The sequence below is a fragment of the Microbacterium sp. NPDC007973 genome, assembly GCF_042958465.1.
In the GTDB taxonomy this organism is placed as follows: Bacteria; Actinomycetota; Actinomycetes; order Actinomycetales; family Microbacteriaceae; genus Microbacterium; species Microbacterium galbum.
The window spans coordinates 622,065-737,407 of sequence record NZ_JBIBJJ010000003.1; the positions used below are offsets into that span (position 1 = coordinate 622,065).

The 115,343-nt window shown below is 70.9% G+C and carries 96 protein-coding genes, 1 tRNA gene and 1 riboswitch (2 of these 98 cut by a window edge); of the genes, 43 read left to right on the plus strand and 54 right to left on the minus strand.

The genetic code is table 11. The features are described 5' to 3' along the window. On the minus strand, positions 1 to 658 hold the 5' portion of the coding sequence (locus ACFZA2_RS11985) for a CDP-glycerol glycerophosphotransferase family protein (RefSeq protein WP_391404888.1). The gene continues 572 nt to the left of window position 1, outside the view; the window shows 658 of its 1,230 coding nt (coding positions 1-658); it begins with the start codon at positions 656 to 658; its stop codon lies beyond the left edge, outside the window. 42 nt (positions 659 to 700) lie between these two features. Between ACFZA2_RS11985 and ACFZA2_RS11990 the strand changes: the two genes are divergently transcribed. Further along, positions 701 to 1,783 carry a glycosyltransferase family 2 protein gene (locus tag ACFZA2_RS11990; RefSeq protein WP_391404891.1) on the plus strand — a complete coding sequence of 361 codons (1,083 nt, stop codon included), beginning with the start codon at positions 701 to 703 and terminating at the stop codon, positions 1,781 to 1,783. A 65-nt stretch (positions 1,784 to 1,848) separates the two neighbouring features. Here ACFZA2_RS11990 and ACFZA2_RS11995 read toward each other — a convergent pair whose 3' ends face one another. Next, positions 1,849 to 2,328: a MarR family winged helix-turn-helix transcriptional regulator gene (locus tag ACFZA2_RS11995; RefSeq protein ID WP_391404894.1), complete on the minus strand. Its 480-nt coding sequence runs from the start codon at positions 2,326 to 2,328 to the stop codon at positions 1,849 to 1,851. A 179-nt stretch (positions 2,329 to 2,507) separates the two neighbouring features. Between ACFZA2_RS11995 and ACFZA2_RS12000 the strand changes: the two genes are divergently transcribed. Together ACFZA2_RS12000 and ACFZA2_RS12005 are read left to right on the plus strand one after the other, a co-directional pair. Continuing rightward, positions 2,508 to 2,669, plus strand: coding sequence for a hypothetical protein (locus tag ACFZA2_RS12000; RefSeq protein ID WP_363579357.1), 162 nt, complete (start codon positions 2,508 to 2,510; stop codon positions 2,667 to 2,669). Positions 2,670 to 2,694: 25 nt separating this feature from the next. Beyond that, on the plus strand, positions 2,695 to 3,036 hold the full coding sequence (locus ACFZA2_RS12005) for a hypothetical protein (protein WP_391404898.1): 342 nt from the start codon (positions 2,695 to 2,697) through the stop codon (positions 3,034 to 3,036). 18 nt (positions 3,037 to 3,054) lie between these two features. On the opposite strand, the gene ACFZA2_RS12010 is transcribed toward ACFZA2_RS12005, so the two are convergent. Genes ACFZA2_RS12010 through ACFZA2_RS12020 form a run of 3 tightly spaced genes read right to left on the minus strand, consistent with a single transcriptional unit; the run spans position 3,055 to position 7,392 of the window. Continuing rightward, entirely contained in the window at positions 3,055 to 4,515 is a 1,461-nt protein-coding gene (locus ACFZA2_RS12010) for a CDP-glycerol glycerophosphotransferase family protein (protein ID WP_391404901.1), read from the minus strand. Next, positions 4,512 to 5,762 (minus strand): CDP-glycerol glycerophosphotransferase family protein, encoded by a 1,251-nt coding sequence (locus ACFZA2_RS12015; protein WP_391404904.1) that lies wholly within the window; start codon positions 5,760 to 5,762, stop codon positions 4,512 to 4,514. Before ACFZA2_RS12015 ends, ACFZA2_RS12010 begins: the two co-directional genes overlap by 4 nt. A 40-nt stretch (positions 5,763 to 5,802) precedes the next feature. Further along, on the minus strand, positions 5,803 to 7,392 hold the full coding sequence (locus ACFZA2_RS12020) for a S1C family serine protease (protein ID WP_391404907.1): 1,590 nt from the start codon (positions 7,390 to 7,392) through the stop codon (positions 5,803 to 5,805). A 200-nt stretch (positions 7,393 to 7,592) separates the two neighbouring features. Between ACFZA2_RS12020 and ACFZA2_RS12025 the strand changes: the two genes are divergently transcribed. Continuing rightward, positions 7,593 to 8,798, plus strand: a complete 1,206-nt coding sequence (locus tag ACFZA2_RS12025) for an aminotransferase class I/II-fold pyridoxal phosphate-dependent enzyme (RefSeq protein ID WP_391404910.1) — start codon at positions 7,593 to 7,595, stop codon at positions 8,796 to 8,798. A 6-nt stretch (positions 8,799 to 8,804) separates the two neighbouring features. Here the strand turns inward: ACFZA2_RS12025 and ACFZA2_RS12030 are convergent, their stop codons facing one another. The 3 genes from ACFZA2_RS12030 to ACFZA2_RS12040 all read right to left on the minus strand — a co-directional run bounded on the left by ACFZA2_RS12030 (position 8,805) and on the right by ACFZA2_RS12040 (position 10,632). Next, positions 8,805 to 9,227, minus strand: a complete 423-nt coding sequence (locus ACFZA2_RS12030) for a nuclear transport factor 2 family protein (protein WP_391404913.1) — start codon at positions 9,225 to 9,227, stop codon at positions 8,805 to 8,807. 104 nt (positions 9,228 to 9,331) lie between these two features. Next, positions 9,332 to 10,138, minus strand: a complete 807-nt coding sequence (locus tag ACFZA2_RS12035; protein ID WP_391404916.1) for a carbon-nitrogen hydrolase family protein — start codon at positions 10,136 to 10,138, stop codon at positions 9,332 to 9,334. Continuing rightward, complete coding sequence (locus ACFZA2_RS12040) at positions 10,135 to 10,632, minus strand: DUF6328 family protein (RefSeq protein WP_391404919.1); 498 nt, start codon at positions 10,630 to 10,632, stop codon at positions 10,135 to 10,137. Before ACFZA2_RS12040 ends, ACFZA2_RS12035 begins: the two co-directional genes overlap by 4 nt. Before the next feature lie 83 nt (positions 10,633 to 10,715). On the opposite strand from ACFZA2_RS12040, the gene ACFZA2_RS12045 reads away from it, so the two are divergent. The 5 genes from ACFZA2_RS12045 to ACFZA2_RS12065 all read left to right on the plus strand — a co-directional run bounded on the left by ACFZA2_RS12045 (position 10,716) and on the right by ACFZA2_RS12065 (position 13,531). Continuing rightward, positions 10,716 to 10,789: transfer RNA gene (locus ACFZA2_RS12045), tRNA-Met, on the plus strand. Positions 10,790 to 11,042: 253 nt separating this feature from the next. Further along, on the plus strand, positions 11,043 to 11,405 hold the full coding sequence (locus ACFZA2_RS12050) for a hypothetical protein (protein ID WP_391404922.1): 363 nt from the start codon (positions 11,043 to 11,045) through the stop codon (positions 11,403 to 11,405). Between the two features lie 9 nt (positions 11,406 to 11,414). Further along, positions 11,415 to 11,903 (plus strand): hypothetical protein, encoded by a 489-nt coding sequence (locus ACFZA2_RS12055; protein ID WP_391404925.1) that lies wholly within the window; start codon positions 11,415 to 11,417, stop codon positions 11,901 to 11,903. A gap of 51 nt (positions 11,904 to 11,954) precedes the next feature. Next, positions 11,955 to 12,875 carry an SMP-30/gluconolactonase/LRE family protein gene (locus tag ACFZA2_RS12060; RefSeq protein WP_391404928.1) on the plus strand — a complete coding sequence of 307 codons (921 nt, stop codon included), beginning with the start codon at positions 11,955 to 11,957 and terminating at the stop codon, positions 12,873 to 12,875. Continuing rightward, positions 12,872 to 13,531 (plus strand): formylglycine-generating enzyme family protein, encoded by a 660-nt coding sequence (locus tag ACFZA2_RS12065; RefSeq protein ID WP_391404931.1) that lies wholly within the window; start codon positions 12,872 to 12,874, stop codon positions 13,529 to 13,531. The genes ACFZA2_RS12060 and ACFZA2_RS12065 overlap by 4 nt, the downstream gene beginning before the upstream one ends. A gap of 177 nt (positions 13,532 to 13,708) precedes the next feature. On the opposite strand, the gene ACFZA2_RS12070 is transcribed toward ACFZA2_RS12065, so the two are convergent. Next, entirely contained in the window at positions 13,709 to 14,140 is a 432-nt protein-coding gene (locus ACFZA2_RS12070; protein ID WP_391404934.1) for a MarR family winged helix-turn-helix transcriptional regulator, read from the minus strand. A gap of 111 nt (positions 14,141 to 14,251) precedes the next feature. Here ACFZA2_RS12070 and idi point away from each other — a divergent pair, with 111 nt between their 5' ends. From idi to ACFZA2_RS12105, 7 genes are read left to right on the plus strand one after another with little or no spacing between them, the layout of a single operon-like run. Next, the gene (gene idi, locus ACFZA2_RS12075; protein WP_391404937.1) at positions 14,252 to 14,803 is read left to right on the plus strand and encodes an isopentenyl-diphosphate Delta-isomerase; all 552 of its coding nucleotides are present in this window, start codon (positions 14,252 to 14,254) and stop codon (positions 14,801 to 14,803) included. Next, complete coding sequence (locus tag ACFZA2_RS12080; RefSeq protein ID WP_391404940.1) at positions 14,800 to 15,867, plus strand: polyprenyl synthetase family protein; 1,068 nt, start codon at positions 14,800 to 14,802, stop codon at positions 15,865 to 15,867. The genes idi and ACFZA2_RS12080 overlap by 4 nt, the downstream gene beginning before the upstream one ends. Then, the gene (locus tag ACFZA2_RS12085) at positions 15,864 to 16,733 is read left to right on the plus strand and encodes a phytoene/squalene synthase family protein (protein WP_391404944.1); all 870 of its coding nucleotides are present in this window, start codon (positions 15,864 to 15,866) and stop codon (positions 16,731 to 16,733) included. The genes ACFZA2_RS12080 and ACFZA2_RS12085 overlap by 4 nt, the downstream gene beginning before the upstream one ends. Further along, entirely contained in the window at positions 16,730 to 18,286 is a 1,557-nt protein-coding gene (gene crtI / locus ACFZA2_RS12090) for a phytoene desaturase family protein (protein ID WP_391404947.1), read from the plus strand. The genes ACFZA2_RS12085 and crtI overlap by 4 nt, the downstream gene beginning before the upstream one ends. Before the next feature lies 1 nt (position 18,287). Continuing rightward, positions 18,288 to 18,623 (plus strand): lycopene cyclase domain-containing protein, encoded by a 336-nt coding sequence (locus ACFZA2_RS12095; RefSeq protein ID WP_391404950.1) that lies wholly within the window; start codon positions 18,288 to 18,290, stop codon positions 18,621 to 18,623. Beyond that, the gene (locus tag ACFZA2_RS12100) at positions 18,620 to 18,937 is read left to right on the plus strand and encodes a lycopene cyclase domain-containing protein (protein ID WP_391404953.1); all 318 of its coding nucleotides are present in this window, start codon (positions 18,620 to 18,622) and stop codon (positions 18,935 to 18,937) included. The genes ACFZA2_RS12095 and ACFZA2_RS12100 overlap by 4 nt, the downstream gene beginning before the upstream one ends. Next, positions 18,934 to 19,824, plus strand: coding sequence for a prenyltransferase (locus ACFZA2_RS12105; protein ID WP_391404956.1), 891 nt, complete (start codon positions 18,934 to 18,936; stop codon positions 19,822 to 19,824). The genes ACFZA2_RS12100 and ACFZA2_RS12105 overlap by 4 nt, the downstream gene beginning before the upstream one ends. Before the next feature lie 392 nt (positions 19,825 to 20,216). Here ACFZA2_RS12105 and ACFZA2_RS12110 read toward each other — a convergent pair whose 3' ends face one another. After that, positions 20,217 to 23,168, minus strand: a complete 2,952-nt coding sequence (locus tag ACFZA2_RS12110) for a UPF0182 family protein (protein WP_363579413.1) — start codon at positions 23,166 to 23,168, stop codon at positions 20,217 to 20,219. 43 nt (positions 23,169 to 23,211) lie between these two features. Continuing rightward, positions 23,212 to 24,339, minus strand: coding sequence for a PDZ domain-containing protein (locus ACFZA2_RS12115; RefSeq protein WP_391404960.1), 1,128 nt, complete (start codon positions 24,337 to 24,339; stop codon positions 23,212 to 23,214). A 173-nt stretch (positions 24,340 to 24,512) separates the two neighbouring features. On the opposite strand from ACFZA2_RS12115, the gene ACFZA2_RS12120 reads away from it, so the two are divergent. Then, positions 24,513 to 25,928 (plus strand): zinc-dependent metalloprotease, encoded by a 1,416-nt coding sequence (locus ACFZA2_RS12120; protein ID WP_391405310.1) that lies wholly within the window; start codon positions 24,513 to 24,515, stop codon positions 25,926 to 25,928. A 964-nt stretch (positions 25,929 to 26,892) separates the two neighbouring features. Here ACFZA2_RS12120 and ACFZA2_RS12125 read toward each other — a convergent pair. Together ACFZA2_RS12125 and nudC are read right to left on the minus strand one after the other, a co-directional pair. Beyond that, positions 26,893 to 28,644, minus strand: coding sequence for an ATP-dependent helicase (locus ACFZA2_RS12125; protein ID WP_391404963.1), 1,752 nt, complete (start codon positions 28,642 to 28,644; stop codon positions 26,893 to 26,895). Next, positions 28,641 to 29,564 (minus strand): NAD(+) diphosphatase, encoded by a 924-nt coding sequence (nudC, locus tag ACFZA2_RS12130; RefSeq protein WP_391404966.1) that lies wholly within the window; start codon positions 29,562 to 29,564, stop codon positions 28,641 to 28,643. Before nudC ends, ACFZA2_RS12125 begins: the two co-directional genes overlap by 4 nt. Before the next feature lie 109 nt (positions 29,565 to 29,673). On the opposite strand from nudC, the gene ACFZA2_RS12135 reads away from it, so the two are divergent. Next, the gene (locus ACFZA2_RS12135) at positions 29,674 to 31,128 is read left to right on the plus strand and encodes a phosphotransferase (protein WP_391404969.1); all 1,455 of its coding nucleotides are present in this window, start codon (positions 29,674 to 29,676) and stop codon (positions 31,126 to 31,128) included. Positions 31,129 to 31,359: 231 nt separating this feature from the next. Here ACFZA2_RS12135 and ACFZA2_RS12140 read toward each other — a convergent pair whose 3' ends face one another. Together ACFZA2_RS12140 and ACFZA2_RS12145 are read right to left on the minus strand one after the other, a co-directional pair. Further along, complete coding sequence (locus tag ACFZA2_RS12140; protein ID WP_391404972.1) at positions 31,360 to 34,647, minus strand: UvrD-helicase domain-containing protein; 3,288 nt, start codon at positions 34,645 to 34,647, stop codon at positions 31,360 to 31,362. Next, entirely contained in the window at positions 34,644 to 37,787 is a 3,144-nt protein-coding gene (locus ACFZA2_RS12145) for an ATP-dependent helicase (RefSeq protein ID WP_391405313.1), read from the minus strand. Before ACFZA2_RS12145 ends, ACFZA2_RS12140 begins: the two co-directional genes overlap by 4 nt. 394 nt (positions 37,788 to 38,181) lie before the next feature. Between ACFZA2_RS12145 and ACFZA2_RS12150 the strand changes: the two genes are divergently transcribed. Both ACFZA2_RS12150 and ACFZA2_RS12155 read left to right on the plus strand, forming a co-directional pair. After that, complete coding sequence (locus tag ACFZA2_RS12150; protein ID WP_315995391.1) at positions 38,182 to 38,406, plus strand: DUF3107 domain-containing protein; 225 nt, start codon at positions 38,182 to 38,184, stop codon at positions 38,404 to 38,406. Positions 38,407 to 38,416: 10 nt separating this feature from the next. Then, on the plus strand, positions 38,417 to 38,701 hold the full coding sequence (locus ACFZA2_RS12155; protein ID WP_391404977.1) for a hypothetical protein: 285 nt from the start codon (positions 38,417 to 38,419) through the stop codon (positions 38,699 to 38,701). A gap of 209 nt (positions 38,702 to 38,910) precedes the next feature. Here the strand turns inward: ACFZA2_RS12155 and ACFZA2_RS12160 are convergent, their stop codons facing one another. Next, on the minus strand, positions 38,911 to 39,627 hold the full coding sequence (locus ACFZA2_RS12160) for a ferritin-like fold-containing protein (RefSeq protein ID WP_315995389.1): 717 nt from the start codon (positions 39,625 to 39,627) through the stop codon (positions 38,911 to 38,913). A gap of 149 nt (positions 39,628 to 39,776) precedes the next feature. Here ACFZA2_RS12160 and ACFZA2_RS12165 point away from each other — a divergent pair, with 149 nt between their 5' ends. Continuing rightward, positions 39,777 to 41,231 (plus strand): DEAD/DEAH box helicase, encoded by a 1,455-nt coding sequence (locus ACFZA2_RS12165; RefSeq protein WP_391404980.1) that lies wholly within the window; start codon positions 39,777 to 39,779, stop codon positions 41,229 to 41,231. 74 nt (positions 41,232 to 41,305) lie between these two features. Here the strand turns inward: ACFZA2_RS12165 and ACFZA2_RS12170 are convergent, their stop codons facing one another. Further along, positions 41,306 to 42,166, minus strand: a complete 861-nt coding sequence (locus ACFZA2_RS12170; RefSeq protein ID WP_391404983.1) for a PHP domain-containing protein — start codon at positions 42,164 to 42,166, stop codon at positions 41,306 to 41,308. Positions 42,167 to 42,356: 190 nt separating this feature from the next. On the opposite strand from ACFZA2_RS12170, the gene ACFZA2_RS12175 reads away from it, so the two are divergent. The 3 genes from ACFZA2_RS12175 (at position 42,357) to ACFZA2_RS12185 (ending at position 46,687) form a co-directional block, all read left to right on the plus strand. Then, the gene (locus ACFZA2_RS12175) at positions 42,357 to 43,388 is read left to right on the plus strand and encodes an endonuclease/exonuclease/phosphatase family protein (protein ID WP_363392120.1); all 1,032 of its coding nucleotides are present in this window, start codon (positions 42,357 to 42,359) and stop codon (positions 43,386 to 43,388) included. 75 nt (positions 43,389 to 43,463) lie between these two features. Further along, positions 43,464 to 44,909 carry an aminopeptidase P family protein gene (locus ACFZA2_RS12180; RefSeq protein WP_391404987.1) on the plus strand — a complete coding sequence of 482 codons (1,446 nt, stop codon included), beginning with the start codon at positions 43,464 to 43,466 and terminating at the stop codon, positions 44,907 to 44,909. Further along, complete coding sequence (locus tag ACFZA2_RS12185) at positions 44,906 to 46,687, plus strand: gamma-glutamyltransferase family protein (protein WP_391404990.1); 1,782 nt, start codon at positions 44,906 to 44,908, stop codon at positions 46,685 to 46,687. Before ACFZA2_RS12180 ends, ACFZA2_RS12185 begins: the two co-directional genes overlap by 4 nt. 33 nt (positions 46,688 to 46,720) lie before the next feature. Here the strand turns inward: ACFZA2_RS12185 and ACFZA2_RS12190 are convergent, their stop codons facing one another. Continuing rightward, positions 46,721 to 47,407, minus strand: a complete 687-nt coding sequence (locus ACFZA2_RS12190) for an alpha/beta family hydrolase (protein ID WP_391404993.1) — start codon at positions 47,405 to 47,407, stop codon at positions 46,721 to 46,723. After that, positions 47,404 to 48,207 (minus strand): general stress protein, encoded by an 804-nt coding sequence (locus ACFZA2_RS12195; RefSeq protein ID WP_391404996.1) that lies wholly within the window; start codon positions 48,205 to 48,207, stop codon positions 47,404 to 47,406. The genes ACFZA2_RS12190 and ACFZA2_RS12195 overlap by 4 nt, the downstream gene beginning before the upstream one ends. A gap of 71 nt (positions 48,208 to 48,278) precedes the next feature. Here ACFZA2_RS12195 and ACFZA2_RS12200 point away from each other — a divergent pair, with 71 nt between their 5' ends. Genes ACFZA2_RS12200 through ACFZA2_RS12210 form a run of 3 tightly spaced genes read left to right on the plus strand, consistent with a single transcriptional unit; the run spans position 48,279 to position 51,288 of the window. Continuing rightward, a complete protein-coding gene (locus tag ACFZA2_RS12200) occupies positions 48,279 to 49,598 on the plus strand; it encodes a magnesium transporter MgtE N-terminal domain-containing protein (protein ID WP_315995382.1) in 1,320 nt (439 codons plus the stop codon). Beyond that, complete coding sequence (locus ACFZA2_RS12205; protein ID WP_391405000.1) at positions 49,598 to 50,143, plus strand: DUF1003 domain-containing protein; 546 nt, start codon at positions 49,598 to 49,600, stop codon at positions 50,141 to 50,143. Before ACFZA2_RS12200 ends, ACFZA2_RS12205 begins: the two co-directional genes overlap by 1 nt. Next, positions 50,140 to 51,288, plus strand: a complete 1,149-nt coding sequence (locus tag ACFZA2_RS12210; RefSeq protein WP_391405003.1) for an Mrp/NBP35 family ATP-binding protein — start codon at positions 50,140 to 50,142, stop codon at positions 51,286 to 51,288. Before ACFZA2_RS12205 ends, ACFZA2_RS12210 begins: the two co-directional genes overlap by 4 nt. A 145-nt stretch (positions 51,289 to 51,433) precedes the next feature. On the opposite strand, the gene ACFZA2_RS12215 is transcribed toward ACFZA2_RS12210, so the two are convergent. After that, positions 51,434 to 51,805 carry a Sec-independent protein translocase TatB gene (locus ACFZA2_RS12215; protein WP_315995379.1) on the minus strand — a complete coding sequence of 124 codons (372 nt, stop codon included), beginning with the start codon at positions 51,803 to 51,805 and terminating at the stop codon, positions 51,434 to 51,436. A gap of 72 nt (positions 51,806 to 51,877) precedes the next feature. Between ACFZA2_RS12215 and ACFZA2_RS12220 the strand changes: the two genes are divergently transcribed. Next, a complete protein-coding gene (locus ACFZA2_RS12220) occupies positions 51,878 to 52,516 on the plus strand; it encodes an O-methyltransferase (RefSeq protein WP_391405007.1) in 639 nt (212 codons plus the stop codon). Between the two features lie 155 nt (positions 52,517 to 52,671). Here the strand turns inward: ACFZA2_RS12220 and ACFZA2_RS12225 are convergent, their stop codons facing one another. The 3 genes from ACFZA2_RS12225 to dapE form a co-directional block, all read right to left on the minus strand. Next, positions 52,672 to 52,845: a DUF3117 domain-containing protein gene (locus ACFZA2_RS12225; protein ID WP_076490128.1), complete on the minus strand. Its 174-nt coding sequence runs from the start codon at positions 52,843 to 52,845 to the stop codon at positions 52,672 to 52,674. A gap of 107 nt (positions 52,846 to 52,952) precedes the next feature. Beyond that, positions 52,953 to 54,176: a hypothetical protein gene (locus ACFZA2_RS12230; protein ID WP_391405011.1), complete on the minus strand. Its 1,224-nt coding sequence runs from the start codon at positions 54,174 to 54,176 to the stop codon at positions 52,953 to 52,955. Then, positions 54,173 to 55,249 carry a succinyl-diaminopimelate desuccinylase gene (gene dapE / locus ACFZA2_RS12235; protein WP_391405014.1) on the minus strand — a complete coding sequence of 359 codons (1,077 nt, stop codon included), beginning with the start codon at positions 55,247 to 55,249 and terminating at the stop codon, positions 54,173 to 54,175. The genes ACFZA2_RS12230 and dapE overlap by 4 nt, the downstream gene beginning before the upstream one ends. 43 nt (positions 55,250 to 55,292) lie before the next feature. Here dapE and dapD point away from each other — a divergent pair, with 43 nt between their 5' ends. Beyond that, the gene (gene dapD / locus ACFZA2_RS12240; RefSeq protein ID WP_391405017.1) at positions 55,293 to 56,213 is read left to right on the plus strand and encodes a 2,3,4,5-tetrahydropyridine-2,6-dicarboxylate N-succinyltransferase; all 921 of its coding nucleotides are present in this window, start codon (positions 55,293 to 55,295) and stop codon (positions 56,211 to 56,213) included. Positions 56,214 to 56,359: 146 nt separating this feature from the next. On the opposite strand, the gene ACFZA2_RS12245 is transcribed toward dapD, so the two are convergent. The 4 genes from ACFZA2_RS12245 to ACFZA2_RS12260 all read right to left on the minus strand — a co-directional run bounded on the left by ACFZA2_RS12245 (position 56,360) and on the right by ACFZA2_RS12260 (position 59,855). After that, a complete protein-coding gene (locus tag ACFZA2_RS12245; RefSeq protein ID WP_391405316.1) occupies positions 56,360 to 57,685 on the minus strand; it encodes a citrate synthase in 1,326 nt (441 codons plus the stop codon). A 291-nt stretch (positions 57,686 to 57,976) separates the two neighbouring features. Next, positions 57,977 to 59,080 carry a succinyldiaminopimelate transaminase gene (gene dapC / locus ACFZA2_RS12250; protein WP_391405020.1) on the minus strand — a complete coding sequence of 368 codons (1,104 nt, stop codon included), beginning with the start codon at positions 59,078 to 59,080 and terminating at the stop codon, positions 57,977 to 57,979. A gap of 3 nt (positions 59,081 to 59,083) precedes the next feature. Beyond that, complete coding sequence (fdxA, locus tag ACFZA2_RS12255; protein WP_076676249.1) at positions 59,084 to 59,404, minus strand: ferredoxin; 321 nt, start codon at positions 59,402 to 59,404, stop codon at positions 59,084 to 59,086. A 52-nt stretch (positions 59,405 to 59,456) separates the two neighbouring features. Continuing rightward, a complete protein-coding gene (locus ACFZA2_RS12260; protein ID WP_391405023.1) occupies positions 59,457 to 59,855 on the minus strand; it encodes a histidinol dehydrogenase in 399 nt (132 codons plus the stop codon). A gap of 341 nt (positions 59,856 to 60,196) precedes the next feature. Here ACFZA2_RS12260 and ACFZA2_RS12265 point away from each other — a divergent pair, with 341 nt between their 5' ends. After that, positions 60,197 to 63,160: a hypothetical protein gene (locus ACFZA2_RS12265; RefSeq protein WP_391405026.1), complete on the plus strand. Its 2,964-nt coding sequence runs from the start codon at positions 60,197 to 60,199 to the stop codon at positions 63,158 to 63,160. 321 nt (positions 63,161 to 63,481) lie between these two features. On the opposite strand, the gene ACFZA2_RS12270 is transcribed toward ACFZA2_RS12265, so the two are convergent. Together ACFZA2_RS12270 and ACFZA2_RS12275 are read right to left on the minus strand one after the other, a co-directional pair. Then, positions 63,482 to 63,796 carry an AzlD domain-containing protein gene (locus tag ACFZA2_RS12270; protein ID WP_391405029.1) on the minus strand — a complete coding sequence of 105 codons (315 nt, stop codon included), beginning with the start codon at positions 63,794 to 63,796 and terminating at the stop codon, positions 63,482 to 63,484. Beyond that, entirely contained in the window at positions 63,793 to 64,506 is a 714-nt protein-coding gene (locus ACFZA2_RS12275) for an AzlC family ABC transporter permease (RefSeq protein ID WP_391405032.1), read from the minus strand. The genes ACFZA2_RS12270 and ACFZA2_RS12275 overlap by 4 nt, the downstream gene beginning before the upstream one ends. Positions 64,507 to 64,572: 66 nt before the next feature. On the opposite strand from ACFZA2_RS12275, the gene ACFZA2_RS12280 reads away from it, so the two are divergent. From ACFZA2_RS12280 to ACFZA2_RS12295, 4 genes are all read left to right on the plus strand, one after another. Further along, positions 64,573 to 65,124, plus strand: a complete 552-nt coding sequence (locus ACFZA2_RS12280; RefSeq protein WP_391405035.1) for a helix-turn-helix domain-containing protein — start codon at positions 64,573 to 64,575, stop codon at positions 65,122 to 65,124. A 262-nt stretch (positions 65,125 to 65,386) separates the two neighbouring features. Continuing rightward, positions 65,387 to 68,308, plus strand: coding sequence for an Ig-like domain-containing protein (locus ACFZA2_RS12285; protein WP_391405039.1), 2,922 nt, complete (start codon positions 65,387 to 65,389; stop codon positions 68,306 to 68,308). A gap of 451 nt (positions 68,309 to 68,759) precedes the next feature. Next, the gene (locus ACFZA2_RS12290; protein ID WP_391405042.1) at positions 68,760 to 71,633 is read left to right on the plus strand and encodes an Ig-like domain-containing protein; all 2,874 of its coding nucleotides are present in this window, start codon (positions 68,760 to 68,762) and stop codon (positions 71,631 to 71,633) included. A gap of 129 nt (positions 71,634 to 71,762) precedes the next feature. Beyond that, on the plus strand, positions 71,763 to 72,131 hold the full coding sequence (locus ACFZA2_RS12295; protein WP_391405044.1) for a DUF2200 domain-containing protein: 369 nt from the start codon (positions 71,763 to 71,765) through the stop codon (positions 72,129 to 72,131). A gap of 4 nt (positions 72,132 to 72,135) precedes the next feature. Here ACFZA2_RS12295 and ACFZA2_RS12300 read toward each other — a convergent pair whose 3' ends face one another. Genes ACFZA2_RS12300 through ACFZA2_RS12320 form a run of 5 tightly spaced genes read right to left on the minus strand, consistent with a single transcriptional unit; the run spans position 72,136 to position 78,274 of the window. Further along, a complete protein-coding gene (locus ACFZA2_RS12300) occupies positions 72,136 to 73,335 on the minus strand; it encodes an amidohydrolase family protein (RefSeq protein WP_391405047.1) in 1,200 nt (399 codons plus the stop codon). Positions 73,336 to 73,339: 4 nt separating this feature from the next. Further along, positions 73,340 to 74,614: an ABC transporter permease gene (locus ACFZA2_RS12305; RefSeq protein ID WP_391405050.1), complete on the minus strand. Its 1,275-nt coding sequence runs from the start codon at positions 74,612 to 74,614 to the stop codon at positions 73,340 to 73,342. Next, positions 74,611 to 75,699 carry an ABC transporter permease gene (locus tag ACFZA2_RS12310; RefSeq protein ID WP_391405053.1) on the minus strand — a complete coding sequence of 363 codons (1,089 nt, stop codon included), beginning with the start codon at positions 75,697 to 75,699 and terminating at the stop codon, positions 74,611 to 74,613. Before ACFZA2_RS12310 ends, ACFZA2_RS12305 begins: the two co-directional genes overlap by 4 nt. Beyond that, entirely contained in the window at positions 75,696 to 77,228 is a 1,533-nt protein-coding gene (locus ACFZA2_RS12315; protein WP_391405056.1) for an ABC transporter ATP-binding protein, read from the minus strand. Before ACFZA2_RS12315 ends, ACFZA2_RS12310 begins: the two co-directional genes overlap by 4 nt. Then, the gene (locus ACFZA2_RS12320; protein ID WP_391405059.1) at positions 77,228 to 78,274 is read right to left on the minus strand and encodes a BMP family protein; all 1,047 of its coding nucleotides are present in this window, start codon (positions 78,272 to 78,274) and stop codon (positions 77,228 to 77,230) included. Before ACFZA2_RS12320 ends, ACFZA2_RS12315 begins: the two co-directional genes overlap by 1 nt. Positions 78,275 to 78,455: 181 nt before the next feature. Here ACFZA2_RS12320 and ACFZA2_RS12325 point away from each other — a divergent pair, with 181 nt between their 5' ends. Both ACFZA2_RS12325 and ACFZA2_RS12330 read left to right on the plus strand, forming a co-directional pair. Then, the gene (locus ACFZA2_RS12325; RefSeq protein ID WP_391405062.1) at positions 78,456 to 79,484 is read left to right on the plus strand and encodes a LacI family DNA-binding transcriptional regulator; all 1,029 of its coding nucleotides are present in this window, start codon (positions 78,456 to 78,458) and stop codon (positions 79,482 to 79,484) included. Continuing rightward, positions 79,481 to 80,884: an amidohydrolase gene (locus tag ACFZA2_RS12330; protein ID WP_391405065.1), complete on the plus strand. Its 1,404-nt coding sequence runs from the start codon at positions 79,481 to 79,483 to the stop codon at positions 80,882 to 80,884. The genes ACFZA2_RS12325 and ACFZA2_RS12330 overlap by 4 nt, the downstream gene beginning before the upstream one ends. Before the next feature lie 9 nt (positions 80,885 to 80,893). Here ACFZA2_RS12330 and ACFZA2_RS12335 read toward each other — a convergent pair whose 3' ends face one another. The 11 genes from ACFZA2_RS12335 to ACFZA2_RS12385 all read right to left on the minus strand — a co-directional run bounded on the left by ACFZA2_RS12335 (position 80,894) and on the right by ACFZA2_RS12385 (position 95,579). Further along, positions 80,894 to 81,619 (minus strand): creatininase family protein, encoded by a 726-nt coding sequence (locus ACFZA2_RS12335; protein WP_391405068.1) that lies wholly within the window; start codon positions 81,617 to 81,619, stop codon positions 80,894 to 80,896. Then, entirely contained in the window at positions 81,619 to 83,532 is a 1,914-nt protein-coding gene (typA, locus tag ACFZA2_RS12340; protein ID WP_391405071.1) for a translational GTPase TypA, read from the minus strand. Before typA ends, ACFZA2_RS12335 begins: the two co-directional genes overlap by 1 nt. Before the next feature lie 160 nt (positions 83,533 to 83,692). Then, positions 83,693 to 85,369 carry an ABC transporter family substrate-binding protein gene (locus ACFZA2_RS12345; protein WP_391405073.1) on the minus strand — a complete coding sequence of 559 codons (1,677 nt, stop codon included), beginning with the start codon at positions 85,367 to 85,369 and terminating at the stop codon, positions 83,693 to 83,695. A gap of 4 nt (positions 85,370 to 85,373) precedes the next feature. Beyond that, positions 85,374 to 87,566 carry a dipeptide ABC transporter ATP-binding protein gene (locus ACFZA2_RS12350; RefSeq protein ID WP_391405076.1) on the minus strand — a complete coding sequence of 731 codons (2,193 nt, stop codon included), beginning with the start codon at positions 87,564 to 87,566 and terminating at the stop codon, positions 85,374 to 85,376. Next, positions 87,559 to 88,482, minus strand: coding sequence for an ABC transporter permease (locus tag ACFZA2_RS12355; RefSeq protein ID WP_363392168.1), 924 nt, complete (start codon positions 88,480 to 88,482; stop codon positions 87,559 to 87,561). The genes ACFZA2_RS12350 and ACFZA2_RS12355 overlap by 8 nt, the downstream gene beginning before the upstream one ends. A 1-nt stretch (position 88,483) precedes the next feature. After that, on the minus strand, positions 88,484 to 89,464 hold the full coding sequence (locus ACFZA2_RS12360; protein WP_315995353.1) for an ABC transporter permease: 981 nt from the start codon (positions 89,462 to 89,464) through the stop codon (positions 88,484 to 88,486). A 217-nt stretch (positions 89,465 to 89,681) separates the two neighbouring features. Beyond that, positions 89,682 to 90,272: a hypothetical protein gene (locus ACFZA2_RS12365; RefSeq protein ID WP_391405079.1), complete on the minus strand. Its 591-nt coding sequence runs from the start codon at positions 90,270 to 90,272 to the stop codon at positions 89,682 to 89,684. Beyond that, positions 90,269 to 91,933: an ABC transporter ATP-binding protein gene (locus ACFZA2_RS12370; protein ID WP_315995351.1), complete on the minus strand. Its 1,665-nt coding sequence runs from the start codon at positions 91,931 to 91,933 to the stop codon at positions 90,269 to 90,271. Before ACFZA2_RS12370 ends, ACFZA2_RS12365 begins: the two co-directional genes overlap by 4 nt. After that, the gene (locus ACFZA2_RS12375; protein WP_391405083.1) at positions 91,930 to 92,877 is read right to left on the minus strand and encodes an ABC transporter permease; all 948 of its coding nucleotides are present in this window, start codon (positions 92,875 to 92,877) and stop codon (positions 91,930 to 91,932) included. The genes ACFZA2_RS12370 and ACFZA2_RS12375 overlap by 4 nt, the downstream gene beginning before the upstream one ends. Next, the gene (locus tag ACFZA2_RS12380; protein ID WP_391405086.1) at positions 92,867 to 93,796 is read right to left on the minus strand and encodes an ABC transporter permease; all 930 of its coding nucleotides are present in this window, start codon (positions 93,794 to 93,796) and stop codon (positions 92,867 to 92,869) included. The genes ACFZA2_RS12375 and ACFZA2_RS12380 overlap by 11 nt, the downstream gene beginning before the upstream one ends. Before the next feature lie 163 nt (positions 93,797 to 93,959). Further along, positions 93,960 to 95,579 (minus strand): ABC transporter substrate-binding protein, encoded by a 1,620-nt coding sequence (locus tag ACFZA2_RS12385; RefSeq protein WP_391405089.1) that lies wholly within the window; start codon positions 95,577 to 95,579, stop codon positions 93,960 to 93,962. Positions 95,580 to 95,743: 164 nt separating this feature from the next. Here ACFZA2_RS12385 and ACFZA2_RS12390 point away from each other — a divergent pair, with 164 nt between their 5' ends. Then, positions 95,744 to 96,619, plus strand: coding sequence for a CPBP family intramembrane glutamic endopeptidase (locus tag ACFZA2_RS12390; RefSeq protein WP_391405092.1), 876 nt, complete (start codon positions 95,744 to 95,746; stop codon positions 96,617 to 96,619). Between the two features lie 53 nt (positions 96,620 to 96,672). On the opposite strand, the gene ACFZA2_RS12395 is transcribed toward ACFZA2_RS12390, so the two are convergent. The 8 genes from ACFZA2_RS12395 to ACFZA2_RS12430 all read right to left on the minus strand — a co-directional run bounded on the left by ACFZA2_RS12395 (position 96,673) and on the right by ACFZA2_RS12430 (position 107,291). Beyond that, positions 96,673 to 98,418, minus strand: a complete 1,746-nt coding sequence (locus ACFZA2_RS12395; protein ID WP_391405094.1) for an ABC transporter substrate-binding protein — start codon at positions 98,416 to 98,418, stop codon at positions 96,673 to 96,675. A gap of 171 nt (positions 98,419 to 98,589) precedes the next feature. Further along, on the minus strand, positions 98,590 to 101,469 hold the full coding sequence (gcvP, locus tag ACFZA2_RS12400; RefSeq protein WP_391405096.1) for an aminomethyl-transferring glycine dehydrogenase: 2,880 nt from the start codon (positions 101,467 to 101,469) through the stop codon (positions 98,590 to 98,592). Further along, positions 101,466 to 101,840 carry a glycine cleavage system protein GcvH gene (gcvH, locus tag ACFZA2_RS12405; RefSeq protein WP_391405099.1) on the minus strand — a complete coding sequence of 125 codons (375 nt, stop codon included), beginning with the start codon at positions 101,838 to 101,840 and terminating at the stop codon, positions 101,466 to 101,468. Before gcvH ends, gcvP begins: the two co-directional genes overlap by 4 nt. Beyond that, a complete protein-coding gene (locus ACFZA2_RS12410; RefSeq protein ID WP_391405102.1) occupies positions 101,837 to 103,069 on the minus strand; it encodes an aminomethyltransferase family protein in 1,233 nt (410 codons plus the stop codon). The genes gcvH and ACFZA2_RS12410 overlap by 4 nt, the downstream gene beginning before the upstream one ends. Positions 103,070 to 103,226: 157 nt before the next feature. Next, positions 103,227 to 103,321, minus strand: a riboswitch (glycine riboswitch). Positions 103,322 to 103,381: 60 nt separating this feature from the next. Further along, positions 103,382 to 103,873: a hypothetical protein gene (locus ACFZA2_RS12415; protein WP_391405104.1), complete on the minus strand. Its 492-nt coding sequence runs from the start codon at positions 103,871 to 103,873 to the stop codon at positions 103,382 to 103,384. Beyond that, positions 103,863 to 105,668 carry an alpha/beta hydrolase gene (locus ACFZA2_RS12420; RefSeq protein WP_391405107.1) on the minus strand — a complete coding sequence of 602 codons (1,806 nt, stop codon included), beginning with the start codon at positions 105,666 to 105,668 and terminating at the stop codon, positions 103,863 to 103,865. The genes ACFZA2_RS12415 and ACFZA2_RS12420 overlap by 11 nt, the downstream gene beginning before the upstream one ends. Beyond that, positions 105,665 to 105,961, minus strand: a complete 297-nt coding sequence (locus ACFZA2_RS12425) for a hypothetical protein (RefSeq protein ID WP_391405110.1) — start codon at positions 105,959 to 105,961, stop codon at positions 105,665 to 105,667. The genes ACFZA2_RS12420 and ACFZA2_RS12425 overlap by 4 nt, the downstream gene beginning before the upstream one ends. Before the next feature lie 154 nt (positions 105,962 to 106,115). Beyond that, entirely contained in the window at positions 106,116 to 107,291 is a 1,176-nt protein-coding gene (locus ACFZA2_RS12430; RefSeq protein WP_391405113.1) for a MarP family serine protease, read from the minus strand. A 221-nt stretch (positions 107,292 to 107,512) separates the two neighbouring features. On the opposite strand from ACFZA2_RS12430, the gene ACFZA2_RS12435 reads away from it, so the two are divergent. Genes ACFZA2_RS12435 through ACFZA2_RS12460 form a run of 6 tightly spaced genes read left to right on the plus strand, consistent with a single transcriptional unit; the run spans position 107,513 to position 113,943 of the window. Next, positions 107,513 to 108,238, plus strand: a complete 726-nt coding sequence (locus ACFZA2_RS12435; protein ID WP_391405116.1) for an NUDIX domain-containing protein — start codon at positions 107,513 to 107,515, stop codon at positions 108,236 to 108,238. 12 nt (positions 108,239 to 108,250) lie between these two features. Further along, the gene (gene nadA / locus ACFZA2_RS12440; RefSeq protein ID WP_391405119.1) at positions 108,251 to 109,582 is read left to right on the plus strand and encodes a quinolinate synthase NadA; all 1,332 of its coding nucleotides are present in this window, start codon (positions 108,251 to 108,253) and stop codon (positions 109,580 to 109,582) included. Further along, positions 109,579 to 111,072 (plus strand): L-aspartate oxidase, encoded by a 1,494-nt coding sequence (nadB, locus tag ACFZA2_RS12445; protein WP_391405122.1) that lies wholly within the window; start codon positions 109,579 to 109,581, stop codon positions 111,070 to 111,072. Before nadA ends, nadB begins: the two co-directional genes overlap by 4 nt. Then, a complete protein-coding gene (gene nadC / locus ACFZA2_RS12450) occupies positions 111,066 to 111,923 on the plus strand; it encodes a carboxylating nicotinate-nucleotide diphosphorylase (protein ID WP_391405125.1) in 858 nt (285 codons plus the stop codon). The genes nadB and nadC overlap by 7 nt, the downstream gene beginning before the upstream one ends. Further along, the gene (locus ACFZA2_RS12455) at positions 111,920 to 113,050 is read left to right on the plus strand and encodes a cysteine desulfurase family protein (protein WP_391405127.1); all 1,131 of its coding nucleotides are present in this window, start codon (positions 111,920 to 111,922) and stop codon (positions 113,048 to 113,050) included. The genes nadC and ACFZA2_RS12455 overlap by 4 nt, the downstream gene beginning before the upstream one ends. Further along, entirely contained in the window at positions 113,047 to 113,943 is an 897-nt protein-coding gene (locus ACFZA2_RS12460) for a glycosyltransferase family 2 protein (protein WP_391405129.1), read from the plus strand. Before ACFZA2_RS12455 ends, ACFZA2_RS12460 begins: the two co-directional genes overlap by 4 nt. An 18-nt stretch (positions 113,944 to 113,961) precedes the next feature. Here the strand turns inward: ACFZA2_RS12460 and ACFZA2_RS12465 are convergent, their stop codons facing one another. Beyond that, positions 113,962 to 115,343, minus strand: partial view of an ABC transporter ATP-binding protein gene (locus tag ACFZA2_RS12465; protein ID WP_391405319.1) — the 3' portion only. The gene runs 556 nt beyond the window's last position; 1,382 of the gene's 1,938 nt are visible here — the last part of the coding sequence; its start codon lies off the right edge, out of view; the stop codon is at positions 113,962 to 113,964.

The following is a 115,343-nucleotide window of genomic DNA, read 5'->3' on the forward strand; positions in this document are numbered from 1 at the left end:
GACGGTCGCCCTCCCAGGTGGGCGCGTACAGCACGACCGTGCGGTTGTCGGGCTCGTACGGCAGGTCGCCGGAGTAGTGGTCGGCCTGCGGGCGGCCGATCGAGAACGTGCGGCGGTCGAGGTCGTAGTCCCACAGCACACGCGAGAGGCGGGCGCGAGCCGCGTCTCCCGCGACGAAGGCGTAGTCGTAGGCCTTGTACTGGTTCGTCGACATGTACATCTTGTCGCTCTCACCGTGGTTGATGAAGACGTGCCACCGATGCCCGTACCGGAACATCTGGAAGTTGCGGGTGTTCTGGTTGACGTAGAGCACGACGCGGATGTCCTGCTCCGCGAGCACCTCCTCCACCGCGCCGACGGTGGGGGCGTAGGCGATGGGGAGCGCGTCATCCTTCAGCAGGGCGTCCGCGCCGCGGATCGCTCGGCTGATGACCACGACCGGCCAGGTCTTCGCCAGTTCCCGCAGGGGCGCGTACCACTGGCGCATCTGGTACATGTTCACCGCGCCGTCGGCGAAGTAGACCGCGATCGTGAAGCGCCCGGCGGGCAGCGGACCGCGCGCGTCGAGGGCGCGGCGCAGGTCGCGGCGGGCATTTCGGGTGGCGAGGGCTTTGCGCAGCAGCCCCACGGCCAGCTGGGCGTCGCGGGCGAGAGGCATCGTTCCAGGGTACCGGCCAGGCTCGCATGACAGGATCGACGGATGCCCCTCCCGACCCCCGGCGGAAGAGACGCGCCCGTTCCCCCCGACGATGCCGGCGTGAGCTTCGTCATGCCCGTGCTGAACGAGCAGAGGTATCTGCGCCGGGCCGTGGCATCCACTCTCTCCCAGGACGTCCCGGGACCGGTGGAGCTGGTGCTCGCGCTCGGGCCCTCCACGGACGGCACCGACGCGATCGCGAAGGAGCTGGCGGATGCCGACGAGCGCATCGTCCTCGTCGACAATCCCGCGGCCGACATCCCGGTGGGACTGAACCTCGCCATCCGCACGAGCCGGTACCCGACGATCGTGCGGGTCGATGCGCACTCGGAGTTGTCACCGGGATACACCCGCCGCGCCCTCGACACCCTGCGCCGCGTGCGAGCCGCGAATGTCGGCGGGGTGATGCGCGCCGACGGCCGGTCACCGTTCCAGCGAGCGGTCGCCCGCGCCTACAACTCCCGCGTCGGACTCGGTGGCGGGGCGTACCACAGCGGCGGCGCCGAGGGGTCGGCCGAATCGGCGTACCTCGGGGTCATGCGCCGCAGCGTGCTCGAGGAGGTCGGGCTGTTCGACGAGAGCATCCGGCGCGGGGAGGACTGGGAGCTGAACCTCCGCATCCGTCGCGCGGGCTATCGCGTGTGGTTCGATCCGGCCCTGTCGGTCGTCTACTGGCCGCGTGAGAGCTGGACCCGCCTGGTCCGGCAGTTCCGTGCGACCGGCGCCTGGCGCGGCGAGCTCGTGCGGCGCTACCCGCGGCGCACGCCGCTGCGCTTTTTCGCTCCCCCGGCGCTGCTGGTCGCGACGCTGGTCTCCCTGGTGGCGGGGATCGCCCAGATCGCCCGACGTCGCCCCGGCCGACTCACGGTGCTGCATCTGCCCGTGGCGGCGTACGCGGCGCTCGTCGCCATTGGGGCGCTCGGCCGCGCCGGAGGCCGCGGTTGGCGCGACAAGGCGTGGACAGCAGCCGTGCTCCCGTCGATGCACGTCTCGTGGGGAGCGGGCTTCCTGTGGGCGCTCGTCCGCGGCGCCCACGACACGGTCGACACCTCGCGTCTCGACGGTCGCAACACCCCTCTGCCCTGACGCCCGATCGTCACGGGCCCGCAGACGGGGCCGCCTCGACGGAACGCCCGGCGCCTGAAAGAAAGTCAGGCCGCAGCGGACGCGTCGGCCTCGGCGTCGACGCGCTCCACTTCCTCGGTCGCCGCAGCCGTGGTCTTCGTCAGAAAATCGGCCAGGTCGCGTTCGATCTGCGCGTCGAGACTGCCGATGATGCGTCGGCAGGCGTCGTCGAAGCGCGCGAGCTGCGACCACGGCTCCTTCTCGAGATCGACCGCGAGGTGGATGTGGTTCACGCGACGGTCGCTGTCATCCGCCTCGCGCCGGAGGATGCCCCGCCGCACGAGGCGTTCCACCATCGTGGTGATTCCGGCCGACGTGACGCCGAGGGTGGCGGCGAGTTCCGACGGACGCATCCCCGGGCGAGCCCCGACGATCGCGAGGGCCTTCGCGTCGAGCTCGTTCACGCCGAGTTGCTTGCGGGCCTTGGCGGCCGCCGCCTCGCGCTCGCGGGAGTAGGCGGTGAGCGCCTCCATCAGGGGCGAGGACTCGTCGATTCGCGGTGTCATCGGCTCCCCCTCCTCGACTCGACGCATCCCGTCACTATAGCCAACAGGAGAAGGTTTCTCGAATGACTGTCATCTTTGGTGAATGTTCGTCCACATGATGTTTAACGCGCTTAATTAGATGCTAGGCTACTGATCACCGGGGTTGACCACCCCACCCGCACGAAGAAGGGAACGTACCGATGACCACCACCGCCCTCACCACCGCACCGCTGCGGCACCGTTCCACCTTCGTCCCGAGCCCGAGCGCCGTGTCGACCGCGCGGCTGACGACGATCGTCGTCTGGGCCAGCATCGCGACCTCGGGCCTCAGCGCCGCCGTCGTGCTGTCCCTTTTCCTCTGACGAACCCGCTCCCCGAGAGCACCCCATGGGCACCCTCTTCTACAGCGCCGACACGCAGCCGATCCAGATCGACGACCGCTTGCTGCAGTACCTGCAGGTCGTCCTGACGACCAAGCTTCGTCGCGGCGAATCCTTCACGATCACGTGGACCGACACCGCCGGCGGGCACGCCCGCACGACGTTGTGGATCCAGCCGTCGATCTCGATGCGCTTCCAGTTCGCATCCGCCGCCTCCGCTCCCCTGTCGGGCGGCTACCTCCGACAGCTCGCCGATCAGGCCTCGATGTCGTCGGGACTCCTGCTCAACGCCGAAACCTGGCAGCAGCAGGAGGACGCGCACCGGGTACAGCTGCTCGCGGCCGCCTGACCGCGCGGGCCGCGCACGTCAGCCGCGGTCGACGAATCCCTGATCGAGGATCCGCGCCACGACGCGCTCGGCGGCGCGACCGTCATCGCGCGGCACGAAGAGGGCTCTCCACCGGGCGTACCGCTCGGCGAAGATCGATGGATCCACATCGTTCAACGCCCGCTCCAGGTCGCGCTGCGTGCGCACCACGGGTCCCGGAGCCAGGTCGAGCAGATCGAAGTAGAACCCGCGCATCTCGCCCCGGTAGCGCTCGAGGTCGGGGACGAGGAAATACAGGGGCTTGCCCGTGACGGCGAAATCGAACATCACCGACGAGTAATCCGTGACGAGGGCGTCCGCGGCGGCGAGCAGGCGCGACGTATCGGGGTAGCCGGTGACGTCGATGACCCGGGGACCATCGAGGTCGGCACCCGGCTGCAGCGTGCGCGTGTGCCCGCGCACGAGCACGACGGCGTCGGCCGCCCGCGCGAGAGCGGACGGATCGACGAAGTCGACGATGCGCTCTCGATCGTCGCGCCAGGTCGGGGCGTACAGCAGCACGCGCTCCTCGGGATGGATGCCGAGGCGTCGCCGCGTCTCGCGCCCGTCGTCGCTCTGCAGGGCGTCATCGCGCGGGTATCCCTCGACCCAGACCGGCCGGCCCAGGAACGCGTAGGCCTTGCTCAGCACCCGCGCGGCATACGGGCTCTGTGCCAGCAGGACGTCCCAACGCCGACTCTCCCGCACCACGGCGAGCGCGCGACGCGGATCGAAGCCCGGGCGATGCAGGGCGAGCCGCTTGAGCGGGGTCCCGTGCCACGTCTGCAGCACGCGCTGTCCGCGACGACGCACGAACCGCCGACGGAGCCAGTCGTTCACCACGAGCAGACGCGCGACTCCGCGGGCCCGCCACCAGTCGGGACTGCCCTCGACGACCGCGACCGCCCCGTCGGGGACCTCGACCGACAGATCGACGACGCTCCAGTACCGCGTCACCCCCGGGGCGACGCGCGCGAGCTCACGGTCGATCGCGAGCGGGTTGCACCCGGCGGTGCGGCCGTAGAAGCTCTCGAAGAACACCGCGTTCTCGAGCGGCTCCCGCTGCCCCGTGGCGTAGCGCCGTTCGATCGCGGCGCGCCCCTCCCCCGACCGGTACACCGGGTCGATGGGGGCCGAGATGGTCACCACCCCGGCGTCGAGCGCGGCACGCAGGCCCACGAGGCCGGTCTCGGCGATCGACGACGCCGACGGGTCGGCATCCGTCGCCTCCCCTGGCTCGATGCGCAGACGGTAGCGCCCGGAGGGCAGAGGCAGATCGGCACCGCCCCATCGCGACACGTGCAGCGGGACGACGGCACGCCAGGTGCGTCCGCGGCCGTGCAGGCGGCCGTACGAGCGCGCCCGCGCTCCCTCGAGCACGACGGATGCCGGGCGCGCACCTTCTCCGCTGAGCTCGAGCGCGGGCATCCCGGCGTCGTCGAACAGGCGAGCGTCGGTCATGGGCGGTCGTCCTTCCGAGAGGGGGCGGGGCGCAGCCGTGCGCGGACGGCCCGGTACACGCGCTCGGCGTTGCGGCCGTCGCGATGGGCGTGCACGCGCGCGCTGCGCTCGCGCGAGGCGGCGAGCGCCGCCGTCGGGTCGGCGAGCACGGCGTCGAGCTGCGTGAGGGCCTCACCCCACGAGCGGGCCGGATCCGTTCCGGCCACGTCGGCGTAGCGGCCGTAGAGACCGCGCCGCGCGGTGTACGCCTCGAGGTCGGGGGCGAAGAACACCACCGGCAGCGGGACGAGCGAGGCGTCGAAGGCGAGCGAGGAGTAGTCGGTGAGGAGGGCGTCGAGTCCGGGCAGCAGCGGCGTGACGTCGGCGACGCGGTCGCTGCCGAGGTCGGCGATGCGGTCCGTGTCCCGCGGAGGGCGGTAATCGCCCGCGCCGAGGGGGTGAGAGCGGACCAGGAGCAGAGCGTCGGCGGCATCGAGCGTCGCGCCGATGCGCTCCCACTCCCCCACGTCGGGCACCGCCGGGTCGGGCTCTCCATCGCGCCACGTGGGCGCGTAGAGCACCACGCGGCGCTCGCCCAGCGGCATCCCGAGCAGGTGCGCGAGCCGCTCGCGCGCCACCCGGCGTCGCGACTCGGCATCGCCGGCCGACAGCACGTCGACCCGCGGCTCACCGGTGACCGGCACCCGCTCGTCGATGAGCGAGAAGGCGCTCTCGAGACGCCCGCGCACCAGGTGCGAGGCCGCCGGCAGGAGCGAGATGCGCCGGGTGGCACGCCGGTACAGCGTCCGCAGCACCGGCGAGAGCACCCCGGGAAGCACGGGGCTGCGGGTGGTCTCCGCCGAGTCGAGGCCGATGCGCTTGAGCGGGATCCCGTGCCACAGCTGCACGATCACGGCCCCCGTGGTGGCGTAGCGCTGCACGTCGCCGAAGCCGTGCGTCACGACGATCACGCGGGCCCTCGCGGTGCGCCAGAATCCCGCCGCGCTGTCGCGCCGCACCCACCGGATGCCGAGGCGCTCCGCCTCGCGGGCCTGATCGGCGTCGGCGACGAGCCAGGTCGTCTGCTCCCCGTGGGCGGCGGCGACGGCGTGGAGGGCGAGCGCTCCGTCGGCGACTCCGACCGCGCACCCGAACACCCACTCGCCGCGGGAGCGCGGCACGACGGCGGTGACGAGACGACCGCCGACGTACAGGGGGATGCGGCGGAGTTTCCGGGCGTTCCCCGCACCGAACGAGAAAGACGCCACCCCGCGAGCCTATCGCGGGGTGGCGTCTCGTCTTCCGGGCTCAGCCCTGGGTCATCGTCCCCAGGGTGACCTCGGCGGTCTTCTCCTGACCGTTGCGGAGGTAGGTGACCTCCGCCTTCGCGCCGGACGCGAGAGCGCGCACCTGGGCGGTGAGGTCGATCGAGTTCGTCACGGGGATGCCGTTGAATTTCGTGATGATGTCGCCCTTCGTCAGGCCCGCGGCCTGCGCCGCACCGCCCGAGACGGCCTCGGCCACGTACGCGCCGGTCGTCGTGGCACCCTGGATGCCACTGGCATCCTGCACCGACGCGCCCAGCAGACCGTGGGTCGCGGAGCCGTTGTCGATGATCTCCTCGGAGATGCGCTTGGCGATGTCGGAGGGGATCGAGAAGCCCACGCCGATGTTGCCCGACTGAGTGCCCGACGCCGACGATCCGCCGGCGCTCGCGATGGCGACGTTGATGCCGATCAGCTTGCCCTCGTCGTCGACCAGCGCACCGCCGGAGTTGCCGGGGTTGATGGCCGCGTCGGTCTGGATCACGGCGATCTTGATCGTCGAGGTGGCCGACTGCGACTGCTGCCCCTGGCCGAAGTCGAAGCGGAACGGGCTCTCCTGTCCCGGCTCGCTCTGCTGCGAGTCGGATCCGTCGGAGGGGGCGGCCGACGACGCGACCTGGATCGACCGGTTCAGCGCGCTGACGATGCCGGTGGTCACCGTGTTCGACAGTCCCAGCGGAGCACCGATCGCGGTGGTCGAGTCGCCCACGTTGAGCTTCGAGGAGTCGCCCCACTCGACGGGGGTGAGACCCGAGGCGTCGGTCAGCTTGATGACCGCGAGGTCGTAGGTGGGGTCGGTGCCGACCACGGTGGCCGCGTAGACGCGTCCGTCGGAGGTGGTCACCGAGAGCTTCGCGTCGCCGGTCTGACCGTCGAGCGTGACGACGTGCGTGTTGGTGAGCACGTAGCCGTCGGCGCTCAGGATGACGCCCGAGCCCGTCCCGCCGGCCGAGGTACCGGTCGCGCTGATGGTGACGACGCTCGGCACGACCTTGGAGGCCACGGCGGCGGTGTCGTTGACGTTGTTGGGATCGTTCACCGTGATCGCGGTGGGCCCCGACACGGTGGAGGCGTCGGAGCCGCCCCAGAGGTTGACGCCGGCGTACGCGCCACCCAGCCCCGCACCACCGCCGACGAGGGCGGCGGCGACGAGGAGGGCCGCGATGCGCGGCGCCGAGCTCTTCTTGCGGGGGGCGGCGGGGGCCGGGTCGTGCAGCGTCAGCGTGGGGTGGGCGTCGGTGGCGGCGGGGCCGAAGGCCTGGCCGGTGGGGGCCGTGGCGCCCGAGGGGGCGGAGGCGTATCCGCCGTGCGCGGGCTGCGCTCCCGGGTGGGCGGGGATGCCGGACTGGGCGCTGCCCGCGGCGGGCGGAGGCCACGCGGCCGCAGCGGCGGCGGGCGAGCGCGTCGGCATCGGGGGCACGTCGGCGCGCGGCGCGGCGGCGGCGGGCGCTGCCGGGGTCTGCACGGCGTCGGCGCCGGCGGGGGTGGGGGTGTGGTGCTGCGACGACGTGGGCGCCTCAGCGTTGTGGCTGTTGTCGTTACCCTCGGGACGGTTGTCCGTGGTGTCGCTCATGGGATGCTCCTTCTTCCAGGCGCTTCTACGATGACCGCGGATCCTGTGGGCCACCTATGACGAGCGTGAGTCGCCTCTATGGGTCTCGCAGCAAGCCACCGCGAGAGGTCGGGGGCGCCGAACGCCCCTCTCGAGGTGTAGCACGTCGCCCCGTGACGGCATTCCCGCTTGCGCTGCGCGCCGTGCGGCATCCTGGGAGGATGCAGCACATTCCCGGCGCCTGGCAGCGCACCGCCCGCGGCGCAGGACTCCTCGCCGCCGACGGATCCTCGGTCCCCACGATCTTCGCCGAGATGAGCGCGCTCGCCGCCTCCACCGGAGCCCTCAACCTGGGCCAGGGCTTCCCCGACGAAGACGGCCCCGAGGCCGTGCTCGACGCGGCCCGGAAGGCCATCGCCGACGGAGTGAACCAGTACGCCCCCGGACGCGGCTACCCCGACCTGCTCGCCGCGGTCGCCGAGCATCAGCGGCGTTTCTACGGCATCGAGCTCGACCCCGCCCGCGAGGTCCTCGTGACGGTGGGAGCCACCGAGGCGCTCGCCGCCACACTGCTGGCGCTCGTCGACGGGCCCGACGACGAGGTCGTGGTGTTCGAGCCCTACTACGACTCCTACGCCGCGTGCGTCGCCCTCGCGGGTGCGAAGCTCGTCACGGTGCCCCTGCAGTGGCCCGACTTCCAGCCCGACCTCGCGCAGCTGGCATCCGCGGTCACCGACCGCACGCGCGTGATCCTGGTCAACGATCCGCACAACCCCACCGGCACCGTGTTCACGCGCGAGGTGCTCGACGAGATCGTGCGCCTCGCGCATCGTCACGACGCGATCATCGTCACCGACGAGGTCTACGAGCACCTCGTCTTCGACGGCCCCCACGTGCCCCTCGCGACCCTGCCGGGGGCCGCCGAGCGCACCGTGTCGATCTCGTCGGCGGGCAAGACCTTCTCGCTCACGGGATGGAAGACCGGGTGGGTGACCGGGCCCGCCGACCTGGTGTCGGCGGTGCTGGCGGTCAAGCAGTTCCTCACCTACGTCGGCGGGTCGCCGTTCCAGCCCGCGATCGCGGTGGGTCTGCGCCTGCCCGACGCCTTCTTCGCCTCCGTCGCCTCCGAGATGGCCGCCAAAGCCGCGCTGCTGGGCACCGGCCTGCGCGCGGCGGGGTTCGAGGTGTCCGCCCCGGGCGGCTCCTACTTCACGGTGGTGGATGCCGCCCCGCTCGGCGCCACCGACGCCGACACGTTCTGCCGCGAGCTGCCCGCCCGCGCGGGTGTCGTCGGCATCCCGCTCACGGCCTTCGTCTCGCCCGCGCACCGCGATCGCTACGCCACGCTCGTGCGGTTCGCGGCGTGCAAGCGGGTGGAGGTGCTCGCCGACGCGGCGGAACGACTCGCCGGCATGCGGCGCGACTGACCTCCCTCAGACGCGCGCGATCGGGCGACCCGTCCCCTCCTCCTCGCTCGATGTCGCCCGCAGCAGCGCGATGCGCCCGTCGACGACGTCGTATACGCCGAGGCTCGACGAGTGCACGCGCTCGCCGTCGAAGCCCCGCATCGACCACGCGGTCCTCACGACCAGCGATGCTCCCTCGAGATGACTTCCGGTCGCCTCTACCGAGACCTCGCGCGAGATGATCTCGGCCAACCAGGCACGGATCTCGATGCTCCCCACCGCGAGCGTCCGGCCGCCGCAGGCCCGGCCGTCGGCGTACCGCACCCGGATGATGCGCGCTCCGTCGGCGAATGCCCGAGCGGCGGTCTCGAGGTCGCCGTCCGTGATCGCCGCCAGCAGGCGTCGCACCGGCTCGATCGGGGTCGGAGGGGTGTGCAGGTCTGCGGTCATGTCGGAGAGGGTAGACAGCCGGCGCACACCGCTGCGCCGAGACCGGCGGCCGCACACCGGGTGATCCGTGCGGACCAGGCGTGCCGCAACGGTCGGCCGTACGGTCAGCGCGGCGTGACGCGGAACCGGCGCAGCGCCAGTGCGGGATTCACGCGGCGCACGCGGGCGATGGCATCCGGGTCGATGTGGGCGACCGCGACGTCGGTGGACGTGCCGATCTGCGCCATCGCGACCCCCTGCGGGTCGACGATCATCGAGTGCCCCACGCCCAGCGGCGGAGAGTGGTCGGCCGCGGCGACGAAGAAGGTGTTCTCGATCGCCCGCGCCTGCACGAGGGTGCGCCAGTGATGCTCCTTGAGTGGCCCCCGGACCCACTCGGCGGGGACCAGTGCCACGTCGACCGCGGCATCGGCCAGCGTGCGGGCCACCTCCGGGAAGCGCAGGTCGTAACAGGTCATGAGCCCGAACCGCAGCCCCGCGGTCTCGAACGTCTGGGGCGGCGCGATCTCGCCCGGCTCCACCCAGTCGGACTCCCGTTGCCCGAAGGCGTCGTAGAGGTGCAACTTTCGGTACACCGCCCGGATGCCGTCGCCCGCCACCGCGACGACCGTGTTGCGCACGCGCCGGCCGTCGTCGGCGCGCTCGAGCAGCCCCGCGACCATTACGACGTCGAGCTCGGCGGCGAGCGCGGTGAGGGCCCGAACGAAAGGCCCGTCGAGATCTTCCGCGTTCTCGGCGAGCGACGCGTCGAACGGGTCGACGAAGTAGCTGGAGTATTCGGGGAACACCACCACACGGGCCCCGCGCGCGGCGGCCGTGCGTGTGGCATCCGCGATGTGGGCGAGGTTGGCCTCACGCGACGCCGCGGGCGCGAACTGCGCCACCGCGACGCCGACAGTCTCGTGGCTCATCGTGCGGTTCCCCTCCCCCGGCGTCGGACGGACACCGGCACCACGACCCACAGTACGAGGATCACCAGTCCGAGGACGACCCCGGCCGTCACGGCCGCACTCAGGCTCACGACGACGTCGAAGACGAACACCACCACACCCACCAGCAGAAGGGACACCAGGGCCAGGGCGCCGCGGAGCGCGTTGTGTCCGAACCCCACGAGCGACGGTTTGACCTGCAGATGGAACACCGCCCGGTGCAGGGCGACCGGCGCCAACGCGACCACGGCGCTGAGGGCCGCGAGGCAGATGAGCACGAGGTAGAACGTGCGCTGCGTCGGCGACAGATCGGCGAACGACGACTGGAAGGCGAGCGCCAGGAGGAAGCCGGTCAGGATCTGCGTACCCGTCTGCAGCACGCGCAGCTCCTGCAGGATCTCGCTCCAGTTGCGGTCGGCGCGCTGCGCGGGGCTCTCCGGGCGTCCGTCGGCGAAATCGTCGAAAGTGTTGCTCACCAGCCCATCTTGACGCGACACTCCCGGGAGGTACGTCCGGATTTGCCATGTCGTTCATCTCGGCGTAATGTTTTCTCTTGTGCCGCGGGGTGGAGCAGCTCGGTAGCTCGCTGGGCTCATAACCCAGAGGTCGCAGGTTCAAATCCTGTCCCCGCAACAAGAAGAAGGCCCCGGATCGCGAGATCCGGGGCCTTCTGCCTTTCCCCCGCTGTCGTTTCCCGGGGCACCGAGTGCATCCCCCGATCTCTCGCCGGGCGCCTGGCCGCCTCGACCTCCGCGGAGGTCGGTGTGTTGTGCATCGGATTCACCCGGGGAATACTGGGGGAATTGATTGATTTCGCTCAACGATGTGTGAAGATCCGACAGGTCACCGCGGCTCCCGTCGCGGCCCCCCTCGAAAGAAGGCACTCGTGAGACGTACGTTCACGCGCGGCGTGCTGGCGCTGGCGCTGGCGACCTGCTTCGCGGTGGGCGGCTCGGCCGGCGCCGGAGCCGCCTCGGCATCCGCCGACACGTCCGCGTCCGCCGCGGCAATCGTGACGACGCCGCGATCGACCATCGACGGGTCGGACATCGCGCCCTCGCCGACCGCGCACGCCCTGCGGTCCACGGGTCTCGACGCGTCCACCCTGCTGAGCTTCTGGGTGGGCGGAGGCGCGTTGGCGCTCGCGTCGGCCGCCGTCCTGGTCACCGTCAAGGTCCGGCAGGCGCGCAAGGAGACGGCCGCGGCGAACACGTCAAGCGGGATCGGCGCGCCTCCGCCGCGCGGTTGACTCGCTGTCATGCACACCACCACGACCGCGCCGCTCGACACCGACGGCCGCGACGCCTCTACTCCGCCGTCACTGCCCTTCGTCCACATGTGGACAGATGTCGACGGCCGCAGCCGGCTCGATGAGTCGATGCTCCGCGGCTTCGGGCTGCAGAGCGTGGGCGGCGGCGCCGATCCGCAATGGATGCGGCCGTTCCCCGGCGAGGTGTCCGCCGTGCTCTTCGCGGCGCTGCCGGTGGGATGGGTGGGGCAGTGGCATCCCTCCCCGCATCCGCAGTGGGTGATCCCCCTGCGCGGGCGCTGGTTCCTCGAGACGCAGGACGGCTCGCGCGTCGAGATGGGCCCCGGAGACATCCACTTCGGGCAGGACACCGAGACCGCCGAGATCGACGGGACGACGGGGCATCTCTCCGGCACCGTCGGCGACGAACCGTGCCTGCAGGTGCTGATTCAGTTCGCCGCGTCGCCCGCCGCCCCCACGCCCCACCCCTTCGGCTGAGCCGGCGTCAACCCGCCTGCACGCCACCGGGTCACGGGGTTGACTGAACTCATGCCCCAGATCCCCATCGACGGACGTGTCCTGCAACCGCCGCGCGAGCCTCGCGTCGTCGACGTGGCTCCCCCGCGGGTGTGGGACGACCGCCTCGCCGCCGTGCTGCCGGCATCCTCCCGCCTGCTCTCGCTCTACGACGACGCGACCTGGGCCGAGGGGCCGGTGTGGTGGCCGGCCGAGAACGCGCTCGTCTTCAGCGACGTGATCGGGCGGCGCACGCTCGCTCGGTACGAGGACGGCCGCATCGTCACGGTGCGCGACCGCAGCGACTTCGCCAACGGCAACGCGTTCGATGCGCACGGACGCCTCGTGCAGGCCGAGCACGGCCGCCGCGGGATCAGTCGCACCGACGCCGAGGGCACCCGTCTGCTCGTCGACGCCTACGAGGGAGCTCCCCTGAACTCCCCGAACGACCTGGTCGTGGCCTCGGACGGGGCGATCTGGTTCACCGACCCCACCTACGGCATCTCCGACCCGCGCGAGGGCTACCCCGCCGAGCCCGCTCTCTCGCACCGGAGCGTCTACCGATGGCACGACGAGACGGGCCTCGAGCGCATGATCGACCTCGACGAGCCGAACGGCCTCGCCTTCAGCCGCGACGAGCGCACGCTGTACATCGCCGAGTCCGACGCCACCGCCCTCCCCCGCGTCGTCGCCTGCGCGTGGGACGGGGAGACCCTCGGCCCCCCGCGCACCTTCGCGACGGTGGACGCCGGCATCCCCGACGGACTCGTCGTCGACAGCCGCGACTGGCTCTGGATCTCGAGCGAAGCGGGTGTGGTCATCGTCGACGAGGAGGGTCGGCGGCTCGGGATGATCCCCACGCCCCATGTCGTGAGCAACTGCACCTTCGACGCCGACGAGAAGCGTCTGTTCATCACGGGCGACAGCGACCTGTGGCTCGTGGAGCTGGCGTGACCGACGTCGAGATGGCGCGCATCCCCGCGGGTCGCGTGCTGCGCGGCGATCAGCGGGGCGCGGAGCGGCGCGAGATCGAGGTCGCCTCGTTCGAGATCGGCGTCTACCCCCTGACCGAGGAGCAGCTCGCCGAGCTCCTCGGCATCCCGTCACGGCATCCGCGTCGCCCGGCGACGCACCTCAGCTGGCTGCGGGCCATCCGCCTGTGCAACGCCCTCAGCGAATGGGAGGGGCTCGACCCCCTCTACTCCTTCGACGGCGAGGTGGTGACCGCGGATGCCGACGCCGACGGCTTCCGCCTGCCGACCGAGGACGAGTGGGAGTACGCGTGCCGCGCCGGCTCGACGGGCCGGGCCTACGGCCCCGTGAGGGAGGTCGCGTGGACCGCCGGCGACGGCCTGAGCGGCCCCGTCGACGTCGGAGCCCGGATGCCGAACCTCCACGGTCTGTTCGACACCCTCGGCAACGTGTGGGAGTGGTGCAGCGACCTGTACGACCCCGAAGGGGAGAGCGATGCGCGGGTGTTCCGCGGCGGTGGATGGTCGGACGCCCCCACGCTCGTGCGCGCCTCGGCGCGGCGCGGCGGGCGGCCGCGCGACGCGTTCGACGACGTCGGCGTGCGGGTGGCGCGCGGCCCGCTGCCCTCGCGCAGCTGAGACGCGGGGCACGGACCCTTCGACAGGCACAGGGTCCTCTGGCCCAGGTGCGCGAGACGCGGGGGCCGGACCCTTCGACAGGCTCAGGGCCCTCTGGCGCGGGTGGGTGAGGGCACGGCGGAGGTGGATGAGCCTGTCGAAGCCACCGGGCCCGCGAACGGCGGACAACGCGGCGCGTCAGTCGTCGGTCGAGATCGCCTCGGTCAGCTGGTCCATGAATGACACGACCGTCTCGAGCTGCGCGTCGTCGAACCCCGCCGCCATCTCGCGCATCGCGCCGAGATGGGCTCCGAAGTGCTGGAAGAACTCGCGCCGCGACTTGTCGGTGAGCACCACCACCCGTGCGCGCCCGTCCGAAGGGTGCGGGAGCCGCTCGAGATGCCCCGAGGCCACCAGACGGTCGATGAGTTTCGTCGTCGACGCCGTCGAGATGCGCAGATGGGCCGCGACGTCGTGGGGACTCACCATCTCTCCGCGCGTCTCGCGGATGGTCAGCATGCGCAGCGTCGCCAGGTCGCTGGCGTTCATCGCCATGTCGCCTTTCATCCCGCTGTGCATGCGATCGAGCGCGTCGCTGAGCGTCTGCACCGCGCGGAGGGTCTGGACCACCGCCGGCCTCGTAGCAGAGGTGGAAACGGTCTTGTCCACGGTGGACACCCCCTTTCGCGCTGGGTATAGTCGGGCTCACATCGCTAGCTAAACTAGCAAACGGGAGGCACGATGAGCGAGACCGAATATGTCGTCCTCCTGGACGACTTCGGCAACGAGATCGGCACGGCACCGAAAGCGAGCGTGCACGGCACCGATACGCAACTGCACCTCGCCTTCTCCTGCCATGTCGTGAACAGCCGGGGCGAGGTGCTGGTCACCCGCCGCGCGCTGAACAAGAAGACGTGGCCGGGTGTGTGGACGAACTCGTTCTGCGGCCACCCCGGTCCGGCCGAACCCGTGCTCTCGGCCGTGCATCGGCGTGCGGAATTCGAAGTGGGCCTCACGGTCCGCGACCTCGAGCTCGCCCTCCCCCTCTTCCGGTACCGCGCCGTCGACGCGAGCGGCATCGTCGAGCACGAGATCTGCCCCGTCTACGTCGCCCGCACCGACGACGACCCCCAGCCCAATCCCGACGAGGTCGCCGAGTACCGGTGGGTCGACCCGCTCGACCTCGCGGCATCCCTCGAGGCGACGCCGTGGGCTTTCAGCCCGTGGTTGGTCCTGCAGGCGCAGCAGCTTCACCTGTTCGAGTCTCCACCCGTGGTCCGGCGCGCGTCATGATCGCGCTCGACTCCACCCCCCTCGCCCGGCAGGGAATCGACGCCGCGATCGACGTCGCCCTCGAACGCCTCGATCGGCGGGTGGCTCCGCTCGGCGACGGCGCGCGCGCCCTGGCATCCTCGATCCGTCGTGCGGCCTCCGGGGGGAAGCGCTTCCGCCCACTGCTCGTCGTCGCGGCCTTCGAGACCCTGCACGGTCCCCCGATCGGCCGACCGGCGCTTTACGAGGTCGCCGCAGCCTTCGAGCTGCTGCACACGGCCTTCGTCGTGCACGACGACGTCATCGACCACGACGTCGAGCGCCGCGGCGTGCCCAACATCGGCGGCGAGTTCCGCCGACGCGGGCTCGAGAAGGGCGCGGATGCCGGTGGCGCGGCGCTCCTCGGGGACGCGGCCGCGATCCTCGCCGGAGACCTGCTGCTGCACGAGGCCGGGCGCATGATCGCGGTCGCCGAGATCCCGGCATCCCTCCGCGGAGAGCTGCTCCAGCTCGTCGACGACGCCGTGCTCGTCTCGGCCGCGGGAGAGCTCGCCGACGTCGAGAACGCCGTCTCGCCGGGCGACGTCGATCCCGAGACCGTCCTGCGCACCACGCACGACAAGACGGCCGTGTACTCGTTCTCGGCGCCCCTGCAGGCCGGGGCCGTGATGGCCGGGGCGGAGCGCTCCACCCAGTGGGCGCTCGAGCGCTTCGGCGAGCGGCTCGGACTCGCCTATCAACTGGTCGACGACCTCATCGGCGCCTTCGGCACGGCCGAGGCATCGGGGAAGGACGAGGGCTGCGACCTGCGCGAGGCGAAGAAGACGCACCTCATCACGCTCGCGCGCGAGAGCGCCGATTGGCCCGAGGTCAGCGCGGCGCTCGCGCAGGCGCACACCGGCCCGGTCGCCGTGCGTGCCGCCCAGAGCGCTCTCGCGAAGTCCGGCGCCCGTTCGCGGCTCGAGGTGCTCGTGTGCGAGACGCTGGACGAGGCGGTCGCGATCGTGGAGGCGTCGACGCTGCCGACCGAGTGCCGCCGGATGCTGATCGAGCTGGTCGAGGCCGTGCAGGAGCGCATTCCGTGAGCAACGCCCCCACGGGTCTCGAGTTGTATTCGCAGACGGCCGACGACGTCGCCGCCGCCGTCATCTCGCGCTACTCCACCTCGTTCGGCATCGCCGCGCGGCTGCTCGGCCCCCGCCCGCGACCGCACGTGCGCAACATCTACGCCCTCGTGCGCGTCGCCGACGAGATCGTCGACGGACCCGCGCACGATGCCGGGCTCTCGCCCGACCGCGAGCGCGCGGTCCTCGACGGGCTCGAAGCCGAGGTGGCGGAGGCCATCGCCACCGGCTTCAGCGCCAATCTCGTCGTGCACGCCTTCGCCCGCACGGCCCGCGAGTGCGGGATCGGCGACGACCTCATCGCCCCGTTCTTCGCGTCGATGCGCACCGATCTCGACACCGCCGCCCACGACGACCTCTCGCACGACGCCTACGTCTACGGCTCGGCCGAGGTCGTCGGGCTCATGTGCCTGCAGGTGTTCCTGAACGCCGGGATGTCGGCGCCCGCGCGCCCCGCCGCCGACCTCGTCGACGGAGCCCGGCGACTCGGGGCGGCGTTCCAGGACGTCAACTTCCTCCGCGACCTCGCCGACGACGCCGACCGTCTCGGCCGCGACTACCTCGACGGCGCGGCCGACGACGAGCGCCGGGTCGCCGTGCTCGACCGCATCGACGCCGACCTCGCCGCCGCGGCATCCGTCATCCCGCACCTTCCGCCGGACTGCCGCGCGGCCGTGACCTGTGCGCACGACCTCTTCGCGGAGCTGTCGCGCCGCCTCCGCCTCTCTCCCGCCGGCGCACCCCGCGTCCGCGTCCCCGACGGTGTCAAAGCCACCCTCGCCGCCCGCGCCCTCCTCGGGCGTCCTCCGAAAGGTTCACGCTCATGAGCGCCCAGCGCATCGTCGTCGTCGGTGGGGGCATCGCCGGACTCGGCACCGCAGCCCTCCTGGCCGACCGCGGCCACGACGTCCAGTTGTTCGAGGCGCGCGATGCGCTCGGCGGCCGCGCCGGGTCGTGGGAGAGCGACGGCTTCCGCTTCGACACCGGTCCGAGCTGGTACCTCATGCCCGAGGTGTTCGACCACTTCTTCCGGCTTCTCGGAACGAGCGCCGACGAGCAGCTCGATCTCGTGCGCCTCGACCCCGCCTACCGCGTCTACGGCCCTCCCGGAAAGGGCGAGCCGATCGACATCGTCTCGGGCCGCGAGGCCGTGCGCGCGCTGTTCGAGGAGCACGAGCCCGGCTCGGGCGACAACCTCGAGGCGTACCTCGACTCCGCGAAGGACGCCTACGAGCTGTCGACGTCGAAGTTCCTCTACGACCCGTACTCGTCGACCAAGGGGCTGCGCGACCCGGCGCTCGTGAAGCGGCTGCCCACCCTCATCCCGCTGCTCACCCGCACGTTGTGGAAGCGCATCACCGACTCGTTCACGAACACGCGCCTGCAGCAGATCCTCGCGTACCCCGCGGTGTTCCTCGGCGGATCGCCGTTCGAGGTGCCGAGCCTGTACCACCTGATGAGCCACCTCGACCTGGGCGACGGCGTGCTGTACCCCAAGGGCGGCATGACCGAGATCATCCGGGCGATCGAGAAGCTCGCCCGCGAGCGCGGCGTGCGCATCGAGACATCCTCTCCGGTGGATGCCATCATCACCGAGTCGGGGATCGCTCGCGGCGTGCGCCTGGCCGACGGGCGGGTCATCTCGGCGGATGCCGTGGTCTCGGGTGCCGACCTGCACCACACCGAGAACGACCTCCTCGAGGAGAAGGACCGCCAGTACCCCGAGAAGTGGTGGAAGGACAAGGTGCCCAGCCCCGGCGCGCTCCTGCTGCTGCTCGGGGTGAAGGGCGAGCTGCCGCAGCTCACGCACCACACCCTGCTCTTCACCGACGACTGGCACACGAACTTCGACGCCATCTTCGGCGCGGACAAGAAGATCCCCGACCCGGCGTCGATCTACATCTGCCGGCCCAGTGCATCGGACGACTCGGTGGCACCCGAGGGTCACGAGAACCTGTTCATCCTCGTGCCCGTGCCCGCCGACCCCGTCAGCGGACGCGGCGGCGTCGACCGGGCCGGAGACGAGCGGATCGAGCAGGCCGCCGACCGCGTGATCGCCCAGATCGCCGAGTGGACCGGCGTCCCCGACCTCGCCGAGCGGATCGTGGTGCGCAAGACCATCGCCCCCGAGGACTTCGCGCACGACCTCAAGGCGTGGCACGGCAACTCGCTCGGGCTCGCGCACACGCTGAACCAGAGCGCGATCTTCCGCCCGAAGAACCGCTCGCGAAAGGTCTCGAACCTCTATTACGCGGGGACCTCGGTGCTGCCCGGCATCGGTCTGCCCATGTGCCTGATCTCGGCCGAGCTGGTGGTCAAGCGCATGACGGGCGACAAGACCCCCGGCCCCCTGGCGGAACCCGCGCGCGCGGTGGTCTGAGGTGCCGGGGATCTACCTGGGTGCGATCCTCTTCTCGCTGGTCGGCATGATGCTCATCGACGGGAAGTACTCGCTCGCCCTCCGGGTCGCGCCCGTGCGCACGGTCGTGGCGGTGCTGATCGGGACGGCGTTCTTCCTCGCGTGGGATCTGGTCGGGATCGTCACGGGCGTCTTCGTGAAGGGCGAGAGTCCGCTCTTCGTCGGCGTGATGCTCGCTCCCCACCTGCCCCTGGAGGAGCTGTTCTTCCTCCTCTTCCTCAGCTACCTCACCGTCGTCCTGTTCGCCGTCTTCGAGCGACGCGCGCGGGCGCGAGCCCGCGTGCGGGAGTCGTCGTGACCTACCCGCTCATCGTCGTGCCGTTCGTGGTGCTCACGGCCATCGTGACCGTCTCGACGGTGCGGATGCCGGGATTCCGCCGTCGCATGGCATCCTCCGGGGTCACCGCCCTCGTGCTGGTCGGCCTCACCCTCGTCTTCGACAACCTCATGATCGCCGTCGACCTGTTCTCGTATCCTCAGGAGCACCTGAGCGGGCTGCGGCTCGGCCTCGCGCCGATCGAGGACTTCGCGTACCCCCTGTGCGCGGCGTTCCTGCTCCCGGCGCTGTACACCCTGCTCACGCCCCGCCCTCTGCAGAAGGACTCCGCATGACCACGCCCGCCCTCACCCCCGGTCGCGTGGCGCGCGAGCTCTTCGTGTCGTCGCGGCCGGTCAGCTGGATCAACACGGCCTTCCCCTTCGCCGCCGCCTACCTGCTGACCACGCGGCAGATCGATGCGCCGCTGGTCGTCGGCATCCTGTTCTTCCTCGTGCCGTACAACCTCGCGATGTACGGGGTCAACGACGTGTTCGACTACGAATCCGATCTGCGCAACCCCCGCAAGGGCGGCACGCACGGTGCCGTGCTGGCCAAGCGCATGCACCCCATCACCCTGTGGGCCTCGGCCCTGTCGTGCCTGCCGTTCGTGGTGTACCTCGTGATCATCGGGTCGCCGCTGTCGTGGCTCGTGCTCGCGCTGAGCCTCTTCTTCGTCGTGTTCTACTCGGCGCCCCCGCTGCGGCTCAAGGAGCGCCCGTTCCTGGACTCGATGACCAGCAGCATCCACTTCTTCTCCCCCGCCGTCTACGGGCTCGTGCTCGCCGGTGCGGTCTGGACGTGGCAGCTCGTGTTCGTCTTCATCGCCTTCGCGCTGTGGGGCGTCGCGTCGCACGCCTTCGGCGCGGTGCAGGACGTCGAGGCCGACCGCGCGGCCGACATCTCGTCGATCGCCACCGCCCGCGGAGCCCGCTGGACCGTGCGCTTCGCCCTGACGGCGTACGCGCTGGCGGGGGTGGCGATGCTCTTCACGGCATGGCCGGGGCCGCTGGCCGCCGTCCTGGTCATCCCGTACCTGGTGGTGTGCTGGCCGTACCGGAACGTGACGGATGCCGAGAGCGACCGCGCCACCGCCGGGTGGAACCGCTTCCTGTGGCTCAACCAGATCGCCGGCTTCGGCACGACCATGCTGCTCATCTGGTGGTGGTTCCTGAGCGCCTGAGGCGCTCGTCGGGCGGGGCACCCGGCACCCCGTCGAGTGTCCGGGACACGCCGCTGTCCGCCGGTGGATGCGGCGTGTTTCGGACACTCGCGCTCCCTCCAAGCGCCACACCGACGCGCCTCCCGCGCTGACGAGACGAGGCGCGAGCCGCCCCGCGCCCGCGCGCCGGCGTGCCCTCGCGCCAGAGTGCTGAGGCCGCGGCACCCCCGCGCCCGCGCGGAAACGTCGAGTGTCCAGGACACGCCGCTCGGCGCGCGAGGATGCGGCGTGTCCTGGACACTCGACGGGTTGGGCAGCGCCCGGGAGCGTGTGCGAGCGACCGGAGACACCGGCAACGACAACGCCGGCGCCCCGCGCGAAGCGGGACGCCGGCGTCGTCGTGAGGAGCGAGCTCAGCCCGCGGGCGTGGCCTCGGGGGTCGGCGTCGCGGTGGGCGACAGCGTCGCCGTGCCGCCCTGGCCCTGGCTCTCGAGGTCGAGCAAGCGCTGGACGGCCGCGGTCAGGCGGGCGTCCTGCGTAGCGAACTCGGCGAGGTCACCGCTCGTCAGCGCCGCCTGGCGCGCGCTCAGCGCGTCGCGCGCCTCCTGCAGCGCCGCCGCATAGTCGCCGGCCGGAACCGTCGGATTGGTGGTCGTCCCGTCGCCCGCGTTCTGATCCGTCGGCGTGACCGTCGAGTCACCGGTGCTCGCACCGGAGTCGCCGCCGAACAACGTGTCGAGGGCTTCGCTCAGCGTGTTCTCGAACGCGATCTTGTTGCCGAAGGCGACCAGCACGCGCCGCAGCTGCGGGAGCTTGGTGTCACCCGACGACTGCACGAACACCGGCTGCACGTACAGCAGACCGCCGCCGACGGGGAGGGTGAGCAGGTTGCCCGGGAGCACCTGCGACTGGCCCTGCTGCAGGATGTTGATCTGCGACGACACGTTCGTGTCGGAGTCGAAGGTGTTCTGCACCTGACCCGGACCGGGCACCGTCGTCGTCGAGTCGATCACGAGCATGCGCAATCGTCCGTAGTCCTCGCGCTTGGTCCCCTTGACGTCACCGGCGTTGGCGTCGACGGCGAGGTAGCCGGTCAGCACGTTGCGTGCCTGACCACCCTGGGATGCCGGGATGAAGCTCGTGAACATCGAGAACGTCGGCTCGTCCTGGCTCGGCATCTTCATCGTCAGGTAGTACGGCGGCTGGAAGGTCGCCGGGTCCTGCGGGTCGTTCGGCGTGGTCCACCGGTTGTCCTGGCGGTAGAACGAGGTCGCATCGTCGACGTGGTAGACGCCGAGCATCGAGCGCTGCACCTTCATGAGGTCGGTCGGGTAGCGCACGTGGCTCATGAGGTCGGCCGACATGTCGCTCCAGGGCTTGAGCGACGAGGGGTAGATGTTCTGCCATGCCTGCAGCAGCGGGTCTTGGTCGTCCCATGCGTAAAGCTGCACCGAACCGTCGTACGCGTCGACCGTGGCCTTCACCGAGTTGCGGATGTAGTTGATGTCATCCAGCGCGTAGGTGGGAGCCGGGTTGTTCGAGTCCGCGATGGCCCGCGAGAGCGAGACACCCGTGGAGTACGGGTAGTTCGAGCTCGTGGTGTACCCGTCGATGACCCACTTGATGCGACCGTCGACGACCGTGGGGTACGGGTCGCTGTCGAGCGTCAGGTACGGCGCGACCTTCTGCACTCGCTCCTTGGGGTCGCGGTCGTAGAGGATCTGCGAGTCGGCGTTGACGCTGTCGGAGAAGAGGATCTGCTCCGACTGGAACTTCAGCGCGTAGATGAGGCGGTTGAAGACGTTGCCCACGCTCGGCCCGCCGTTGCCGGTGAACGTCGTGCGGGTCTCGGTGCCGCCATCGGCGCCGAGGGGGTAGTCGAGTTCGATCGGGTCGGTGCCCTCGGGCGCTCCCACGATCGAGTACTGCGGCGAGCTCTCGCCGAAGTACACGCGCGGCTCGTAGTTCAGGTCGGTCAGGAAGCCCGTCCCCGGGATCGCCTGCTCGAGGAACACCGGGTCGCCGTCGGCGGTTCGCTCGTTACCGGCGGCCGCGACCATGCCGTAGCCGTGCGTGTAGACGAGGGTGGTGTTCTGCCACGACGCGGCGTCGCCCAGCTGCCCGATGTTCAGCTCGCGCAGCGACACCACGGTGTCCTGCGTCTTGCCGTCGATCGTGTAGCGGTCGACGTCGAGGGGGTTCGTGAACTGGTAGTAGGCCCGGTACTGCTCGAGCTGGCGGACGGTGGGGCCGATGATCGCCGGGTCCATGATGCGCAGCTGCGCCGTGGACTCGGCGTCGTTGCGCAGCTGACCGGCCTCGGCCTCGGTGGTGGCCTGGAAGTTCTCCTTCTCGACGTTGTCGATGCCGTAGGCGGCCTTCGTCCCGTCGAGGTTGCGCTGGTAGTACTGGCTCTCGAGCGTGAGCTCGTTGGGACGCACCTGGAACGTGGTCACGGCCCACGGGATCGCCGCCCCCACCACGATCGCCGAGACGACCAGGAGGGCGGTTCCGATGAGCGGGTAGCGCCAGCGTCCGATGAACGCCGTCACGAAGAACGCCAGGGCGACGATGACCGCCGCGATCGCGAGGATCGTCTGACCGGGGATGACGGCGTTGGCTCCCACGTACCCGGGACCGGTGATGCGCTCCGACGGCTCCACGAGCTGGCGGAAGCGGTCGAGCCACAGGCTCGCGCCCTGCAGGAGCAGGTAGAGGCCCGCGAGCACGGCGAGCTGAATACGTGCCGCCTTCGAGATGCGCAGCTCGCGCTGGCCGATGCGCACCGAACCGTAGAGGTACGACACGACGCCGGTCAGCAGCAGGCACACCAGCACGACCGCCGACGCGAATCCGAGGGCGGCGGCGTAGAACGGCATCCCGAACAGGTAGAAGCCGGTGTCGAGGCCGAACTGGGGGTCGGTGGTCGAGGTGGCGACGCCGTTGGCCCAGAGCCACGTGGTCTCCCACTGCGCCGAGGCGGCGAAGCCGGCGAAGAAGCCGAAGAAGATCGGGATGCCCCACATCGCCAGGCGGCGCAGCGGCTCGACGACCTCCTGGTAGCGGTCGAGCTGCGAGCTCAGCCGCGCGTAGACGGGGCGGAGGCGGTAGGCCAGCTGGATGACGCCCCAGACCGGGATCGCCATGGCGAGGAAGCCGACGACGAACATCACCGTCCGCGCGATCCATTGGGTGGTCAGCACGCCCGTGAACCCGAGCTGCGAGAACCACAGCCAGTCGGAGTACAGGTTCGCGAAGACGAAGAACGCCACGACCAGCGCGGCGATCACCGCCAGGGTGATCGAGATGATCCGTCGAGAGCGATTCGGGGGCGTGGCCTGGTTCGGCGCTGAGGTCGTGGTCACCCCTTCATCCTAGGCGCGGCCTTCCGGGGGTTCGCCGTGAATGCTACGTTCCCGAACCACACGTGGGCAGCGCGTCGAGATCGCCGCCCTCGCGGATCGTCCGCAGCACCGTCATCGACTGTTCCAGGGTCGAGGTCGAGAACACCCGGATGCCATCGGGCACGTGGCCGACGACCTCATTGCAATTCGACTCCGGGGCGAGGAACACCGTCGCTCCGGCATCCCGCGCTCCGTACAGCTTCTGGCGGATGCCGCCGATCGGGCCCACGTTGCCGTCCGCGTCGATCGTGCCGGTGCCCGCGATGTGCTGGCCACCGGTGAGGTCTCCGTCGCTCATCTTGTCGATGATGCCGAGGGCGAACATCATGCCGGCGCTCGGTCCGCCGACGTCGTTGAGTTGGATCTTCACGTCGACGGGCAGGTCGAAGGACTCCTGCAGGCCGATGCCGAGCAGCCACTGCGGCTGACCGTCCACCTCCGTCTGCTTCGGCGTCACGGTGTCAGTACCCGGGGTGTCGTCGCGGGTGTACGCCACCGTGACCGGCGCTCCGGCCGCGGCCTGCACCGCGGCGCGGACCGCGTCGACGTTGGCCGCGGCCACCGCATCCACCGAGGTGATGACATCGCCCACCTGCAGCGCTCCGGCGGCGGCTCCGGCGTCGTCGACCGTTCCGACGGCGATCTCGCCGGGCACGTCGTAGCCGAGCTCGCGGAGCGCCGCGGCGCTGGCCTCCAGCTGCGAATCGCTCATCAGGGCGGCGTTCTCGGTGTTGCGCTGCTCGGTGGTCTGCCCGGCGGGGAAGATGCGGTCGATCGGCACGACGGCGCGCGAGCGGTCGAACCACGCCTCGGCGAGCTCGAGCCACGAGGGCGTGCGCTCGCGGTTGCCGCTGACCTGGACCGTGAGCAGGTCGAGCTGGCCGGTGGTCGTGCTGTCCTTCTCCTCCGGTACCGAGATGAGCGGGACCTCCTGGCCGTCGGCGGTGGTCGTGGTGCCGAGGGTGTTGAAGACGGGGCCGGGCTGCTGGATGACGTAAGCCGAGGGCAGCAACGACATCACCAGCAGGATGACGAACGCCACCGCGAGCGACCACACGCCGACGACGGAGCCGCGTCGCCGGCGCTGTCGGGGCGCGGGCGCGGGAGAGGCGTTTTCGTCGAACAGCGTCACAGTGGGGAGTCCTTCGTCGGGGTCGTTCGCGCGCGGCGTAAGCGGCGAGGGGCCGGGCCGACTGTTGCGGGGAAACGTGCGACTAGCGTAGATCTCGTTCCCCCAGACCTGGCTGAAAGGCGGCTGAAGTGGCAGACGACGACAAGAGCCCCGAAGAAGAGTTCCAGGAGCTCATGCGTCGCCTCATGTCGGGCGACACCAGCGGCATCGATCCCGAGCAGCTCTCGCGCCTGTCGGGCATGCAGATCGACCCCGCGATGCTGCAGCAGGTGATGAATCAGCTCCAGGGCGCGTTCAACGGCACGCAGGAGGGCGTCGACTGGAGCCTCGCGGAGCGCCAGGCCCTGCACATCGCGAACCAGGACGGTCTCGGGGTGACCACCGGCCAGCGCACCGACCTGGATCAGGCCTTCACCCTCGCGGGTCTCTGGCTGGGCGAGGCGACGGCGATCAGCGACCTCCCGCGCCCCCCGCGCGCCGTCACGCGCGGCGCCTGGGTGAGCGCAACCCTGCCGGTGTGGCAGGAGCTCGCGGAGCCCGTGGCCACGAGCATCGCCGACGCGCTCACCGCCGCCCTCGGACAGCAGGCCCCCGACGACATGCAGGACATGATCGCGGGTGCCGGACGACTCATGCGCACCGTCGGCGGATCGCTGTTCGCCACGCAGCTGGGTCACGTCGTCGGACGCCTGTCGACCGAGGTCGTGGGCGGCGGAGACGTCGGCATCCCGCTCATGCCCGACGGCGACGCGGCGATCCTGCCGCAGAACTTCGCGGACTTCGGCCGCGACCTCGAGATCCCCGACGATCAGCTCGCCCTCTACCTCGCCACGCGCGAACTCGCCCATGCACGCCTTTTCCGGCACGCGCGGTGGCTGCGGCTGCACGTCATCTCGCAGGTGCGCGACTTCGCGCACGGCATCCGCGTCGACACCGACGCGCTCGAGGAGCTCGCCACGCGCTTCGACCCGTCGCAGCCCGACGAGCTCCGCGGCGCGCTCGAGAGCGGAGCACTGCTGCCCGAACGCTCCGAGGAGCAGACGGCGGCGCTCACGCGGCTCGAGAACCTGCTCGCGACCATCGAGGGATGGGTCGACGTCGTGACCGAGGACGCCACCTCGCGCCTGCCTTCGGCCGCCCGCATCGCCGAGGCCGTGCGGCGCCGCCGCGCGGTGGGCGGTCCCGCCGAGCAGGCCCTCGGCTCGCTCGTGGGCCTGGAGCTGCGGCCCCGGCGCATGCGCGAAGCCGCCGCCATGTGGCGCGCCGTGACCGCGGCCGTCGGCGTCGAGGGCCGCGACGCGCTGTGGGACTACCCCGACCTCATGCCCTCGTCCGACGACATCGACGACCCGGCCGCCCTCATCGCCCGTGTCACCGCCGCCTCCCGCGGCGAGGCCGCCCCCGCCGACGCAATGGACGACGCGCTCGCCCAGCTGCTGGCCGAGGAGGCCGGCGGCGGCCGATCGGATGCCGACTCCCCGACGACCTCGGCCGATGCGGACGGCCGTGAATCGACGGATACCGACGGCCCGGCGCCCGGAGCCGACCCCGACGACGACGCCGCACCGGGAGACCAACGACCGGTGTGACGGCGATGATCGTGGCGAAGGGCTGAGGCTCCTCGCCACGGTCGTTCGTGCGGGTGCGGACGGGTGCGGTCGCGCGGGGCCCGCGAGCACGTGGCTGTGGGCGGCGCGGGCTGGGTCGGCGCCGGGGCGGGTTGGTCGGCGTGGGTCGGGTTCGTCGGCGTGGGTCGGGTTCGTCGGCGCGGGGCGGGTTCGTCGCGGCGTACGCGGGTCGGCCGGCGCGGTGACGCCTCCTCCCCACCCCGTCCTCACCCACGGGTGAGTGTGGACAACGGCATCCCGGGACGAGGACCGCGCGATGATCGGGCCATGATCCGCCTCTCCCCCTCCGCCGTCCCCCTCTGGCGCGATGACGGCCGCGTGCAGTTCGGCGCTCCGGCTCTCGCCGTCACCCCCTCCGCCGCAGAGTGGGTCGACGTCGTCGTGAGCGCTCTCGTCGAGGGCACGACGCACGCGGCCGTCCGCAGCCTGGCGCGCCTGCACGGCGCGCCCGAGAGCGAGGCCGACGAGTTGCTCGCGGCCCTCGGCCCCGCGCTGCGCACGCGCCGACGGCATCCCCCGATCGCGCTCCAGACCGCCGACGATCTGCCACCACGCGCCGTCCGTGCGGTCCTGGCCGCCCTCCCCGCGCGCAGCCGGGTGCTCCCGTGGGCCGGGCCGCTGGCGGAAACGGCCCCACCGGGCACCGTGGTCGTGATGCTCGGCGCCTACCGCGTCGACCCGCGTCGGGCCGCGACGTACATGCGCGACGACGTCACGCACCTCCCGCTCACGCTCGACGGAGGGCGGGCGCGGATCGGCCCGGTGGTACGGCCGGGCCGCACGGCCTGCCTGGCCTGCCTCGACGCCGATCGACGTCGCGACGATCCGCAGTGGCCGGTCGTGGCCCCGCAGTTGATCGGACGCCCCCGACCCGACGTCGACGTCGCCCTCGCCGCCGAGGCCGGGCGCGCCGCGCGATTTCTGCTCAGCGCCCCGACCGGGGTGTCGACGAGGTCGCTGCGCCTCGACGTCGATTCGTTCCCGCGGGTCTGGGAGCTTCATCGGCCGAGCGCAGACTGCCACTGCCGATCTCCCGCAGGAAGCGCGACGGCGACCGCTCCATCCGCCCGTAGCCGCGAGCCCAGCTCACTGACAACGTCCGCGCGGCGCGCGTGACCCCGACGTAGGCGAGACGACGTTCCTCGTCGACCGCCTCGAACGTCTTGGCATACGAGATGGGCAGCAGCCCCTCACTGACACCGACGAGGTAGACGTGGTCCCATTCGAGACCCTTCGCGGCATGCAGGGTGGCCAGAGTGACCGTGCGGGTCGTCGGCTCGTGCTGATCGCGCGCGCGTGCCTGCAGATCATCGGTGAAACCGCGCAGGTCGGTGCCCTCCGGCGCCTCCTCGGCCAGGCGCAGCAGCGCCGCGCGCGCCTCCCATGCCTCGCGCAGGGCGCCGCCCGCCTCCGGCGGGTCGTCGGTGAGGCCGATGCTGCGCAGCACGTCGCGCACCGTCGGGAGGAATCCCGTCTGCATCGGAGCGACCGAGGCAGCCCGCAACGCCATGAGCGCCTGGCGCACCTCGGGCAGGTCGAAGAACTTGCGTCCTCCGAGCACGGATGCCGCGATCCCCACCGCGGCGAGAGCCGAGAGCACCGCGGCGGACTGCGCGTGCGATCGATACAGCACGGCGATGTCGTGCGGATCGACGCCGCGGGCCAGAGCCTCGGCGATCGAGCGCGCGACGGCCGCGGCCTCGGCCTCGTCGTCGTCGTAGGCGCGCACGGTCGGCACCGGAGCCTCGTCGGCGCGGGCCGCGACCAGCTCGAGGGCGCCCGCCCGGCCGCGCATGAGGTCGTTGGCGACGGCGAGCACGGGCGCGGCGGATCGGTAGTTGCGCTCGAGGCGCACCACGCGTGCGTCGTCGTGCGTGCGTTCGAACTCCAGCAGGTATCGCGCGTCGGCTCCGGTGAAGGAGTACACCGTCTGGCTCGCGTCGCCGACGACGCAGAGGTCGCGCCGGTCGCCGAGCCACAGGTCCAGGAGGCGGTTCTGCAGGGGCGAGACGTCCTGGTACTCGTCGACGGTGAAGTGACGGTACTGCTCGCGCACCGCCGCCGCGACCCTCGGCTCCGCCTCGATCATGCCCGCGCAGGTCAGCAGGACGTCTTCGAAGTCCATCTGTCGACGCTCGTCCTTGAGTTTCTCGTAGGCACGCTGCAGCGCGACCACCTGGTCGACACCGAGACGACCGACACCCTCAGGTCGATCCGACGCATACTGCTCGATCGAGCGCAGGGTGACCTTCCGCCACTCGATCGCCGCCGCCACGTCGCGCAACGTCGCGGTATCGGGGGCCAGCCCCACCCCGTCGGCGGCATGCGCGAGCATCCGCACCTTGTTGTCGATGATCGACGGGGCCTGGTCGCCCGCGAGCGTCGGCCAGAAGAAGTTGACCTGGGCCAGGGCTGCGGCGTGGAACGTGCGCGCCGACACCCCCGACACCCCGAGTGCACGGAGTCGGCCCCGCATCTCCCCCGCCGCCTTCGCGGTGAAGGTCACCGCCATCACCCGCTGCGGCGAATACGCCCCCGTGTCGACCCCGTGCGCGATGCGCCGCGTGATGACGCGGGTCTTGCCCGTTCCGGCACCCGCGAGCACGCAGACCGGACCCCGGAGGGCGCGCGCCGCCTCGAGCTGGTGCTCGTCGAGGCCGTCGAGAGGCCCCGTCATGCGACGCCCCGGAACCAGTCGTCGATCAGCTTGCGGGCGATGGATGCCGGCCCCGGCAGCTGCACCGATCCCTCGCCCTTGAGGGAGGCGCCGATCTCGTCTCGGTCGAACCAGCGCACCTCGACGATCTCCTCGCCGTCGGCACGTGCTTCGTCATCGGCCACCACGCGCGCGCGGAAGCCCAGCATCAGCGAACGCGGGTACGGCCACGCCTGCGAGCCTCGGTACGAGATGTCGTCGAGCCGCACGCCCGACTCCTCGCCGACCTCGCGGCGCACCGCGTCTTCGAGCGACTCCCCCGCTTCGGCGAACCCGGCGAAGCAGGAGTACCGGTCTCCACCCCAGGCGGCGTTCGCGCCGAGCAGGATGCGATCCTCCGACTCGGCCGACTGCACCAATACGATCACCGCGGGGTCGGTGCGGGGGAAGTGCTCACGTCCGCACGAGGGGCAGTGCCGTGACCATCCGGCGTGCCGGAGGTCGGTACGCGCCCCGCACGCGGGGCAGAAGGGCGCGTCGCGCAGCCAGCCCGCCAGAGCGACGGCGGTGGTGAGGAGCTCCGCCTCCGACTCGGGCAGATCGCCCCCGGCGGTGCGCAGCGCGGCCCATTCGGCATTCCGGATGAGATCGTCGGGGGCGTCGTCGGGCAGCACCGCGAGCAGGAGGGCGACCCCGTCGACGGTGCGCCCCAGGAAGGCCCATTCGTGTACCTCGACATCGGCGGTTGCCAAATGCCCGCGCTCCAGCAGCGCGAGGCGACCGGCACGCACCGGCGCCGCGTCGCGCCGCACCGCCAGGATCCGGGTCGCCGTGTCGGCTCGAACGCGCTCGAGGAGCCCCTCATCGTCGCGCTCCGCTCCGGAGCGGTCGACGCGCAACGGAAGCGGGGAATCGGCCGGGGCGGACGCGGGATGCGGCATCGGACACCTCTCTGACGGGCGGACGCGGACGGGCGGATCGACGGCCCGACCTCACCGCAGAAGGGCGTGGCGCAGGCAGACGGGAGAAAGCCCGACCTACCCTGGGGGCATGGCACGCTCGCCCCTCATTTTAGCCGCGTCGGCGACGGCGGCCCTCCCGCGCACCGCCATCACCAACGTCAGCGTGCTGACTGAGAACAGCGGTGGACGCTTCGATTCCGCCCTCGCTCGAACCGATGACGGGCGCGAGGTCGTGGTGCGCATGCCGGCGACCGAAGAGGCCTCGGCCGACATCGCCGCCGAGACCCGGGCGCTGCACGCGCTCACCGCGGGCGTGCGGGCGCTGCTGCCTTTCGCGGTGCCCGAAGTGCTCGGCGAGGCCGGCTCCGGCATCCAGCGCGTCCTCGTCGTCGATCACATCGACGGATACCGCATCGACCCCGCGCACCTGCCGAAGGGCCCGGGGTACGCCCCCGCCATCGGCGGAGCGCTGGCCGCGGTGCACGCCCTCCCCGTGTCGATCGTGCGCACCGACGGCCTGCCCGTGCGCTCCCCCGAGCAGGTGCGCGACGATGTCCGACGCCTCCTCGACCGTGCCGATGCGACGGGCCGGGTCGGCGACGATCTCATGATGCGCTGGCGGCGCGCTCTCGAGGTCGACGACCTCTGGCGTTTCGAGTCCGCCGTGATCCTCGGCGGAGCGACGAGCTCCTCCATCGTGCTCGCGGACGATGAGCATGATGTGCCGCACGTGGTGGGCATCCTGGATTGGGCGGGACTCAGCGTCGGCGATCCCGCCGTCGACCTGCGCTGGCTGGCCTCCTCGCCGCTGGCGGCCGACGACGTGCACGCCGGGTACGCCGCCGCTGGCGAACGCTCGCCCGATCCGCTGCTGCGCGAACGTGCCCGCCTGTACGCGGAGCTCGAGTTCGCCCGGTGGCTCGTCCACGGTCACGACGCCGGCGAGAGCGAAGTCGTCGCCGACGCGGTCGCCCTGCTCGACGCCCTGGCGGACGGCGTGCGCGGCGACCACATCGTCCCGGACTCGCGCAGCGACATCGACGATGCGCTGGCCCTCGTCGAGGCCGTTCCGCCCGTCGTCGCCCCCGCCGTCGTCGACACCTCGATGCAGACGGACGCCTACGATCCCGAGGCCCTCTCGCTGTACCTCTCCGCCGAGCGCGATCGGGTGGCAGCCGCCGAAGCGCTCGCCGAGGCCCTCGACACCCCCGGACCGGATGCCGACACCGGCGCGATCCACATCGACCAGCTGCCGGCGCGCGACGACATCGATCCCGAAGCGACCGCACCGCTCGACCTGGACGGGTGGGACGACGGGGCACGCGAATCCACGCCGATCCCGCGCGCAGAGTCCAGCGCGCCGCCGGCGACGTCGGACCTCCCCGGTGCCTCGGAGATCCCCGTCACCGACGAAGAGACCCCGCTCCACCAGCCCCGCGCCTCCGACGACCCGGTGTTCACCGCGGTCGACGACGAGGAGGACGCTGCGCGCGCGAGCCGCGCGGCGCTCCGCCGGTGGGGCGTGTCGGACGACACCGTCTGAGCCCGCATCGCACGCACCCGACCGAAGGTACTGCGGGCGTCTGGGGTGACACCGCCCGAGCCAGCGTCGCGCGCACCCGACCCGAACGGCTCGGGGCAGGCTGGCTCGGCTGCGTTCCCGCCCCGGCCTCTTCGCGCTCCCACGTCGCCCGTGGCCGACAGCCACGCGGGCAGGACGCCTCGCCCCGCTTCACCCGCGCAGAGCGTGCACCTCGGCCCGGCAGCGGCCCCGTCAGCCGCGCAGCACCAACTCGTCGCCGACGTAGAACAGGGCGACGTCGATGCGGTCGAGATCGATGCCGTGCTTGGCGTGGTACGCCTCCCGGTACAGCTCCAACTGCACCATGCGCGCACGGCGCTCGGCCTCGCTCGCGGGCGGGCGGCCCGTCTTCCAGTCGACGATCTCGTATCGGTCGCCGCGTCGGTACACGGCATCCAGCTTGCAGATGACGACGTGATCGCGCCCGTCGAGTCGCCGCGTGACGAAGTCGATCTCGGTCTCGACCTCGAGGGGGCGCAGCGGCGCCCACTCCGATCGCTCGAAACATTCGCGCAGGCGCTGCAGCTCGGCGGCGTCGGCGTTCGATGCGCCTCCCTCGTCGTCATCCCAGAGCGCGTCGTCGTCGAGGCCGATGCCCGATCCGACGAGTCCCGAGCGCTGCTCGACCCACGCGTGGAACAGGGTGCCGAGACGTGTCTGCCGGTACGGACGCTCCGGCATGGGGCGGCGCAGGTCGTCGACGGCGCCCCCGTAGTCGGCGACGAAGTCCTTGAACTTGGATGCCGGGATGCGCGTCGGGGCGGGCGCGTGTGCAGGGCGCAGCCGAGCGGCCCGCTCGGCCAGGAGCAGCTCGAGGTCGGGATCGGCGTCAGCCGCCGGCTCGGCCCTCGCGGCCTGCGCCTGCGTCGCCGCGGCGGCGACCGCGGTGCGGCGGGAGCCCAGCGGATCGAGCGGCCAGTGCAGGAGCCGCCGCTCGCCGTCGTAGGGGTCGTCGCCCGGGTCGTCGATCACCGGATCGAGACCGAGCGCTTCGACGGACTCGTCGAGGAAGACGCTCGGACGACGGGGACGCTTCGTCCCCGACCAGCTCGACCCCGACAGCAGCAGATGGTCGCGGGCGCGGGTGAACGCGACGTAGGCGAGGCGGCGGTCCTCATCGAGCTGACGCGCCCGATTGTCGGCGACGAAGGCGTCGATCGCCGCTTTGAGGTCCTGCTGCGTCTCGGCGCCGCGCCACGCGAACACCGGCAGCCACGCCGAGTCGCCGCGGAACTCCGAGGGAAGGATGCCGAAGCCGAGCCACCCCTTGGTATCGCGGGCGAGAGAAGGCAGCTCGTCGGTCACGAGACGCACCACGGCCACGGCATCCCACTCGAGCCCCTTCGACCCGTGGATCGTCAACAACTGCACGACGTCGTCCTCGGGCGGCTCGGTCCGCGGAGCGAACTCATCGGCCTGCTCGGCGTGGTCGAGCCAGGCCAGCAGACTCGAGACCGACCCGGACTCGTCGGCGGCGAGGAAGCCGCGGATCTCGTCCACGAAGGCGCGCAGCTGCGCCGACGCGATGCGTGCGGGACCGCGTGCCTCGTTCGCCGCGAGCTCGATGTCGAGCCGCAGTTCCGTCTCGATCAGGCGAACGAGCTCGGGCACGGGAGCGCCCACGCTGCGACGCAGCCCCGCGAACACCGCCCCCGCCTCGCGTAGTCGCGCGCGTCCGTCGGGGGTGATGTCGGCCAGCCACCCGTGCGTGTCGCTCTGCCGAGTGACAAAATCGAGTGCGTCGACGAGCGAGGCGCGGTCGGCACCCGGGGTGGATCGGAGCCGATCGACGACCTCGGGCGCCAGCGGCTGCAGCGCCACGTCGTGCGTGGCAAGACGCCGTGCCAACTGGGCCAGCGCGCGCAGGTCGGCGAGACCCACCGCCCACCGCGGTCCGGAGAGGAGGCGGATCAGCGCCGACCCCGCCTCGGGGTCGCTGATCACCCGGAGCACGGACACGACGTCGACCACCTCGGGCGTGGTGAGGAGCCCGCCGAGTCCGAGGATGCGGTGCGGGATGCCGCGTCGGCCGAGCGCGTCGCCGAAGCGCACCATGTGCTTCTTGCTGCGGAACAGCACCGCACCGGTCGTGGAGCGCCCGTGGGCGGCACGCGCGGCGCGCACGCCGACGAACCAGGCCGCGACGCGATCGGCCTCAGCATCCAGATCGTTTCCGAAGACCGTCTCGACGAGTCCCTCCGGCGCACCGGGGCGGGAGCGCAGCTCCTCGACCGCCACCGCCGCGCGGGGCGCCAGGGGGGCGAGTACCGCGTTGGCCGCGGTGAGCACCTGCGCGCTGTTGCGCCAGCTCGTGAGCAGAGCGAAGCGCTGACACTCGGTGCCGGGTGCGAAGGCGTCGGGGAATCCGCCGAGGTTGCCCGCGCTCGCCCCGCGCCAGGCGTAGATGGCCTGATGGGGATCGCCCACCGCCATCACGCCCGTGCCGCCGAACAGCGTCGCCAACAGGTCGGTCTGCACGACAGACGTGTCCTGGTACTCGTCGAGCAGCACGACGCGATAGCGGGCGCGCAGCTCGGCCACCACGGCCGGGTGCTCCCGTGCGATCCGCAGGGCGCCGGCCACCTGGTCGGCGAAGTCCATCACCCCGAGTCGGGCCTTCTCGCGGTCGTAGGCGGCCGCGAGGGTCGCCAGCAGCGACAACGCCGAGACCTTCGCGGCGGCCTCCCCGACCTCCTTGTAGACGCTCACCCGCGCGGAGGTCGAGGGCCGCTCCACGATCCGTCCGAACTGCTCGGGGAACGCGGCGAGCTCGTCGAGATCGACGAGGTTGTCCACCCCGTCGCGCGCGATGCGCAACGCGGCGTCGATCAGCGTGCGGGGCGACTCCTGGCGCTCCTCGAGGCGTGGATCGTCGGAGGCGAACACCACGCGTCGCATGAGCAACCACGCCGCCGACTCCGACAGCACCGCGGCTTCGGCATCCCGACCGATCCGCAGGCCGTGCTCGCGCACGATCGCGTCCGCGAAGCTGTTGTAGGTCGACACCGTCGGCCGGTGCAGCAGCTGATCACCGTCGTGCGAATCCGGCACCTCGGCACCGGTCTCCGCCACCAGGGCATCGAGCGCCTCCCGGCGCGCCGCGTCGCCCCGCGCGCCCTCGAGGGCGGCGAGCTCGGTGAAGACCGCGAGGCGGCCGTCCGCGTGCAGGCGCGGAAGGAAGGGAAGGAGCCCCCGCACCTCGAACTCCGACAGGCGCTGCAGTCGGCGTTGGATGCGCTCGGCCAGCTCCCCCGCGGCCTTGCGCGTGAACGTCAGCCCCAGTACCTCGTCGCGGCGCACGAGGGCGTTCGCGACGAGCCACACGACGCGACCGGCCATGGTCTCGGTCTTACCGCTGCCGGCCCCCGCGACGACGAGGGCGGGCGCAAGTGGCGCCTCGATCACGGCGGTCTGCTCGACGGTGGGCGGGAACTGGCCGAGGGCCGCGGCGATCGTCGCCGCGGACAACACCTCGCTCACGAGGCGCTCACCGCCGAGACCGTGTGGATGCGACAGAGACCGTACGAGAACTCGTCCCGGCAGTGCACCTCGTAGGGGGCGGCGAACGTCGTGCCGCGCATGATGTCGACCGCTCCTTGTACCCGCGAGACGAAGGCCGCCCGCTGCTCGTCATCGAACGGCTTCTGCGTCGGCTCGGCGTAATCCTTCGTCGAGGCGGTCGGGCGCAGCACAAGCAGCTTCGCCCCGCCGGAGGCCAGGCCGGCGACCTGTTCGATCGCACCCGACGAGAACGCCAGCTGGTAGGCCGCGAGCTGAGGGTTGTCGGCGACCTTGGCGTCGGTCTGGGGCTCGCTCTTCCCGGTCTTCAGATCGACGATGACGACCTCGCCGGCCGGTGTGAGCTCCACCCGATCGATGTCGCCGCTGAGAACGGCGCCGTGCTCACCGGCATCGGGAACGGGGATGGGGACCTCGAAATGCCGCTCCGCGCCGATGAGGCGGCCGCCGGCGTCGTCGAAGCGCCGCAGGTAGGCGGCGAGCCGTCTCACGAGGTCGCGGGCGCGGGTGCGCTCCGCCCGCTCGCGCCACGCCGCGTCGAACACGAGCTCGCCCCACCGCTCGTCGACCACGGCCCAGAGGTCGTCTTCGGACGAGGATGCCGCGGTCTCGAGTGCCGCATGGATGATGGTCCCGATGCCGGCCGTCGTGCCACCGCGGTCGCCGCCGAGGTCGGCGATCACCCAGTCGAGCTGGCATTCCTCCAGCGCGTGCAAGCGGGACGGCGAGACGCGGACGTCTTCGCGTTCGAGGTCGCGCAGCGGCGCCGTGGAGCTCGGCGGCGCGACGCCGTACCAGTCCTCGACGGCGGCACCGGCGACCCCGGCGCCCGCGAGGATCGCGAGCTGGCCGGCGGCGTGCGCCCTCTCGCCCGCGGGAACGCGCGGGGCCGTCAGGGAACGGCGATGCCGGGCGACGAGCCCGCGCAGCGACAGCGGATGCTCGGGGATGGCCGCGGCCGGTTCGGGAGTGGGGAGCATCTCGAACAGCACGCTGGGCCCGGTGTCGTCGTCGTCGACGGCCGTCACGATCACGAGGGCGTCCGCACGGCTGACGGCCCGCACGAACAATCGCAGCTCGTCGTGCATCGCGGCGCGGCGACGGTCGAGCATGCCCGCGGCGGGAAGGTCGGGATTCTGCACGGCGTCGGCCAGACGCCAGGTCTCGAGCAGTCCCCCACGCAACCGCGTGTTCGGCCACACGCCGTCCTGCACCCCCGCGATGACGACGGTGTCGAACGCCGTTCCGGCCGCGGCTGCGGGGGTGAGCACCCGCACGGTGTCGACGACGGCCGGTTGCTCGATGCGGTCTTCGGCGACGTCGGAGTCGAGCACCGACCGCAGGAACACCGACGCTTCTCCGTCGGGTTCGCGCTCCGTGTAGCGCTTCGCTGCCTGGAACAGCGCCACGACCGCATCGAGATCGCGATCGGCCTGCTCGGCGACCGCACCGTGTCCTCTCGCCGCTTCGCGCCAGGTGCGCGAGAGGGCGCTGCGCTCCCACGCTGTCCACAGCAGCTCGTGCGCGGTCGCCTGCTGCAGGGCTTGCCCGCGCAGAGCGCTCAACGTCTCGCCGAGACGGATGGCGCGACGGGCCTCGCGCGAGTCGATCACGGCGAGCTCGAGGGGGAAGCGCACCCCCGACACGAGCAGGTCGGTCGCGGGGCGCGTGCCCCCGGCCGTGACCTCGTCGTGGCGCAGAGCCGTGCGCAGACGCCGCAGCTCGATGGCATCGAGCCCGCCGAAGGTGCCCAGCAATGCATCGACGACCTCGTCGGCCACCCACTCGTCGGGATCCGTCATGCCCAGTTCGACCAAGCGCACGAGGTCGCGCACCGGGCGCTGCGCCCCCAGCGCCAGCCCGGGTCCACTCGCGCGGGCCGGAACCTCGCGCGCGGCCAGCTCGGCCTCCAGCGTCGCCACCTGCCGGGAGTCGTGGGCGATGACGGCGCACGAACTCCACGGGATGCCTTCGAGAACGTGCCGCTCGCGCAGCAGACGCGCGATCGCGTCGGCTTCTTCCGCGGGCGAGCGCAGCAGGTAGGTGCGCACCGATCCCTGCGCGGCCGCCCCCTCGGGCGCGCGACGGTGGGCGACGACGCCGGCGGCCCCGATCCGGGATGCCACCTGCCGCACCAGGTCGATCTGCTCGGGCGTGCCGCGATGCGGCGTGCCGAGTGCGGCGGTCGTGCCGAGCTCGCGGGCGAGCCGCGCGAAGTTCTCGGGCGTCGCGCCGCGGAACGCCCCCGACCCGACGTCCGGATCGCCGAAAGCGACGACGCCGATGCCCACGGTGCGGCAGGCGCGCAGCAGATCGATCCCGCCGGCGGTGAGCTCCTGCGCGTCGTCGACGAGGATGCACCGCAACGTCGAGAAGCGCCCGAGCAGCTCGCGCTCGGAGCGCGCGGCGTCGAGGACGGCGACGGCCTCGCGCGCGAGATCGGCCGCGTCGCGGTGAGCGCCGCGCATGGCCGACCGCACCGCGCGGTACTCGTCGGCGAATGACGCCAGCGATGCCCACACCGGAAGGTCGTGGCGCTCGGCGAGCAGCGCGAGGTCGTTCGAGGTGACGCCGAGCTCCGTGCACTCGGCGAGGAAGGCGCGGAGATCGCCGCGGAACCCGCGGGTGGCGCGGATCGTCGGCCCCAGCCACTCGGGCCAGCGCGACAGGCCCTCGAGTTCGTCGATGGCATCGCCCTCGAGCAGATCGCGGATGATCTGATCCTCGTCGCCTCCGGTGAGCAACTGCGGCGGCTCCGCGCCCCGCCGCACCTCGGCCCCGCGCACCAGCTGGAAGGCGAACGACGCCACCGAGCGCGCCAGCGCGCCCGAGGTGGCGCGGTCGACCGCGAGGGCGAGGGGGTCGCGCAAGGCCGTGGCCGCCGGCCGGGTGGGGGTGAGCACGAGCAGGTCGTCGGGGTCGACACCGGATGCGACGAGCTCGCGCACGCGCGAGAGCAGGGTGGTCGTCTTGCCCGAGCCCGGCGCGCCGACCACCACACCGCTCGCGTCGGCGGGCCAGGCGACGACGGCACGCTGATCGCGATCGAGACCCCCGCGCTCACGCACGGCGCCGAGGGCGGCGGCATCCGTCATCTGCATGTGCTCCACGGTAATCGCGACCTCCGACATCGGCGGGGCGCGACGGGCGGCTGCGGTCTCCCGCGTCGGCTGGGAAGGGCCGCCGCGGCCGGCGGGCGCGCCGCCGCCCCCGGGCCGGGACGGGCCGCGAGGGCCAGCGCGGCACGGGCAGAGGCGGCCAGACCGAGGCGGGCCGGGGGGACCGCCTGGGGCGGGCCGCGGCGGCCGGGGCGGGGCGGACCTCGGCGTACGCCCGAAGCCGAGCCCACCGCGTCACCCGGCCCCGGGCGGCTCCCGAAGGCGCCGCGTTCGCCGTCCGCGAAGCGCCCCGCGTGACGGGCTGTGGTGTCGGAACCCTGCCCTAGAGTCGAATCACGCGCCGGGCCGACCGCGGCCCGCGGGGAAAGGACGCATCGTGGAGATCCGCATCGGCATCATCAACACCGGCCGTGAGCTGAACTTCGAGACGAACGAGAGCTCCGACGTCGTCAAGTCGACCATCGCCTCGGCCCTCGACAGCTCTGCCAGCCACGTCACCTTCACCGACGTGAAGGGCAACTCCTACCTCGTCCCGACCGCCAACCTCGCTTTCGTCGAACTCGGCACCGAAGAGTCGCGTCGCGTCGGATTCGTCGCCTGACCTTCCCGCCGTGCAGATCCTGCTCGGTCTCCTGATCGGCGCGGTGATCGGCCTGGCCGCGCACGTCGCGCTCCCCGGCCGGCACCTGCGCGGCGCGGCGCTGGCCTCGTTCGCCGGGGCGGCGTCGGCCGGCGTCGTCTGGACCGTCCTCACCTGGTCGGGCCTCGGCGATTCGCCGCTGACCTGGGTGCTCGCCGTGATCGCGCCGGTCGTCACGACCGTGCTGCTGGTGACCCTCGTCACGCGGTCGCGTCTCGCGCGCGACGACGCCGACCGTTCGCGATTGCCCGTCTGAACCCTCGGCGAAGGCCCGCGCCCCGCCCTCCGAAGCCCGCACCGCGCCCGCCGGAACCCCGCCGCCGAGCGATCGGTCGTTCCGGATGCCGCGCACAGACCCGACCCCCGATGCCGACCATCGCGGCCCACGCGCTCGAAACCGGTGCGACGCGCGCTCAGAGGGTCGCGGGTGCCGCGCGCCCAGGCCACCCGGCCGGCCCCGTGCCCTCAGGCGGCCAATCCCATGGCATCCATCCGACGGGCGTGCGCGCCCATCAGCTCGCTGAAGACGGGTTCGACCTTGGCCTCCTCGGCGCGGTCGAGGTGTCCGTGGCGCAGCGCCGTCCGCGCGACGAGGAGCGTGTCGCCCACCAGGCGACGGCCCCACAGCGCGAGCAGCCAGCGCCATTCCTCGTCGCTCTCGATCGTGGCGCCGAGGATGTCGACGATCGCCTGCCGGTCGTCGTCGGCCTGCAGGATGCGGGCGACGCGGCGACCCGTGTCGCCGTAGCTCGACGACAGGGCGAGGTAGAAGTCGTCGAGCAGCCCCGCCGTGATGTGCACGGTGAGCATCGTCTCCTGCGGCCGGACGCCGTGGGTGTTGCGGCGGAAGGCGTCGAGCGACTCGCGGAAGGGCAGCATGAGCTGCGTCGGATCGGCACCGCGTTCGCGGATGACCGCGACGAGCTCCTGGTGCTTGATGAGCGCCGCGCCGGCCGCGCGCGACAGCGACTCCTTCTCCGCCAGCTCGGGCGTGAGGGCGATCAGCTCGCTCAGGGTCTCGAAGAACCCCAGCTGCAGGTAGGCCGCCTGGCCGAGGAAGGTCTCGACATCGGGCGCGAGCTCCGCGAAGTCGACGCGCATGGCTTCGCCGAGGTCTCCCCGCGAACGCAACTGCAGCGTGCGACCCACCGGGCGCTGACGACGACGTAACCACGCGAACACGTACGACAGCCTAGGCGTCGGGGCCCGCCGAGACACGCCGGGTAGAGTGGACACGTCCCGGCGATGGATCGGGACCCCGCGCCTGTGGACGAGTGAGGCGTGGATACGACTCCCCCAGGCGGTCTCTCGCCGCCGGAACAGGCATGCACATGACGACATTCGCCGAGCTCGGCATCGATCAGGACATCGTCGATGCCCTGGCAGCGAAGGGCATCGTCGATGCCTTCCCCATCCAGGAGCAGACGATCCCCCTGGGCCTTCCCGGACAGGACATCATCGGCCAGGCCAAGACCGGTACCGGCAAGACCTTCGGCTTCGGCATCCCCGTCGTCCAGCGCCTCGGTCTCGACCCCGAGCCCGGCGTGAAGGCTCTCGTCGTCGTCCCCACCCGCGAGCTCGCGGTGCAGGTGTACGAAGACATGGACATGCTCACGAGCAACCGCTCGACCAGCGTCGTCGCGATCTACGGCGGCAAGGCGTACGAGGGGCAGATCGACCAGCTCAAAGCCGGCGCGCAGATCGTCGTCGGAACGCCCGGTCGTCTGATCGACCTCGCGAACCAGCGTCTGCTCGACCTGTCGCACGCGACCGAGGTCGTGCTGGATGAGGCCGACAAGATGCTCGACCTCGGCTTCCTCGCCGACATCGAGAAGATCTTCTCCAAGGTCCCCGCCGTCCGTCACACGCAGCTGTTCTCGGCGACCATGCCCGGGCCGATCGTCGCCCTCGCGCGCCGCTTCATGTCGAACCCCATCCACATGCGCGCCAACGACCCCGACGAGGGCCTCACGCAGGCGAACATCAAGCACCTCGTGTACCGCGCGCACTCGCTCGACAAAGACGAGGTCATCGCCCGCATCCTGCAGTCGGAGGGTCGCGAGAAGGCCGTCATCTTCACGCGCACCAAGCGCGCCGCGCAGAAGCTCGTCGACGAGCTGGGCGACCGCGGCTTCAACGCCGCCGCCGTCCACGGCGACATGAGCCAGGAGGCGCGCGAGCGCTCGATGGCCGCGTTCAAGGCCGGCAAGAAAGACGTGCTGATCGCGACCGACGTCGCCGCCCGCGGCATCGACGTGAACGACGTCACCCACGTGATCAACCACACGATCCCCGACGACGAGAAGACCTACCTGCACCGCGCCGGCCGCACCGGTCGCGCCGGCCGCACGGGCATCGCCGTGACCTTCGTCGACTGGGACGACGTGCACAAGTGGGCGCTCATCAACCGTGCTCTGGAGTTCGGCCAGCCCGAGCCCACCGAGACCTACTCGTCGAGCCCGCACCTCTACACCGACCTGAACATCCCCGAGGGCACGAAGGGCCGTCTGGTCACCGCCCCCAAGGCCGTCGCACCCAAGCAGGTCGAGAAGAAGACCGAGGGCCAGGATGCCGAGGGCGACCGCGCCCCGCGCCGTCGCCGTCGTCGCGGCGGATCGTCGACCGGCGAGGCGGGCGGCGAGGGCACCCCGCGCGCCGAGGGCGGCGCCGGGACGCACGACGGAGCGGGCAAGGAGCACCACGACGGCAACGCGGCCCCGCGCCGCCGTCGGCGCCGCCGCAGCGGCGGGGGCAGCTCGGGCGCCCCGACGGCTCCCGTGGCCTGACGCACACTCGCCGAACGGCGCTGCTCCCCTCGGGGGCGGCGCCGTTCGTCGTCTGGGTCCCCCCGAGCCGCGTCTTACGGGTAGACCGGCGCCGACCCACGACCGCGCGCGAACAGGCGCGCGACCATGTCGTCGGCCGTCGTGTTCTCGCCGGGCACGTTCGGTTTCCCGAGTCCGTGGTAGTCGCTCGACCCGGTCACGATGAGGTCGCGCTCGGCGGCGATCTCCGCCAACAGGGCGGTCGGCTCGGGCAGGTTCTCGCGATGCGCGAGTTCGAACCCCGCGAGTCCCGCGTCCAGCATCGCCCGCAGCACGCCGTCGGGCAGCAACGCCCGCCCCGCCGGGTGGGCGATGATCGGCACGCCCCCGGCACCCACGACGAGTTCGACCGCCGTGACGGGGTCGGGGGCGTAGAGGGCGACGTAGTAGTCGCCGGCCGGATGCAGGATGCCGGCGAACGCCTCCGTGCGGTCGGCCACGATCCCGCGCGCGACGAGCGCGTCGGCGATGTGAGGGCGCCCGACGGTCGCGCCGTCGGTCGTCTGGGCGACGATGTCGTCCCAGGCGATGTCGTAGTCGTGGGAGATGCGCTCCGCCATGATCTGCGCGCGATCCACGCGGGACGAACGGATGCGATCGGTCATCGCGCGCAGCGCCCCGTCGTCGGGGTCGACGAGGTAGGCCAGCAGGTGCACGCTGCGCCACCGGTGCCGCGCCGACAGCTCCATTCCCGGGACGAACGTCATCCCGAGCGAGGTGGCCGCTTCGGCGGCTTCGGCCCAGCCCGAGGTCGTGTCGTGATCGGTGAGGGCGGCGGTCCGCAGCCCGTGGCGGTGCGCGGCGGCCATGACCTCGGCGGGAGGCTCCGTGCCGTCGGAGTGCGAGGAGTGCAGGTGCAGATCGGTCGGTCCATGGAATCGACGATCGCGTGGCACCCGTCGAGCGTATCGCTCCGGCTCGCGCCCGGGCGCAGCATCCATGCCCGAGGCGCTGCCGGTCCGCGCCGCCCACCGATGCGGCGACGGCACCCCGCCCGCCCGCTCGTTCCCTCGACCGTCACGACGCTCGGGCAGCACCCTGCCGGCATCCGTCGATCTCCCAGACGGCTCCCCTAGGGTCGATCGGGTGCGTCGACTGCTCGGATTCCTGGTCGCGCTCGTCGTCGCGGCGGGCGCTGCGGTGCTGACGTGGCCGTCGGCCTTCGGACTCGAGCGGACGTTCCCGCTCGCGCAGATCATCTCGTTCCGCGCCGCTCTCGCGGCCGTGCTGGTCGCCGCGACGCTGCTGATGCTGCTGTTCGCGCTCATCCGGCCGATCCGGGCGCTCGCGCTGGTGCTGGCGCTGATCCTGGGAATCGCGGGCGGGGTCAACGTCGCCCTGCTCTCCGGCCGGGGGCTCGGCACCGAAGGGTTTCCGGCGAAGACCGACACGAGCCTGCGCGTGATGACGTGGAACACCGCGGGATCGGCCACCTCGGCGGAGACGATCGCCCAGTTCGCCGTCGGGATGCAGGCGGACGTCGTCACCCTCCCGGAGACGACCATCGACACCGGGGCCGAGGTCGCCGAGCTCATGCGCGGCATGGGGCAGCCGATGTGGGCGCACCACGCGGAGTACGGCGAGTACGGCATCACCGGGTGGGATGCCACCTCCACCACCGTGCTGATCCGGCCCGAGCTGGGCGACTATTCCGTCATCCAGTCCTCGCTCGACGGGTCAAGCAACACCTCGACCGTTCCGAGCGCCGTGGCGATGCCCGTGTCGGGAGACGGTCCGATCATCGTCGCCGCCCACGCCGTCGCTCCGCGCGAGGAGTACATGCCGCAGTGGCGCAGCGACCTCCAGTGGCTCGCCGACCAGTGCGCGAGCGACAACGTCATCCTCGCGGGCGACTTCAACGCCACCCTCGACCACATGACGGGGATGGGTGTCGACGGCGGCACGCTCGGCCGATGCCACGATGCGGCGTCCGAGAGCGGAAACGGCGGAGTGGGCACGTGGCCCACCGATGCCCCCGCCCTCCTCGGCGCACCGATCGACCACGTCATGGCCACGCCCGACTGGACCGTCTCGGCGTCGGTCGTCATGCGCTCCCTCGACGGGTCGGGCAGCGATCATCGGCCGATCGTGGTGCAGCTGGAACGCACCGGAGGCTGAGGACGGCTCCTCCCCCGCCCGCGCCGGCCCGGCGGCATCCGTGCACGAGAGGGCGACGGGTGCGAGACTGGAACGATGGACGCCCCCTCCACCAGCGACACGACCGCCCCCGCCGAGCCCACGACCGCCGAGCCGCAGACCGATGAGGTCGCCCTCGAGGCCCCCAGTAATCGCAAGGCGCCATTCCCCCGCGGATTCCTCGACACGATCTCCACCGGCTGGGCGGAGCACCCGGCCTCGACGCCCGAGCCCCGTGAGCAGGCGGCCTGGGCCGCACGTCGTCGTGCGCGCGTGTCGCGCGCCTTCCCCGGCCAGCGCGTCGTGGTCCCCGCCGGCGGGCTGAAGCAGCGCAGCAACGACTGCGATTACCCGTTCCGCGCGCACTCCGCGTTCTCGCACCTCACCGGGTGGGGCAGCGACGCCGAGCCCGACGCCGTGCTCGTCTTCGAGCCGCGCGACGAGGGCCACGAGGCGGTGCTCTACTTCCGCGAGCGTGCCGACCGCACCACCGCCGAGTTCTACTCGGATGCCACGATCGGCGAGTTCTGGATCGGCCCCCGCCCCGCCCTCGACGGCGTCGCCGCCGACCTCGGCCTCGCCACCGCCCACCTCGACGACTTCGCCCCGGGCGACGACGACCGCACCGTCGGCACCGACGACGAGCTCACCCGCTTCGTCTCGGAGCTCCGCCTGGTGAAAGACGAGTACGAACTCGCGCAGATGGCGCTGGCCGTCGAGGTCACCGGACGCGGGTTCGACGACATCGTCGCCGAACTGCCGCGCATCATCGAGCACCCACGCGGCGAGCGCGTGGTCGAGGGCGTCTTCCACCAGCGTGCGCGTTCCGACGGCAACAGCGTGGGCTACGACACCATCGCCGCGTCGGGCCCCCACGCCTGCTACCTGCACTGGACGCGCAACGACGGCATCGTGAAGCCGGGGGATCTCATCCTCATCGACGCGGGCGTCGAGGTCGACAGCCTCTACACGGCCGACATCACGCGCACGCTCCCGGTCTCGGGCACGTTCACCGAGATCCAGCGCCGCATCTACGAGACGGTGCGCGAGGCCGCTGACGCCTCGTTCGCGGCTGCGCGGGTCGGCGTGCCGTTCCGTCGACTTCACGAGGCCGCCATGGAGGTCATTGCGGCGCGCGTCGCCGAGTGGGGGCTGCTGCCGGTGACCGCTGAGGAGGCGCTCGACGCCGACTCCGGCGGCCAGCACCGCCGCTACATGGTGCACGGCACGAGCCACCACCTCGGCATCGACGTGCACGACTGCGCTCAGGCGCGTCGCGACATGTACTACGACGGCCTTCTGGAGCCCGGAATGGTGTTCACGATCGAACCCGGCCTGTACTTCCAGATCGACGACCTCACCGTCCCCGAGGAGTACCGCGGCATCGGCGCGCGCATCGAGGACGACATCGTCATGACCGAGGACGGCCCGGTTAACCTGTCGGCGGGCATCCCCCGCACCGCCGACGAGATCGAGGAGTGGATCGCCCGGCAGTCGCGATGACCTTCACGCCCCCGGCGCCGTTCACGACGCGGCCGACCCTCCGGGGCACGTTCGGCATGTCGGCGTCCACGCACTGGACGGCGACCGCGACGGCGCAGGCCGTGCTCGAGCGCGGCGGCAACGCGTTCGACGCGGCCGTCGCCGGGGCGTTCGTGCTGCACGTCGTCGAGCCGCACCTCAACGGACCGGGTGGCGACCTCGTCGCGCTCGTCCGGCCGGCCGGCGCGTCGGTCCCCGTCGTGCTGATGGGGCAGGGGCCGGCGCCGGCCGGAGCCACGCTCGCGCACTTCCGCAGCCGTGGCCTCGATCTCGTGCCCGGCGCCGGCGGTCTCGCCGCCGCGGTGCCCGGCGCGGTCGACGCGTGGCTCCTCCTGCTGCGCGACCACGGTACGTGGGACCTCGGCGACGTCCTCGCCTTCGCCATCGGCTACGCCCGCGACGGTCACCCGCTCGTCGCGGGAGCCGCCACAACGATCGCGCGGGTCGCCGACCTGTTCCGCGACCACTGGCCCACGTCCGCCGAGAGGTGGATGCCGACCGGCCGCCCGCCCGCGCCCGACACCCTCGTGACCAACCCGGCGTGGGCCGACGTGCTCGACGCGCTCGTGACCGCCGGCGCCGCCCTGCCCGACCGCGCGGAGCGCATCGACGCAGCGCGTGAGCATTGGATGACGAAGGTGCTCCCGGAGGCGGCGTCGTTCATCACGGGGCCGCACCGACATGCCGACGGCGCCGATCACCGGGGCGTCCTGGCGGCCGAGGACATCGCATCCTGGCGTGCCGGGTGGGAACCCGCGGCGACCGCGCGCTTCCGCGGATGGGACGTCTTCAAGGCCGGCACCTGGACGCAGGGACCGGCGCTGCTGCATACACTGCGGCTCCTCGACGACGTCGATGACGCCGAGCTCGACCCCGCCACCGTCGAGGGGGCGCACCTCGTGATCGAGGCGCAGAAGCTGGCCTTCGCCGACCGCGACGCGTGGTTCGGAGACGCCGGAGGCGCAATCGAGGTCGAGGCCCTGCTCGCTGATGACTACGTCGCCACCCGCCGCGCACTGATCGGCGACGAGGCCTCCACGCAGTGGCGGCCGGGTTCCCCCGACGGCCGCGACCCGGTCCGTCCGCCGCTGCGCACCGCGCACGGGGTGAACGACGGCTCCACCGGCGAGCCCACCGTCGACCGGTCGGGCCAGACCCGCGGTGACACGTGCCACATCGACGTGATCGACCGCTGGGGCAACGTCGTCTCGGCCACGCCCTCGGGCGGATGGCTGCAGTCCTCCCCCACCGTCCCGTCACTGGGCTTCTGCCTGGGCACGCGGTTGCAGGCGACGTGGCTCGTGCCGGGGCACCCGGCATCCCTCACCCCCGGTCGCCGTCCGCGCACGACGCTCACCCCGACGCTGCTGTCGCGCGCGGACGAGGTCGTCGCGCTGGGATCCCCCGGCGGCGACCAGCAGGACCAGTGGCAGCTCACCGTGCTGCTGCGCATTCTGGTCGGGGGATACAGCCCTCAGCAGGCCATCGACGCCCCGAACCTGCACACGACGGCGGTCGTCGATTCGTTCTGGCCGCGCACGTGGGCTCCGGCGGGTGTCGCGGTCGAAGACCGCCTCGGTGCCGCGGTGATCGCCGGCCTCGAGCAGCGCGGGCACCGCGTGCGCCTCATGGGCGACTGGTCGCTCGGTCGCGTCACCGCTGTCGGACGCGCCGCCGACGGCACGCTGTGGGCCGCGGCGAACCCGCGCGGCGCCCAGGGCTACGCGGCGGGCCGTTGACCGGAGCGGGCCGTGCGGCTCGCCGGCGCACCGTCACAGCGATCGCACGAACTCCGCCACCACCGGCGCCAGCCCCGCGCCGATCTCGTCGGCCGGCCGCCGGGCACCCCTCACCTCGAAGGAATGACCGCCCCCGGCGATCCAGTGCACCCGCGCGTCCTGACACGACCCCACGACCTCGTCGAACTGCTCGCGCGGGTCGATGAACGGGTCGTTCTCGCCCTCGACGAACAGCTGCGGCACCCCGATCGCCGGCAGGTGCGCGCCGCGGGGCCTGTCGGCCCGCCCCGGCGCGTGCAGGGGGTAACCGAGGTATGCGAGTCCGGCGGGAGAGATGACGCCCTCGGCGGCGGCGACGGATGCCATGCGCCCGCCGTACGACTTGCCGACGGCCGCGTACGGTCCCGGAGCCGTCCCCGCGAGCCAGGCCTCCACGCCCGCCCACGTCGCCACGGCGTGCGCGGCGGGTCCCGGCATCCGTCGTCCGGCCTCCACGTAGGGGAAGACGAACCGCAGCACCGACACGCCGTCCGCGACGAGGGCGTCAGCGAGCCCGGCGAGGAAGGGGTGCTCCATGCCCGCGCCCGCGCCGTGCGCGAGCGCGACGGTGCTGTCGGCTCCGGATGCCGGCGACCACAGCCCCGATACCTCGGTCGCCCCGGCGGGGAGCTCGACGGCGATGCGAACGGGCTCCGAGGGAGGGGCTGCGTCGGCGCTCACCGCTCGGTCGGTCGCGAGCCGCGGTCGGTGCTGCTGGCGGTGGTGTCGTCGGCGTCGTCCGGGCGCGCGACCGGCGTCGTCGACTCCCCCGCCGCCTCGGCCTCGCCGCGCGCTGCGCCGTGCGCCTCCGTCGCCTCACCCTGCGGCGTCGGCGCCTGCGGCGCGATGCGTTCGCCGTATCGCGGCGGTTCGTCATCCGAGGGCGCCGCCGTCGGTGCCGGCGGCCGCGGCGGGGCGGCGGGCGCGCTCGAGCCGGGGGTCACGCGTTCGCCGTACCGCGGCGGGTCGGACGGCGACGCCGAGGGACGCGACACGACCGTCCGCGGCGCGCCGGACGGACCCACGATCCCCCGCGCCTTGTGCACGCTCGTCGCCGCCACGCACACGTCGTAGTGATCGGCGGCGACCTGCATCACCGACGCGAAGTCGCGGCGACGACGCACGATCGAGTACGTGCCGAGGCTGAGGAGCATGCCGAGCGCCATGCCCACGAGCAGAACGCCGACGAACAGCGAGATCTGCAGGGTGGGCTGCCCGAGCACGAAGATGAAGGCGAACAGCAGTCCGAGCATGAGACCGTTCAGCGCACCCGAGCGCGCGGCCGTGGCATAGCCGAGACGCCCGGTCACGCGTTCGATCGAGCGCAGCCCCGACCCCACGATCGCGATGTCGCGGGCGGGCACCTCTCCCGCGATGAGCGACGAGACGGCCTTCTGGGCCTGCTCGTACGTCGGGAACGAGGCGACCTTCTCGCCGACCTCGTCTCGACCGGCACCCGGGCGCTGCGCGAACATACTCATTTCACCATCCTGTCACGCGCGCCTGGGGCGTTCCGAGGTGTTGCGCATGAGGCGCGGACTACGCTGGACCGGTGAGCACGCAAAGGGTTTTCGTCGCCCGCTTGGCGGGCTGCACGGTGTTCGACCCGGCGGGCGACCGCCTGGGCAAGGTGCGCGACGTCGTGGTGATCTACCGCGCGTCGGCCGCGCCGCGCGTCGTGGGCCTCGTCGTCGAGATCCCCGGGCGCCGACATGTGTTCGTGTCCATCGGACGCGTCACCTCGATACAGGCCGGTCAGGTCATCACGACCGGCCTCATCAACGTGCGGCGCTTCCAGCAGCGCGGCGGCGAGGTGCGCGTCATGGCCGAGATGCTCGGCCGTCGCGTCAGCCTCGTCGACGGCTCGGGCGGCGCCGTGATCGAAGACGTCGCGATCGAGCGCAACCGCCTCGGCGAGTGGGACGTGGGGCAGCTGTTCCTGCGCCGCCCGCGCACGAGCGCGTCGCCCTTCGCCAAGGGGGCGACCACCTTCGCCGCGTGGGGCGAGGTGCGTGAGAATCAGACCCCCGGCGAGGCGCAGTCCGCCGAGCAGCTGGTCGCCACCTACTCCGAGCTCAAGCCCGCCGACCTCGCCAACACGCTCCTCGACCTGCCGGAGGAGCGCCTCATCGAAGTCGCCGAGGAGCTCAGCGACGACCGCCTCGCCGACGCCCTCGAAGAGATGCCCGAAGACGAGCAGGTGCACATCCTCGAGCAGCTCGGCGACGAGCGTGCCGCCGACATCCTGGATGCCATGGAGCCCGACGATGCGGCCGACCTCCTCGGCCAGCTCCCCGAGTCGCGCTCGGAGCAACTGCTCGACCTCATGGAGCCGGAGGAGGCGGACGACGTCCGCGCCCTGCTGCAGTACGGCCCCGACACGGCCGGTGGTCTCATGACCCCCGAGCCCATCGTGCTGTCGGCGGACGCCACCGTGGCCGAGGCCCTGGCCCTCATCCGCCGTCACGAGCTGCACCCCGCCCTCGCGGCATCCGTCTTCATCACCCTCCCGCCCTACGAGACGCCCACGGGGCGCCTGCTGGGCACGGTGCACTTCCAGCGGATGCTGCGCTACCCGCCGCACGAGCGCCTCGGCGCGATCATCGACGACACGCTCGAGCCGGTCCCCTCCGACGCGACGGCGGCCGAGGTCGCACGCCTGCTCGCGAGCTACAACCTCGTATCGCTCCCCGTCGTCGACCAGGCGCATCGTCTGGTGGGCTGCGTCAGCGTCGACGACGTGCTCGACTACCTGCTGCCCGACGACTGGCGCACACACGACAGCGACGATCCGAAACCCCCGACCTCGGTCAGGCCCCTGCAGACGCAGAGCATCCCCACCCAGATCCCGCAGACCCCGAGGAGGCGCTGATGGCACGCAACAACAAGACGCCCGCCCTCGATGCGCCCCGCGGGCGCACCGGCGTGCTCGCCCCCCGCACCCCGCAGCCCTCCCGTGACCGCTTCGGCCGGTTCACGGAGTGGGTCGCACGGGCCATGGGCACGCCCACGTTCCTCCTCTCGCTGACGATGTTCTGCGTGCTGTGGATGGGGTGGAACTCCATCGCCCCCGACGACTGGCGTTTCGACTCGGCCGCGATCGGGTTCACCGCGCTGACGCTGGTGCTGTCGCTGCAGGCGTCGTACGCGGCTCCGCTCATCCTGCTGGCCCAGAACCGTCAGGACGACCGCGACCGCGTGCAGATCGAGCAAGACCGCCAGCGCGCCGAGCGCAACCTCGCCGACACCGAGTACCTCGCACGCGAGATCGTCGCGTTGCGCATGGCGGTGAGGGACCTGACCGACGAGGTCATCACCAAGGACACGCTGCGCACCGAGCTGAAGGCCCTCCTGGAGCGCCTCGACGAGCACCCCGACACGGGAGCGCGCCCGGCCTCGCCGCGGGCGACCTCGTGACGGCCGAGCTGACCGCCCGGGTCCGCGACGCGGTGGCGGGCGTCACCGACCCGGAGCTGCGACGCCCCCTCGGCGAGCTCGACATGCTCCGCGACATCGCGGTGCGCGACGGTGTCGCCGAGGTCGGTATCGCCCTGACGATCGTGGGGTGCCCCGCCGCCGATCGCATCGAACGCGACGTCCGGGATGCCGCGGCCTCGGTCGCCGGGGTCGACGCGGTCGACGTGCGCGTCGGCGTCATGTCGCCCGACGAGCGCAAAGCGCTGACCGAGAAGCTGCGCGGTGGCCGCGCGAAGCGCGAGATGCCCTTCGGACCCGACTCCCTCACGCGCGTCATCGCCGTGACCAGCGGCAAGGGCGGCGTCGGGAAGTCGACGATCACCGCGAACCTCGCCGTCGCGCTCGCGGCGCGCGGTTTGCGGGTGGGTCTCATCGACGCCGACGTGCACGGGTTCTCCATCCCGGGTCTTCTCGGCCTCGTCGACACCGACGGCCTGCCGCCGGCACCGACCCGCCTCGACGACCTCATCCTGCCTCCCGTGGCGTACGGGGTGAAGGTCATCTCGATCGGCATGTTCCTCCGCCGTCCCGGAGAGGATGCCGCGGGCGCGGTCGCGTGGCGCGGTCCGATGCTGCACCGGACGGTGCAGCAGTTCCTGACCGACGTCTTCTTCGGCGACCTCGACGTGTTGCTGCTCGACATGCCGCCCGGGACGGGCGACGTGGCGATCTCGGTGGGGCAGCTGCTCCCCCACGCCGATGTGCTCGTCGTGACGACACCGCAGGCCGCCGCCGCCGAGGTGGCCGTGCGATCGGGACTGGTGGCACGGCAGACCGGGCAGCGCCCGATCGGCGTGATCGAGAACATGGCCGCCATGACCCTCCCCGACGGCACCGTTCTGGATCTGTTCGGTGCGGGTGGCGGCGACGAGGTCGCCCGCGCGCTCTCGGACGACGAGACGCCGGTGCCGTTGCTGGCATCCGTGCCCCTCAGCGCGGCCCTGCGCTCGGGCGGTGACGACGGCCACCCCGTGGTGCTCTCGCAGCCCGACGACCCTGCCGCGCAGGCGATCGACGCCGCCGCCGCCGCGCTCGCCATCCGCCCCCGCGGCCTGGCGGGCAAGCCCCTGCGCCTGAACGTCTGACGGCTCGACTCGCCCAGGTGGCTGAGCCCGTCGAAGCCACCGCCTCCACGCGCCCACGCCAGGTGGCTGAGCCCGTCGAAGCCACCGCCCCGCAGCCCCACCGGTCCCTTCGACACGCTCCGGGACCTCCCTCACGACCCCCGGCTCAGGTCGCTTCGTCGTCGAAGGGCGGGCGCTCGCCGGGCGCGAACGGCGGCACCGTCGGCTTCGGCTTCGCCGCGAGCGCGGCGGCGCCTGCCGCCCGCATGGTCGCCGTGGGAGTGTCGTCGAGCAGCGCCTCGCGGATGATGCGCCGCGGGTCGTACTGACGCGGGTCGAGCTTCTTCCAGTCGACGTCGTCGAACTCGGGGCCCATCTCGTCGCGCATGCGCGTCCGGGCCCCCTGCAGCGTCTCTTTGGCGCGCTTGGTGAACTTGGCGAGCGTCTCCGCGTAGCGCGGGAGCCGCTCGGGGCCCACGAGGACGGCGGCGATCACGCCGATCAGCAGCAGCTTCTCGATCGTGAGGCCGAAGAACATGGCACCAGATTACCGGCCGCGCCTGGGGGGTGCGCACCCTTCGTCCGTCTAGCCTGAGTCGAGGAGGTCCACGTGAGCGGTCAACAGGCGAACGAACGGTTCGTGCAGGAGTCGACGGTCGAGCCCGAGCACATCGCTCGTGCCCGGGCGCACGCGCTCGAACTGGGCGCTGCGCCCGTGAGCCCCGCCGTCGGCGCACAGGCGGCCGTGATCTCGGCGGCGTCGCGCGCTCTGAACATCGTCGAGGTCGGAACCGGCGGCGGTGTCTCCGGACTCTGGCTGCTGCACGGCTCCCCGCGCGCGACGATCACGACCATCGACAGCGAGCCCGAGCACCTCGGCGTCGCCCGTCAGGCCTTCCTCGACGCGCGCGTGCCCGCCGCTCGCGCCCGCTTCATCACGGGCCGCGCCTCCGACGTCCTCCCGCGCATGAACGAGGCGTCGTACGACATCGTCTTGATCGACGCCGACCCCGAGGGCGTCATCGAATACGTGGAGTACGGTCTCCGCCTGGTGCGCGCCGGCGGGACGGTGCTCATCCCGCGCGTGCTCGCGGGGGGCGCGGTGGCCGATCCCGTCCGCCGTGACGCCGTGACCACGGCCTACCGCTCCCTGATCCAGGAGGTCCAGGCCTCCCCCGCCGTCATCGGCGCCCTCTCCACGACCGGTGAGGGCCTGCTGCAGCTCACGACGCGCCCGACCGACGCCTGAGTCTGGTCGATCCGGCTCGGATGCCGCGCTCCGCGGCATCCGTCCGAAACGTCTCCGCCGCACGCCCCTCGCAGAGGCCAGCACGACGTCGCACCGCCCCCGAACACGACGAAGGCCGGCCCCCGTGGGGACCGGCCTTCGTGCGGAGATGTTCGTCAGGCGGCGCCGACGACACCGCCGAGCACGTCGTAGAGTTCCTTCGCTTCGGCGTCGTTCACCGAGACGACGAGACGCCCGCCGCCCTCGAGCGGCACGCGCACGATGATCAACCGGCCCTCCTTCACGGCCTCCATCGGTCCGTCGCCGGTACGCGGCTTCATGGCTGCCATCGCGGCCCCCTTTTCCTCGTTGGTCTGTGAAGTAGTTTACTGTGTCGGCGCGCGCGCTCGACGTATCGCCGTCCCCGCCCGTCATCTGCGCCGGCGCGGAACCGCGTTCAGGGGATCTGCCAAAAGGCGTTCCCCAGCGCGTACATGTTGTAGATCCACCACCACTGACCGAGCAGGGCGAGGGCGAGCACGCCGAGGCGCCACGCGCGAGAGCGCGGGATCGCGAGTGCCCCCCACAGCGGCGACACCGGGACCAGGAGGCGGAAGATGCTCGATTGCGGGAAGAACACCAGCAGCAGGTAAATCAGATAGCTCGCCGACCAGAGGCGCACCTCGATCCCGAGCGCACGCACCTGCGGCAGCATCACGAGCGCGACGGTGACGCCGCCGACGAGCAGCACGAGGGCGATCACGCCCGCGAGCGGCCCGAGCCCCCACTGCGTGAACCAGAACTGCGCCCCCTGCACCCAGCCCTCGACGGGCACGAATGCGCCACTGGCGTCGGCGATCCAGTTGCGCCGCCAGGCCAGCTCGGTTGCGAGGTAGGCGCTCGATTGCCCGGTCACCATCGCCGCGATCGCCTGCCAGGCGAACCCCACCGCGCTCGAGAGCACGCCCAGCGCGACGATGTGCGCGATCTCCGACACCCGGAGCGGCTCGCGGCGACGACGCAGGAAGCGATGGATGCCGTAGAGCCCGAGGAAGAGCGCGAAGGCCAGCGCGCCGGGGCGCGTGAAGCCCATGACGGGCACGAGCACGTAGAGCCACCCCCACCGTCGCCGCTGGACGCACCACAGCGCCAGGAAGAGGAGGAAGAGGAAGAGCGCCTCCGCGTAGCCGACCTGGAACAGAGCGGCGAGCGGGCCGCTCGCGAAGAACACGACGGCCCACATCGCCGCGGATCCGCCGATCCGTTCGCGCAGGAGCGCGTACAGCATGACGCTCGCGCCGTAGCCCGCCGCCAGCGAGATCGCGACGGCTCCCGCGCCCCACGACCCGAGGAGCGAGCCCAACCCGGCGGAGAGGAAGGCGTACAGCGGCATGAACGCCCAGGCGTTCTCCGCCACGTGGCCGGTCGTGGTGATCGGCAGATGCTCGGGATACCCCGACACCGCCGCGAACCAGTACCACTGCGCATCCCACCCGAGGGCCAGGTCGCCGAGCGACGGCGCGACGCCGTACCGCGAGCCGGGGCCCGACAGGGCCGAGGCGAGGAGGAAGAAGCCGGTGGTCACCAGCCGCGCCGCGACGTAGATCAGCGCGATGCGTGCGGCGACGGGCAGACGCTCCCATGCGCGCACGGGAGCGGAGATCGTGGCCGCGGCGGTCACGACCCGCTCAGCCAGGCGCGCAGACCCCGCTCGACGGAATCGATCTGCGCGACCGGCACGCGCTCCTCATCGTGGTGCGCGAGGTGCGGGTCGCCGGGGCCGTAGTTGACGGCCGGGATGCCGAGGGCCGAGAACCGCGCCACGTCGGTCCAGCCGTACTTGGGCTTCGGCGTGGCACCCACGGCTTCCACGAACTCCTTCGCGAGTTCGGCGTCGAGACCGGGTCGCGCCCCCTCGGCGATGTCGACGATCTCGACCTCGAAGCCGGTGAACACGTCGTGGACGACGCGCGACGCGGCGGCCGCGTCGCGGCTGGGGGCGAAGCGGTAGTTGACCTCGACCTCGCAGGCGTCGGGGATGACGTTGCCCGCGACGCCTCCCGTGATGCGGACCGCATTCAGCCCCTCGCGGTAGACGAGACCCTCGACCTCGATCTCGCGGGCGCGGTACTCGGCGAGCCGGGCGAGGATGGGCGCCGCCTTGTGAATGGCGTTCTCGCCGATCCACGACCGGGCACTGTGGGCCCGCACGCCGTCGGTACGGACGAGCGCGCGCAGCGTGCCGTTGCATCCGCCCTCGACCTCGCCGTTGCTGGGCTCGCCGAGGATCGCGAAGTCGCCCGCGAAGAGGTCGGGACGATTGCGGGACAGCCGGCCGAGGCCGTTGAGCGAAGAGTCGACCTCTTCGTGGTCGTACCACATCCAGGTGATGTCGACCCCGGGCTCGGTGAGTTCGGCCGCCAGCTTGAGCTGCACCGCGACCCCGGCCTTCATGTCTACCGTGCCGCGTCCCCAGAGGTAGGCCTCTCCCTCGATCTCGCGGTCTTCGACGGGCAGGTTCTGGTTGATGGGAACGGTGTCGATGTGCCCGGCGATGACCACCCGGCGCTCACGACCCAGGGTCGTGCGGGCGACGATCGTGTCGCCGTCACGAACGACGTCGAGGTGGTCGTGGGCGGAGACCGCGGCCTCGATCGCATCGGCCAGCGTGGTCTCGTCGCCCGACTCGCTGTGGATGTCGCAGATGGCCCGCGTGAGGGCGACGGAGGAGGAGGTCAGATCGAGCGCGGCCATGCCCCGATCATTTCACACGCGGTCCCGCCGGTAGCCTGGGCCTGTGAGCAACGAACGACGCATCAGCGCTGCCGGCCTCTCGACACGGACCACCGACGGGACGGTGCTCGACGCCTGGTTCCCGGACCCCGTCCTCGGCGACCCCGGTGACCTGGATGCCGCCGTCGCGGCGTTGGAGCCCTCGGCCGGGGCGGACGAGCGACGCGATGTCGTCGTCGAGGCGGTCGCCCTCACCATCGACGTCGATGCCGCCCCCGCCTCGACCGCTGACGCGTACCTCCGTCTGCACGCGCTGTCGCACCTGCTCGTGCGCCCCAACGAAATCAACCTCGACGGCATCTTCGGGCACCTTCCCAACGTCGCGTGGACCACCGCCGGCCCGATGCATCCCGAGACCGCGGCGCGCACCCTCCCGCAGCTCAAGCGGTACGGCATCCAGCTCCAGGGGCTCGACAAGTTCCCGCGCCTCACCGACTACGTCCTGCCCGCGGGCGTCCGCATCGCCGACGCCTCGCGCGTGCGGCTCGGCGCGCACCTCTCCCCCGGCACGACCGTCATGCACGAGGGCTTCGTCAACTTCAACGCCGGCACGCTCGGCTCGTCGATGATCGAAGGCCGCGTCTCGCAGGGCGTCGTGATCGGCGACGGCACCGACATCGGCGGCGGCGCCTCGATCATGGGCACCCTCTCGGGCGGAGGAACGCACCGCGTCTCGATCGGGGCGCGCACGCTCCTCGGCGCGAACGCGGGAATCGGTATCTCGCTCGGCGACGACTGCGTCGTCGAGGCCGGCCTCTACGTCACGGCCGGAACGAAGGTGCGCGTCGGCGACCAGACGGTCAAGGCCGGCGAGCTGTCGGGCCGCGACGGCATTCTGTTCCGCCGCAACTCCCTCACCGGCGCCGTCGAGGCGTCGGCCCGCGCCGGTGTCGGTGTCACCCTGAACGAGGCGCTTCACGCCTGACCCCAATCGCGCGCGACAAACGCCCGCTGCACTCGGAAACGCTCGCGAAGTGCGTTCCTCGGTGCAGCGGACGTTTATCGCCCCGCCGAACAGCAACGCAGAACGCCCCGCCCCTCGCGAGAGGGACGGGGCGTTCCACATGCCGGTCAGACGCCGGGGTAGTTGCGCTCCGCGGCACCCGTGTACAGCTGCTGCGGGCGGCCGATCTTCGTCTGCGGGTCGGTGATGGCCTCACGCCACTGCGCGAGCCAGCCCGGCAGGCGCCCGATGGCGAACAGCACGGTGAACATGCGGGTCGGGAAGCCCATCGCCTTGTAGATGACGCCGGTGTAGAAGTCGACGTTCGGGTACAGGCGACGCTCCTTGAAGTAGTCGTCCTGCAGCGCGATCTGCTCGAGCTCCTTCGCAAGGTCGAGGAGCGGGTCGCTGACGCCCAGGGCCTCGAGGACCTCGTCGGCGGCTTCCTTGACGAGCTTGGCGCGCGGGTCGTAGTTCTTGTAGACCCGGTGGCCGAAGCCCATGAGCTTGACGCCCTCTTCTTTGTTCTTCACCCGCTCGACGAAGCGCTCGACGCTCTCGCCGGAATCGCGGATGCGGCCGAGCATCTGCAGCACGGCCTCGTTCGCGCCGCCGTGCAGCGGGCCGGAGAGGGCCTGGATGCCGGCGGAGATCGACGCGAACTGGTTCGCCCCGGTCGAGCCGACCAAGCGCACCGTCGAGGTCGAGGCGTTCTGCTCGTGGTCGGCGTGCAGCATGAGCAGAAGGTCGAGCGCCTTCGTCATGACGGGGTTGACCTGGTAGATCTCGCTCAGCACGCCGAAGTTGAGCTTGAGGAAGTTGTCGACGAAACCGAGCGAGTTGTCGGGGTACAGGAACGCCTGGCCGATGCTCTTCTTGTGCGCGTAGGCCGCGATCACCGGGAGCTTGGCGAGCATGCGCACGGTGTTGAGCTCGACGTGCTCGGGGTTGTGCGGGTCGGACTCGGCCTCGTAGTAGGTCGAGAGCGCCGCCGTCGCCGCCGACAGCACCGACATGGGGTGCGCGGTCGGCGGCAGCGCCGAGAAGAAGCGCTTGAGGTCTTCGTGCAGCAGCGTGTGCCGGCGGATGCGCTCGTCGAACGACGCCAGCTCGGATGCCGAGGGCAGCTCGCCGTAAATCAACAGCCAGGCGACCTCGAGGTACGTGCTGTTCTTCGCCAGCTGCTCGATCGGGTACCCGCGGTAGCGCAGGATCCCCTGGTCGCCGTCGATGAAGGTGATGTCCGACTTCGTCGACGCGGTGTTGACGAAGCCGTAGTCGAGGGTGGTGTGCCCCGTCTGCTTCGTCAGCGACGCGATGTCGATGCTCGGGACGCCGTCGGTGCCTCGCAGGACCGGGAATTCGGCGGTGGAGCCCCCTACCGTCAGAGTGGCCTTGTCCTGCTGCGTGCCCGCGTCGCTCACCGCGCCTCCTTGCGATTTCTGGTCGCCCATGTGGTCGATCGCGGGAGCGGCGGCACCCGCGGTCTTCTCGACCGGTGGATGCCACGGGTATGGCTTCCGGGTCGGCACGCGCACGGAAGGTACCCGGACACAGTGCTTTTACAGCCTAGTAGGCACGCCGACGTACAGATGACACCACCAAAGGATGCCCCCATCGAATGGAGGGATCCTCCTGATCAGTGCACCGTATGCCGTTCACCACAATGACGCAGCCCGGGCGGGTCGGCCCGCAGCGCGCGTGGACGAGTCACCGCCCTCGCCGCTCACGGACCTCCGGCTCGCTCAGCCCGCCAGGCGTTCCGCCGCCGCGGCGATCCGCTCGTCCGTCGCCGTCAACGAGAACCGCACGTGGTTCGGGAAGTGCGTGCCGTAGAAATGCCCCGGCCCCACGAGGATGCCGAGGTCGGCAAGACGCCCGACGCTCTCCCACGCGTCGCGACCCTCGGTCGCCCAGAGGTACAACCCGCCCTCGCTGTGGTCGATCGTGAACCCGGCCGCCTCGACGGCGGGCTTGAGCACTGCCCGACGTCGGGCGTAGCGCTCGCGCTGCTCCTCGACGTGGGCGTCGTCGCCCAGGGCGACGGTCATCGCGCGCTGCACGGGCGCGGGGGGCATGAGGCCCAGGTGCTTGCGGCCGGTCAGCAGGCGCGCGACGAGCGCGGGGTCGCCGGCGAGGAACGCCGCGCGGTACCCCGCGAGGTTCGACTGCTTGCTGAGCGAGTACACCGACAGCACCCCGGTGAGGTCATCGCCCACGACGTCGGGGGCGAGCACGCTGGGCACGCGCTGCGCGTCCCACGGCGCCTCCCAGCCCAGCTCGGCGTAGCACTCGTCGGAGGCGAGGACGGCTCCGAGTTCGCGCGCCCGAAGTACGGCATCCCGGAGCTCGGAGGCGGAGAGCACGCGCCCATCGGGGTTTCCCGGTGAGTTGATCCAGACGAGCCGGGTGTTCTCCGGCCATTCCTGCGGATCATCGGATGCCACGGCCTCGGCGCCGACGAGACGGGCGCCGACCTCGTACGTGGGGTAGGCGGCGCGCGGATGCACGACCGCATCGCCCGGCCCGAGGTCGAGCAGCAGCGGCAGCAGGGCCACGAGCTCCTTCGACCCCACGGTCGGGAGCACGTGCGAGGCATTCAGTGCGGGAACCCCGCGCCGGCGGTGGTACCACTCCGCGATGGCCTCGCGCAGCGCGGGCGTCCCCGCGGTCTGCGGGTACGCGTGCGCGTCGGTCGCATCGGCGAGGGCATCGGCGATGACGGTGGGCGTCGGATCGACGGGTGAACCGATCGACAGGTCGACGATCCCGTCAGGATGCCGTCGCGCACGCTCCGCGTAGGGGGCGACCGCGTCCCAGGGGTAGTCGGCGAGGTCGGCGACGCCCACGGCTCAGTGGCTCTGCGGGGGCAGCGACGACACGACCGGGTGATCCTTGGCGATCACGCCGACCTTGGCCGCGCCACCGGGAGATCCGATGTCGTCGAAGAACTCGACGTTGGCCTTGTAGTAGTCGGACCACTCCTCGGGCAGGTCGTCTTCGTAGTAGATCGCCTCGACGGGGCAGACCGGCTCGCACGCACCGCAGTCGACGCATTCGTCGGGGTGGATGTAGAGCGACCGTTCGCCTTCATAGATGCAGTCGACCGGACACTCGTCGATGCAGGCGCGGTCTTTGACATCGACACACGGGAGGGCGATCACGTAAGTCACGCGCCCAGTCTAATCGCGCTGCGGCGCACGGCCCTTCCGCCGAGCCGCGGACCTATGATCCGCTGGCACGAGCCGGGGCGGGCAGCTTCGAAAAGTCGGGCCAGAGCGCCACGAGCACCATGAGCGCGGGACCCACGACGGTCCAGACGAGCGGAACCCACTCGGTCCCCGCGGTCGGGGCGGCCACGATCGCCGATCCGCCGGGGCCGACTTGCGAGAACACGTAGGTCGCGAGTGTGATGCCGAGGCCGCCGGCCAGGGCGTTCACGCGGTCTCCCGTGAGAGTGCGCAGCGCGATGAGCAGGGCGGCGCTGCCGACCGTCGCGAGCAGCAGGCCCACGGGGACCGGGCCGAGGAGGAACGCCTGCGTCACCGTGCCGGCCGCGCCGTAAAAGGCGCCGATCGCCGCCGCGACAATCCAGCCGACGACGCGGAGAATGCCGTACTTCACGAGCCCGATCCTACGGCCGCCGCCGATGGCGCGGCTGTGAGCACGGTCGCCCCCTGCCGCCACGGAGCACGATGACGGGGAGCCCGCGTCGACCTGCTCGGCAGAACAACCCGCGCCGAACTCCCTGTCGTCGTCGATGTGAACGACGTGCTGCGGGTGAAACCGCCGGGGCCGCCTCGGTTCTCGTGGGTGAATCCGCCTCGGAGGAGCACGCGTCGATGTCGCAAAAACGTCGCCAATACATGCTCACCCCGCCCCTTCCTGCCTCCCGACCCCGTCCGGGAACCCGCGGGAGAGCGGCACGCTGATGCCATCGCTGTCGCCATGACCTAAGGACCCTGATGAGTTCTCTCTCGCCCACGCCGTCTTCTCCCTCACCCGACGCGCCCACGCAGGCCGCGCGGAGCGTCTCGCGCCGCACGCTCATCGCGGGCAGCGCCTGGGCCGTTCCCGCCATCGTCACGGCGACCGCGGTCCCCGCGGCCGCGGCGGCGTCGGATGGCGCGCCGATCGACAGTCTCAACATGAACGTCGGCCGCCTCGAAGCCGGAGGGTCTGCGCCGGTTGAGGTGTGGGTGAGGGATGCGAACTACTCCCCGAAGGTCGGGAGCCTTGTCACGTTCTCTTCGTCGGCGAACGTGACCATCTCCCCGACGTCGACCCTGACCGACAGCGATGGATTCGCACGGGCGACCGTGACATCGACGTCGGCGTGGGAGCGACCCGGGACAGGCACCTCGGAGACCGCGCAAGTGACCGACAAGGGCGACACCCGCACCATCGGGGTCGGTGCGCCGATCGCCGGGGCGAACGCCTACGGCGTGGGAGACAACACAAAGGGGCACCTCGGCACCGGGTCGACCGACGCCTACGGGGCGACTGCCGCACAGCTTGCGCGGGCGTTCTACGGCACCCTCGAATCCGTCGTCTCGGGCGCCGACTTCACACTCGCATGGAGCGCTGAAGTCAACGTCATCTCGGTCATCGGGGCCAACGACCGGGGGCAGCTCGGTCTCGGCGACACGAGGGATCAGTCGGAGTGGGTACAGCTCGGCGGTAACCAGGACGACGACCCGTCGCAGCGGCCGTGGTGGGGAAAATCGGACGACACGGCGGTGGTGCAGATCGCCGCGGGGCGCCAGTCGGCATACGTGCTTCTGGCGAACGGAGACGTGTACGCCTGGGGGGCGAACGAAGCCGGCCAGCTCAACCTCGGCAATACGACCGACCAGCTCCAGCCGGTGCTCGTCGCGAGAAACGTGGCGGCGATCGCGGCGGGAGACGCCTTCCTGATCATGCTCGACCGCGGAGGGCAGATCTCAACGGCCGGCAGCAACGACCACGGTCAGCGCGGAGACTTCACTCTCCGGAATCACTCGGGCTTCGTGCAGGTCGCGGCAGGGGACAAGACCGGGTACGCCCTCACCGATGACGGCAAGGTGCTCGTGTGGGGAAGCGACGACAAGGGCCAGAGAGGCTCGGGTTTCGGAGAACGAGAAGACGACGCTATCAACTGGTCGACGGAGTCGACCTTCGCAGTTATCAGCGGGGTGACACGCATCGCCGCCGGACACCAGAGCATCTACGCCCTGCGGTCCGACGGCACCGTGTGGGCCTGGGGTCGCAACAACGTGGGGCAACTGGGCGACGGAACGACGATCAACCAGAGCACGCCCGTTCAGGTCACCGGCCTGCAGAACGTGGTCGAGATCGCCGCGAACGGGGAGAGCGCGCGTGCGCTGCTGTCGAATGGCGAGATCCGCTCCTGGGGAGGCAACGGAGCGGGCGTTCTCGGCGACGGGTCGACGGCCGACCGTACGACCCCCGTCACGACGGCAGGCACGCAGAACGTCGCACGGCTCGGGGCCTCGTCGAGCACCGGCACCGCGTCGTACCTGCTCACCGAGGACCGCCGCGTGCAGTTCGACTTCACGGACCCGCAGTACCTGACGGCCGGCGACGAGACGTGGCTGAATGTGAAGGTAGCCTCCCCCACGGGTGCCCCGGTCTCCGCGAAGGGTATCGCTTTCACCGCGCCGGCACTGACCATTTACGGCGTCAGCACGTCCGACGACTCCGCCTTCGCGAACGTCGTGGCCGAGGACCCCTGGACCGCCCCCGGAACGGTGGTGCGTGCGGAGGCGAAATCAAGTTTCGCCCGTGCGAGCCGACTCCTGAACGTGCGGGGCAGCAACGCCTACGCCGTGGGCGCCAACTATCGCGGCCAATTCGGCAGTGGGCAGGAGGGGAACTGGCCATCGACGCCCGCCCAACTCCCCCGAGTTTTTCCGATGCCCATCGTCCAGATCGCCGCCGGCCAAGACTTCACCCTCGTCCTGCTCAGCGACGGGACCGTGTGGTCAGCAGGCGCCAACGACGCCGGGCAGCTCGGGGACGGCTCGGGACAGCGGACGGCGAGGACCACGTGGGCCCGGGTGTCGGGCGTGGAAGGCATCGAGCAGATCGCAGCCGGGAAGGATTGGGCTCTGGCCCTCGATGACCATCGGAATGTATACGCGTGGGGCCGGAATGACTACGGCCAGATCGGGTCGGATCAGGTGTCGAACACCTCCGTCTTCGACACCCCGACACAGATCGCTGGGCTGAACGACGTCGACCAGATCGCCGCCGGAAGCGCCACCGCCTACGCGCGCATCGGTGGAACGGCCTACGCCTGGGGACGTAACGACGTTCGACAGATGGGGGCGGGGTGGAGCGATGACTACCGGTCGACACCGCGGCAGGTGCAGAACCTCACGAATATCGTCCACCTGGCGGCCTCGACCTCTTCGGCCCACGTGATCCTCGACAACGGGGAGGTATGGGGCTGGGGTGACAACTCCCAGGGGCAGCTCGGAGTCGACAGTTCCGTCACCCCCGCCGGCTTCTTCGGTGAGCCGCTGAAGGTCAACGGGCTGACGGACAAAGCGGCGCAGATCGCCTGCGCGGTCGACACGGTCTTCATCCGGACGACCGGCGGCGAGGTACGGTCGCTGGGGTCCAACGCCCACGGTCGACTCGGAACCGGCGTTTCGGACACCACCTTGACGATGTCCTCTATACCCCAGAAGGTCACCGGCCTCACTGACATCGTCGACATCTCCGCCAGCGTCGCAAGCGGATACGCACTAACGTCGGCCGGAACGGTGATGTCATGGGGCGCTAACGGCGACGGCCAGCTCGGCGACGGAACGCAATCCGACTCAGCGACGCCGGTCGCCATGACCTCGATCGCGGGTGTCATCGCGCAGATCTCGCCGTCGAACCACGCGTCGTTCGCGGTCTTCCCGCGCCGCGCCTCGTGAAGTAAGTCACGAGGCGCGCGGTGTCAGCACGTCTGGTGCCGTCGAAGATTCCGAACGGCAGGAGTTTCCACTGCCGCCGGAAGCGCTAGACGGCGACAGCCACGCCTGCCCCGCCCGACTCGTCCGCTGGCGCTTCCTTCTCAGGCGCCAGCGCCACTCCACGGTCACCGGGTCTGCAGAGGAGACAGACGAGGGGCGGATGCTGCGGCATCCGCCTCTCGCTCGTGGCACCTGCCGCGCACTGTCCGGCTCGGCGTTACCGCCCCACCGCACCCCTCACGCACTCGGGGCACGGCGCACCGTCGATGCGCCCGCGGGTCGTCAGGACGCCCAGCCGCAGACGCGCAGCAACGCCGCCGTCACGGCGGCGCCCACGACAACGACGAGAAATGGCGCGCGCACCCACAACAGCACCGCCGCGACGCCGACGGCCGGCAGGCGCGCGTCGACAACGACCGCCTGACCCGCGCCGAGCGTCTGCACGACGACCAAGGCCGCCAGGAGCGCGACGGTCAGCAAGTCGGCGATGCGCGCGGGGCGCGGCGCATCCAGCCAGTGCGCGGGCACCAGATATCCGGTCGCCTTCAGTGCGAGGCAGACGACGGATGCCGCGAGAACGGCCGTCCACAGAGTCACGGCATCCGCCCCTCGTCGGGTGTCACTTGGGGCGACCGGTCGAGTAGCCCCACGGCGATAGCCACCCCCGCGGCGGCGATGACCGGGATCCCGGGCATGAGCGCCGGGGTGAGAAGGGCCGCGACGACGGCCGCGCCAGCCGCGACCGCAAGGGGCTGTCGACCCTTGAGTCGCGGCCACAGCAGGGCGAGGAAGGCCGCTGCCGCCGCCGCATCCAGACCGTACGCCCGCGGGTCGCCCAGGACGTCTCCGAGGAGGGCACCGAGCAGCGTCGAGAGGTTCCAGCCGATCCAGATCGCCACCCCGGTAACCCAGAAGCCGGCTTGACGCGCGCGCGGCTCGCTTTGCGCCAGGCCGACGGCGACGGATTCATCGATGGTGAATTGGGTCGCCCCGGCTTTGCGCCAGAATCCCCCCGCCACGACCGGCGCCATGCGCATCGCGTAGGCCGCATTTCGAACGCCCAGCAGCACCGCCGAGGCAATGGCAGCGGGAGCCGCGGCAAGTCCTCCGGCGGCGATCACGCCGACGAACGCGAATTGCGACCCACCCGTGAACATCAGCAGGCTCAGCACGCAGGTCTGCCAGACATCGAGGCCGGATGCCACGGAGAGAGCGCCGAACGAAATGCCGTACGCGCTCGTGGCGAGGGCGACCGCGAGCCCCTGGCGGGCAGCGACACCCTCGGGTGTTCGGGAAAGCGAACGCATGGTCATCATCGTGAACGACGTGCGCCGCGTTCGTCAAGTCGAACGATCGCCGCGCATAATGAACGCATGACCGAGCTCGGCGACCGCATCGCAACGACGCTCCGCCGCGAGCGCGAGAGACGCGACCTCAGCGTCTCAGAGCTCGGCCGGCGCGCCGGGGTCGCGAAAGCGACGATCTCCCAGCTCGAAAACGGCGGCGGGAATCCCAGCGTCGAGACGCTCTGGGCACTCGCCAGCGCGCTCGACGTCCCCTTCGCCGTCTTCGTCGACGAGGGGGTCCGCTCCCCCACCCTCATCCGCGCCGGAGAAGCGGCCACGGCGGTGCCGTCCTCGGCATCCGATTATCTGGCCGTCCTCCTGTCGGCGAGTCCGCCGCACGCGCGACGCGACATATATCTGCTGAGCGCCGAGCCGGGCTCGCCGCGCATCTCTGACCCACACCCGCGCGGCACCGTCGAGCACCTCGTGATGGTGAGCGGTCGCGGGCGGGTCGGTCCCGCCGACGCCCCCTTCGAGCTCGCCCCGGGTGATTATCTGTCGTACGCGGGTGATGCTCGCCACGTGTTCGAGGCGCTGGCGCCGGGCATGAGCGCCGTCTGCGTCGTCGAGTCGCACTGACTGCGCCTCGGACATCCGCACTCGCCGTCGTCTGAGCGATCGCGGCGGTTCGGAAGATCCACCTCGCTTCCCGACCAAGTCGCCCGGGAGGCGGCGGGACGTCAGGATACGGGCCTCAACCTTCTCCTCGGTGTCGTTTTCACCTCAGTACCGAACGCATGCAAACATGTGCACCGATCGGATGGAATGGACGCGCACGCGGATGCCACCGCGCCGCCGCTTCACATCCGCCCGCGTCACGAAACTCGGGGTACACATCGCCATGACCGCACCCTCTTCGACGCCCGCGCCCGCCCCGACAACCCCCACGCTGTCGCGCCGCCACGTGCTCGCCGGTGCGGCCTGGGCCGTGCCCGCGATCGTCACCGTCACCGCGACGCCGGCCTTCGCCGCCACCTCGTCTGACGCGAACACGACCGTCACCACCCCTAATATGCAGGCGCCGGCTTCCGGGACCGTCGTGGTCACGGCCGTCGTCACGAACACCTCGGGCCAGCCCCTCGCGGGCCAGTCCGTAGCCTTTTCCGGACCCGCGGGCGCGACCTTCTCGCCCGACACCGCCACCACCGACGGCTCTGGTACCGCGACGAGCACCCTCACCACTGCCGATGCCTGGGCCCTGCCTGGGAGCAGCGTGACCGTCACCGCGCTCAGCAACGGCGCGTCCGGCACCGCGCCGTTGACCGTGCTCGGCGCGAACGCCTACTCGGTGGGCGCGAACTGGTCGGATGCGACGCCGGGGACGCGCGACGACAACTCCGTGGCGCAGCTTCGACAGGAGTTCCCGTCACCCATCGTCGCCATCGCCTCCAGCCTCGCCGCCGGCGAAAGGCCGCTCTTTCCCGGCAGCGACACCTACAACGTCCCGAGAGTGTTCACGCTCGCGCTCCTGCGCGATGGCACGGTATGGGCCGTCGGCAGCAATGCGGAGGGGCAGCTCGGAGACGGCACCACCATCGACCGCGCTACCTGGGCACCCATCCCCGGGCTCTCCGACGTGAAGCAGATCTCCACCGCGGAGGGCACGGGGTACGCGCTCCTCTCCGACGGCACCATCCGCTCCTGGGGATCGAACGCGCACGGAAGCCTCGGCAACGGCACAGACGTGAGTTTCTCGACCACCCCGGTCGCCGTGTCCGACATCTCCACCGCCACCCGCCTGGGCAACGGAATCGCCCTCCTCGCCGACGGCACCATCCGCACCTGGGGCTCCGGCTACGCGGGACGTCTCGGCAACGGCTCCGGCGTGGACCACAATGTCCCGGTCGCCGTCACCGGGATCGACACAGCGGTACGCGTCGCCGCGAACGCGAAGTGCGGCTTCGCCGTGCTCGCCGACGGGAGCGTCAGGGCGTGGGGCGCGAACCAGAACCGCGAGCTCGGCGATGGCACCACCGAGCTTCGCGAAGAGCCCGTCAGCGTCCTCGACATCAGCACCGCCGTCGACATCGCGTGCGCGGGGTCGAGCGCGTACGCGTTGCTGAGCGACGGCACGATACGCGCCTGGGGCATCAACGGCTCCGGACAACTCGGCGACGGCACCACCGAAGAACGCACCGCTCCCGTTGCCGTGAAGGGAATCTCCACCGCCATTGCCATCACGGGCACGTCGGACGGCGGCTTCGCGCTCCTGAATGACGGGACCATCACGGCGTGGGGAGGTGCCCCGGGCATCCCCGACTCAGGTCCCGGCACGATCACCGGAACGCAGAACGTGACCACGCTGGCCGCCAACGGATACACGTTCACGGGCTTCCTCATCGTCGGCGAGCGGGTCATCGACCTGCGCAGTACGGTCATCGACGCCGGTAGATCGGGCGAAGCCTTCATGCGCCTGGAGAACACCGCGGGCGAGCCGCTGACCGGCGGGCAGATGGTCACGCTGACGGCCCCCAGCGTGCTGTCCGTCGGAGTCATCGCCCCGGACGGTTCCGTCATCTCCGCGAACACGACCGTCAGCAGGTTCGGCTGGGCGAGCTTCGTTCTATCCGTTCCCGACCCCTGGACCACTCCCGGCGCGAGGGCTGACTTCACGGCACGCAGTGCGGGCGCGAGCGCCACGGCGACCGCCTACATCAATGGAGCGAATGCCTACGCCGTCGGCACCAACAACTTCCGGGAGTCGGGAACCGAGTCCTCGGCCTCCGTTCTCTCCGTGCCTACCCAGCTCGAGACGAACTTCTGGTCGCCACTCACTGCGGCTGCGAATGGAAGGTTCTTCTCCGTCGCGCTGAACGCCCGTGGACAAGTGCTGGTCTGTGGAGACAACTCCTACGGGCAACGCGGCAATGGTTCCAACAGCAAGATCGATGGTCTGTGGACGCCCGTCGACGACATGGAGGACGCTGTCGGTATCGCCGTCGCCGGTAGCACCTGCATCGCTCTGCTCTCCTCGGGAACCGTGGTGCAATGGGGCAGGAGCCTCGACCCGCAGGACAACGACTCGTTCGTGACGACGCCAACCCCGGTCGACGGCATCACCGATGCCATCCAGATCGCCGCCTCGAGCACGGCGTTCTTCGCGCTCCGCCCTGACGGAACGGTCTTGGCCTGGGGGTACAACGAGACCCTGGAGTTCGGTGTCGGGTGGCCCGTGGTGTACCGCTCCTCCCCCGAGGCCATTCCCAACCTGTCGAACGTCGTCGAGGTCCAGGCCGCATCGCATACCGTGTTCGCGCGCCTGTCGACCGGGGAGGTTTACTCCTGGGGCTCCAACGATGGCGACGGCACCCTCGGAAACGGCACCGCGAACGAATACACGGAGGGCTCGGTCGGAGTCCCCATGCAGATGACACCCGGTCCGGTCACGGGCATCGACAACGCCATCCGCATCGCGGCAGGCCCCTCGACGGGGTATGCCCTGCTCTCCACGGGACAGATCGTCGCATGGGGGGAAAATTCCTCCGGTGAAGTGGGTGACGGCACCACCGACATCCGCAGAACGCCCGTCCCCGTCTCCGGCATCACGAATGCCGTCACGATCGGCGCCGGCTACTACTGCGGATACGCGATCCTCGCCGACGGCACGTCGCGCGCGTGGGGAAACAATGAGCTCGGACAGCTCGGAGACGGCACAACGACGAGCCAATCCGCCCCGATACCGCTCCTGCCCCAGGGTCGCCCGCTGAAGGGCTTCTCTACCAGCGTGCAGTGGGCGAGCTCGATCTTCATCACCGTCCCCTGACCGCCCTCCCCCGCTCTGTCGGGGTGCGCGTCTGACCACGTGCACCCCGACAGGTCCTCCTCGAGGAGCAGTGGCATCCGTGTCGGTGGTCGCGGGTGAAAACCGCACGCACGAAAGGCGAAGGTGAAGCCTGCCTCACGGCAGCCGTGATGCGCGTCGCGCCCGTATCGTCACCCGACCCGCCTGCCGGGACGCCGCACGCACAGCGCACCGATCACGCTGTCCTCCTCGAATGCGGAGACAAGGGGCTCCTTATCGAGGCTCTCCATGGACGCATAGCCGACCCGCTGGCACGGTCCGCGGGTCATTCCGGGCCGCTTCACCTCGCCCAAGGCAGAACCGGGGCGGCGTTCCCGCTCGGCTAGACAGTCCAGTGAGCAGGGTCTTGATGAACCTCGCTCCTTCTCGCCCTCTGACCGCACCCGAGGTGTCCATCGCCATGATCGCATCCGTGCCCACCTTGAATCCGAACGCCCCGTCCGCCCCCGCACTCTCACGCCGCACCGTCCTCGCCGGGGCCGCGTGGTCGGTCCCCGTGATCGTCGCCGTCACCGCGACCCCCGCGTTCGCCGCCGCCTCGAACGTCCCCACCGTCACGACGACCACGCCGAGCATGCAGACTCCCGCCGCCGGCCAGGTCGTCGTCACGGCCGTGGTCAAGGACGCCTCCGGCGCCCCCCTTTCGGGCCAGCCGGTGTCGTTCACCGGGCCCTCGGGTACGACCTTCTCCCCCGCGACGGCCACCACCGACGGATCGGGCACCGCCACCAGCACGCTCACGACCTCGGACGCGTGGGCACTGCCCGGTAGCAGCGTCACCGTCACCGCGCTCAGCAACGGCGTCTCGGGCAGCGCACCCCTCACCGTCCTCGCCGCCAACGCCTACTCGCTGGGCGATAACGACTCCCACGCGGCACCGGCCGGCAGCAGCACCAGCAGCCCTGTCCAGCTCCAGCAAGCGTTCCCCTCGCCGATCGTCTCCATCGCGACCAGCGTCAGCGACGAAGACTTCTTCGGCTATCACGCGCCGTTCACCCTCGCGCTGCTCAAAGACGGCACCGTCTGGGCTGTCGGCACGAACAGCCAGGGTCAGATGGGTGATGGGACCACCACTGATCGGACCACGTGGGCCAGAGTCCCGGGGTTGTCCAACGTCATCCAGATCGCGACCCAGTTCGGTGCCGCGCACGCCCTGCTCTCCGACGGGACCATCCGCTCGTGGGGCTCCAACCTGAACAGCCAGCTCGGCAACGGCTCCAGCGTCGCTTACTCCAGCACCCCGGTGACGGTGACCGGCATCACCACCGCCATCCGGCTCGCCGAAGGACTCGCCCTTCTTGCCGACGGGTCGATCCGCTCCTGGGGCTATGGCCGTGGCGGGCGCCTGGGCAACGGCACCACCTCCAGCAGCAGCACCCCCGTCACCGTCACTGGCATCGCCAACGCCGTCGAGATCGCTTCCGCCTCGATGAGCGCGTATGCCATCTTGTCCGATGGCACCATCCGCTCCTGGGGATTCAACGGCAACGGACAACTCGGCAACGGCACCACCACCGATAGCAGCACCCCCGTCACGGTCACCGGCATCACCAACGCCGTGAAGGTCGCCGGCGCACAAGCGAGCATCTACGCCCTCCTCGCCGACGGCACCATCCGCTGCTGGGGCTGGAACAAATACGGAGAACTCGGCGACGGCACCACCACCCAACGCAACACCCCCTCCACCGTCATCGGCATCAACACCGCCACCACCATCACCGCCGTCTCCTCAGGCGGCTACGCCCTCCTCTCCGACGGCACCATCACCGCATGGGGCGCCGGCCCCGGCGCCTCCGGCGCCACCCCCACCCCGATCACCGGAACGCAGAACGTCACGGTTCTCGCCAACAACACGTTCTCCGAGAGCGGCACGATCTACTTCATCGTGGGCGACCGTTTCGTCTACTTCCCCCCGGGCAATACTCTTGTCCGCGCCGCCGGAAGCGTCGCCCTGTCGGCGAGGGTCTTGACAAGCGCCGCCGGCTCGGCGCTCGCCGGCCAGACCGTGTCCTTCGCGGCCCGCAACGCCACCTTCACCCCCGCGAGCGCGACGACCGCCGCCAACGGATCCGTGTCGACCACGCTCATGTCGACCGACCCGTTCGCCACCCCGGGGAGTACCCTCACCGTCACGGCCACGAGCGGCGGCTTCACGGGCACCAAAGCACTCACCGTGCTCGGTGCCAATGCCTTCGCCGTCGGCGACAACCAGGCCGGCCGCACCGGAACAGAGACCTCCAGCGCCATCGTCGGCGCACCGTGGCAACTGTCGCGAGTCTTCCCGTCCCCCATCACCGCCATAGCCGGGGGCGAAGCGTTCTCGGCCGCGCTCTCCGCAGACGGAACAGTCCGGGCAGTCGGCTCGAACTACAGCGGGCAGCTCGGCGACGGCACGACCACCGACCGCAGCGGGTGGGCCTTCGTGAGAGACGGCAAGAAGAACGCGATCACGAACGTCGTCGGCATCGCCGTAGCCGGCCGCACCGCGGTGGCACTGCTGGCGTCCGGCGCCGTGCTGCAGTGGGGAGCCGACCTCAACAGGTCGGGGAACGATCTCCTCCTCGCGACTCCCGTCAGCGGCATCAGCGACGCGGTTCAGGTCGCGGCGGCGGGCGCAACGTTCTACGCGGTTCGCTCGAACGGCACCGTCTCCGCCTGGGGCTCGAACGACTCGTGGCTGCTCGGCGACGGCTCCACCGACCAGTATCGCGCGACCCCGGGACCGGTCTCCGGCATCACCGACGCGGTCGAGGTAGCCGCGACCTCGAACACCGCTCTCGTCCGACTTGCCACCGGAGAGATCTACGCGTGGGGATCCAACGGCAGCGGTGCACTGGGGAACGGAACGGAGAACGACTTCTCGCGTCCCGGTTCCGTCTCCGTCCCGAGCCAGAAAATCCCTCGACCGGTGACCGGCATCTCCACGGCGAAGAAGCTCGTCACGGGAGGCGGCGCGGCATACGCCCTGCTGGCCTCCGGGGAGATCCGCTCATGGGGCTTGAACGACTCGGGCCAGCTGGGCGATGGCACCACGACCAACCGCACCACCCCGGTGTCCGTCTCGGGCATCAGCAACGCGGTCACCATCGGCGCCGGCTACAACAGCGGCTACGCGATCCTTTCCGACGGCACCGGCCGCGCATGGGGAGACAACAGCAACGGCCAGCTCGGTGACAACACCACGACCAACCAGAGCACCCCAATCTCCCTCTCCCTGCCCGCCGGGCAAAAGCTGAAGGGCTTCTCCACCCGGTCCACCTGGACCACGAACCACTTCATCTTCTGACCAAATGACCCTCGCGAGGCGCTCCGAAGCCGCACCGGCGCTCCGGAGCGTCTCGCCGTCTGAACACCACGTCCCAGCCGTCTCGTCACCCAACCGGGGGACGGGAACGTCACGTCGTACGGTGGACCCATGTCCCGCGTCTTCGACATGGCGTTCTCGTCGGTCTACCCCCTCTACCTGGCGAAGGTCGAGCACAAGGGACGAACGAAGGACGAACTGGACGCCGTCATCCGATGGCTCACCGGGTTCGACGACGCCGCCCTCGCGCGGCACATCGAGGGCACGACGAGCTTCCGCGCGTTCTTCGACGAGGCGACGCTCACCCCGCACGCGAACCTGGTCACGGGCGTGGTCTGCGGCATCCGGGTCGAGGAGATCGAGGATCCGCTGATGCACCGCATCCGCGTGCTCGACAAGCTCGTCGACGAACTCGCGAAGGGACGGCCGCTCGCGAAGGTCCTTCGGGGCGGACAGGGCTTCTCGTCACCCGCGGGGTGAGCCCCTATTCGGGGAGAGAGCCCGCCACCAGCCGGCCGCGCGCCACGACGGCGACGACCGACTCGGCGCGGAGCGCCTTCGGGTCTTCCCAGGGGCGCCCGCGGACCACCACGAGGTCGGCGGCGAAGCCGTCCGCGACGCGACCGAGATCGTGGGCACGGCCGATCGCCGCGGCCGCGCGCGAGGTCGCCGCCTGCAGCGCGCGAGCGGCATCCCAGTCGAAGACCCGCGCCATCGCGCGCAGCTCCTCCCACTGGTCATCGAAGCCCACGTGGAAACCGTTCGCGTCGGTGCCGAGGACGAACTCCACCCCGGCCGCCGCGGCGGCGCGGAAGACGGGGTCGCGACCGGAGACGAGCTCCCGCGCGATCTCGCGCTGACCGGGGGCCACCGGCACCGATCCGTCGGCGATGCGGTCATTGATGAGAAGCGTCGGTGCGACCGTCGTGCCGCTTTCGACCATCTGGGCCGCCAGGTGGGCGGTGAGCTTCGTCGCGTGCTCGACCGAGTCCACGCCGTGGGCGAGGGCGCGCCGGATGCCGTCCTCGGTGTGGGCGTGCGCCGCGACGCGCATCCCCAGCGCGTGCGCCTCGTCGACGATCGCCGCGATCTCGGCATCCGTGTAGTTGCGCCACGACGCCTTGTCACCGATGGAGAGCACCCCGCCGCTGACGGGGACCTTGATGCCGTCGGCGCCCGAGCGCGCCCAGCGGCGCACGAGGGCTCGGCAGGCGTCGGGACCGTCGGCCACCGGCTTGCGGTCGACCACCGCGGGCGGGGTGAAGAGGTCGCCGTGGCCTCCGGTCATGTTGACCAGGCCGTGCGCGAGCACGCGAGGACCCTCGATCACGCCCGCCTCGAGGGCGCGAGCAAGCGAGAACTGAATGTCGTCCGCCGCCAGATCGCGCACCGTCGTCACGCCCACGGCGAGCGCGCGCCGGGCGTGGGCGAGGCCGTGGAGCACCTGCTCCTCGGGGCGCGTCGTCAGCGGCCACGACAGGAAGTCGGCCGGGATGTCGGAGGCGTTGCCGATGAGGTGGACGTGCGTGTCGATCAGACCGGGGATCACCGTCAGGTCCGCGTCGCCGGCGGACGCGGTGATGTCGACGGAGGAGATCCGGCCCGCGCTCCAGCCCACCGTTCCGACGCCGCGATGCGCGTTACCGTCCCAGATGTGGACACCGGACAGTTCATTGACGCTCACGCGATCACCTCGAGGAGTTCTGACGGGGGAAGAATTTGCCGAGGGCACGCGGCGGACGCATACGCGTCCCGGCCACCACGAGCACCGCGAGGGTGACGAGGTACGGCGCGGCCGTCGCGAGCGCGCTCGGGAGGGGCAGGACGAGGGCGGCGACCAGCAGGACCGCCCCGAGGATGAGGGAGGGAACGGCCGCGCGGACCCCGAGGCGGCGGCGCAGACGCACCGCGCCGAGAACGACGAACACGGCGCCCAGGACGAACAGCATGCCGCGGAAAGTCTCCGGACGGCCGAGACCGACGGCGTCGCTGAAGCCGAACAGGGCCGATCCCGCGAAGACACCTCCCGGCATCCAGTTTCCGAAGATGAGGGTCGCGAGGCCGATGAAGCCGCGGCCGGCGACCTGGTTCTCGACGTATCCCTGCGAGATCAGGACGAGGTAGCCGCCGGCGAAGCCGGCCATGCCGCTGCCCACGAGCACGGCCGAGTAGCGCGTGCGGTGCACGTGTCCGCCCAGCGCCTGCAGGGCGGCCGGCTCCTCCCCGGACGCCCGCATGCGCAGGCCGAAGCGCGTGCGCCACAGCACGAACGCGGTCAGCGGGATGAGGGCGAGGCCGATGATCGCGGCCAGGGAGACGTCACGGGTGAGACCGCCGACGATGCCCGCGAGGGGCGAGAGGACCGGGGTGCCGGTGGCCTCGAGATCGCGCAGAGGATCGGGCGTGCCGAAGCCGCCGGAGAGGAACGGCAGGCTCACGCGCGGGACGTTGCCCTCGATGCGCGGCGAGCGCGCGACGCTGCCGCCGTCGAGTCCGCTGAAGACGATGTCGGAGAGGAAGCGGGCGAGGGCCGCGGCGAGCACGTTGATCGCGACACCGACGACGAGCTGGTTCAGGCCGAGCTCCAGGCAGAGCACCGCCATGAGCAGCCCGAAGACGAGCCCGCCGACGACACCGCCGATCAGGGCGACCCACGGGCCACCGAACCAGCCGAAGAGGCCGGCTCCCCACGTTCCGCCGATCATCATGCCCTCGAGGCCGACGTTGATGACGCCCGCGCGCTCGGAGTACAGCGCGCCGACGGCGACGACGGCGATAGGGACGGTCAGGCGCAGGGCGGAGCCCCACGTCGACGAGGACGACAGGCCGGGTGCATCGCACACCCATTGCGCGATGAGGAGGAGCCCGAAGCCCAGGAGCACCCAGGACAGGACGCTGCGCGCGCGTCGGCGCGCCGAGGAGGGAGCGCGGGACGCCGCGGGGGCGGTGGTCACTGCGGTCATCTCGTCGACGCCTCCTTCGCACGACCGGCGCGGGTGCGCCGGATCGCCGCCATGAGCGCCAGGCGACGCTCGCCGTTCTCCACGACCCAGTAGCCGAGGGCCGAGCTCAGCAGCACGACCGCGAGGAAGAGCGTGCCGACCTCGGTGGGGAGCTTAACGATGCCGAGCACCTGGGCGCTGCGCTCCACGAACGCGAGCACCAGGGCGCCCAGCGCCGTGCCGATCGGGTGCGAGCGGCCGAGCAGGGCGGCGGCCAGGCCCGTGAACATCAGATCGGTCGGGAGCGTCCCGTCCAGCCGGTGCGCGGTTCCGAGCACGTGCGGCAGACCCACGAGACCCGCGATGGCGCCCGAGGCGAGAAGCGAAGTGACGATGCGGCGCCGGACCGAGATGCCGGCGGACTCCGCGGCATCCGGAGACAGGTTCGCCACCGTCACCGTGTAGCCCCAGACCGTGCGCTCGTGCAGGAGGAAGAACCCGATGCCGAGCAGCACGGCGAGCGGGAGGAAGCCCGAGATCTGCACGCGTCCGCCGAGGTCGATGAGCGCGGGCATCGAGCCGTTCTCGCCGATCGGCGCCGAGCCGGTGTTCTGTCCCCCGCCGGAGCGGAAAACGTCGGCCAGCAGCACGGCGACGACCGTTGTGGCGATCGCGTTCATGAGGATCGAGGTGATGACCTCGTTCACCCCGCGGTACACCTTCAGCAGGGCGGGCACGAGAGCCCACGCGGCCCCGGCCGCGGCACTCGCCAGCAGCGTCAGCGGGAGGGTGATCCACAGCGGGAACGGCAGCGAGGCGGCGACGACGGCGCCCACGAGCGCCGCGACGCGGTACTGGCCGTCGACGCCGATGTTGAACAGCCCCATGCGCAGCGAGAAGGCCGCCGCGATCCCGGCGAAGTACAGCGGGATGGCGTTGTTGACGGTGGATGCCAGGGACTCCGGCGTCGTGCCGTAGGTCCACATCACCTCGAAGGCGGATGCCGCGGAGTATCCGGACACGGTGAGGAACAGGGCCGTGACGACCAGCGCGAGCACGATCGCGATGACCGGGCCGGCGACGGTGCGGAGGATGCGGGCGATCATGCGGCCTCCTCCCCGCCGCGCGCGCCGGTCATGTACTCGCCGACGGTGCCGGCGTCGACGCCGCGGGCGTCGAGCTCGGCCACGATGCGTCCGCGGTGCAGCACCAGGATGCGGTCGGACAGCGCGAGGATCTCGTCGAGGTCGGCCGAGACGAGGAGGGTCGCCAGGCCACGGTCGCGGGCGGCGGTGAGCTCGCTCCAGATCGCGGCCTGCGCGCCGATGTCGACGCCGCGCGTGGGGTGGGCGGCCAGGAGCAGGCGTGGGGAGCGCAGGAGCTCGCGGCCCACGATGAACTTCTGCTGGTTTCCGCCCGATAGGGTCGCCGCTCTCGTGGCGGGCCCCCCGCCGCGCACGTCGAAGGCCGCGATGATCTCGGCCGCCGCCTTCGCGGCCGCGGCACGGGAGAACCAGGGCCCGCGCCGCACCGGGGCGAGCTGCTGGTAGCCGAGCACGGCGTTGTCGCGGAGCGACAGTGGCAGCACGATCCCGTCGCGGTGGCGGTCCTCCGAGATGTAGCCCATGCCGCGGGCGCGCCGCTGGACGGTCGTCGCCGCGCTGACGTCGTCGCCGTCGAGGAGCACCGTGCCGGTGGCATCCGCTCGTCCGATGAGGGCGGCGAGGAGTTCGGACTGTCCGTTGCCCTCGACCCCGGCCACGCCGACGATCTCGCCCGCGTGCACGCGGAAGGCGACGTCGGAGAGCAGGGGGACGGCTTCGGTCCCCGCGACCGTCAGCCCGCGCGTCTCGAGCACCACCCGGTCCGAGACGGGCGACTCGCGCGGGGTCACGACGGGCATCTCGGATGCCACCATCAGCCGCGCCAGCTGGGGCGCGGTCGTCTCGGCGGGCACGGCGGTGCCGACCACCCGACCCGCGCGGATCACCGTGATGTCATCGGCGAAGGAGAGCACCTCGTCGAGCTTGTGGGAGATGAAGATGACCGCCGCACCGGCGCGCGTGAAGTCGCGCATCGCGGCGAAGAGGGCCTCGGCCTCGGCGGGGACGAGCACCGCGGTCGGCTCGTCGAGGATGATGATGCGCGCGTCGCGGTACAGGACCTTGAGGATCTCGACGCGCTGCCGCGTACCGACGCCGAGATCCTCGGTCTCGGCGTCGACGGGGACCGGGAAGCCGGTGCGCTCGGCGAGCTCCGCGACCTCGCGACGGGCGCGGGCGGCGTCGATCAGCACCGGCGGTCCGGGTTCGTCGGCGAGGACGACGTTCTCCCACACCCGCAGGGCGGGAGCGAGCAGGAAGTGCTGGTGCACGATGCCGATGCCGGCCGCCTGCGCGTCGCGCGGCGAGCGGAAGGTCACGGGAGCGCCGTCGATCTCGATCGTTCCCTCGTCGGGGCTCTCCTCGCCGGAGAGGATCTTCATGAGCGTCGACTTGCCCGCGCCGTTCTCACCCACCACGGCGTGCACGCTTCCCGCGCGGACCGTGAGGTCGATCCGGTCGTTCGCGGTGAACGTCCCGAACCGCTTCACGATGCCGCTCAGGCGCACCAGCACCTCCTGCCCGTCGGTCATCACAGGGCCGTCGGAACCGTGATCTTGCCGTCGACGATGTCCTTCTCGATCGCGGCGAGCTGGTCGGCGTACGCGTCGAGGAAGCCACCCGAGGTCGAGTATCCGACACCGTCGTTCGACAGGTCGTAGCGCACCTCGCCGGGCTCGAGCGAGCCGTCCAGGAACTCCGAGATCGAGGTCTTCACCGCGACGTCGACGTTCTTGATCGCCGAGGTCAGGATGAACGGCTTGATGGTGTCGGAGACCGTCTGGTAGACGTCGGCGTCGACACCGATGGCCCAGTTCTTCTTGGCATCCGTCGAGCTGGCTGCCGCTTCTTCGTAGACGCCCTGACCGGATCCACCGGCGGCCGCGTACACGACGTCGGCGCCGCCGGCGTACATGGACGCCGCGGCCTCCTTGCCCTTCGTCGGGTCGGAGAAGCCGGTGAAGTCGCCGAGGGGCGCGAGGTAGGTCTTGTCGACGACGATCGACGGGTCGACCGACTTCGCTCCGGCCTCGAAGCCGGTGAAGAAGTTCTGGATGCTGGGCTGGTCCACTCCGCCGACGAAGCCGACGTGCTTCGAGGTCGAGGCCAGGGCCGCCGCGACCCCGACGAGGTAGGACGACTGCTCGGCGGCGAAGGAGATCGTGGTCACGTCATCGATGACCGTGCCGGTGTCGGCGTCGACCTGCACGAAGGCGGTGTCGGGGTGGGCGGTCTCGGACATGGGCTGCTGCCACTGGAAGCCGATGCCGATCGCGAGGGCCGCGTTCTGCGACAGGGCGAGGTCGACGCGGTCCTGGTAGTCGTCGGTGTTGGGGCTGGAGAGCTCCAGCGGCGCGAACGAGTCCTCCTGCTGGGCCTCGGTGAACCCCTTGTAGGCGCTGTCCATGAAGGAGAAGTCACCGGTGGTGCCGTAGAGCAGCGCGATCGTCGGTCCGTCGGACGCGGCCGAGGCCGACCCGGTGTCGGCGGTCTTGCCGCCGCAGCCGGTGAGCGCCAGGGCGGCGACGGTGAGGACGCCGCCCATCGTGAGCAGGGATCGGGTCAGGGGGCGTGACATGGGGACTCCTTCGGTTCGGGTGGGGCGCAGGTCATGTAATCGATTGCACGCTGGTCGGACGAATGAGGGGGATGCGACCGAGAGTCACCTTACTCATACGCGTCGGCGCCGCCGATTTCTGTTGTGTTGCGGTTCGATTTCGCGACCACGGATCGGGTAATCGATTGCGTACGATGAGCGAGTGATCGACCCCGCAGCCCCCGACGAGCTCGCCACCCTCGCCGATGTGGCCTCCGAGGCGGGGGTCTCCACCGCGACCGTGTCGCGCGCGCTCTCGGGATCCCGCCCGGTCTCGCCCGACACCCTCAAGCGCGTCCGCGCCGCTGCCGCCCGCCTCGGCTACCGCCACAACGCCGTCGCCAGCGCGCTGCGGTCGAATCGCACGCAGAGCGTGGGGATCGTGCTCCCCCGCTACGCGACCGTCTTCCTCTCGGCCCTCATCGAGTCGGTGACGGAGAGTCTCGATGCCCAGGGCATCGGCGCCCTGCTCCGGTACGTCGCCCCCGACGGCGCCGACCACGACGAGCGCGTCGCCGACCTGCTCGACCGCCGGGTCGACGGGCTCATCGTGTGTCCTCCCACGATCGAGGCCTCGGGTCACGCGCAGCGCCTCTCGCACGGTCTGCCCATCGTGCAGGTGGGGCGCTTCCTCGACCCCGACACCCCCAGCGCCGTGAGTCTCGACGAGACGACCTCGGCCGGACTCCTCGCGAACCATCTCGCCCGCACCGGCACGCGGCGGATCACCACGATCGGTCTCGATCCCGATGCCCCCGCCGACGCGACGCGCATCCGCTCGGTCGAGGACGCCTGCGCCGCTCGGGATATCGCGCCCGGCGCCGTGGTGTACCGCGGCAGCGATCTGCTCGCCGGAGTGACCGCGGCGGAAGAGCTGTGGGATGCCGTCACCCCGGGCGAGACGCTCGTCTGCGCGAACGACGACGTGGCCACCGGCGTACTCACCGTCCTGCGGGCGCGCGGCGTCCGCGTCCCGGACGACGTGCAGATCGCCAGCCTGCTGCAGCTGTACCCCGACGCTCAGGGCACGCCCCTCACCTCGCTCCGGCACCCCTGGCGCCAGATGGGCGCGGAGGCCGTCGAGATGCTCGAGCACGCGCAGCGCTCGCGCGTCGCCGCGCGGCGACGCACCGCCCTGAGCGCCGACCTCGTCGTGGGCGCGAGCACCCGGACCCCTCAGGAGGAGTCATGACCGCACCCGTCGACCTCGTCATCCGTCACGCCCGCGTCGCCGCCGAGACGCACCGCCCCGCTCCGGGGTACCCCGACCTGCCGCGCGCAGACACCGCCTCGAGGGGCGGTGTCCGCGATCTGCCCGGTCACAGCATCGGTGTGAGCGCGGGACGCATCGCCTGGATCCTCCCCGACGACGAGGTCGACCTCGCGGCACTGACCGACGCGGAGATCATCGACGCAAGCGGCCTCGTCGCCCTCCCCGGCCTGGTCAACAGCCACACCCACACACCCATGGTCATGTTCCGCGGCGCGGCCTCCGACGTCCCCACCGCCGAGTGGTTCAACGACCACGTGTGGCCCATGGAGGTCAACCTCACCGACCGCGACATCCGCCTCGGCGCGCGCATCGCGATCGGCGAGCTGCTCCTCGGCGGCGTCACCACCTTCGCCGACCACTACTTCGGCATGGCGACCATCGCCGAAGAGGTCGAGGGCTCCGGCATCCGGGCTCTGCTGGCCGACACCTTCTTCTCGTCCGAGGGCGCGGCCGGTCGCGAGCGCAGCGCGGCGTTCGCGCGCGATGCCGCGGGCTCGGCGAACGGACGCATCACCACGGCCCTCGGCCCGCACGCGCCCTACACCGTCGACGACGACGACCTGCGGGCGACGGCCCGGGATGCCGAGCGCCTGGGCGTGCGCATCCACGTCCACGCCGCCGAGAACCTCACGCAGACAGCGTCCAGCCGCTCGCGCGACGGCCGCACCCCGATCGGCATCCTGCACGAGACCGGCGTGCTCGAAGCCGGCGCGCTCATCGCCCACGGCGCGGGCATCGTCGCCGAGGACGCGAAGCTGCTCGCCCCCTACGCCGACCGCGTGGGCGTCGCGTCGTGCACGAAGACGTATCTGCTCCACGCGCAGGAGGGCACCACTCCCCTGCGTCTGCTGCACGACGCCGGCATCAGCGTCGGCATCGGCACCGACGGAGCCGCCGGCAGCATGACCCTCGACGTGTGGGAGAACATGCGCCTTCTCGGCATGATCGAGAAGTACGCGTCAAGGGATGCCACGTGGGCGACCTCTGCGCACCTGCTCGATCTCGCGACGCGGCAGAACGCCGAGGTCCTCGGTCTCGCCGGCGAGATCGGCGCCCTGCGGCCGGGGCTCCGCGCCGACATCGTGCTCGTGGACTTCCGTACCCCGCACCTGCAGCCCGTGCACGACCTCGCGCACTCGCTCGCCCTCAGCGCGCACCAGGGAGACGTGACGACCGTGATCGTCGACGGCCGGGTCGTCGTCCGGGACCGTCGGCTGCTGACGATCGATCTCGAGGAGGCTGTCGAGGAGCTCTCGGAGCGTCTTCCGGCGCTGACCGACCGCTCGCACGGACGGCGCGTCCAGGACTACGCGCCCTGAGCCCCGGCCTCAGCCCGCGACGAAGCGCTCGACCTGCGCGACGGCGGCGTCGATCACCGCGGCGAAGAGGCGTTCGCCCTTCTCCGCGGTGGCCGGGCGGGGGTCTCCGAAGACCGCGCTCGCACCGATCTCGTGCAGACGGACGGGACGCAGTCCGAAGTCGACCGGGAACACGGGATACTCCGGCTCCGCGCGCTCCATCCGGACGAGCTCGGGAGCGGATGCCAGCACCATCGAGGTCTCGATCTCCTCGGCGTGGTTCATCCCCGGCGCCGCGGGCGCGCTCTCGCGCACCGCGTCGGCGGCGTCGGCGAGACCGGGGTGGTCGAGCACGAGGACCCGCAGGCCCTCCGCGGCGAGGTCGCGCGCGGCCGCCGCGAGCGGCAGGCGGTTGCCGAAGTCGCCGTTGACGATGACGACACGATCGAGGCCGGATGCCGCCGCCCCGCGGACGATGTCGAGAGCGAGGGCCCGCACGGTCTCGGGCGACAGCGAGATGGTGCCCGGGTACCCCGACGTCGCCCACGTCTCGCCGTAGGCGATCGCCGGCAGAAGGGCACCGTCGCAGCGCTCCGCGACCGCCCGCGCGATGCGCTCGGCGACGATCGTGTCGGTGCTCAGGGGCAGGTGCGGGCCGTGAGCCTCGAGGGCGCCCACGGCCAGCACGGCCAGGCGCCCGCCCGCCGCGACGTGTTCACGCACATCGGCGGACGAGGCACCGGCCAGTTCGAGCATCAGGCGTTGGCATCCTGGCGCTTGGCGCGCGAGGCGGCGCGGCCGCGCTCGGTCGCGTCGAGCACGACCTTGCGGATGCGCACCTTCTCGGGCGTGACCTCGACGCATTCGTCGTCGCGGGCGAACTCCAGCGACTCCTCCAGCGTGAGCACGCGCGGGGGCGTCATCGACTCGAAGGAGTCGGAGGTCGACGAACGCATGTTCGTGAGCTTCTTCTCCTTGGTGATGTTGACGTCCATGTCATCGGCGCGCGAGTTCTCGCCGATGACCATGCCCTCGTAGACCTCTTCGGTCGGCTGCACGAAGAAGCTCATGCGCTCCTGCAGGGCGATCATGGCGAACGGGGTGACGACGCCCATGCGGTCGGCGACGATCGAGCCGTTCTGGCGGGTCGTGATCGAGCCCGCCCAGTCGTCGTAGCCGTGCGAGATGGCGTTGGCGATACCGGTACCGCGCGTGATCGTGAGGAACTCGCTGCGGAAGCCGATGAGACCGCGCGAGGGCACCACGAACTCCATGCGCACCCAGCCGGTGCCGTGGTTGGTCATGTTGTCCATGCGGCCCTTGCGGGCGGCCATGAGCTGCGTGATCGCGCCGAGGTGCTCCTCAGGGGCGTCGATGGTGAGGTGCTCGTACGGCTCCTTGAGCTTGCCGTCCTCGCCGCGCTTGGTCACGACCTGGGGCTTGCCGACGGTGAGCTCGAAGCCCTCGCGGCGCATGTTCTCGACGAGGATCGCGAGGGCGAGCTCACCGCGGCCCTGGACCTCCCAGGCATCCGGACGTCCGATGTCGACGACCTTGAGCGAGACGTTGCCGATCAGCTCGCGGTCGAGGCGGTCCTTCACCATGCGGGCGGTGAGCTTGTGGCCCTTGACCTTGCCCATGAGGGGCGAGGTGTTGGTGCCGATCGTCATCGAGATGGCCGGGTCGTCGACCGTGATGGCCTTGAGCGGGCGCACGTCCTCGGGGTCGGCGATGGTCTCGCCGATCGTGATGTCGGGGAAACCGGCGATCGCGACGATGTCGCCGGGGCCGGCGTCCTCGGCGGGGAAGCGCTCGAGGGCGCGGGTCTTGAGCAGCTCGGTGACGCGGGCGTTGCTGGTGGTGCCGTCGGCGCGCACCCAGGCGACGGTCTGGCCCTTCTTGAGCGTGCCGTTGAAGACGCGCAGCAGCGCGAGGCGGCCGAGGAAGGGGCTGGAGTCGAGGTTGGTGACCCAGGCCTGCAGCGGCGCCTCGTCGTCGTAGGACGGAGCGGGAACGTGCTCGAGGATCGCGCCGAACAGGGGCTCGAGGTCGTCGTTGTCGGGCAGCGCGCCGTTGTCGGGACGCGTGAGGGATGCCGCACCGGCACGGCCGGAGGCGTAGACCACCGGCACGTCGAGCAGCGCGTCGACGTCGAGGTCGGGCACGTCGTCGACCAGGTCGGAGGCGAGGCCCAGCAGCAGGTCGTGCGCCTCTTCTTCGACCTCGGCGATGCGCGCGTCGGGGCGGTCGGTCTTGTTGACCAGGAGGATGACGGGGAGCTTGGCCTCGAGGGCCTTGCGCAGCACGAAGCGGGTCTGGGGCAGCGGGCCCTCCGACGCGTCGACGAGCAGCACGACACCGTCGACCATCGACAGACCGCGCTCGACCTCGCCGCCGAAGTCGGCGTGGCCGGGGGTGTCGATCACGTTGATCGTGACGGGGACCTCGGTGTGGACACCGTTGTACTCGATCGCCGTGTTCTTGGCGAGGATCGTGATGCCCTTCTCGCGCTCGAGGTCGTTCGAGTCCATCGCGCGCTCTTCGACGTGCGCGTGGTCGCCGAACGAGCCGGTCTGGCGGAGCATGGCGTCGACGAGGGTCGTCTTGCCGTGGTCGACGTGCGCGACGATCGCGACGTTACGGAGGTCAGGACGAAGGGCGTGCGCCATGGAGGGTCTCCAGGAAAATTAAGGGGTGGCGCCCGGAATCGGGCTATCCCAGTCTACCCGGCGCCCGCAACACTCCCGGCAGCGCACGTTCAGGAAGCGGGCACGCACGCGAAAGGGGCGGGATCCCGTGGGATCCCGCCCCCGTATCGCCGAGTCGGACTCAGCTGTTCTGGAAGCCGACGATCGTCCAGTCGACGGTCTCGAACTGGGTGGCGCCCCAGTTCACGAGGCCCTCCTTGACGGCCCAGACGTTGGGCAGCGGCGCGATCGGGATGATCGGCACAGACTCCCACAGGACCTTGTCGATCTCCTGCGCGGTCTCGAGGCGCGCGGCCGGGTCGAGCTCGTTGTTCGCCTGCTCCCACAGGGGGCCCAGACGGTCATCGGCGATGCCGGTGAAGTTCTGCTCCGAGTCCACCGGGGTGAACAGCGAACGCGTCGACGAGATCGGGTAGGCCGTGCCGACCCACGAGAAGGTCACCATCTCGAAGTCGCCCGGGATGATGTAGTCGCTGAAGTAGCCGCCCACGGGCACCGAGTTGAGCTCGACGGGGATGCCGAACTCGCTCAGGTCGGCCTGGATCTGCTCGGCGCGCTGGATGTTCGTCGCGGTGTCGGCCGGAACCGTGACCGAGAAGGTCAGCGGGGTGCCGTCCTTGACCCAGGAGTCGCCGTCCTTGGTGTAGCCGGCGTCTTCGAGGTACTGCGCTCCCGCGTCGGTGTCGTAGGGCAGCGCCTCGTCGGTGTAGCCCTCCTGACCGGGCATGAAGATGTAGCTGCCCTGCGTGATGGCGGGGACGCCCACGGGCGCGTTCGCCGTGTTGGCGATCTGCTCGCGGTTGACGATGGATGCCACGGCCTTGCGGACGTTGACGTCGGCGAGCGGCCCATCGGAGGCGCGCATGGTGATGTGCGTCCAGGTCAGGCCGTTCGAGGCCTCGATCTGGGCCCCCTGCACGTTCTGCGCGGTCTGGTAGAGGTCGGCGTTGGCCGAGATCTCGACGGCGTCGATCTCACCGTTGCTGAACGAGGAGCCCTGCTGGTCCTGGCTCACGGCGCGGTAGACGATCGTCTCGAGCTTGGGGGTCTCGCCCCACCAGTTCGGGTTGCGCTCGAGCGTCGCGATCCCGGCGGTCGCGTCGATCGAGCTCACCTTGAAGGGGCCCGAGGAGGGCACGGCCTGCGAGGTGTAGCCGGTGTTGAAGGTCGTCGGGTCGGCGGTGACGCTGGCCTTGAGCACGGGGCTCAGCAGCGACTGCCAGTCGGCGAAGACCGACGAGAAGGTGATCTTGAGGTCGAACTCGTCCGTGCCCTGCTCGACCGAGGAGACCTGGTCCCATCCGGTGGTCGAGGTGACGATGTACTCGGGGTTCGAGCCGTTGTTGGCCTTCCACATGCCCTGGTAATCGGCGACGGTGATGGGCGTGCCGTCCTCCCAGACGGCATCCGGGTTCAGCTTGACCTCGACGACCTGCGGGTCTTCGCTGACGAGCTCGGCGGAGGAGGCGTAGTTCTCGTCGACGACGGGCTCGCCCGATTCGTCGATCTTGATCGGACCGCCGCTCATCGTCGTGTAGATGTCGTTGGTGTCGCGCTCGTTGCCGTCGATCTGGTAGATGTTCCAGTTCACCGGCAGAGACGACACGGCGAGCGTCAGCGAGCCGCCGTCCTGCACGTCGGCCGCGTCGGCGCGCACCCACGCGGTCGAGGGCAGGGAGTTCTGGTCGTCGGGGTTCGCCGACGGGGCCGCGGTGTTGCCCGGCGCACAGCCGGCGACGGCCAGGGCGGCGGCGCTCAGCAGCGCGAGTGCGCCGAGAGCCTTCGCTTTGCGGATCATGTGATCAGTCCTCTCGTTGGTGATCGGGGAGGGTCTGCGACGACATGGTGCCGTCGGCCGCAGACGTTCGGGGGGACGCGGCCGATGCCGTCTCGAGGACGAGGTCGGAGCGTTCGGCGTAGTGGCACGCCACCTCGGAGTGCGCCGAGGGGCGCAGACCGGGGTCGTCGGAGTCGCACCGGCGCCGGTCGGCGTCGGGCAGCAGGCGGTACAACGGGCACCGCGTGCGGAAGCGGCATCCCGAGATCTCCTGCGTGGGGCTCGGCAGATCGCCGTCCAGCAGGATGCGGGTGCGTGAGCGCTCGATCCGTGGATCCGGGATGGGCGCCGCCGAGATGAGGGCCTTGGTGTACGGATGCCGCGGGTCGTCGAACACCGCGTCGACCGGGCCCTGCTCGACGATGCGCCCGAGGTACATGACCGAGACGTCGTCGGCGATCTGACGCACGACCGCGAGGTCGTGGGCGACGAACAGGAAGGACAGACCGAGGCGCTCCTTGAGGTCTTCGAGCAGGTTGATCACGCCCGCCTGGATCGACACGTCGAGCGCCGAGACGGGCTCGTCGAGCACGACGACGGCGGGGTCGGTCGCGAGCGCGCGGGCGATGCCGATGCGCTGACGCTGGCCGCCGGAGAACTCGTGCGGGTAGCGGTCCGACATCGCCGGGTCCAGGCCCACCAGCTCCAGCAGCTCGGTCATCTTGCGATCGCGTTCCGCGCGCGCAACGCCCTGCACCAGCAGGGGCTCGGTGATGACCTCGCCCACCGGCAGGCGCGGGTCGATCGCGCCCATCGGGTCTTGGAAGACGATCTGGATGCCCTTGCGCAGCTGCGCCTTGTCCTTGCGGCTCACGGTCGCGACGTCGGTGCCGTTGATGCGGATGCTGCCGCTCTGCGGGGCGACCATCTCCATGATCTCGAGGATGGTCGTGGTCTTCCCGCACCCCGACTCCCCCACCAGGCCCATCGTGCGACCGGGCTGGATCGAGAACGAGACGCCGTCGACCGCGCGCACCGTGCCGACGCGCCGCGGGAAGACGGCGCCCTTCATCAGCGGGAAGTGCTTCGTGAGGTCGGTGACCTCGACCGCCGGCGTGACGTCGGGCCGCAGCGGCGGGATCTCGCCCAGCGGTTCGGGGCGGGGGAAGATGTCGGGCCGCGCAAGGGCGCCGGAGGCGATCTCGCCGGCGCGGATGCACGCCGAGACGTGGTCGGGGTCGGCGCCGTGCACGACGAGCTCGGGCTCGACCTCGCGGCACGCATCGATCGCGATCGGGCAGCGCGCGGCGAACGGACAGCCCTTCGGAAGGCTCGCCAAGGACGGCGGTCGCCCCTCGAGCGGAACGAGCCGGTGCGACCCCGCGGTCTGCATGTTGGGGACGGAGCGCAGCAGGCCCACCGTGTACGGCATGTGCGGGTCGTGGAAGATCTCGTCGACCGAACCGCGCTCGACGAGCGTGCCCGCGTACATCACCGCGACGCGATCGGCGTGACCGGCGACGACGCCGAGGTCGTGCGTGATGAGGACGACCGCCGCCCCGGTCATCTCGCGCGCCTTCTGCAGCACGTCGAGGATCTGCGCCTGGATCGTCACGTCGAGCGCCGTGGTCGGCTCGTCGGCGATGATCACCCGCGGGTCGTTGGCGATCGCCATGGCGATCATCGCGCGCTGGCGCATGCCGCCCGAGAACTCGTGCGGATACGCGCGGGCACGGCGCTCGGCATCCGGGATGCCGACGAGCTTGAGCAGCTCCACCGACCGGGCGTGCGCGGCCTGGGGCGACAGCGCGCGGTCGTGCAGCCGCAGGCCCTCGGAGATCTGATCGCCCACGGTGTACACCGGGGTCAGTGCGGACAGCGGGTCCTGGAAGACCATCGCCAGCTCGGCGCCGCGGATCTTCGACAGCTGGGCGTCGTTCATCGACAGGAGCGAACGCCCGTCGTAGAGGATGTCGCCCTCGACGCGCGCGTTCGACGGCAGCAGTCCCATCACCGCGAGCGAGGAGACGCTCTTCCCGGAGCCGGACTCGCCGACGATCCCGAGGAACTCGCCCTCGTGCACGTCGTACGAGATCCCGCGCACGGCGCGGACGTCGCCGCCCTCGCGCTGCGGGAAGGTGACGCTGAGGTCGCGGACCGACAGCAGAGGGGTGCGTCCGGTGGAGGACAGCAGGGTGGCGGAACGGGTGTCAGTCACGGTTCGCTCCCGAGGTGGGGTCGATGGCGTCGCGCAGGGCGTCGCCGATGAGGCTGATGGCCAGGAGCAGCACGATCAGCACGCCGGCGGGGTACACGAACAGCCAGGGGCGGGTCACGGCCGCCGACGTGCCGGCGGCGAGCAGCGTGCCGAGCGAGACGTCGGGCGCCTGGACGCCGAAGCCGAAGTAGCTGAGCGAGGTCTCGGCCATGATGGCCGCGACGATGCCGAGGGTCGCGTCGATGATGAGCAACGACGCGATGTTGGGGATGATGTGGCGACCGAGGATCTTGCGCGTCGGCATGCCCATGTAGCGGGCCGCGCGCACGAAGTCGCGGTTGCGCAGCGAACGCGTCTGGTTGCGCACCACCTGGGCGAGGATCATCCAGCTGAACACCGCGAGGAAGAACGTCAGCGCCAGCCAGGACAGGCCGCGTGTCAGCGGGCTGAGCAGCACGAGGATGAAGAACGAGGGGATGACGAGCAGCAGGTGGATGAGCCACCCGATGACCGCGTCGATCTTCCCGCCGAGGTATCCGGCGACCGAGCCCACGGCGGCGGCGATCAGCGTCGCGCCGATGCCGGCGAGGGCGCCGATGATGAGCGACTTCTGCAAGCCGACGAGGGTCTGGGCGTAGATGTCCTGACCGATGCCGTTCGTGCCGAACCAGTGCAGCTGGGTGGGCCCCAGGCCGACGTTGAGGAAGTCGCGCTCCGTGGCGTCGTAGGGGTAGACCAGGGGGCCGATGAAGGCCCACAGCACGATGAACACGAGGATGCTCGCGCCGACCCAGAAGCGGGGCATCTTGCGCAGCCGGGCCCGCACGAGCGCTCCGCGGGAGAGCGCCTTGCGTTCGCGGGTCACAGGGCTGGTGGCGACGAGTGTGCCGTCCACGGCCTCTTCCTGCATCGTCATGTCAGCTCCTCACTCTCGGGTCGAGTGCGGCGTAGAGCACTTCGGACAGGGTCGACGACAGCAGCACGAGCACCGCGACGAAGAGGGTCGAACCGGCCACCGCGTTGATGTCCTGCTGGGTGACGGCGTTGAGCTGGAACTGCCCCATGCCGCGCCACGAGAACACGATCTCGAGCATGGTCGAGCCCGCGATCAGGGTGCCGAAGCTGTAGGCGAAGAACGTCGACATCGGGATCAGCGCGATCCGCACGCCGTGGCGGAAGAGCGCCTGCGTGCGCGGCAGTCCCTTCGCGCGGGCGGTGCGGATGTAGTCGGCGCCGAGGACGTCGAGCATCATGCTGCGCTGATAGCGCGAGTAGGACGCGGCACTGATGAGCACGAGCGCGATCGTGGGCAGCAGCAGATGAACGGCGCGATCGGCGACGACCGGCCAGAAGCCCTCGATGCCGGCGGTGTACTCGCCCGTGAAGCGGATGACCTGCGTTCCGAGGGCGTTGTTGAACCCGGTCGCGGCGATCATGAGCAGCACGCCGATCACGAAGGTGGGCGTCGCGAACACGAGGTACGAGGCGTACGTCGTCACCTGGTCGCTCGCGCGGTACTGCCGCACGGCTCCCCACACGCCCACGAGCACGCCGACGACGGCGCCGATGAGCGAACCGATGAGCAGCAGACGCAGGCTCGTGCCGGCTCGGGCGGAGATCTCGGCCATGACGTCCTGGCCGCCGATGGTGGAGCCGAGGGAGAACTTCGTGAACAGGTTCACGAGCCAGTTCCACAGTCGCACGAGGATCGGCACGTCTGGGTTGGCCCCGAGCGCGTTCAGGCTCGCGATGATCGAGTCCTCCGGCGGACGCGGGTTCATGCCGTAGAAGCGATCCTGGGGTCGCAGCAGCGCGGACCCGAGCACGTACGCGAGGCAGGTCGCCAGCAGGCTCAGAACCGCGTAGTTCAGGAACCGGCGCAGAACGTACAACGTCATGAGGCGCGCAGGCCTGTCCGGAACATGTCGATGATCTGCATGGTGGTCCTCTCGCCTTCGAGATCCCCGCCGATTCTTTCGCCTGGCTAAGGATCTCCAGAGACCCTACGTCGGCACCTCGCGGAATGTGTGCCGGGGGAACACACTTTTCACGACCGTAACAAAGCCCTTACATGGCGCTTTGTCACGAGCGGTTGATGCTGGCGCAGCACTGCGCTCAGCGGACACCGCCGGAAATGAACAAAGCGATAATAACCCAGAGGATCAGAACCACCAGGGAAATCAACGAAGGAATGTCCCAGAAACGACGAACGACGCCGTCGGCGGTCGCGTTCGTGCGGGCGGACTCCCACGCGTCCTGGATGATCTGAAGATCACGGATGGCGGGGGGCTCGCGCCGCCCCCGCTCATCGTCACGGCGAAGCGCGGGGCGCCCCGGTCGTCCGGCCACCGGGCCGCCGAAGGCCTTGACGACCCGCGGTTCGTCGGTTCGCACCTCGAGCTGCCACCGCATGTCGATGTCGCGCACGCGCGCCCACGCGATCTCGGTGACGCGCAGAGGATTGTGGATGCGGATGCCGCGGGCGTCGATGCGTACGTGCGGGGCGAACAGCAGGGCGTACACGCCCCACAGCGCCAGCAGCACCCAGGGCGCGAGGAGCAGCATCTCGCCGATGCCGGCGCGGAGCGCGGCATCCCCGAGGAGGACGACCGCGAGCACCGCGCCGAGCACGAGCCCGAAGAGGGAGGACGGGGCGCGGAACACCCGTGGGTGCTCCGCGCCCCGGAAGCGCTCGTCGCGCGTCACGCGCCGCCCAGCTGGAGGGAGGCGCCGGGGATGGCGTCGAGAAGACGCCGCGTGTACTCCTGCGACGGCTGCGCGAAGATCTCGTCCACGGTGCCCTGCTCGACGAGCTTGCCCCGCTCCATGACGCACACCAGGTCGGCGGCGACACGGACGACGGCGAGGTCGTGCGTGATGAACAGGTACGTGAGACCGAGCTCGGACTGCAGCTCCGCCAGCAACTGGAGGATCTGCGCCTGCACCAGCACGTCGAGCGCCGAGACGGCCTCGTCGAGCACGAGGATGTCGGGCTTGAGCGCGAGCGCGCGCGCGATGGCGACACGCTGACGCTGACCACCGGACAGCTCGTTCGGGTAGCGCGACGCCAGCTCCTGCGGCAGGGCGACCTGCTCGAGCAGCTCCTCCACCCGCTCGCGACGCGAGGTGGTGTCACCCACCTTGTGGATGTTGAGCGGCTCGGCGATGAGGTTGCCGATGCTGCGCAGCGGGTCGAGCGAGCCGTAGGGATCCTGGAACACGGGCTGCATGCGGCGACGCAGGGCGAAGGTGTCCTTCGCGCTGAGCCTGCCGGTGTTGACGCCGTCGACCTCGATCGACCCCGAGGTGGGCTCCTCGAGCTTGAGCACCATCTTGGCGATGGTCGACTTGCCCGAGCCCGACTCCCCCACGAGCGCCAGCGTCTTGCCGCGCGGGATCTCGAACGAGACCCCGTCGACCGCGCGGAACTGCTCGCTGCGGAACCCGCCCTGGCGGATCTTGTACTCCTTGACCAGGTCGGTCACCTTCACGGTCGCCGGAGCGTCGAGGTCGGCCTCGCGGAGGATGCCGCGGTCCTCCGCCTTCGCCTGGATGCGCTGCGACGCGATGCTCGGCGCCGCGGCGACCAGCCGCTGGGTGTAGGGGTGCTGCGGGTTCTCGAGGATCTCGCGGCTCGGACCCGATTCGACGATCTCGCCCTGGTTCATCACGACGATGGTGTCGGCGCGCTCGGCGGCCAGACCCAGGTCGTGCGTGATGAGCAGCACCGAAGTGCCGCGCTCCCGCGTGAGGGATGCCATGTGGTCGAGGATCACGCGCTGCACCGTGACATCGAGGGCCGAGGTCGGCTCGTCGGCGATCAGGAGCTTCGGATCGGCGGCGAGGCCGATGCCGATGAGCGCACGCTGGCGCATACCGCCCGAGAACTGGTGCGGGTACTGGTGCAGCCGACGCTCGGCGTCGGCGAGACCGGCCTGCTTGAGCACCTCGATGGCGCGCTTCTCGACCTCTTTCCGGCCGGTGGCGATCCCGTTCGCGCGGATCGCCTCCTTGACCTGGAAGCCGATGCTCCACACCGGGTTGAGGTTGGACATCGGGTCCTGGGGGACGTATCCGATGTCCTTGCCGCGGACGGACTCGAACTGCGACGAGGTCAGGCCCGTCAGCTCGCGCCCGTCGAGCGTGATGCTGCCGCCGGTGACGTGACCGGTGCCGGGGAGCAGCCCGATCACCGCGGAGGCGGTGGTGGACTTGCCCGAACCCGACTCGCCCACGATGGCCACCGTCTGGCCGGGGTAGACGTCGAGGCTCACGCCGTGCAGGACCTGGCGGGAACCGCCCTGACCTTCGAAGGCGACCTTGAGGTCGCGCACGGACAGCAGCGGCGTCATGGTGGCGTCGCTCATCGGCGGGCCCTCGCTCTCGGGTCGATGGCGTCTCGGATGAGCTCGCCCAGCATGATGAACGCCAGCACCGTCACGGTCAGCGCCAGCGACGGCCAGATCAGCGCGGCCGGCGCGACGCGCAGCGACTGCTGGGCCTGGCTGATGTCGTTACCCCACGACATGGTGTCGCCGCCGAGGCCGACACCGAGGAACGACAGGGTCGCCTCGGCCACGATCGCCGCCGCGAGGCTGATGGTCGTGACGACCAGCAGAGGGGCGATGGCGTTGGGGATGACGTGGGTGAGCAGCGTCTTGAAGCGCGACTGCCCGAGGGCCTGCGATGCGGCGACGTAATCCGCCTGACGCACACGCAGCACCTCGGCGCGCACGACGCGCGCCGTGGAGGCCCACGCGAACCCGCCGATCGCGAACGCCAGCGTGAAGACGTTGCGGTACTGCGAGAACACGCTCATGACGACGATCGCCGCGAGGATGTAGGGGATCGAGAAGAAGATGTCGCCGACGCGCGAGATCACCGCGTCGATCCATCCACCGTAGAAGCCCGACAGCGCGCCCATGATGAGGCCGATGATCGTGCCGATCGCCGTGGCGAGCAGACCCACCGACAGCGAGGTGCGCGCGCCCCACACGATGCGGGAGAACGTGTCGCAGCCCTGGAAGGTGAAGCCGAGGATGTGACCCGCGGTCGGGCCGCCGTTGCTGTTGGACAGCTGGCAGTCGTTGTTCGGCGGCACCTGGGTGAACAGGGTCGGGAACGCCGCCATGAGGATCACGACGGCCATGACGGCCAGGGCGATCCAAAAGGTGGGCCGACGACGCAGGTCGCGCCACGCGTCGAGCCAGAGGTTGCTCTTGCGGGCGGCGACGCGAACGGCATCCACCGAGATGGTCTCGGTCTTGATGGGGGCGACGAAGTGCGGCGCCGGGAAACGATTACTTGACATAGCGGATCCTCGGGTCAAGGAGACCGTACAGAAGGTCGACGACGAGGTTGACCAGCACGTAGATGATGACGAAGACGGTCACGAAGGACACGACCGTGGGGCCCTCGCCGCGGATGGTCGCCTGGTAGAGCGTGTTGCCGACGCCGGGGATGTTGAAGATTCCCTCGGTCACGGTCGCGCCCACCAGCAGCACACCGAAGTTGGTCGCGGAGTTGGTGATCACCGGGATGAGCGAGTTGCGCAGCACGTGCACGGGGATGACGCGGCGACGCGAGAGGCCCTTGCTGTACGCGGTGCGCACCCAGTCCTGGTTGAGCGTGTCGATGACCGACCCGCGCATCAGGCGCATGCTCGTCGCGAAGAGGCTGAAGCCCAGGACGATCGCCGGGAGGATGAGATCCCCCCACCCGTTCTGGGCACCGACCGTCGGACGGAACCACCCGAGTTGGACGGCGAGGAAGTACTGCGCGAGGAAGCAGGCCACGAAGATCGGCAGGGCGACGAACAGGAGCGCCACGACGAGGGCGACGTTGTCGAACAGCTTGCCCTTGCGGATGGCCGAGATCGTGCCGACGACGATGGCGAGCACGAACTCGATCGCGAGGGCCATCACGGCCAGTCGAGCCGTCACCGGCAGGGTGCGGGCGAGGACCTCGTTCACGGACTGGCCGGAGAAGGTCGTTCCGAGGTCGCCCTGGAAGATGCCGCCGAGGTACAGGAAGTACTGGACGATGAAGGGCTGGTCGAGGTGGTACTGCGCGCGCAGGGCTTCGACGACCTGCGGGGCGGGGGTCTTGTCGCCGAAGAGCCCGAGGATCGGGTCTCCCGGCATGGCGAAGACCATGAAGTAGATCAGCAGCGTGGCCCCGAAGAACACGGGGAGCACCTGCAGCAGACGTCTGAGGATGTAGCCGAGCATCCGCTCTCTTTTCGAACGTGGGAAACGCCTCATCGGACGTCACGTGGGGGGACGGGCTCAGAAGAGCCCGTGCTGTTTTATCACACGTCGTGATGAGGCCTGGCTGGCAGACCGCGAGGCGGTGACGAATCCGTCACCGCCTCGCGGCCAGAGATCGGAAGGGTTACTTCGTGATCTCGTAGTACAGCGGAACCGAGTTCCACCCGAACTTGACGTTGTTCACGCCGTCGGCGAATCCGCCGGTGACGTTGGAGTACCAGAGCGGGATGGCGGGCAGGTCCTGGAGCAGGATCTCCTGCGCCTTCTGGAAGTCGGCGTTCTGCGCGTCGACCTCGGTCTCGGCGATACCGGCGGAGAGCAGGCTGTCGAACTCGGGGTTCGAGTAGTCACCGTCGTTCGACGAGGCGTCGGTCGCGTAGAGCGGTCCGAGGAAGTTGTACAGACCGGGGTAGTCGGCCTGCCAACCGGTGCGGAAGGCGGTCTGGATGCTGCGGTCGGTGATGGCCGAACGGGCTTCCTTGAACGTCGGGTAGGGAGCGCCCGACGCGTCGATGCCGAGGGTGTTCTTGATCGAGTTGGTCACCGCGTCGACCCAGGTCTGGTGACCACCGTCGGCGTTGTACGCGATCTGGAAGGTACCGGTCCAGGGCGAGATGGCGTCGGCCTGGGCCCACAGCTCCTTCGCCTTGGCCTCGTCGTACTCCAGCACGTCGGCGCCGGTGAGCGAGTCCGACCAGCCGTCGATGACGGGCGAAGTGAAGTCGCTGGCCGGGGTACGGGTGCCCTGGAAGATCGTCTTCGTGATCTCGTCGCGGTTGATGGCCATCGACAGCGCCTGACGACGCAGCTTGCCCTCTTCGCCACCGAAGTGCGCGAGGCGCTCCGGGATGGTGAACGACTGGAACACCGCGGCCGGCTGGTTGACCGCGCGGTCGCCCAGGTCGGACTCGAAGGTCGCCTGCGATGCCGGCGGGATCGCGTCGATCACGTCGACGTTGCCGCCGAGGAGGTCGGCGTACGCGGCATCCTGCGATGCGTAGAAGACGACCGTCAGGCCGCCGTTGGCGACCGTGCGACCACCCTGGTAGTCGTCGTTCTTGACGAGGTCGATCTGCACGTTGTGCTGCCACGCGCCGTCGCTCGCGAGCTTGTACGGACCGTTGCCGATCGGGTTCTCACCGAAGGCGGCCATGTCGTCGAACGCGCTGTCGGGCAGCGGGAAGAACGCCGAGTAGCCCAGGCGCAGCGCGAAGTCGGCGGCGGGCTTGGACAGGGCGATCGTGAAGGTGTAGTCGTCGACCTTCTGCAGACCGGTCAGCTCCGAGTCGGCGTCGTAGCTGAAGCCGACGATGTCCTCGAAGAAGTAGCTGTTGAGCTGGTTGTTCGACAGCTGCGCGCCGTAGTTCCAGGCCTTGATGAAGTTGTCGGCCTTGACCTCGGTGCCGTCCGTGAACTTCTGGCCCTGCTTCAGGGTGACCGTGAGGTTCTGCGCGTCGTTGGTGACGATGGACTCGGCCATGTCGTTCACCGGGGCGCCGTCGGCGTCGTAGTAGACCAGACCCGCGAAGATCGAGTCGAGGATCTTGCCGCCGCCGACCTCGTTGGTGTTGGTCGGGATCAGCGGGTTCTGCGGCTCCGAACCGTTGGTCCGGATGATGGCCGAGGCGTCGCCGCCCGAGGCCGAGCCGCTGCCGCCGTTGTCTCCGCCCGAGCAGCCGGCGAGCATGAGCCCGACAGCTCCCAGCAGGGCGAGACTGGAGAGGGCAATCTTGTTGCGCTTCACAGTTCCTCCAGGGAAGGGATGATCATCGCCCGGGCAGAGTTTTCACGCAGCACAAGATGCGGGGAAATCCGTTCGGGCAGGATGAGAACACACTAGGCACGTTTACCCAGGTGCCCCAAACTTCTTGGATAAACGTTACAGAGGATTTACTCGGGAGGCCCTTGATGTGGCAATCTGACAAGTCGTCGCGCCCCACGGGTCCCGCGGACTGGTCATATCCTCCGACTCTGGCGCCGTCCGAACGGTACGCGCGCTCGCGTCTGGTCTGGGAGATCGCGCTGGTGCTGCTGATCAGCGTGGGCCAGTCGGCGATCTATTCGGTGGTGTCGTTCGTGAGAGCGGCGACCCGTGCGCCGATCTCCCAGCAGCAGACCCAGCTGAATCCGTCGCGCAGCACCGAGCCCCTGTGGGACGCGATCTATCAGTTCCTCGACATCTTCTTCTCGCTCGCTCTCGTCGCCCTGGCGCTGTATCTGCTGTGGGAGCCCGCCAACAATGCTCTGCGCCGCATCGGCCTGGATCTCCGCCGCCCGGGCTCCGACATCGCCCGGGGGCTGCTCCTGGTCGCGCTGATCGGCGCTCCGGGCATCGGGGTCTACGCGATCGGCCGGGCCCTCGGGCAGAGCATCACGGTCGTCCCCGCGCCGCTGGACTCGTCGTGGTGGGTCATCGCCCTGCTCGTGCTGGCAGCGCTGCGGGCCGGATTGACCGAGGAGGTCATCTTCCTCGGATACCTCTTCGACCGCCTCCGCCGGCTCGGGTGGTCGTGGACGGGCATCATCGTCTCCACCGCGCTGCTGCGCGGCAGCTACCACCTCTATCAGGGCTGGCCGTCGGCGCTGGGCAACGTGGTGATGGGCCTCGTATTCGGGTGGTGCTACAAGCGCTGGGGGCGGGTCATGCCGCTCGTCGTCGCCCATACGGTCATCGACATCGTCGCCTTCGTCGGCTACCCCCTGGCCGCGTCGTGGTGGCCGGGGATCTTCGCCCCGCCCGCGTCGACCCCGACGCCCACCGCGACGCCGTCGCCGACGGCCTGAGGCCCGCGGCGACAGATCCCGCAGCGCGCCGGGACGGCATCCGGGATCCGACCTCAGCGCTGCGGCGGGGACCAGGTCCAGAACGCGGGCGGCACCCCGTCGGGCTCGGAGGTGTAGGCCACTCCCCCGACGCCCTCGGCGGTGACGACCGCGCCCGTGCGCTCGAGCAGGGGCACCCCGGCGTAGGCGGCGAAGAGCGAGCGGTCGATCTCCTTGGCCTCGGACAGCACGTCGACCGGATCGGTGTGGACGGTCAGCTCGTCGAACAGCGCGTTCGTCTGCGCCCCCTCGATCCCCTCGGCGATGCGGTCGCGCGCCGAGCGGTAGAGGCTCTCGTCCTCTCCCACCCAGGCCAACGTGGCATCCGCCTCTTCGGGAGTGGTCGCCAGGCGCACGGCGATCCCGGCACGGGCCCCCATCGACACCAGTCGGGGGAAGACCTGCGCCGAGACGTCGTCGGTGGTGTCGTAGGCCACGCGCAGCACGGCCGCCCGATCGCCCAGGGCACTGCGCGCGCCGTCGACGTCGCTCCCCGTGCCGGGGGCGCCGTTGCCGGAGACGAGGTCGGCGTAGAGCGAGCCCGCCGCGGGTGACGACAGGAACGACTGCAGGGGCTGCGCGTCGGGGCGCACCGCGCCGAGGACGTCCTGCACGAGGGAGCCGCGGTCGATCGCGAGCGTCATGGCCTGACGGAGGTCGGATGCCGTCCCCTCGGCGAACCGCAGGTGCAGCGTCTGGGTGGTCGGACCGACCTGCACCTGGTATCCGGCCTCGGTCAGGGTCTTGTTCTCCGCCACGTCGATGTCGCCGACGTTGGCCACGTCGACCTGACCCGCCTCGACCGCGGACAGCTGGGCCGCGCGGTCGGCGAAGAAGCGGACGGTCAGCTGCTCGAGCCCCGGGAAGTGGGCACCCTGATACGAATCGCGGCGCGCGAGCTGAACCGTGTCGGCGGTGATCTCGGTCACCGTCCACGGCCCGGCCGAGACGACGCTCGCGGGGTCGGGGGTGGAGCCGGGCGCGATGTCGAACCCGGTGTTCCAGGTCTGGGCCGCGGCGAGCAGCACCGGGTTCGGTGTGCGCGGCTGTTCCGGGTCGCCCGCGGGAGTGGTGAGGATCGCGGTGAGCAGATCCTTGACGCTGACGCCTGCGCGCTGCGCGATGACATGGACGGGCCGGTCGAGCAGCCACTGACGGTTCCAGTCGGCGAACGGCTGCTCGTAGGTGAGGGTGAGGGTGTCGTCGGCGCGGTCGATGCTCGGGCGGGTGGTCCGCGCATTCGGGTCGGCGGGCATGGCCGTGTCGAAGTACCGCGTGCCCGAGACGACCTGGCCGGTCGCGTCGTAGGTCGCGTCGTCGAAGTAATGCGAGGTGACGGCCCAGCCGAACAGCAGGTCGTCGAGGGTCACCGGGGTGCCGTCCGACCACACGCGGTCGGAGAAGAGCTCGTAGCTCACCTTGAGCGGGTCGCCCTGCACGCGGGTGATGCGGCCCAGACCGTCATTGGGCACCACCTGGAGGTCGCCGTCGAGCGAGCCGAGCCGCTCGTCGAGGAGCGCGGACAGGGCGCGGTTGGCGGGGGTGTTGCCCGTGGCGCTGGCGGCGTTGAGGCTGGTCAGCGACCCCACGACGCCGAGGGTCAGGCTCGTGGGCGCTTCCTCGACGGGAGCCGGGGCGGGCTCGGGGGCCGAGCACCCGGCCAGGACGACACCGGCGGCCATCAGAAGGGCCAGCAGCCGTCCCGCCCCGCGTCGTCGTCGAGTCGGTCGAGAAACGTCGTTCAGCCCACGGTGCAGCACAGGGGCACTTTACTAAACGCCTCCTGTGGGATCCCCGGGCCGCGCGCCCGTCGACGCCGGGCCGCGCCTCGGACGGGCGCACGAACGGCGCGGCGCGGTGCGGCCGAGGGGCCGGGCACGATAGACGCGGCGACGGCCCCGGATGCCGGGAACCGCCGCCGCGTCGGATCGTCAGGCGAACGCCTCCGGAGGGGGGCACGAGCACACCAGGTTGCGGTCGCCGTAGGCCTGGTCGATGCGGCGCACCGGGGGCCAGTACTTGCCGCGGATGAGGGAGCGCACGGGGTACACCGCGGTCTCGCGCGAGTACGGGTGCTCCCACTCCCCCACCACGACCGTCTCGGCGGTGTGCGGGGCGTTCACGAGCGGGTTGTCGTCGGCGGGCCACTCCCCCGCGGCGATCGCCAGGGCCTCGTGCTTGATCGCGATAATGGCATCCACGAAGCGATCGAGCTCGGCGAGGTCTTCGCTCTCGGTCGGCTCCACCATCAGGGTGCCGGCGACCGGGAACGACATCGTCGGGGCGTGGAAGCCGTAGTCGATGAGGCGCTTCGCCACATCGTCGACGGTGATGCCCGTCTGCTCCTTCAGGGGACGCAGGTCGAGGATGCACTCGTGTGCGACGAGGCCCCCCTCACCGGCGTACAGCACCGGGTAGTGCTCGCGCAGGCGCGTGGCGATGTAGTTGGCCGAGAGTACCGCGGCGGCCGTGGCCTGGCGCAGACCCTCGGCGCCCATCATGCGCACGTAGGCCCACGAGATCGGCAGGATGCCGGCGGAGCCGTGCGGCGCGGCCGAGACCGGTCCCCCGTCGAAGACGCCACCGGCGTGATCCGCGCGCTGCGAGAACGGGTGCGAGGGCAGGAACGGCGCGAGGTGCGCCTTGGCCGCGACCGGACCGACGCCCGGGCCGCCACCGCCGTGCGGGATCGCGAACGTCTTGTGAAGGTTCAGGTGCGAGACGTCGCCGCCGAGGTCGCCGAAGCGGGCGAAGCCGAGCAGGGCGTTGAGGTTCGCGCCGTCGACGTACACCTGTCCGCCGGCGTCGTGCACGGCCTGCGTGATCTCGAGCACGTCGTGCTCGTACACCCCGTGCGTGGACGGGTACGTGATCATCAGGGCCGACAGCTCCGCCGCGTGCTGCGCGATCTTCGCGCGCAGATCGCCGAGGTCGACGTTGCCCGCCTCGTCGCACGCGACCACGACGACCTTCATTCCCGCGAGGATCGCCGAGGCGGCGTTCGTGCCGTGCGCCGACGACGGGATCAGGCACACCGTGCGCGCGGTGTCGCCGTTCGCGAGGTGGTAGCCGCGGATCGCGAGCAGGCCCGCGAGCTCGCCCTGCGAGCCGGCGTTGGGCTGCAGCGACACCGCGTCGTAACCGGTGACCTCGGCGAGCCAGCGCTCGAGCTGCTCGATCATCTCGAGGTACCCGTGCACGTCGGCCTCGGGGGCGAACGGATGCACGCGCGAGAACTCGGGCCACGACACCGCCGCCATCTCGGTCGCCGCGTTGAGCTTCATCGTGCACGAGCCCAGCGGGATCATGCCGCGGTCGAGCGCGTAGTCGCGGTCGGCGAGCGTCTTGAGGTAGCGCATCATCGCGGTCTCGCTGCGGTGACTGTGGAACACCGGGTGCGTGAGGTACTCGTCGTCGCGGTGGAGGGCCTCCTCCACCCCGCGCAGCGCCTCACCCTCGGACAGTTCCTCGCTCGCGAGACCGAAGGCGTCGAGGATCGCCGAGAGATCGGCATCCGTCGTCGTCTCGTCCACCGACACGCCCACGGTCGCATCGTCCACCCACAGCAGCTGGTAGCCGCGCTCGCGGGCGCGATCGACGACGTCCTGCGCGCGCCCCGGTACGTGCACACGCACGGTGTCGAAGAACGCGTCGCTCGCGAGGGAGAGGTCGTACGAGCGCAGAGCGGATGCCAGGGCATCGGCCTTGCGCGCGACCCGCGTCGCGATCGCGCGGAGCCCGTCAGGCCCGTGGTAGACGGCGTACATCGCGGCCATGACCGCGAGCAGCACCTGGGCGGTGCAGATGTTCGACGTGGCCTTCTCGCGGCGGATGTGCTGTTCGCGCGTCTGCAGCGACAGGCGGTAAGCGGGGGCGCCGACGGCATCCTGCGACACGCCGACCAGGCGGCCGGGCAGCTGACGCTCGAGGCCCGCGCGCACGGCCATGTAGCCGGCGTGGGGTCCGCCGAAGCCGAGCGGCACGCCGAAGCGCTGGGTCGTGCCGACCGCCACGTCGGCGCCGAGGGATCCGGGCGAGCGCAGCAGCGTCAGCGCGAGCAGGTCGGCGGCGGCCACGACCAGGCCGCCGTTCGCGTGTACGGTCTCGGCCACGGCGGAGAAGTCCCAGATGCGCCCGGTCGCGCCGGGGTACTGCACGAACGCGCCGAACGCTGCGGGGATCTCCCCCTCGAACGACGTCTCGACGACCTCGATGCCGACGGCCGCGGCGCGGTGGTGCAGCAGCGCCTTCGTCTGCGGCAGGGAGTCGACGTCGACGAGGAAGACGTCGGTCTTCGCCTTCGAGGCGCGACGAGCGACGAGCATGCCCTCGACGACCGCGGTGGACTCATCCAGCATCGACGCGTTCGCCGTGGCGAGCCCGGTCAGGTCGGTGACCATGGTCTGGAAGTTGATGAGCGCTTCGAGACGTCCCTGCGAGATCTCGGGCTGGTACGGCGTGTACGCCGTGTACCAGGACGGGTTCTCGAGCACGTTCCGCGCGATCACCGACGGCGTGACGGTGTCGTAGTAGCCGAGACCGATCATCGGGCGGGCAGAACGGTTGGCGGATGCCAGCTCCCGCAGTTCCGCCAGAGCCTCCGCCTCGGTGGCAGCGGTCGGGATCGAGCTCGTCGCGCGGGGCTGCACGTGGATGGATGCCGGCACGGCGGTCTCGACGAGCGCCTCGACGCTGTCGTACCCGACGACCTCGAGCATGTGCGCCTGGGCGTCGGGACCGATGCCGATGTGGCGGTCGGTGAAGGCGGCCGGGGTCCCCGCATCCGTGCGAGGAGGAAGGACGGAGGTCATGCGGTGAGGTCCTCGTATGCGGCGCGGTCGAGCAGGTCGGCGGGCAGGTCGCCCTCGACGCGGATCTTGATGAGCCAGCCGCCGGCGAACGGCTCGGCGTTGACCAGCGAGGGGTCGTCGACGACGGCGTCGTTGACCTCGACGACCGTGCCGGTGATCGGCGCGTAGAGCTCGCCGACGGACTTCGTCGACTCGATCTCGCCGCAGACATCGCCCGCGGTGACCGCGGAGTCGGCGCCGGGCAGCTCGACGAAGACGACGTCACCGAGCTTGTCGGCGGCGAAGTCCGTGATGCCGACGGTGGCGATGTCGCCCTCGAGGGCGATCCACTCGTGCTCGGAGGTGTAGCTGAGGGCGGTGAGGTCGGTCATGCGTTTCTCCGATAGAAGGGAAGGGCGGTGACGGTCGCGGGGATGCGGGTTCCGCGGACGTCGATGGACAGTTCGGTTCCGATGGCGGATGCCGCGGGTGCGACGAACGCCATGGCCACGGGGTGGCCGAGGGTGGGGCTGAGGGCACCGCTGGTGATCTCGCCGACGGTGTCGTCGCCGTGCAGCACCGAGTAGCCGGCGCGACCCGCGCGGCGGCCCTCCGAGACGAGACCGACGAGGACCGGGGCCTCGGCGGGTCCGGACGACAGGCCGTCCTTTCCGACGAACGTCTCCTTGTCGACGGCGACGACACGACCGAGGCCCGCCTGCGCGGGGACGATGTCGCGCGAGAGCTCGTGGCCGTACAGCGGCATCCCGGCTTCGAGGCGCAGCGTGTCGCGCGCGGCGAGACCGCACGGAACGAGACCCCGATCGGCGCCCGCGGCGAGCGCCGCGTCCCAGAGCGCCCCGGCCTGCGCGGTGGGGATCATGAGCTCGTAGCCGTCCTCGCCCGTGTAGCCGGTGCGGGCGACGAAGAGGGGCGCCTCGCCGAAGGTGCCCTCGGTCCAGGCGTAGTAGCCGAGCTCGTCGAGTGCGGTGCCGGTGATCTCGACCCCCGGGGTGGAGATCAGGATGCCACGGGCCTCGGGGCCCTGGAGGGCGATGAGGGCGTAGTGGTCGGTGACGTCGTCGATGGTGAGGCTCCCGCGAGCGTCGGTCGCAGAGCCTGTCGAAGTGTCCGACGCGGGGGTTCCGGTCCCTTCGACGGGCTCAGGGACCTCGGTTGCGCCGTCAGGGACCTCGGTCGACGCGGGAACCCACGTGCGCTGAGCCAGGTCGAACGCCGCCGCCACGGCATCCCGGTTTCCGGCGTTCGAGATGACGAGGAGGCTCTGCTCCCCCGTGCGGTAGACGATGACGTCGTCGACGATGCCCCCGCTCTCCGCGAGGACCAGCGAGTACTTCGCCTTGCCGACCTTCATGGTCGACAGGCGCCCGGCGAGCACGTGGTCGAGGAACGCGGCCGCGGCCTCGCCCTCGACGCGGAATTCGGCCATGTGCGAGATGTCGAACAGGCCGGCGGCCTCGCGCACGGCGTGGTGCTCAGCGAGGTCGGAGGTGTAGCGCACGGGCATGTTCCAGCCGCCGAAGTCGGTGAACGAGGCGCCGAGGGCCTCGTGCCGATCGTGCAGCGGCGACGTGCGCGGTGGAGCGGGGGTTTCGGTCATGAGTTCTGCCGTTCGCGATGACGGACAGACGCCGGTCGGCGCCTGAAGAACTCCCCCTCTGTCATGGGCCTGAGAGTTTCACTGCCGCGTCCTGAACGCACAGCTTTCACCGTCGGCGGATCCGGCGCGGTGCACCCGGATCACTTTCCAGAGTGGCCCGATCGACGCGGTACGCGTACCTGAGAGATTGGCGGGGAGGCTTGCTCCTTCGGTGCCCGGCTGCGTTCGCCGGAGCTCTCCCGCATCGATCATGGGGCCGGTGTGGACTTGTGGGGTCAGCCTAGCGGAGCTTCGGTCGGCCTCGTGAGATGTTCAGCCGTTGTCCTGTTTGCGGAGGTCGTCGGCGTCGCCGGGGACGCAGCGGGAGGTGCCGGTGATGTAGTAGTTGCCGGGTGCGGTGGAGAAGGACAAACCTTCAACGGGACCTCCCGTGGCATAAACGACGTACGACGGGCTTTCAACGACGCGGACGTCCATTCCGAGAGCAGTCCAATGCTCCGCCATTTTTCGGGCGTCAGCTGCGTGATCTCGTTCGGGTTGCGGGTCAGCGTTGTACCAATAGTTGTAGTTCACACGTTCGCCGGGCTGGTCACCACAGTTCCCCACATCCGCCGGGCCCACCTCCGCCCATTCCACCTGGCCAAGAATGGCCGCGCTCTCCTCAATCGTCGACGTGAGCCTCTCGCGAGCCGATACGGGACTTTCGTCGGCGGGCGCTGCGCAGGAAGCCAACAACAACGTCAGCCCCAGTACCGCAGCCGCGCTGGTCATCCAGCGAGGCACCCGGTCAGCGTCAACCGCCATGCGTCATTCCTTCGATAAGCCCTTGCTGGAGCGGCGTCGGTCCCGGCGGTACATGGTCCGACACCTGTTGGCTGAGCCCAACGGTCGCGGCCGCTACATTGCGCAAGGACTCGGTGCGGGGGTCTAGATAGCCCGTGCCCTGGGGAGTACTGACCTCATGATGAGTCACGGGCAGTAGCTCACCCTCCCCAGCGACACTGAATGCATGAGCACCAAAGCCCGGCGCAATCGGATCGACGGGGTGGGCTGCGGACATTCTCCCTACCCATGCCCACGGATCACCGCCAGCAGGATCAATGGCCAAGACGTCCTGCGCCTGCCCGGAATAAACCTCCGTCGAATGCAGAAGGGTCGACTCATTTATTTGTGGCGGCAACCCAGCCGATCCCAAAGAAACGAAGGCCGCCACATGAACGTCATCCTGCGCGAGCGCGAAAGACGCCGTCGTCGTCCCGTATGAATGGGCCACCACGTTGACGTCGATACCGGCCCGCGAACATTGGAGGGCTCGGATGTCACCAGCCAGTGCGTCTCCACCTCGCCTGGCGAGATCGGAGCCTAGGACATCGAACTCACCTGCGCCTGTCGGGAGAGGTGGCGTGTGGTACCCAACCCATGCGACCGTTGCGTGAGATCGCCCCGGATCGAGCTGGTCTTGCATCGTCAGCAGGTTCTGGGTCGCGCGTGCCCAGTCACTGATGTGTTCGGTGGTCGTACCCATTCCCGGCACCGCGAGCGTTATGACGTCGGCAGCGTCGAGGTCACCGATCGAGATCGAAGCGAGCGGGGGCGCGTCGTCGGTGAGGGAGATGAGCTGCCTCAGCGAGCCGGTGGCGGTTTCCGCGAGCGCCATCGCGATGTTCTCCAGCCCCGCCACCCGCGCCCGTGCGGTGTCCCTTCGTTTAGCCACGGCCTCCGATCCAGCGGCCGCATTGATCCGCGAGGAAAGCGAAGGCGCGTCCGCCTCCGCCAGCGCCGCACGCGCCTCATCGAGCTGCGTGCGCAGCCAGATGCGGTTCGCTTCGTCGCGGGCGGCGTAAGCCGCACCGCCGAGGTTGCCGATCACCGCGGGAGCGGCGTGGATGAGCGCGTGCTTCTGCGCGTCGTCGAGCGCGGACCACCACGGCGCGACCACAGAGGGCTCCGCCTGGCTGAGGACCTGTGCGAGCGCGGGTCGCGCGCGCAGCACCGTGGCCAGGCTCGGGCCGTCGGCGCCGGCGATCGCGTCCAGCGCCTGAGAAGAGGACACGCATCCGGTGAGCACGGCCAGCCACTCGTCTGCGTCGAGCCCGGGGGTTGCGATGGCGCGGCGGAGGGCGGCGGCGGCGCGCTCCGCCGCCGTGTCGAGCGCGGACCGCGCGTCGTCGAGGATCGACCGGGCTTCGCTCCGCGGCTCCAGACTGCGCAACGGCTGCCGATCCGGCGCGGGAAAGCTCGTCGTCACGGGCGGAGCGGCGTCCAGGGCGTCAGCGCGGTTCCAGAGATCGACGGCGTCTCCGGCGCGGGCACGGGCGGACTCCAGCGCCGCGACGAACTCCTCCAGCGCCGTCTGAGCGACGCGAAAGGCCGAGGCCATGGCATCCCACCGCGAGGCTGCGACCGACACGCGTCGCTCGTAGGCATCTGCCGCTTCGCCCGCCCATTCCGGCACCGAGCGCACCCGCCGCAGCCTGGCGGCGGACTCCTCGGCGTCGACCGCACGGGCCGTCCACAGAGCGACCGTTCGGTGCAGAGCGGCCGTATTCCCGGGGATGAGCCGTACCGGATCCGTGGACTGACCGAGTTCCGCCGTCACGGGAGGCTCCATCCGGCGGCCGATGCGAGCGCTCGGATCCCCTCGACGGCTGCGGTCTCCGAGCTCTCGAAGAGATCGGCGACGTCGCGCAGCCCTGCCGCCGTGGCGTCGATCTCGCGCTCCCGCTCGGATCGACAATCGTTCAGGCAGGCGACGAACTCAGCCAGCGCGAGCGAGAGATCGGGCTGACCCGGGACGCTCAGCAGCGGGAGGGGACTCAGGCCCGCCGAGACCTCTTTGAACTTCGTCGCGGCTCGTCGTACCTCGTCGACCGAGAGGGAGATGAGCGGCATGGGAGCGATCGTAGGGAGACCGCGGGCCCCACCGGATCACCCTGTGGACAACTTCACCCGCGCGGGTGCGCGGCCTCGCGAACGCCGTCGGTCCCACCGTCCGAGCCCTCGTCGGCACCCGCGCCCGACTCGCGCAGATGCCAGCATCCTGCGGTCAGCCCCGCGTGCAGCTTCCGGATGCCACGGGCGTCGACAGCGCGTCGATCTGCGCCATGACCGGGAGGAGTTCGGCAGGGGTCATGGCGTAGCCGACGTTGTCGTCGGTGTCGGAACGCGCGAAGACGATGCCGGCGACCTCTCCCGAGGTGGTCAGAAGCGGTCCGCCGGAGTTGCCGGGGCGGACGATCCCGGCGATCGCGTAGATGTCGCGGGGAGAGGACGCTCCGTCGTAGATGTCGGGGACGGGCACCGTCCCCTCCGAGAGGATCTGCGCGCTGCCCGACGTGAACGGGCCGCCGCCGGGGTAGCCCTGCACGACGGCGGATTCCCCCACCGCGAGCGTCGACACGATGGGGAGGGCCGCGGCGTCCAACTGATCCACCGAGATCACGGCGATGTCGTCGATCGGGTCGAAGTAGGTGACACGACCCTCGCGAGCGGGCTGACCGGGAAGCTCGACCAGCGGGGCATCGACTCCGGCGACGACGTGGGCGTTGGTGACGACGCGGTCGTCGGCGACGACGAAGCCCGACCCGCTCGAGGTGATACCGCACGCGTAGGCGGTGCCGGAGATGCGGGCGACCGACTGGGCAGCCTGGGTCAGAGCCGGGTCGTCGAGCGCGATCTCGGGCGCGCTGGGCACGGGGCCGATCTGGATGAGCGAACCGAAGCTCGGGATGCCGCCGGCGAACACCTGTCCGCGCAGGTCGGCGAGCGCTCCGCGCACGGGAGGCGGCGTGAGGTCGTCGATCGTTCGCACCACCGTGGAAGAGCCCAGAGCGGCCGAGACCACGGGCAGACCCACGGGCGTCAGGGATCCCGCGACGAAGGAGATCGCCAGAGCGGCGGCGGCGACATTCGCGACGCCCCCGAGCAGACGCTCGGGCACGCGGAGCTTGATGCGGTCGGCGCCGCGGCGGAAGAATCCGCCGACCGCGCTGCCGAGACCCGAACCGATCATCAGCAGCAGGATGCCGGCGAGGATCATCGCGGGGCCGCGCCAGGCCGGGGCGGTGACCCATTGTCCGACGAAGGGCGTGACCCAGTACGCGGCGACGGCACCCGCCGCGAGCCCGGCGAAGAAGCCGATCGTAGCGAGGAATCCGCGCGACAGGCCCACGATGAGAGCGATCGCCAGAAGGGCGATCAGAACGATGTCGATGATCGGCATCCGACCTCCTGAGTCCTCCCCGAGGCTAGGCGGCGCGTCTGAGAGAACCCTTTCGACGCGCGGGGCCGGGCAGGCGCCGATCCTGCGACCGGGCGCTGAAGTCGCCGGTGGCCCCGGGCCACCCCGCGACACGGTCTCCGACAGGAGGTGCCCGGAATCATCGCGCGATTCGCCCTTCGGGTCGGATTGACACTAAGATCGATCCCGGAGATATGGTCACCATGACACGAACCCCTCGCCCCGAGACCCGCGACGCCGACGTGCGCGTCGCGGTGTCGACCGTCATCTTCAGCGTGCGCCGCGACGCCGACGACGAACCCGTACTCTCGCTCCCCCTCGTGCGCCGCACGCGCGATCCGTTCGATGGGCGCTGGGCGCTGCCCGGCGGATGGCTGGACGCGACCGAGGGCCTCGACGCCGCGGCGTCCCGCACCCTCGCCGAGACGACCGGCCTCACCCCCAGCTACCTCGAGCAGCTCTACGCGTTCGGCGCCGTGGACCGCTCCCCCACGCGCGTCGTGTCGATCGTGTACTGGGCACTGCTGCGCTCCGACGAGGTCGACGCGCAGGTCGCGGCCCACGCGCGGGAGGGCGACGCTCCCGAGAACGTCGCATGGTTCGACGCGACCGATCTGCCGACGCTCGCGTTCGACCACAACGACATCGTCGAATACACGCTGTGGCGCCTGCGCAACAAGGTCGGCTACAGCCGCATCGCGCACGGACTTCTGCCCGACGAGTTCACGCTCGCCGATCTTCGCGAGGTCACCGAGTCGATCCTCGGCAAGCGCCTCGACCCGGCGAACTTCCGCCGCCAGGTCGACACCTCCGACACCCTCATCCCGACCGAACGCTTCCGCACCGGGAGCCACCGACCCGCCCGCCTCTACCGCTATAACCGCGACGTGGAGCTCGCCGACCGCGGCCCGCTCCCGTCCCGTCACTGATCGGAAACGCCCATGTCCGCCACGCCTCTCACCCTGCAGCCCCGCCCGGCCGTCGACCCCAGCGTCGATCACGCGATCCAGGCGATCGTCGCGGGAACGTCGACCGATGCGACCTGCACGACGGATCTCGCCGTGGGTCCGTGGGACTTCGACACCCGCCCCGGCTATGGTCCGGGCTCGTCGATGGGCGACGTCATCCCCACCGGCGCTCCGCGGCAGGGCGAGCTGCCGCAGGACTACCGCGACGCCTCCGACGACGAGCTCGACGCCCGCATCCGCGCGGCGAAGCAGACTCTCGGCGAGCGCGTCGTCGTGCTCGGGCACTTCTATCAGCGCGAGGAGGTCGTGCGTCACGCCGACTACGTGGGCGACTCGTTCCAGCTCGCCAATGCCGCGAAGGAGCGCCCCGAGGCCGAGGCGATCGTGTTCTGCGGCGTGCACTTCATGGCAGAGACGGCCGATCTGCTCTCACGCCCCGATCAGGCCGTGATCCTGCCGAACCTCGCCGCGGGATGCTCGATGGCCGACATGGCCGACATCGACCAGGTCGAGGAGTGCTGGGAGCAGCTGGAGGAGGTCCTCGGCGACCTCGAGACCCCGGATGCCGAGGGACTCGTCCCCGTCATCCCGGTGACGTACATGAATTCCAGCGCCGCCATCAAGGGCTTCGTCGGCCGCCACGGTGGGATCGTCTGCACCTCGTCGAACGCCCGCACGGTGCTGGAGTGGGCGTTTGCGCGCGGACGCCGCGTGCTGTTCTTCCCCGACCAGCACCTCGGCCGCAACACGGCAAAGGCGATGGGCGTGCCGCTGGAGCAGATGCCGATGTGGAACCCGCGCAAGGCGCTCGGCGGCTCGACCGCGGAACAGCTCGCAGACAGCCGCGTCATCCTGTGGCACGGCTTCTGCTCCGTGCACCGTCGCTTCACCGTCGACCAGATCGCCAAGGCCCGCACCGAGCACCCCGGGGTGCGCGTGATCGTGCACCCCGAGTGTCCGATGGACGTGGTGGATGCCGCGGACGAGGCCGGCTCGACCGACATCATCCGCAAGGCCATCGCCGCCGCGACCGAGCCCACCACCTTCGCGATCGGCACCGAGATCAACCTCGTTCAACGCCTGGCCGCGCAATACCCGCAGCACGAGATCTTCTGCCTCGACCCGGTGGTCTGCCCCTGCTCGACGATGTATCGCATCCACCCGGGCTACCTCGCGTGGGTGCTCGAGTCGCTCGTCGCGGGCGAGGTCGTCAATCGCATCACCGTCCCGGCCGATGTGGCCGAGCCCGCGACCGTGGCCCTCGAGCGCATGCTCGCGGCCAAGCCGAACGGCGCGGTGAAATGACCACCGTCGTCGTGGTGGGCAGCGGCATCGCCGGTCTCACGGCGGCGCTGCACGCTCACGAGGCGGGATGCCGCGTCACCGTCGTGACCAAGGGCGCCCTGCCCGACACCAATACGCGCTGGGCGCAGGGGGGCATCGCCGCCGTCACCGACCCGACGGACACCGTCGCCTCGCACGCGGCCGACACGATCACCGCGGGTGCGGGATTGAACGACCCGGATGCCGTGGAGGTGCTCGTCGGCGAGGGACCCGCGCGCATCGCCGAGCTCGTGGACCGCGGGGTCGGCTTCGACCGCACCGCGGACGGCGATTTCTCGCGCGGTCTCGAGGCGGCGCACGCCGTCGCCCGCGTGCTGCACGCCGGCGGGGACGCGACCGGCGCCGCCATCCAAGCGGCCCTCGGTGCCGCGGTGCGGCGCGCCGGCATCGCCCTCCGCGAGCACGCGCTCTTGCGCGACCTGCTCGTCGTCGACGGACGCGTCCGGGGGGTCGAGCTCGCCGACGGCGAGCGCCTCTTCGCCGACGCCGTCATCCTCGCCACCGGCGGGGCCGGACAGCTCTACGCGCACACCACCAACCCCGCCGGGGCGACCGGTGACGGCATCGCCGCTGCGATCCGCGCGGGAGCGGCGGTCGCCGACCTCGAGTTCGTGCAGTTCCACCCGACGGCGCTCGCCGTCGGCACGCCCTTCCTGGTGTCGGAGGCCGTCCGCGGCGAGGGCGCCGTGCTCATCGATGACGCGGGACACCGCTTCGCGTTCGACGCGCACCCCGACGGCGAGCTCGCCCCCCGTGACGTCGTCGCCCGCGCCAACGCCCGTGCTATGGCCGCGCAGGACGGTCACCCCGTCCGCCTCGACGCCACCGCCCTGGGCGCGGAGCGCTTGGCTCGGCGCTTCCCCACGATCGACGCCGCCGTGCGCGAGCGCGGCCTCGACTGGGCGCACGAGCCCATCCCGGTCACCCCCGCGGCGCACTATCTCATGGGCGGCGTCGTGACCGACCTCGACGGGCGCACCACGGTGTCCGGACTGTACGCGGTGGGCGAGACGGCGCGGACCGGCGTGCACGGGGCGAACCGGTTGGCATCCAACTCGCTGCTCGAAGGGGCCGTGTTCGGCACGCGCGCCGGAGACGCCGTCGCGCGTGACCGCGACTGGCCCGTCGCGCCGGTCGCCCCCGCGCGACCGGCGCCCGTGGCCGTCAACACCGACGCCCCGGCGTTCTCCCGCGCGGCTCTGCAACGGCTCATGTGGGACGACGCGGGCCTCGTGCGCGACGCCTCCGGGCTCGACCGCGCCGCGGCGACGCTCGCCGCGTGGCGGGCGGCGGGACGCCTCGCGTCGGTGGAGGACGACAACCTCCTCCTCGTCGCCACCCACGTCGTGGACGCGGCGCGGGCGCGCACCGCCTCCGTCGGCGCCCACTACCGCTCGGACGCCGCCGAACCGGCATCCCTTTCCGCCCCTCCGGAGGTCCTCACATGCTGACCCGCGCCACCATCGACCGTGTCGTCTCCGCCGCCCTCGACGAGGACGCCCCCTGGGGCGACCTCACGAGCGAGACCCTCATTCCGGAAGACGCGACGGCGCGCGCCGAGCTGGTCGCCCGCGTCGACGGCGTCTTCAGCGGAGCCGCCGTCTTCGCCGCGGCGTTCACCCTCACCGATCCGTCGATCACGGTCGAGCAGCGCGTCGCCGACGGGGCGCGCTTCTCCCCCGGCGACACGCTCGCGGTGGTGACCGGTCCCGCGCGCGCGGTGCTCACGGCGGAGCGCATCGGATTGAACTTCGTGCAGCGCATGTCGGGCATCGCGACCCTCACCAGCCGCTACGTCACCGAGGTCGCCCACACCGGCGCCCGGATCGTCGACACCCGCAAGACCACCCCGGGCCTGCGCGCCATCGAACGACAGGCGGTGCGCGACGGCGGCGGCCACAATCACCGCTTCTCGCTCTCGGATGCCGTGATGGCGAAGGACAACCACCTCGCCGTGCTCACCGCGAACGGCCTGTCGGTCACCCAGGCTCTCGAGAGTGCGATCGCGCGGCTGCCGCACACCACGCATGTCGAGGTCGAGGTCGACCGTCTCGAGCAGATCGACGCCGTGCTCGCCGCGGGCGTCGGAACGATCATGCTCGACAACTTCTCGCTCGACGATCTGCGCACCGGCGTCGCCCGTATCGCGGGAGCAGCGCAGGTCGAGGCCTCGGGAGGGGTCACCCTCGACACGGTGCGCGCCATCGCCGAGACCGGCGTCGACGTCATCTCCGTCGGCGCGCTCACCCACTCGGCGTCGTCGCTCGACCTCGGACTCGACATCCGCATCGAGACGGCGTGAGCCTCTACCTCGACAACGCCGCGACGACGCCCGTGCGCCCCGAGGTGCTCGAGGCGATGGCCCCGTACCTCACGCGGTACTTCGGCAACCCGTCGAGCCATCACGAGGTCGGGGAGGCAGCGGCATCCGCCCTCGACGACGCCCGATCGCGGGTGGCCGCCGTCCTCGGGATGCGGACGGGAGACGTGATCTTCACCTCCGGCGGCACGGAGTCCAACAACGCCGCCATCAAGGGCCTCGTCCTGGGATCGGGCAAGAGGCACCTCGTCACGACGGCGATCGAGCACGAGTCGGTGCTCGCCTCCGCCGATTACCTCTCCCGCCTGCACGGGGTCGCGGTGACGCACGCCCCGATCGACGGCACGGGAACGCTCACCCCCGATGCGCTCGCCGCGAGCCTGCGCGCGGACACCGCGCTCGTGAGCGTCGGCTACGCCAACAACGAGATCGGCACGGTCCAGGACGCCACCGCCCTCGCCGCCGTCGCCCACGAGCGCGGAGTGCCCCTTCACCTGGATGCCGTGCAGGCGGCCGGGTGGCTCCCCCTGGCCGGCCTCGGGGCGGATGCCGTGACCGTGGCCGGCCACAAGGTCGGCGCCCCCAAGGGCACCGGCATCCTGGCCGTGCGCGGGCGACTTCCGTTCGAACCACTGCTGCACGGCGGCGGCCAAGAGCGCGGACGCCGGTCGGGGACGCCGGATGTCGCGGGAGCCGTCGCCATCGCCACCGCCCTCACCCTCGCCGAGGCGGAGCGCGCGGAGGAGGCCGCCCGCGTCGCGGGGCTGCGCGACGCGTTCGTCTCCCGGGTCCTCGCGCTCGTGCCCGACGCGCGCGTCACCGGCCACCCGACCCGTCGCCTCCCGGGCACCGCGAGCTTCGTCTTCCCCGGCACGAACGGCGAGACCGTCCTGCTCGAGCTGGAACGCCGCGGCGTCGTCTCCTCGAGCGGCTCGGCGTGCGCGGCCGGCAGCGACGAGGCGTCGCACGTGCTGCTCGCGATCGGCCTGGATCACGATACGGCCCGCACCGCCGTGCGCTTCACGCTGCCGCACGGCCTCACGGCATCCCTCGATCCCGTCGCGGATGCGGTCGCTGCGGCCGTGACGGCCGTAGGATCGCGCGGGTGAGTTCCACCCCGGTCACCGTCATCGTCCCCGGTTTCGACGTCGCCGAGTACGCAACAGAAGCCCTCGATTCGCTCCGCGCGCAGACGCACCCGCACTGGACGGCGGTGCTCGTCGACGACGCCTCGACCGACGACACGGCCCGCATCTTCGCCGACGCCGAGGCCGACGACCCCCGCTTCCGTCTCGTCCGCCACACGGAGCAGCGCGGCCTCGGCGCCGCCCGCAACACCGGACTCGCGCGGGTCGACACGCCCTACACCGCCTTCCTCGACGCCGACGACATCCTCCGTCCCGACGCCCTCGCCCGCCTCGCCGACACCCTCGATCGCACCGGGAGCGACTTCGTCGTGGGCGCGTACGTGCGCCTTCGGCCGGACGCCGAGGGCCCGGGGTACACCCCGGGCGAGGTGCAGCCGTGGGTCGCGGCGGCCACCGCCCCGGCCCGCTCGGGGACGACGCTGGCGCAGCACCCCGCGGCATCCGGGAACATCGTCGCGTGGTCCAAGCTCAGCCGCACCACCTTCTGGCACGAGCACGGTCTCCGCTTCCCCGAGGGGCGCTACTACGAGGACCAGGTTCTCGCCCAGCGCATGTATACCTCGGCGGCGGCGTTCGACGTGGTCCCCGACGTGATCGTCGAGTGGCGCCAGCGCCGCGACGGCGGGTCGATCACCCAGCGCCTGGGCGAGGTCCACGTGCTGCGCGACTACCTCGAGGCCCTCGGCGAGGGCATCGCCGTGCTGCGCGCCGCTGGGGCCGACGCGGCCGTCGACGAGCGCGGGCGGCTGATCCGCACGCTGGATCTCCCGCCGCTGCGGCGCATCGCCGAAACGCATCCGGACGCGTCGTACCGCATCGCGCTCGAGGCGTTCATGGAGTCGCTGCCGGGCTGAGGCCGGGGCCGCGTCGAGCTACGCCGGTGCCTCGTCGGCCCGGCGCGCGGGAAGGGCGGAGCGGGCCAGCCCCGCCTCGTCGAGCTGCTCCTCGGCGAGCACGAACGAGGCCGCGAGCTGCTCGGCGGCGAGGCTGGCGTACAGTCCCCCGCGCGCCAGCAGTTCGCCGTGCGTGCCGGATTCGACGATGCGTCCGGCATCCACCACGTGAATCTGATCGGCGCCGATCACCGTCGACAGGCGGTGGGCGATCGACAGAGTGGTGCGACCGTGCGAGGCGGTCTCGAGGGCTTCCTGCACGATGCGCTCCGAGACGGTGTCGAGGGCGCTCGTCGCCTCGTCGAGCAGCAGCACGGGCGGGTCTTTCAGCAGCACCCGCGCGATCGCGATGCGCTGCTTCTCGCCGCCCGAGAGGCGGTATCCACGTTCACCGACGACGGTGTCGTACCCGGCCTCGAAACCGGCGATCACGTGGTGGATGTTGGCCGCCCGACACGCGGCCTCGATCTCGTCGTCGGTGGCGTCGGGACGGGCGTAGCGCAGGTTCTCGCGGACGGTCGCATGGAAGAGGTAGGTCTCCTGCGAGACGATGCCGATCTCGTCGATGATCGAGGCGCGCTCGAGCGAACGCACATCGGCTCCCGAGAACAGGACCGCACCGCCGGTGGCTTCGTACATGCGCGGCGTCAGGTACAGGATGGTCGTCTTCCCCGCGCCGGACGGCCCGACGAAAGCCACGTGCTGGCCGGGCTCGACCGTGAACGACACGCCGTCGAGGGTCGGTCGCGCCTGCGCGGGGGCATCCGGGTACCGGAACTCCACGTCGCGGAACTCGATGCGCCCGAGCGGTCCGGGCGCGGCCGAGACGGGACCCGCATCGGGCACGTCGACGATGGCCGGGCGCAGGTCGAGGTACTCGAAGATCCGGGCGAACAGCGCGGAGGAGGTCTGCACGTCGAGCGCGACGCGCATGAGGCCCATCAGGGGCATGAGCAGCCGCGCCTGCACCGTGGTGAAGGCGACGATGGTGCCGGCGGTGATCGCCCCCGCACCGCCGCCGATGAGGTATCCCGAGACGAGGTAGATGACCGCGGGCACGCTCGACATGATCACCTGTACGACGGCGAAGAAGCCCTGACCGCTCATCGCGCGGCGCACCTGAAGGCGCACCTGGTTGTCGTTCTCGGTGTCGAAGCGCGCGGACTCGGTGCGCTGGCGGTTGAACGACTTCGACAACAGGATACCCGAGACGCTCAACGTCTCCTGCGTGATCGCGGACAGCTCCGACAGCGACTCCTGCGTCTCACCCGCGATGCGGGCCCGCACCTGGCCCACCCGTCGTTGGACGAACAGCAGGAACGGCATGAGCGCGACCGCGATGAGGGTGAGCCGCCAGTCGA

Bases quoted from the DNA above. Each gene is read 5' to 3' on its own strand.
- ACFZA2_RS11990 (WP_391404891.1), top strand. From the start codon at position 701: ATGCCCCTCCCGACCCCCGGCGGAAGAGACGCGCCCGTTCCCCCCGAC.
- ACFZA2_RS11995 (WP_391404894.1), bottom strand. From the start codon at position 2,328: ATGACACCGCGAATCGACGAGTCCTCGCCCCTGATGGAGGCGCTCACC.
- ACFZA2_RS12000 (WP_363579357.1), top strand. From the start codon at position 2,508: ATGACCACCACCGCCCTCACCACCGCACCGCTGCGGCACCGTTCCACC.
- ACFZA2_RS12005 (WP_391404898.1), top strand. From the start codon at position 2,695: ATGGGCACCCTCTTCTACAGCGCCGACACGCAGCCGATCCAGATCGAC.
- ACFZA2_RS12010 (WP_391404901.1), bottom strand. From the start codon at position 4,515: ATGACCGACGCTCGCCTGTTCGACGACGCCGGGATGCCCGCGCTCGAG.
- ACFZA2_RS12020 (WP_391404907.1), bottom strand. From the start codon at position 7,392: ATGAGCGACACCACGGACAACCGTCCCGAGGGTAACGACAACAGCCAC.
- ACFZA2_RS12025 (WP_391404910.1), top strand. From the start codon at position 7,593: ATGCAGCACATTCCCGGCGCCTGGCAGCGCACCGCCCGCGGCGCAGGA.
- ACFZA2_RS12030 (WP_391404913.1), bottom strand. From the start codon at position 9,227: ATGACCGCAGACCTGCACACCCCTCCGACCCCGATCGAGCCGGTGCGA.
- ACFZA2_RS12035 (WP_391404916.1), bottom strand. From the start codon at position 10,138: ATGAGCCACGAGACTGTCGGCGTCGCGGTGGCGCAGTTCGCGCCCGCG.
- ACFZA2_RS12055 (WP_391404925.1), top strand. From the start codon at position 11,415: ATGCACACCACCACGACCGCGCCGCTCGACACCGACGGCCGCGACGCC.
- ACFZA2_RS12060 (WP_391404928.1), top strand. From the start codon at position 11,955: ATGCCCCAGATCCCCATCGACGGACGTGTCCTGCAACCGCCGCGCGAG.
- idi (WP_391404937.1), top strand. From the start codon at position 14,252: ATGAGCGAGACCGAATATGTCGTCCTCCTGGACGACTTCGGCAACGAG.
- ACFZA2_RS12080 (WP_391404940.1), top strand. From the start codon at position 14,800: ATGATCGCGCTCGACTCCACCCCCCTCGCCCGGCAGGGAATCGACGCC.
- crtI (WP_391404947.1), top strand. From the start codon at position 16,730: ATGAGCGCCCAGCGCATCGTCGTCGTCGGTGGGGGCATCGCCGGACTC.
- ACFZA2_RS12105 (WP_391404956.1), top strand. From the start codon at position 18,934: ATGACCACGCCCGCCCTCACCCCCGGTCGCGTGGCGCGCGAGCTCTTC.
- ACFZA2_RS12120 (WP_391405310.1), top strand. From the start codon at position 24,513: ATGCGTCGCCTCATGTCGGGCGACACCAGCGGCATCGATCCCGAGCAG.
- ACFZA2_RS12125 (WP_391404963.1), bottom strand. From the start codon at position 28,644: ATGACGGGGCCTCTCGACGGCCTCGACGAGCACCAGCTCGAGGCGGCG.
- nudC (WP_391404966.1), bottom strand. From the start codon at position 29,564: ATGCCGCATCCCGCGTCCGCCCCGGCCGATTCCCCGCTTCCGTTGCGC.
- ACFZA2_RS12135 (WP_391404969.1), top strand. From the start codon at position 29,674: ATGGCACGCTCGCCCCTCATTTTAGCCGCGTCGGCGACGGCGGCCCTC.
- ACFZA2_RS12145 (WP_391405313.1), bottom strand. From the start codon at position 37,787: ATGCAGATGACGGATGCCGCCGCCCTCGGCGCCGTGCGTGAGCGCGGG.
- ACFZA2_RS12165 (WP_391404980.1), top strand. From the start codon at position 39,777: ATGACGACATTCGCCGAGCTCGGCATCGATCAGGACATCGTCGATGCC.
- ACFZA2_RS12180 (WP_391404987.1), top strand. From the start codon at position 43,464: ATGGACGCCCCCTCCACCAGCGACACGACCGCCCCCGCCGAGCCCACG.
- ACFZA2_RS12185 (WP_391404990.1), top strand. From the start codon at position 44,906: ATGACCTTCACGCCCCCGGCGCCGTTCACGACGCGGCCGACCCTCCGG.
- ACFZA2_RS12195 (WP_391404996.1), bottom strand. From the start codon at position 48,207: ATGAGTATGTTCGCGCAGCGCCCGGGTGCCGGTCGAGACGAGGTCGGC.
- ACFZA2_RS12205 (WP_391405000.1), top strand. From the start codon at position 49,598: ATGGCACGCAACAACAAGACGCCCGCCCTCGATGCGCCCCGCGGGCGC.
- ACFZA2_RS12215 (WP_315995379.1), bottom strand. From the start codon at position 51,805: ATGTTCTTCGGCCTCACGATCGAGAAGCTGCTGCTGATCGGCGTGATC.
- ACFZA2_RS12225 (WP_076490128.1), bottom strand. From the start codon at position 52,845: ATGGCAGCCATGAAGCCGCGTACCGGCGACGGACCGATGGAGGCCGTG.
- dapE (WP_391405014.1), bottom strand. From the start codon at position 55,249: ATGGCCGCGCTCGATCTGACCTCCTCCTCCGTCGCCCTCACGCGGGCC.
- ACFZA2_RS12245 (WP_391405316.1), bottom strand. From the start codon at position 57,685: ATGGGCGACCAGAAATCGCAAGGAGGCGCGGTGAGCGACGCGGGCACG.
- ACFZA2_RS12265 (WP_391405026.1), top strand. From the start codon at position 60,197: ATGAGTTCTCTCTCGCCCACGCCGTCTTCTCCCTCACCCGACGCGCCC.
- ACFZA2_RS12275 (WP_391405032.1), bottom strand. From the start codon at position 64,506: ATGCGTTCGCTTTCCCGAACACCCGAGGGTGTCGCTGCCCGCCAGGGG.
- ACFZA2_RS12280 (WP_391405035.1), top strand. From the start codon at position 64,573: ATGACCGAGCTCGGCGACCGCATCGCAACGACGCTCCGCCGCGAGCGC.
- ACFZA2_RS12285 (WP_391405039.1), top strand. From the start codon at position 65,387: ATGACCGCACCCTCTTCGACGCCCGCGCCCGCCCCGACAACCCCCACG.
- ACFZA2_RS12295 (WP_391405044.1), top strand. From the start codon at position 71,763: ATGTCCCGCGTCTTCGACATGGCGTTCTCGTCGGTCTACCCCCTCTAC.
- ACFZA2_RS12305 (WP_391405050.1), bottom strand. From the start codon at position 74,614: ATGACCGCAGTGACCACCGCCCCCGCGGCGTCCCGCGCTCCCTCCTCG.
- ACFZA2_RS12310 (WP_391405053.1), bottom strand. From the start codon at position 75,699: ATGATCGCCCGCATCCTCCGCACCGTCGCCGGCCCGGTCATCGCGATC.
- ACFZA2_RS12315 (WP_391405056.1), bottom strand. From the start codon at position 77,228: ATGACCGACGGGCAGGAGGTGCTGGTGCGCCTGAGCGGCATCGTGAAG.
- ACFZA2_RS12320 (WP_391405059.1), bottom strand. From the start codon at position 78,274: ATGTCACGCCCCCTGACCCGATCCCTGCTCACGATGGGCGGCGTCCTC.
- ACFZA2_RS12330 (WP_391405065.1), top strand. From the start codon at position 79,481: ATGACCGCACCCGTCGACCTCGTCATCCGTCACGCCCGCGTCGCCGCC.
- ACFZA2_RS12335 (WP_391405068.1), bottom strand. From the start codon at position 81,619: ATGCTCGAACTGGCCGGTGCCTCGTCCGCCGATGTGCGTGAACACGTC.
- typA (WP_391405071.1), bottom strand. From the start codon at position 83,532: ATGGCGCACGCCCTTCGTCCTGACCTCCGTAACGTCGCGATCGTCGCG.
- ACFZA2_RS12345 (WP_391405073.1), bottom strand. From the start codon at position 85,369: ATGATCCGCAAAGCGAAGGCTCTCGGCGCACTCGCGCTGCTGAGCGCC.
- ACFZA2_RS12355 (WP_363392168.1), bottom strand. From the start codon at position 88,482: ATGACGATGCAGGAAGAGGCCGTGGACGGCACACTCGTCGCCACCAGC.
- ACFZA2_RS12360 (WP_315995353.1), bottom strand. From the start codon at position 89,464: ATGACGTTGTACGTTCTGCGCCGGTTCCTGAACTACGCGGTTCTGAGC.
- ACFZA2_RS12370 (WP_315995351.1), bottom strand. From the start codon at position 91,933: ATGAGCGACGCCACCATGACGCCGCTGCTGTCCGTGCGCGACCTCAAG.
- ACFZA2_RS12375 (WP_391405083.1), bottom strand. From the start codon at position 92,877: ATGTCAAGTAATCGTTTCCCGGCGCCGCACTTCGTCGCCCCCATCAAG.
- ACFZA2_RS12380 (WP_391405086.1), bottom strand. From the start codon at position 93,796: ATGCTCGGCTACATCCTCAGACGTCTGCTGCAGGTGCTCCCCGTGTTC.
- ACFZA2_RS12390 (WP_391405092.1), top strand. From the start codon at position 95,744: ATGTGGCAATCTGACAAGTCGTCGCGCCCCACGGGTCCCGCGGACTGG.
- gcvP (WP_391405096.1), bottom strand. From the start codon at position 101,469: ATGACCTCCGTCCTTCCTCCTCGCACGGATGCGGGGACCCCGGCCGCC.
- gcvH (WP_391405099.1), bottom strand. From the start codon at position 101,840: ATGACCGACCTCACCGCCCTCAGCTACACCTCCGAGCACGAGTGGATC.
- ACFZA2_RS12410 (WP_391405102.1), bottom strand. From the start codon at position 103,069: ATGACCGAAACCCCCGCTCCACCGCGCACGTCGCCGCTGCACGATCGG.
- ACFZA2_RS12415 (WP_391405104.1), bottom strand. From the start codon at position 103,873: ATGGCGGTTGACGCTGACCGGGTGCCTCGCTGGATGACCAGCGCGGCT.
- ACFZA2_RS12425 (WP_391405110.1), bottom strand. From the start codon at position 105,961: ATGCCGCTCATCTCCCTCTCGGTCGACGAGGTACGACGAGCCGCGACG.
- ACFZA2_RS12430 (WP_391405113.1), bottom strand. From the start codon at position 107,291: ATGCCGATCATCGACATCGTTCTGATCGCCCTTCTGGCGATCGCTCTC.
- ACFZA2_RS12435 (WP_391405116.1), top strand. From the start codon at position 107,513: ATGACACGAACCCCTCGCCCCGAGACCCGCGACGCCGACGTGCGCGTC.
- nadA (WP_391405119.1), top strand. From the start codon at position 108,251: ATGTCCGCCACGCCTCTCACCCTGCAGCCCCGCCCGGCCGTCGACCCC.
- nadB (WP_391405122.1), top strand. From the start codon at position 109,579: ATGACCACCGTCGTCGTGGTGGGCAGCGGCATCGCCGGTCTCACGGCG.
- nadC (WP_391405125.1), top strand. From the start codon at position 111,066: ATGCTGACCCGCGCCACCATCGACCGTGTCGTCTCCGCCGCCCTCGAC.